Consider the following 115,343-nt stretch of genomic DNA (forward strand, 5'->3'; position numbering starts at 1 on the left):
GATGGTCCGCAACGGCGAATTCCCGGAAGGCTCGAAAGTGCTCTACGCCCACCTGGGCGGCGTGCCTGCGTTGAGTGCTTACAGCTTCATCTTCCGTAATGGTTGATAGGTTGGCTCCATAGCTGAATTGGAATGCTGCTTCCTTTGTGGGAGCAGAGCTTGCTCGTGATTAGGCTGGACGCGGTTCACTTAATCCCGAGTCGCCCTTATCGCGGGCAAGCCCGGCTCCCACAGGGTCTGCGTTCATCTTTAGACCCAGTTGCCCTCATCGTTGGATTGCCAAACCGAGCACCCACATAGGTGTGACGTCCAATCAAACCCCAATAAACCGCTCTTCCAGAATGCTCTTCGCCAATGTGCTGACCTTTGCCAGAATCTCCTCAACCTGCTGATCCATGGCTTCTGTTGAAAAGTCCGATTCCCCAAGCCTGACCACATGCAATTTGTGGCCGCATACCGAGCCTAGCCAGGTGAGTTGCGGCGAAGGGCTTTCTTCGATATCCAGCAAATAACAGCCTTTGGACACCGAGCGCAGCAGTTGGCTGGCATGGCAGCGTGTGTCCAGATTGAGAGCGGCTTGACTCGATTCTGCCCGTAGCCAGTCTTCTAGAAACTCGTTGGGCTCTCTGACATGCAGATAACCGACCTGGTCCCAATCATCTATCGCACTGCGCAAACGCTCGCTGATGTAGCCCGGCAATCCGGCACGCGTAACGATCACGACGCCGACTTCCGGGGAGGGGTTTTTGACCCAGACAGCAGATTCCGATATCCCAAGCATGACGGCGCTCCTGGCGGTTTGAAGGTGCACGTTTCCTGCGTCCTAAACTACTGAAAGTCCTGCGGGGTTTCCTACGTATTAATGCCCTCGAATCGGAAGGTCGTCCGCTTCGTAGTGGTCGTGCGGATGAATATTCACGCTCAGGCGTTTTTCGCGGGCAGTTGTTCATACACCGGCACGATTTGCGCATGACTGCCGGTCTGCCCCACCCATTCAAGGAGGTCCCGGACAATGAAAGAGCCGCCTCAAATGCCTGAAGTGACAGTGCAGGAGCGCAAGATCCTGCGAGCGTTGCAGGTCGATGGCCGTATCAGCAATGCAGACCTCGCCAGGAAGGTTGGGTTGAGTACTACCGCATGCTGGAACCACACGCGGCGGCTGTACGAAAACGGCATCATTAAAAGCGTGCGCGCCCAGATCGATCCCAATGCAGTGCAGCAAGGCACCGTCGTGCTCATCGGTGTAGTGCTTGACCGGTCGACACCCGAGAGCTTCGCGACCTTCGAAGCGGCTGCCCGTGAACTGCCACAAGTGCTGGAATGCTGGCTGGTCGCAGGGGATGTGGATTACTTCATGAAAATCAGGGTTCGGGATCTGCCGGCGTTCAATCACTTGCATAACACCCGGATTATTGCGCTGCCCGGTGTACGTCAGGTCCGGACTTTTTTCGTACTGAATGAGGTGAAGTCCGACGGCTTGCTGTTGATCTGATGACCGCCCTCAAACATCGTCTGCCCAATTGTGGAAAACAATTTTGGAGAGCCGCCAAACCGCGACATAAAGCCGCTGCAAATGCTTGTTTTGTCACGCTTTTGACTTGTTCAGGTTTACTGTGGAACTGCCTGTGAATAACGTGGGAGCATTTAGCTGAAGCCCTTGTTTTATAAGGCTTGTAGAGTGATGGTTAAAATTTGATCAGCGCTCTTCGAGCTTGCTCGGCGTGCATTTGTCAACGCTTTGAGGGCTGGTTTTTCATACAGGTATTTCATTTGCTTTGCCTGTGGATAAGTCTGTGGGCAAGCATTGGAAATAGTTCGCAAACCGGCAGCGGATATGGCCTGAAGCAATGACAAGGGGATTTCGGCGCGGCGGATGTTTCATTGCCATTACACGAGGAGAGAATGACGTCAAGGGAAAAACCGCTTTGGCTCTCCCTCAGGCCCCGCAATCCGGGGGCTGTGATGAAAAGAGTTGCCCACGGATATTGTGGGCCTGACTGTGGATAACGTGGGTAAAACCCCGTTTGACCCCGGCTACGCCTGGTCCTGCGGTATCTGGTTGTTTTTTGTACAAAAAGTGCATTGTTTTATCCACAGACTTGCTCCCGACCTCTCTGGGCGGGCATTCTGCTGGGCTTGTTTATTTATCGTTATTAACCGGTCTGCACTCAGGTGCGGCACATCAGGAGAATGAAATGACTTCCACTGTGTTCATTACTGGCGCTACTTCCGGGTTTGGCGAAGCCTGTGCCCGTCGCTTCGCACAAGCCGGCTGGTCGCTGGTGCTGACCGGCCGCCGTGAAGAGCGTCTCAATGCCCTCAGCGCTGAACTGTCCACGCAGACCAAAGTGCATACGCTGGTGCTGGACGTGCGCGACCGCGCTGCCATGGAAGCTGCCATTGAAAGCCTGCCAGCCGAGTTCGCAACCATCCAGGGTTTGATCAACAATGCCGGTCTGGCTCTGGGCATCGATCCTGCGCCCAAGTGCAGCCTGGATGACTGGGACACCATGATCGACACCAACATCAAGGGTCTGGTCTACAGCACTCGCCTGTTGCTCTCGCGCCTGATTGCTCATGGTCGCGGTGCAAGCATCGTAAACGTGGGTTCGGTGGCGGGTAACTATCCTTACCCGGGCGGCAACGTTTACGGCGGGACCAAGGCCTTCGTCGGTCAGTTCTCGCTCAACCTGCGCAACGATTTGATCGGCACTGGCGTGCGGGTTACCAACCTTGAGCCAGGCCTGTGCGAAAGCGAATTCTCGCTGGTGCGCTTCGGTGGTGATCAGAGCAAGTACGACGCGACGTACGCAGGCGCAGAAGCGATCCAGCCGCAGGACATCGCAGAGACCATCTTCTGGATCATGAACACCCCGGCGCACGTGAATATCAACAGCCTGGAATTGATGCCGGTCAGCCAGACCTGGGCAGGCTTCGCGGTTGATCGTAATCGCGGTTGATTCAAGAGGTGTGCAGGAGCCAGATTGTTGGCTCCTGTCAAACAAAGCCGGTCCGTCAGTTGCAACGTATTCTTGTAGGAGCTGCCGAAGGCTGCGAAGCATTTATCCTGACATACCGTGATCGCAGCCTTCGGCAGCTCCTACAGGTCATCTGTTTGATGTGCGACAGCGTGGTGTCAGCGATGGCTCTGGAAATACCTGGCCAACCCGATATAACACGTCGCCAGGTGATAGGGCGTGGTCGATGGCATGTCGCTGCGGCTGACCTGACCATTGGCGTCCAGGCACTCGTTCCAGCCGCTGGCATGCAGGAATCGCTTCTGCAGTGCCAATAACTGTTTACCCAGCGCCGCTTCGCTGCCGGGCCGTAAAGTCAGCGCCCGCAAATACTCGGCCTGTGCCCAGATGCGCTGGGTGCCATCCTGAATATGTCCATCGCTGGTCAGCGCGGCCGCTACGGCGCCTGTTTTCGCATCCACCCCTTGGGCTTCGGCATGGATAAACGCCGTGCTCAGTGACTGATGCAGCGCGCTACCGCGCAAGTGCGGCGACGACTCCAGCAGGAAGTACCATTCAAACTGATGGCCGGGCTCGTACCAGTTATCCACAGCGGCCAGCGGTTTCTCCAGCATTACCCCGTGTTCGCTGTCCACGAAGCGCCGTTGCATGGCGGCTGCCAATTCGTTCAGCGTCGCCAGTGTTGCCTCGTCGGCGCGCACCTCAACGGTGGCCAGAAGCGCTTCGGCCAAATGCATCAACGGATTCTGCAACGGCCCGCTGCCCAGCGTTGCCCAGTCCTCATCAAGCACCGCTTCATACAGCCCGTCATCATCGGCAAACTGCTCTGCCACGACATCCAGCGCTGCATTGAGCACTGACTCGACCAAGGGCTCGCGAACCCTGGCCCAATAGTGTGCGCAAGCGAAGATGATAAAGGCGTGGGTGTAGAGATCCTTGCGACGGTCCAGTGGCGCGCCCTGCGGGTCGATGCTGTAGAACCAGCCACCGTGCTCGGCGTCATGGAAGTGCCGTTGCAGTGAGCGAAACAGTGCGGCTGCACGGGTGGCAGCTTCGGGCACCGCTGGATCATCGATCAGGCTGGAAAACAGAAACAACTGTCGCGCACAGGCCATGGCGCGATAACGCTGCGGTGGCAGTGGTTGGTGTTGCGCATCGACCGCTTCATACGGCAAAGCCAGCTGTGCATTCCAGCCAGGACCAAGCCAGACCGGCACGATGGTTTGCAGGAAGTGCGCCTGAACGCTGGCGAATACGGCGTTCAGGTCAGGCTGAAGGGCGGAGCAGGAAACATCTGGCATCGGCAGGCGTCACAGCAGGGGCGAATTGCGCGACATGGTAGCAGCTAGTACCAGACTGTAGGAGTCGTCCCGAGGATCAGGCAGTTCACGACAACCTCTGCTGGAATGCTATCCCCGTGGGAGCCGGGCTTGCCCGCGATAAGGCTGGACGCGATCTAAAGTGCATCGCATCCAGCCTTATCGCGGGCAAGCCCAGCTCCCACAGGGAGCGCGTCTAATTCAACAGTGCAGTATCAAGCAGCCAGCAACCAAACACCCGCAGCCGCCGAGGCAGCACCGGCAATCCGCACCAATGGCGCAGCCGCTGTAGGCAGGTAGCGCACAACGGCATAACCAGCAGCGTGCAGGGCAGCAGTGGCGACTACGAAGCCGATGGCGTAGGCCGCCGGGCTGGACATGTCTGGCAGCTCAAGGCCGTGGGCAACACCGTGGAACAAAGCGAACAGCGCTGTGGCGCCTACGGCCATGAACAGCGGTGGACGAATCGCCAGTGCAACGGCCAGACCCAGCGCCAGCACCGAAGCCGCGATACCGCTTTCCAGCGCAGGCAGGTTCAGGCCTTCGAAGCCCAGCAAGCCACCGATCAGCATGGTGCCGACGAAGGTGCAAGGCAGGGCCCAGCGCGCAGCGCCTTTTTGTTGAGCGGCCCACAGGCCTACGGCCAACATGGCCAGCAAGTGATCCAGGCCACCAATCGGGTGGCTGATACCGGCGACGAGGCCGTTGTCGCCATGTCCAGGGTGAGCAAAGGCCAGCGCTGGAACCAGCAGCAGAGCAAGGGTGCCGAGGGCTTGTTTGTAGTTCATGCAAAGCTTCCTTGAGGGAGTGAAAATCAGGCCGCGTTGGTCAGCAGACCCTGGCGTTCGATGAAGGCGATGATCTGTTCCAGACCCTGGCCGGTTTTCTGGTTACTGAACACGAACGGCTTTTCGCCGCGCATCTTCTTCGTGTCGCGGTCCATCATTTCCAGGGACGCGCCCACCAGCGGTGCCAGATCGATTTTGTTGATCACCAGCAGGTCGGATTTGCAGATGCCAGGGCCGCCTTTGCGTGGCAGCTTGTCGCCCGCTGAAACGTCGATCACGTAGATGGTCAGGTCCGAGAGTTCCGGGCTGAAGGTGGCGGACAGGTTGTCACCGCCTGACTCGACGATGATCAGGTCAAGGCCTTCAAAGCGACGGTTCAACTGGTCGACTGCTTCCAGATTGATCGATGCGTCTTCGCGGATGGCCGTGTGCGGGCAGCCGCCGGTTTCAACACCAATAATGCGTTCCGGTGCCAAGGCTTCGTTGCGCACCAGGAAGTCAGCGTCTTCGCGGGTATAAATATCGTTGGTGACCACTGCGAGGTTGTAACGCTCACGCAGGGCCAGACACAGCGCCAGCGTCAGGGCTGTCTTGCCTGATCCGACGGGACCACCGATGCCGACACGCAGAGGTTGGCTGTTCATTGAGTTCTCCGTTGAGCTCTGGTTATTGAGCTCTGTTAGTCATTTGCCAGGTAGAAGATCAGGACCGAAACAGCCGGCTGTATTGACGCTCATGGGCCATGCTCGCCAATGACAGACCGAAAGCGGCACTGCCAATATGTTGTGGATCAAGGTCTGTCGCATGCTGTTGGGCTTGCTGCAGCAACGGCAGCAACTCGCTGGTCAGGCGCTGCGCAGCCTGTTGACCCAGCGGCAGGGTTTTCATCAGGACTGCGAGCTGGTTTTCCAGCCAGCTCCACAACCAGGCAGCCAGAGCGTCCTGCGGGCTGATCTGCCAGGCACGAGCAGCCAAGGCCCAACCCAGTGCGAGATGTGGCTCCTCGGTTTGCGCCAGAAACTCCCGCGCAGGGCGATCAAGCTCTGGCAGCCCGATGAGTAGCTGTTTCAGGGAATAGCCCATTTGCCGACTTTCCAGATTCAGCTCGCGGGTTTCCCGACTGGCGCGATGTTCGTCGCTCAACTGCAGCAACTGGCACCAGTTTTCTTCTGCCGCTGCAACACAATGAGCGAGCAGCAGCGGAGCCTCGAAGCGGGCGAGGTTGAGCAGCAACTGGTCGCCGATCCAGCGTGACGCGCTGGCCGGATCAACCACCCGTTGGTTTTCCACCGCCATTTCCAGGCCTTGGGAGTAGCTGTAGCCGCCAATCGGTAATTGCGGACTGGCCAGGCGCAGCAGCGCCCAGGCGCTGTTCATATACGCACGCCAAACTGGTGCAGTTTCGGCGGGTAGTTGAAATCTTCCTCGCCTGCCCGGGAGTGGTGGTGGCCGCCACCATAGGCACCGGTTTCCGGGGAGAAGGGCGCTTCAATCGATTCCGTCGTTGCGCCCAGCTGATCGAGCATCGCCTTGAGCACATAGTCGTCGAGCAGGCGCAGCCAGCCGTCCCCTACTTGCAGCGCAACGTGACGGTTGCCCAGATGGTAAGCGGCGCGGGTCAGTTCGAAGGTGCTGCTGCAGGTGACATGCATCAATTGTTCGGGACGGGCGCAGACACGGACGATACGGCCGTCTTCGGCCTGTAGAAACTCACCATCGTGCAGCGGTTGCTGACCGCGCTCCAGAAAGAGGCCAACGTCTTCACCGTCGGCACTGTAGCAACGCAGGCGGCTTTTGCTGCGCGCCTCGAAATTCAAATGCAGCTCGGCGGCCCATTCGGTTTGAGAGTCGATTCTTTTGTGAATCACCAGCATCGGAAGGCATCCAGCTAATTGCGATGCTTCAAGACAGAGCAAGGGGCTTGCCAACAGTGCAGGTTGTAGGAAAAAGCCGACGGAAAAGGTAGGAATGAAACGCCGGTCGAGATATTTCGCACCCAAACAGTGCTATTCGTTTGGAGTGCACCAATTTGAGTCGACTGGCTATTCCGCGCTGGGCAGTCCGCGCCAATGTTTGGCACCACTGAAGATGAAACGCAGTTGGTGAGTGATCTTGGCCTGAGGCTTCAAGTGTACGGGCAGCGCATCGCTTGGTGGGTCGATCAGTTCAGGGAGCATGGCGAACACGCTTTTCACCACCAGGTCTGCAAGGATCGAAAGTGATGCTGCATCCAGATGCTGCCATTTAGGCATGGTGCCCAAGTCTGTCGCGAGGTCGGCACTGATGCCATCACGAAGTGCGCAGAGCGCTTGCCGCACCTGCCGGGAGCCGCCGTATTGCTCGCGGGCCAGAAACAGGAATTGCGCACGTTTGGCTGATACCACTTCGAGAAAGATACGAACCGATGCTTCGATCAGGCCGCCCATGACAAATTCGTTGTGGCGCACCAGACGCAGGGTTTCGCGAAATGTCTGACCGACCTCGCTGACCAAAGCGAGACCCAACTGATCCATATCGTCGAAGTGGCGATAGAACCCCGTCGGCACGATGCCCGCGGTGCGCGCCACTTCCCGAAGGCTCAGGCTGCCGAAGCCGCGTCCGCTTTCCATGAGGGTGTGGGCGGCGTTGAGCAGCGCATGGCGGGTCTGTTGTTTCTGTTCGGCGCGGGGCAGCATGACGGTAGACAAATCCGGGATGACAGGCAGCACTTTAGCAAATGCGCTTTGGATGCGTCGAAGGGGTTTTAGCCTGGGCCAGTTGATCGGTCTCCCGCAGGCGCTGCTATCTCGTCTACAGCCGCCGCTGTCGCGCGGTAAACACAGGATCTGTAGGAGCGCGCTTGCCCGCGATAGCGTCAGTGCAGCCGACATATTTATAGACTGACATACCGATTCGCGGGCAAGCGCACTCCTACACAGACTGTGTGAAAACTACTGCAGGCTGGGCACCTTCGGTGCTACGCGCACAATACTGCGTTAAAAACAGGCGAAAAATGCTCATTTAGAACACTAGAGTCGGACGCGACCCCGGCCGTTTTTCGCCTGTTTTTGCCTTGTCTTGCCGTCGCTCGCTACGTTTTCACACAGTCTGTACAGGTTTAAAAAGCATTCCAAATATATTGTCTGGATGGGGGATTTTCAGTTTCTAAACCCGCTGATACTGCTTGATCAACTGCGCATGGCCATCCTGCGCAATCGTCTCGTGCAGGGTCTGCATGCCCATCTTCACTTCAGCACTGGGTTCGCGCTCGGGCGCTGGTACGGCCCAAACGTTAGCGGCCAAAAAGGAAAAGGTCAGGGCGAGCCATACGCGTTTCATGATATTCGCTCCTCTCAAGAGCTTTTGGGGTGGTGTATGGCAGCGATATTACGCCCGGCCTGTCGATAGAGAAGTTCGTATTCCTGATGGTGAAAATCATCGATATTGATTGATCCTCCAGCCCTTGCTGGCTGTGGCTTGCAGGCGTGGCTTCATATTTCCTCACATAGAAGCTTGGGTTTTAAGCCCTATGCTGTAATTTGCACATCCGATCAAACCCTCAGGTTTTTTGTAAGTCGAAGCTTAAAGTCGACTGCAACAGGCCTGGGCCGGTCTGTTGTTATCTGGAGAGTCATGCAATGACGCGCAGCCGTAAAATTTTTGCCTGGACCGGTGCCATTCTGTTGTTGGTACTGGCTGTATTGGTCGTTGTGATCGCCACGTTTGACTGGAACCGAATCAAGCCAACGCTCAACGAAAAAGTCAGTGAAGCGCTGCATCGTCCCTTCGCGATCAATGGCAACCTTGCGGTTATCTGGGGGCGTGAACCTGAGGAGGGCGGCTGGCGTGCGTGGGTACCATGGCCGCGTTTCGTGGCTGAGGACTTGAGCCTGGGTAACCCGGAGTGGTCGAAAACGCCGGAAATGGTCACCCTCAAGCGCGTCGAATTCCGCCTCTCGCCGTTGCCATTGATCGTGCAGCACGTTGTGATCCCGCGCATTGACCTGACCGGCCCGGATGCAAAACTTGAGCGCCTGGCTGATGGCCGCGCCAACTGGACGTTCGATTTGCCCAAATCTGACCCGAATGCTGAACCTTCCAGCTGGGTGCTGGACATCGGCGCCATCAAGTTCGACAAGGGGCTGGTGAGCTTCAACGATCAGACCCTTAACACTCAGGTGGACCTGGTGATCGACCCGCTGGGCAAGCCCATTCCATTCGGCGATATCGTCGGCAGTGGAGACGCAAAGAAAGCTGAGGAGAAGGGCGTCAGGCCGCAGGATTATGCGTTTGGTGTCACGTTCAAAGGCCAATATAAAGGCCAGAAGCTCAACGGCAGCGGTAAGCTCGGCGGGCTGCTGGCGCTCAAGGATGCTGCTCAGCCATTCCCGGTTCAGGTGGATGCTCACGTCGGTGACACCCACGCGGCTATTGCGGGCACCGTGACCGATCCGCAGAACCTGGGCGCGCTGGATCTGCGCCTCAAGTTGTCAGGCAGCAGCCTGAGCAATCTCTATCCGTTGACCGGCGTGACACTGCCGGATTCGCCTGCTTATTCCACGGACGGTCGACTGATCGCCAAAATCCATGACCCCGCGGGCGCCAACTTCCGCTACGAAGGCTTCAACGGCAAGATCGGCAACAGCGACATTCATGGCGATCTGGGTTTTGTCGCCAGTCAGCCAAGGCCGAAACTCACCGGCACACTGGTTTCCAATCAACTGCTGTTTACCGACCTGGCACCTTTGATCGGCGCAGACTCCAACGCCGCTCAGAAAAAACGCGGCGGGGAAAGCAAGCAGCCAACGGGCAAGGTGCTGCCTGTGGAAGAGTTCCAGACCGACCGCTGGCGGGCCATGGACGCCGATGTCGAGTTCACCGGCAAGCGCATCGTGCAAAGCCCGGACCTGCCGTTCTCTGACCTTTATACCCACGTCGTGTTGAACGACGGGCAACTGAGCCTGCAACCGCTGCGATTCGGCGTTGCGGGCGGCAAGCTCGACGCCGACATTCGTCTTGATGGTCGCAGCAAACCGATGCAGGGCAGGGCGAAGCTTTCTGCGCGCAACCTCAAGCTCAAGCAGCTGTTCCCGACCTTTGAACCAATGAAAACCAGCTTTGGTGAACTGGCGGGTGATGCCGACATCAGCGGCAAGGGCAACTCGGTTGCGGCGTTGCTGGGCACTTCCAATGGTGACTTGAAGATGCTGGTCAACGACGGCGCGATCAGCCGCAGCCTGATGGAAATCGCCGGGCTCAACGTTGGTAATTATGTGGTGGGCAAGTTGTTCGGCGATCAGGACGTGAAGATTAACTGCGCAGCGTCTGACGTGGGCATCAAGGACGGTCTGGCGACGCCTCGTCTGTTTGTGTTCGATACCGAGAACGCGATTATCTTTATCGATGGCACGGCCAACCTTAAAACCGAGCAACTGGATTTGAGCGTCAAGCCTGAGTCGAAAGGCTTCCGCGTATTCTCGTTGCGGTCTCCTCTTTATGTGCGCGGGCCGTTCGCCAAACCGAATGCGGGCGTGCAGTCCGGGCCGTTGCTGTTGCGCGGAGCGGGGATGGTACTACTGGGTGCCGCAATCGGACCGGCTGCTGGTTTGCTGGCCCTTGTTGCGCCTAGCAGTGGTGAGGAGCCCAACCAGTGCGCGCCCTTGCTGGAGCAGATGAGATCGGGCAAAGCGCTGAAGACGGTGCAATAAAATACCGCGCTCCCGGCTATTTTGTGGGAGCCGAGCTTGCTCGCGATATTGGCGACGCGGTTTTATAGCCGTACCGCGTCATCGTTCATCGCGAGCAAGCTCGGCTCCCACAGAATCTCCGCAATCCCGTGGGATCGGCTTTAGCCGGAAAGAGGCCGCTACAGGCACTAAAAATGAGTCGTCAGAAATATCGCCGTCGCGTCTATTTTGTGGGAGCCGAGCTTGCTCGCGAAGCAGTCGACTCGGTATGTCAGATCTACCGCGTCATCGTTCTTCGCGGGCAAGCCTCGCTCCAACAGGATCTCCGACAGTCCCACAGTTCTTCGCATTGGCAGGCACAAAAAAGCCAGGACTCAGTCCTGGCTTTTTTGCATCACGACTCACCGATCACAGGTCGTTGAGAATATCCGCCATGTCGTCGGCGTGTTCTTCTTCCTGAGCCAGGATGGTTTCGAAGATACGGCGAGTCGTCGGGTCATCTTCGCCGATGTATTTGATGATTTCGCTGTAGCTGTCGATGGCGATACGTTCAGCCACCAGGTCTTCGTAGACCATCTCCTTCAGCGTCGTGCCTGCCACGTACTGGGCGTGGGAATTCTTCGACAGCAGGTCAGGGTTGAATTCCGGCTCGCCACCCAGTTGCACAATGCGCTCGGCCAGTAGATCAGCGTGTTCGGCTTCCTGCTGCGCGTGCTCAAGAAACTCGGCAGCGGCGACGCTGGCTTTGAGGCCGGTCGCCATATAGTAGTGGCGCTTGTAACGCAGCACGCACACCAGCTCGGTAGCCAGCGATTCGTTAAGCAGGCGCAGTACCGTTTCGCGGTCAGCGCTATAGCCTTCAGTGACAGCACCGTTCTCGACGTTCTGGCGCGCACGTGCGCGCAGGGTGCTTACATCCGACAATTGTTGGTCGTGGTTCATGGTTTATCTCCAAAGCTAATCCGGTATCCGTCTCGCTCTTGATGCGCCAATCCTCTACAGCATTGAGTGGCGCCCGGCATGATCGGTAACAGGTGTGAGTGCTCGGCTTCGGGAAAAGTTTTATTCTTTTGCGTCATTGGTTGATGAACAAAATATTAGGAAACGACTGTTACACGCCGCGGTCCCAACCTTGAGACGAAAATATATGGAGATACACAATGCTCAAGTTCCTCGGCAGCACCATCGGCATCATCTTCCTGATCGGCCTGATTGTGGTCATCGCCCTGTTCAAGCTGGTGTTCTAAGCGCGAACGACTGCACATGTAAAAGCGCCGCCCAATAAAAAGCCCGATGCATATGCATCGGGCTTTTGCGTATCAACGACCCGCTTACATGGCGCGTTCGTTGGCTTCGCGTTGCTCGCAGGTCATGAAACCCTTGTTATCCACGCGACCGTTGGCGTTGAAGCTGACGTGATAGACCTGCTCGTGGCCGTCTTTATTCATCACGTAGTTGTTGCAAACACCCGGATGCACCTTGCGCTGTACACGAGTAGAAGGCGTGCCTCCGATGGTCAGCACTTGCTGCTCGGTCATGCCGTCTTCAACTTGCTTGACCAGCGGCTCGTTGCGATAGGTCACGTAATCCACCGGGTTCTGCACGGTGGTGTTGGCGCAACCGCTGACTGCGGCGATAACGAAAGCTGCTGCGAGGCTCTTCTTGATCATGAAATACCACTCCAATGACAGAGCCATTGTTGGCCCGTTGCAGCTTGGAGCTGCGAAGGTTCGCAAGAGTTCGATTATTTGATGGCCTTTGAATACTACGTACGTCGCACGGTGATTTCGTTACCTGACAGTCAGGCATCTGACTGCAATCGTAACCGCCCGTAGGGCAGCAGCCTGACTTGATGAAAGTTGCTCGCACGTTCACGAAAGGGCGCGGTCAATGTGATGGCATGGTCGGGAGATTCAGTTCTCACCTGGGTGCCGTCATCGGTGATGACTACCCCCGACCACCGTAAACCCTGTGAAATTGTTTGTTGAGCACGCCGCGCGCCTCAAGGCTGCGGGCCTTTAGCTATCCCAGCTGTTGTTCGTAGTTTGCCGCCCGGTCGGGTCGGCATTGGAGTGATGCAATGAGCGATAAAGAACACTACGCAATCGAGTACACCCTGGCGGGCGAGCACCACGTGGACGTGATCGAGAATCTTGATGTACCGATCATCGACGTAGTTCACGAGCTGGCACAGAAGCATCACGTCGTACTGGATGACGACGTGCAGAGTTTTATCGCCGTGGATGAGGCAACGGCCCACGCATCGGGTATCACCGATGTGTCGATTCACAGCATCGAAGAAGAGGAACTGCGACTCGACACGCGCAACGTCGGGTAGGTCTGAACTGAGCGGGTCGCGCCGCATATTCCTTGGCTACACTCCAAAGCAGGCCACGCTGGTCGGCATGGCCACTGTGGAGTGGATAACCATGAAAATGCTGCGCGTCCCTGTGTTGTTGGTGAGTCTGTTGATGTGTGCCCAGAGTTATGCGGCCACTGCGCAACAGAACAAGATGACCACCTGTAATGCCGATGCTTCAGCTCAGTCCTTGAAAGGCGATGAGCGCAAGACGTTCATGAGCACCTGCCTTAAAGCGTCACCACCGCAAACCCAGCAACAAAAGATGACCAGTTGTAACGCAACGGCTACGACTGAGGCGCTCAAGGGCGATGCTCGTAAGGTTTTTATGAGCGATTGTCTCAAGAAGAAATAATTTTCCAGTGAGGGCTCAGGCGCTGGAAAACGTGCCGTTCAGCGTCCTGAAACCTTTAATTCCGGCGTCTGGTGCAGGTGGCTTATTCATCGGTCTGTAGGTGGTTTCCGATGGGGGCGTCTGATCACTGGTCCTTAGCTCAGAACGCTGGCAGACTGCCTGCCTCTTAGCGCCGTTCGTCTTGAGGCTATATGCCAACGTTTTCCTCGCGACAAGTGTTGTTGGCCAGCTGGATTCTGATATTCGGCGGTCTGTTGATGGTTCTGCCGTTCAAACTGCTGCCGAGTCTGTTGGCCGGGTTGCTGGTCTATGAGCTCGTCAACATGCTGACGCCCAAGCTGCAAAGGCTGATCGCCGGGGAGCGTGCCCGCTGGGTCGCGGTGGCGTTGCTTGGTACGCTCGTGGTCAGTGTGCTGGCGTTGATCTTCGCCGGAGCCTTCAGCTTCGTGCTGCATGAGGCGGAAAACCCCGGCGCGTCGCTGGATAAATTCATGATCCTCGTGGATCGCGCTCGCGGTCAGCTTCCGCCGTTCATCGACGCTTATTTACCGGCCAGCGCTGCCGAGTTCCGGATATCGCTGGGCGAATGGATACAGAAGCACGTTGGTGAACTGCAGCTGATTGGTAAAGGCGCGGCGCATATGTTTGTCACCATGCTGATCGGCATGGTGCTGGGCGCAATCATTGCCTTGCAGCGCATTTCCGATGTGCACACCCGCAAGCCGCTGGCGGCTGCGCTGTTTGACCGTCTCAGCCTGTTGAGCAAAGCGTTCCGCAACATCGTTTTCGCCCAGATCAAAATCTCGCTGCTGAACACCGCGTTCACGTCGGTGTTTCTGGTCATCGTGCTGCCGTTGTGCGGCATTCACCTGCCGTTGACCAAAACCCTGATCATCATGACCTTCCTGCTCGGCTTGTTGCCGGTGGTGGGTAACCTGATGTCCAACACGTTGATCTTCATCGTCGGCATGTCGATTTCAATCTGGGTGGCGCTGGCGGCGCTGGGTTACCTGATCGTGATCCACAAGGTTGAGTACTTCCTGAATGCCAGGATCGTTGGCGGGCAAATCAATGCCAAGTCGTGGGAGTTGCTGCTGGCGATGCTGATTTTCGAAGCCGCGTTCGGCCTGCCAGGAGTTGTGGCCGGGCCGATTTACTACGCGTACCTGAAGAGCGAGTTGCAGCGGGAAGGGTTGGTGTAAGGGAGCAGCTGCAAGCTTTAAGCTTCAAGCTTCAAGAGGCGCACGGCCTGCTTTTAACTTGTAGCTTGAGGCTTGCAGCTTGCAGCTGCCCTTCAGCCATAGCGCTTCTTCGCCTCAATCGCCAACCCGCTGCCGATGCTGCCAAAGATGTTCCCCTCAACATGACGCGCGTTGGGCAGCATGGCCGAGACGCTGTTGCGCAGGGCCGGGATGCCGCTTGAGCCACCCGTGAAGAACACAGTGTTGACCTGATCAACACCCGCACCCGCCTTGAGCAGCAATTCGCTCACGCTGTTACGTACGCGCTCCAGCTGCGAATCAATGGCGGCTTCGAACATTACACGGCTCAAGTCCACACTCAAGCCCGGTTCGATGCGATCCATCGGCAGATGACGGCTTTCGGTGTGGGTCAGCTGGATCTTGGTTTCTTCCACTTCCATGGCCAGCCAGTGCCCGGCGCGCTGTTCAATCAGCTTGAACAGGCGATCAATGCCCTGGGTGTCTTCAATGTCGTAACGCATGCTGCCTAACGCCAACTGGGACTTCTGCGAATAGACCGAGTTGATGGTGTGCCACGTTGCCAGGTTCATGTGGTGGCTGGTCGGCATGTACGCCTGGCTTTTCATTCGGCTGCCGTAGCCGAACAGCGGCATGACGCCTTGAATGCTCAGTTGCTTGTCGAAGTCGGTCCCGCCGATATGCACGCCACCGGTGGCGAGAATGTCTTCGTGACGGTCATCGTAGAAGCGGCGGTCAGGTGACAGGCGCACCAGGGAGAAGTCCGACGTACCACCGCCGATGTCGACAATCAGTACCAGCTCTTCTTTGGTAATCGTTGATTCATAGTCGAAAGCGGCGGCGATAGGCTCGTACTGGAACGACACGTCCTTGAAGCCGATCTTGCGGGCGACTTCGGCCAGCGTGTCCTCGGCTTCCTGATCAGCGGTAATGTCGTCATCGACGAAATGCACCGGGCGACCCAGCACCACTTCTTCGAATTCACGACCGGCGTTGGCTTCGGCACGCTTCTTCAACTCGCCGATAAACAGCGCCAGCAGGTCCTTGAACGGCATTGCCGTACCCAGCACGCTGGTGTCGTGTTTGATCAGCTTGGAGCCCAGCAGGCTCTTGAGCGAGCGCATCAGGCGGCCTTCGTAGCCTTCCAGGTACTCGTGCAGCGCAAGGCGGCCGTAAACCGGGCGGCGTTCTTCCATGTTGAAGAACACCACCGAAGGCAGGGTGATCTTGCCGTCCTCCAGCTCAATCAGCGATTCCATGCCGGGGCGCAGCCAGCCGACGGTGGAATTGGACGTGCCGAAATCGATACCGCAGGCACGGGCCGGGGATTGGTCATTCATGTCTTTTACGTTCCAGTCAAAAAACGGCCGCGCAGTGTATGTCAGTGCACGCCGGATGCGTAGGGCGAAACATCGGTTAAATGTAGATAACTGTATTTGTATGCCTGACTTGAACTAACCGACCGGACCCCCAATCTTCAGTGAATTGTGTTCACATCAGGCCGTCGAACCTTTCAGGCATCAAGCGGGCGGGTTGCACGGCCGATATATCTCAACGTATTGGATTCAGAGACCTCACACAGAGGATGCTGTGCGCAGTGTTCAGCGCTGCACGGCGTAACCGGGGAAAGCATTAGATGGACTTTAAAGACTATTACAAGATTCTTGCGGTGGATCCGACTGCGGATGAGAAAGCGATCAAGGTCGCTTACCGCAAGTTGGCGCGCAAGTATCACCCGGACGTCAGCAAAGAGGCTGGCGCGGAAGAAAAATTCAAAGAAGCGAACGAAGCGTACGAGGTGCTGAGCAGCCCTGAAAAGCGCGCCGAATACGACGACTTACGCAAATACGGTCGCCAGGGCCAACCCTTCCAGGCACCACCGGGCTGGCAGAGCCGAGCGGGTGCGGGCGGGTTTGGCGGCGCTGATAACGGCGACTTCTCCGACTTCTTCAGCTCGATCTTTGGTGGTCGTCCGCAGCAGGGCGGTCGATCTCGCAACCCTGGGCGCAAGGGACAAGACGTCGAAATGGAGTTGGCTATCTTCCTGGAGGAGACCCTGTCGGGCGAATCCAAGCAGGTCAGCTTCAAGGTGCCGCAGCACAATGCAGCGGGCCAGCGTGTGGCTGATGTCACCAAGACGCTGAATGTGAAGATTCCTGCCGGTGTCACCGACGGCGAGCGTATTCGCCTCAAGGGGCAGGGTGCGCCAGGTGTTGCAGGGGGTGAGAGCGGTGATCTGTACCTGATCATCCGCCTCGCGCCGCATCCTAAGTTCGAAGTCGAAGGCCACGACCTGATCATCTCTGTGCCCGTGGCCCCATGGGAAGCTGCGTTGGGTGCCAAAGTCGCTGTGCCGACCCTCACGGGCAAGATCAACCTTACTGTCCGTCCCGACAGTCAGAATGGTCAGCGACTGCGCATCAAAGGCAATGGCTTGCTGAACAAACAAGGACAGCGTGGCGACTTGCTCGCGCAGATCAAAGTGGTAATGCCAAGGTCCAGCGATGAGGCGACTCAGGAACTGTGGAAAAAACTGGCTGACAAGGCAGCGTTTGATCCGCGGGCGCAGTGGTGAGTTAAGCTCCGGCTGCGGCCGCTCCCATAAATGCGGTTTTTATGTGGGAGCCGGGCTTGCCCGCGATAAGATCAACGCGATTTGACTGACATACGCGGCGGCATTATCGCGGGCAAGCCCGGCTCCCACATGAGATTGCATCCATCCAGTCAGCTAGACGCTCTTGGGCAACACCACCGTAAACGTCGTCCCGTCACCTACGTTAGACGTCACGGTAATGCTGCCGCCGTGGGCGTTGACCACTTCCTTGACGATGAACAGGCCCAGACCAAGGCTGGTTGACCGACCGCTGGGCGTCGAGCCCTCGCTGATGGCGCGTACCAATGGGTCAAAGATGCTGCCGATGGCGTCTTCGGAAATGGGGTCGCCGAGGTTGTGCACGATCAACTGCACATGATCCTGCTCACCGCAGACTTTGACGTTGACCTCTTCCTCCCCCTTGCCATGCTGCAGGGCATTGCCGATCAGGTTCTGCAATAACTGGTCGATACGTCCGCGATCCCAATGACCGACCGTATCGCCTTCCACGACCAGATGCGGATGTGAGTCCGGGCGACCGGCACAGGCTTCATCGATGGCCTCGCGGCACGCTTTGCCCAGGTCCATGGCATTGCGTTCAACCGGCAGGCTGGCACCAAGGCGGCTGCGCACGAACTCCAGCAGGTCGCTGACCATCGCCCCCATATGTCGAGTGCTGCTCTTGATCCGCGAAACGTAGCCCTGGGACTTCGCATCCAGTTCTTTTCTGTGCTCCAGCAGGTCGGCGGACATGCTCACCGCTTGCAGAGGTGCGCGCAGGTCATGGCCAAGAATGGCCAGGAAGATATCTCGCGAACGTGCCACCTGCTCGGCATACGCCGCAGTCGATTCGGCCAGGGCTTCGTCAATGGCTTCGTTGAAGCGGATCATGTCAGTGAAGTAGGCCAGGTCAGGCGTTTTCAGGCTTTCGACCCACAACCGGATGACACTGGCGCGCAGATGGCGGAACTCGGAAGTCATCTGCACCAGATCAAACCCGACCATGTGCCGCAGTTCGCCGTGGCTGGCGGCCGCTTCGTCAAGGCTGGGTGTCTTTTGCAGGTCTGCGCCTTTTGACTTGGCCGCTTGCTCGCTTTTGGTCTGCGAGGTGTTCATGTCCCGTGCTGCGGCCAGCAGAATGGCTTGGGCGTGATCGCGCAACTCGACACTGTTCATGGCATCGGCGGCAGGCTTGATGGTTTTTGCGAAGTTTTCCCACTCGTCGACGATACGATCCACATGAGCAACGATGAAGTCCGAGAGGCGCATGGCCGGTTACCTTGCTGCGGGAGCTGTAATGAAGATGGCGCATCTTACAGCCTTTAACCTTCGGGTATCGAGACAGCGACCGGAGGCCAAGGTCATTTCCGGCAACAGAGGCAAGCAGCGGCCAGGCTTGTCGGCAAAAAATAAAGGCAGCCGTAGCTGCCTTATTTGCGAGTGTAGTGGATCAGAACAGGAAATACCGCTGCGCCATTGGCAGGACATCCGCCGGCTCGCACCACAGCAGTACACCGTCTGCCTTGACCTGATAAGTCTGTGGGTCGACGTCGATTTTCGGCAGGTAGTCGTTGTGGATCAGGTCTTTCTTCTGCACGGACCGGCAGCCTTTGACGACGCTGATCACCTTTTTCAGCCCCAGTGATTCAGGCACACCGGCGTCGAACGCTGCCTGGCTGATGAAGGTCAGGCTGGTAGCGTGCAACGAACTGCCGTAGCTGGCGAACATCGGACGATAGTGCACGGGCTGCGGTGTCGGAATCGACGCGTTGGCGTCGCCCATCAGGCTCGCGGCAATCGCTCCGCCCTTGAGGATCAGGGTCGGTTTGACGCCGAAGAACGCAGGGCGCCACAGCACCAGATCAGCCCATTTACCCACTTCCACCGAGCCGACTTCATGGCTGATGCCGTGGGTGATTGCCGGGTTGATGGTGTATTTGGCGATGTAGCGTTTGGCGCGGAAGTTATCGTTGCCTTCACCATCGCCAGGCAGCGGACCACGCTGGCGCTTCATCTTGTCGGCGGTTTGCCAGGTGCGCATGATCACCTCGCCAACCCGGCCCATGGCCTGACTGTCGGAGCTGAGCATCGAGAAGGCACCCAGGTCGTGCAGGATGTCTTCGGCAGCAATGGTTTCCCGGCGAATACGGCTTTCAGCGAAGGCTACGTCTTCGGCGATGCTTGGGTCCAGGTGATGGCAGACCATCAGCATGTCCAGGTGTTCGTCGATGGTGTTGCGCGTGAACGGCCGGGTCGGATTGGTCGAGCTAGGCAAGACGTTGGGGAAGCCGCAGGCCTTGATGATGTCCGGCGCGTGACCGCCACCCGCACCTTCTGTGTGATAGGTGTGAATCGTACGGTTCTTGAACGCCGCCAACGTCGTTTCGACGAAGCCGGACTCGTTCAGGGTGTCGGTGTGGATCGCGACCTGCACGTCGTACTCGTCGGCGACGCTCAGGCAGTTATCAATGGCCGCTGGCGTGGTGCCCCAGTCTTCGTGCAGTTTCAGGCCAATTGCCCCGGCCTTGACTTGCTCCACCAGCGGCCCAGGCAGGCTGACGTTTCCTTTGCCGGTAAAGCCGATGTTCATCGGGAAGGAGTCGGCCGCTTGAAGCATGCGCGCCATGTGCCAGGGGCCGGGCGTCACGGTGGTTGCGTTGGTGCCGGTTGCCGGGCCGGTGCCGCCGCCGATCATGGTGGTCACGCCGCTCATCAAGGCTTCTTCGATCTGCTGCGGGCAGATGAAGTGGATGTGTGTGTCGACGCCGCCCGCCGTGAGGATCATGCCTTCGCCGGCAATGATTTCAGTGGAGGCGCCGATGGCGATGGTCACGTCGGGCTGGATGTCCGGATTGCCCGCTTTGCCGATGGCCGCAATGCGACCGTTCTTGAGGCCCACGTCGGCTTTGACGATGCCCCAGTGGTCGACGATCAAGGCGTTGGTGATCAGCGTGTCGACGACTTCGGCGGCGAGTAACTGGCCTTGGCCCATGCCGTCACGGATGACCTTGCCACCGCCGAATTTCACTTCTTCGCCGTATGTCGTGAAGTCTTTCTCGACTTCAATCCACAGCTCGGTGTCGGCCAACCGTACCCGGTCGCCCACGGTGGGGCCGAACATGTCGGCATAGGCTTGTCTGGAAATCTTCATGGCGATTCCTTGAATTCAAAAAGTGCAGTGCTGAAACGCGGATTGTAGGAGCCCGCTTGCCCGCGATCGGCTGCGAAGCAGTCGCAAAATCAGTGAACACACCGCCGCAGGAAAGTCGTTCCGACTTTATCGCGGGCAAGCGCGCTCCTACCGGGGTTAGAGATCACCCATCACCCGCCCGGCAAAGCCGAACACCCGCCGATGCCCGGCCAGATCCACCAATTCCACATCCCGCGACTGCCCTGGTTCGAAGCGCACGGCGGTGCCGGCCGGAATGTTCAGGCGCATGCCGCGGCTGGCGGCGCGGTCGAAGGTGAGGGCGTCGTTGGTTTCAAAAAAATGGAAATGCGAGCCGACCTGAATCGGCCGGTCACCACTGTTGGCGACGTTTAGGCTGATGGTCCTGCGCCCGGCATTGAGTTCGATTTCACCGGGTTGAATCTGGTATTGGCCAGGAATCATGCGGGTTGTCCCAAGGTCTTGAAGTAGATAGCGGTCGGCGTATAACGGCCGTCCGGGCTTTGGCAGTAGTTGGGCAGTTCGCCGACGCGGGTGTAGCCCAGCGAAAGATAGAATGCTTCGGCGGGTGATCCGGCTTCAGTGTCGAGAAACAACAAGCCGCGCTTGAGCTGACGCGCCGCCTGTTCCAGCGCTTGCATCAATTGCTGCCCCAGGCCGCGCCGTCGCGCTTCTTTGAGCACCATCAGTTTTTGCACCTCGGCACGGTTCAGGCCATTGGCCTTCTGGCAAAGAGCGAGCTGAGTGCTGGCCAGTACCTGCTCATCCTCAACCACAACCCACAACAGCAGGTTGCCGTTGGCGACGTCTTCCCGAAGTCCGTCGCACCAGGCGTACGCGTCTTCGAGGGTCAAGTCGGCCATGAAACCCACCGATGCGCCGTTGTTCACAGCCTCCAGCAGTAAGGTCGCCAGTCCGTGGCGGTAGTGCGCAAAACTTTCATCCGTGACGCGGCGTAGCTGGGCAGGATTCATGATCGCCTCTCAGTTGGAAACGGGAGCTTGTGACGGTGGGGCCGATGCGCCGGGTGACAAATCCAGTTGCATGAATGTCAGGTCCAGCCAGCGTCCAAATTTAGTGCCGACCTGTGGCATTTGGCCGGTCGTGATGAAGCCCAGTCGTTCATGCAGGCTGATAGAGGCCTTGTTCCCGCTTTCAATCGCCGCGACCATGATGTGTTTGTCGCACAGGCGAGCGCGGTCGATCAGGGCTTTCATCAGTTGCGGGCCCAGGCCTTTGCCGCGCTGATCGGCGCGCACGTAGACGGAATGCTCTACGGTGTGACGGAAGCCTTCAAAAGGGCGCCAGTCGCCAAACGACGAATAACCCGTGACCTGGCCGTCATCGTCAATGGCGACCAGAATCGGATAACCCTGAGTCTGGCGCGCATCGAACCAGGCCTGACGATTGGCCAGATCTACCGGTTGCTCGTTCCAGATCGCGGTGGTGTTAAGCACTGCGTCGGTGTAAATCGCCAGGATGCCCGGCAGATCAGCCGGGAGGGCGTCGCGAATCGTATGGCTCATGATCAGTTCCAGAGTCTCGTTCGGGGTCAGGCGATAGGCTGGTGCACGGTGACCAGTTTGGTGCCATCAGGGAAGGTCGCCTCGACCTGAATTTCGGGGATCATTTCCGGGATGCCTTCCATGACCTGTTCGCGAGTCAGCAGCGTTGTGCCGTAGTGCATCAGATCCGCTACGGTTTGCCCGTCGCGCGCGCCTTCAAGCAACGCCGCCGAGATGTAAGCCATGGCTTCCGGGTAGTTGAGCTTCACACCCCGGGCCAGCCGCCGTTCGGCAACCAGGCCTGCGGTGAAAATCAGCATCTTGTCTTTTTCGCGTGGGGTGAGATCCATGTTGGTTCCGTGTGTAAAAGTTTGATTTGCCAGTAATCCCTGTGGGAGCGAGGCTTGCCCGCGATAAGGCTGGACGCGGTTCACTTTAGATCGCGTCGCTCTTATCGCGGGCAAGCCTCGCTCCCACAGGATCAAGTACTCCAGATCCTCGGCGCCACCGCTTCGCGGCCCAGCACCGCCGGGCGCAGCAGTTTCCATAATTCGATCATCCAGGCCCGGGCATGCAGCGCCTCATCAGCCAGACAACGAGCAACCAGCAAACCGGGCAGTTGGGTCAGATCACCGCGTACCGGATTGGGCACCGATCGGCAGGCCTCAAGCAATTCGCTGTCAATGTCGCCGGTGACCAGCAACGTGCCAAATACGGTTTTGCCATCCAGACCAATCGGTGACTGGAGCAAGCCGTCGCCACCGATGATGCGTTGCCGTTCATGCCACAGCAACTTGCCCTCGCGGCGCACATCAAGATGCGCCTGGAAATGCCCGGTCTCGAAGCGCTCGCCGCTCGCCGGTCTGCCCAGCGCCACGACGTCCCAGTACAGCAGCCGCGCATCGCCTTGCAGATCGATGCGCGTGGTCAGTTCGGCCTGTGCGGCACTGAACACGATGGTTTCCTGCGGCAGCCATTCCAGCGTCGCACCGGACGCGACAGTCAGGTCAAGTTGCTGATACGCCGGACCTGCCGCGCGATACCACTTGGCTGCGCCGGGGCTGGTCAGTTGTGCCCAGGCATCAGGGCCGACGCTGGCGCTGATGTCCAGTCTGTCGCCGCCGGCAATGCCACCGGGTGGATGAACAATAATGTGCTGGCAAACTTCCGGGCCTTCGGCGTACAGGTGTTTTTGTACCCGCAGCGGCCCTTTGTGGCGGCGCTGGGTCGGTCGCGTGCTGTCGCCAAAACGACCGTAGCCCAGCTCCAGCTCGGCATGCCAGCTGGGCGTGAACAATGCGGTGTGGGCGGGAAGATTCATGTGATCGCTTTCATACTTTTGGAAAACAGCAGTTCTGGAAGACTGCACCTTAACGGAATACCACTCAGATGGTCACCAGACCACGCACGCCTTCGGCTTCCATATTCTCGCCCCGGCCTTGCTGAACGATCTCGCCACGGGACATCACCAGATACTGGTCGGCCAGCTCGGCGGCGAAGTCGTAAAACTGTTCAACCAGCAGAATGGCCATGTCGCCTCGCTCCGCGAGCTTCTTGATCACCACGCCGATTTCCTTGATCACCGACGGCTGAATGCCTTCGGTGGGCTCATCGAGGATCAGCAAGCGTGGACGGCTGGCCAGCGCACGACCAATCGCCAGTTGCTGCTGTTGACCGCCGGACAGGTCGCCGCCGCGTCGATGCTTCATCTGCAGCAACACAGGGAACAGCTCGTAAATGAATGCCGGGACTTCCTTTGCTTCAGAGCCCGGGAATCGCGACAGCCCCATCAACAGGTTCTCTTCCACGGTCAACCGGCCAAAAATTTCCCGGCCCTGTGGCACGTAAGCGATCCCGGCATGCACCCGTTGATGAGGTTTGAAACCGGTGATGGCTTTGCCTTCCCATTGCACAGCGCCCTCTTTGGCAGGCAGCAGGCCCATGAGCACCTTGAGCAAAGTAGTCTTGCCCACGCCGTTGCGGCCCAGCAGACACGTCACTTCACCGACCTTCACATCAAAGGACAGCCCGCGCAGGATGTGGCTACCGCCGTAGTACTGATGAAGTTGGCTAACGTGCAGCATTTGAGTTCCTCGATCATCAGCTTCAAGCGGCAAGCTTCAAGCTGTAAGAAAAAGCGGGTTTTGCTTTGGCTTCTAACTTGTCGCTTGCAGCTAGAAGCTTGCAGCTGGGCGCTTTAGCGACCCAAATACACTTCGATAACCCTTTCATCCGCCTGCACATCCGCCAGCGAGCCTTCGGCCAATACGCTGCCCTGATGCAGCACGGTCACGTGGTCGGCAATCGAACCCACAAAGCCCATGTCATGTTCCACCACCATCAACGAATGCTTGACCGCCAGGCTCTTGAACAGCTCGGCGGTGAATTCGGTTTCGGCGTCGGTCATGCCTGCGACTGGCTCGTCGAGCAGCAGCAATTGCGGATCCTGGACCAGCAACATGCCGATTTCCAGAAACTGTTTTTGACCGTGTGAAAGCAGACCGGCCGGGCGCTGCATGGACGATGTCAATCGTATGGTTTCCAGTACTTCGTCGATGCGGTCGCGTTGTTCGCCGCTGAGTTTCGCCCTCAGGCTGGCCCACACCGATTTATCAGTCTTCTGCGCCAGTTCGAGGTTTTCGAACACGCTCAAGGCTTCAAACACAGTGGGCTTCTGAAACTTGCGTCCGATGCCCGCCTGAGCAATTTCCACTTCGCTCATCTGCGTCAGGTCCAGGGTTTCACCGAACCAGGCCTTGCCGTGACTTGGGCGAGTCTTGCCGGTTATCACGTCCATCAGCGTGGTCTTGCCCGCGCCATTGGGGCCGATGATGCAGCGCAGTTCGCCGACGCTGATGTACAGATTCAGGTCGTTGAGTGCCTTGAAACCATCGAAACTGACGCTGATGTCTTCCAGCGTAAGGATCGTGCCGTGGCGCGTGTTCAGCCCTTTGCCGACGCTTTGCCCCAGGCCAATCGCATCGCGACTGGTGCCTGCATCAGCATTGGGGTCGAGAATAGGTTCGAGCATGAATGCCGGTGTCGGAGTGGTTTTCATTGTTCGCCCCTCTTCTTGAGCAAACCGATCACGCCTTTAGGCAGATACAGCGTGACGATGATGAACAGCGCGCCGAGGAAGAACAGCCAGTACTCCGGGAAGGCTACGGTGAACCAGCTCTTCATGCCGTTCACGAGGCCGGCACCCAGCAGCGGGCCGATCAGCGTTCCGCGCCCGCCAAGTGCTACCCAGACGGCGGCTTCAATGGAATTGGTCGGTGACATTTCGCTCGGGTTGATGATGCCGACCTGCGGCACATACAGCGCGCCAGCCAAACCACACAGCACTGCGCTCAATACCCAGACAAACAGTTTGAAACCACGCGGGTCGTAGCCGCAGAACATCAGGCGGTTTTCGGCATCGCGCAGGGCGGTCAGCACCCGGCCAAACTTGCTCTGCGCCAGACGCCAACCCACATACAGGCTCGCCACCAGCAGGATCACCGTCGCCAGAAACAGCGTGGCGCGGGTGCCTTGAGAGCTGATGCTGAAACCGAGAATGCTGCGGAAGTTGGTGAAGCCGTTGTTGCCGCCAAAACCGGTTTCATTACGGAAGAACAGCAACATACCGGCGAAGGTCAGGGCCTGGGTCATGATCGAGAAATACACGCCTTTGATCCGCGAACGGAAGGCGAAGAATCCGAACACCAGCGCCAGCAGACCCGGCGCCAACACTACAAGACACATGGCCCACAGGAAGTTATCCGTACCTGCCCAATACCACGGCAGTTCGGTCCATGACAGAAAGGTCATGAATGCGGGCAAGCCATCGCCCGCGGCTTCGCGCATCAGGTACATGCCCATGGCATAACCGCCGAGTGCGAAGAACAGGCCATGGCCCAGGGAGAGCAAACCGGCGTAACCCCAGACCAGATCCAGTGCCAGCGCGACGATGGCGTAACAGAGAATCTTGCCTACCAGCGTCAGGGTGTAGGCCGACACCTGAAAGCTGTTATCGGCAGGCAGCAGGGACAGCAGCGGCATCGCGAGCAGAATTGCCAGCACGATAACGCCAACCGCCACAGTACCTTTGGGGCCGACTTTTTGTGCGGCAGTGACCATCAATGGTTGGTTCATCAGTCGATCACCCGTCCTTTCAATGCGAAGAGGCCTTGCGGACGTTTCTGGATAAACAGAATGATCAGCGCCAGGATCAGGATCTTGCCCAATACAGCGCCGATTTGCGGTTCGAGAATCTTGTTGGCGATGCCCAGACCGAAGGCCGCCATGACGCTACCGGCCAGTTGCCCGACACCGCCGAGCACCACCACCAGGAACGAGTCAATGATGTAGCTCTGGCCCAGGTCCGGGCCGACGTTGCCGATCTGACTCAGGGCTACGCCGCCCAGCCCGGCAATGCCGGAGCCGAGCCCGAAGGCCATCATGTCGATGCGCCCGGTCGGCACACCGCAGCAGGCGGCCATGTTGCGGTTCTGGGTCACGGCACGCACGTTCAGGCCCAAGCGGGTTTTGTTCAGCAGCAGCCAGGTCAACACCACCACGAATAGCGCAAACGCAATGATCACGATGCGGTTGTAGGGCAGTACGAGATTGGGCAGTACCTGGAACCCGCCAGAGAGCCATTCAGGGTTGGCCACTTCAACGTTCTGCGCACCGAAGGCCAGACGCACGGCCTGTATCAGCATCAGGCTGATACCCCAGGTGGCAAGCAGGGTTTCCAGTGGTCGGCCATACAGATGGCGGATCACCGTGCGCTCCAGTGCCATGCCTATGGCCGCCGTAACGAAAAATGCCACTGGCAAGGCAATCAGCGGGTAGTACTCGATAGCACCCGGCGCATAGCGCTGGAACATCAACTGCACGACATACGTGGAGTACGCCCCAAGCATCAGCATTTCGCCGTGGGCCATGTTGATCACGCCCAGCAAGCCGAAGGTGATTGCCAGACCGAGCGCTGCCAGCAGCAGAATCGAGCCCAGCGACATCCCGCTGAATGCCTGACCGAGTAACTCGCCCACCATCAGCTTGCGTTTGACTTGCGCCAGGCTGGTTTCGGCTGCGATACGCACACTGGCGTCAGTTTCAACGCCCGGTGCCAACAAGGTTTCAAGACGAGTGCGGGCCAGCGGATCACCGGTTTCACCGAGCAGGCGCACGGCCGCCAGGCGGACGGTCGGGCTGGAGTCAACCAGTTGCAGATTGGCCAGTGCCAGTGTGAGTGCGTCGTGGACGTCATCATCTTTCTCATCGGCCAGTCGCACGCTCAGGAATGGCAACTGAGCAGGGCGGGCTGATTTTTGCAATTGCAGCGCCGCTGACAGACGCAGCTTTGCATCCTCAGACAGCAGTTGGTGGCTGGCCAGTGCGGTATCGACCAAACCACGCAAGCGGTTATTCAGGCGCAGTTTGCGCGGCTCATCGGTTGTTGGCGTATCAGCATCGACCGCGACGTATTTGTCGCCGGTTTCGATAAATGCACGTTTGCTGCTGTCAGCAGCGACTCGGCCTTCCTGCAGGGCATTGATCAAATCAATGCGTTCCGGAATGGGCTGGGCGGCCCAGCTCTCGAGGAGTTCGGCCTGTTGTGCGGAACTGGCCGCCACGAAATCACCGGCATCGCTGGCCTGTGCCGCCATGGGCAGCAGCAAGGCGAGGGTGAAGATGAAGCGGTACAGAATGTTGGGCATGGCGGGTGTCCTGAAAGCGTCCGCATGAATTGCGCGGAGTCTGTAGGAGCGCGCTTGCCCGCGATGACGTCAGCAAGGTCAGTGCATCTTCATTGCCTGACAAATTGCTATCGCGGGCAAGCGCTCCTACAGGGGGGAGGTGTGACCTCAGCTACTTAGTTACTCTTCACCGCATGATCCGGCTTCTTGTCGTTACCCGGGATGTACGGGCTCCATGGCTGGGCGCGGATCGGCTCTTTGGTCTGCCAGACGACGTTGAACTGACCGTTGTCCTCGACTTCGCCGATCATCACTGGCTTGTGCAGGTGATGGTTGGTTTTGTCCATGGTCAGGGTGAAGCCCGATGGCGCGGCGAAGGTCTGGCCTGCCATGGCTTCGCGGACTTTATCCACATCGGTGGACTTGGCTTTCTCGACCGCTTGCGCCCACATATGGATGCCCACGTAAGTGGCTTCCATTGGGTCGTTGGTCACGGCTTTGTCTGCACCCGGCAGGTTTTTCTTCTTGGCGTAGGCTTTCCAGTCAGCAACGAACTTGCTGTTAACCGGGTTCTCTACGGACTGGAAGTAGTTCCAGGCGGCCAGGTGACCCACCAGCGGTTTGGTGTCGATACCGCGCAGTTCTTCTTCGCCCACCGAGAACGCTACAACCGGAACGTCGGTAGCCTTCAGGCCCTGGTTGGCCAGTTCTTTGTAGAACGGCACGTTGGAGTCGCCGTTGACGGTCGAGATAACAGCCGTCTTGCCGCCCGCAGAGAACTTCTTGATGTTGGCAACGATGGTTTGATAGTCAGCGTGGCCGAACGGGGTGTAGACCTCTTCGATGTCCTTGTCCGCTACACCTTTGGAGTGCAGGAACGAGCGCAGAATCTTGTTGGTAGTGCGTGGGTAAACGTAGTCGGTGCCCAGCAGGAAGTAACGCTTGGCTGCGCCACCGTCTTCGCTCATCAGGTACTCGACCGCAGGAATCGCCTGTTGGTTAGGCGCTGCGCCGGTGTAGAACACGTTGGGCGACATTTCTTCGCCTTCGTATTGAACCGGGTAGAACAGCAGGCCGTTGAGTTCTTCGAACACCGGCAGCACGGATTTGCGTGATACCGAGGTCCAGCAGCCGAACACCACGGCAACCTTGTCCTGAGTCAGCAACTGACGACCTTTTTCAGCGAACAACGGCCAGTTGGACGCCGGGTCAACGACTACTGCTTCCAGCATCTTGCCGTTGACGCCGCCCTTGGCGTTGATTTCGTCGATGGTCATCAACGCCATGTCTTTGAGCGATGTTTCGGAGATAGCCATGGTGCCCGACAGCGAATGCAGAATGCCGACCTTGATGGTCTCGGCAGCTTGAACGGTCCATGTAAGGCCCATGGCCGCGATGGACGCGGACAGGGTAAACGCTTTGATCAGACTGCGACGCTTCATTGGGCTAGCTCCGTTATTGGTATTCGATGGGGCACACGAGATAACGCATATCTGATTGCTGTTTAGCAAAGGCTGGGCCAAGGCACGGAATAGCCCACCAGAACAGGAAGCTGTCCTGGTGGACAAGAAATGGGCGCACCAGCATGGGACTTATTTGGCGGGCTGGTGCGCAGTGCTGCGCTTAATTGGTGCTAGTGCTTTAAAGCATCAACTCAGTGTTGCCGGAGTACAGATCAAACATTTTTTCCGGAATGGCGGCCGGGCTTTTGAAGTAAACGTAGAAACGCTTGCCTACAAGACGACTGGCCACCAGTTGTAGCGGCGTGGAGGGCGCAATCGCCACGTGGTCTCCCAGAAAGCTGGTGAACAGGTTTTTCTTCGGCACAGACTCATTGAAAATGACAAACACTGTGCTGTCCTCACTGCCGGCCGCCTCGCGAATGAATCCGTCGCGGCTCCACTGCTCGCTGCTCCAGCGGCTGACAGAAGCAGACTGAATACCGTTATCGACGAACACCTGTCCGATCTCGGTGGTCAGTTTTCGCAGCCCGGCGGCGCTGACCAATGCTGCGCGATAAGCCCGCCCCTGATATTCGTTGAGGCAATAGAACTCGTTCAGAAAACGAAGGGTCCACGGTGTGCGCATTCTCGCGCGCAGCAGGCTGTTGATGGGCTGCGAGCCGCCTTCACAGTAATCCAGTATTTCAGGCAGTTCGCTGGCGTTGGAGGTTTGTGCCAGACGCAGATAGTTACGATTGAATGCCAGTTTAGAGACGGTGCTGACCTCCTCCGCCGAGCTCGGCCAATCCCTTGTCACATCGCCCAGTTCCCGATCCGACTGCCTCAACAGCAGGCTGCTTATCCGGGTGCGCAGGGTTTCTATTTTGCTCCAGACGCCCGGGCTGGATTCCACGGCGTAGGCGCGCTCTGCAATCAGCAAGTCGGGATTAGTGACGTCTACCCGATAGAGCCGACAGTGGCCGAACAGCCAGGGCTGACGTTTGATGAAGTATTGCTGCTCGCCTATCTGGACAGCATGGAACTGGTTAGCATCGTAGGGCACAACGGCGTCAAGGTCTGTGCGTTGCGATGTAGGGCTGGATGATTCCAGATAGCCGATCTGCTCCTCACCTTCAGAGGTGGTGCGCTGTACCAGTGGCGTGGCTGATCGCAGATCCTCCAGCGGGGCGAAAGGCTCACGATTTATGACCCAGCGACCCAGTGCGGCAGCGCCAAGATAGCCAACCGCACACAACAATTCGAAGGCGGCCCCATGGTAATCACCTTCTCTGAGATGTTGAAAAGCCTCCCAGAGTTTGAACAGGCCTACACCCGCCGCCAAGGCAATGAGTACCGGTGATGGAATGAACAGCATGGCAATATTCAGCGCGATGCTGCCAAACAATGAACCGTGTTTTTTGATCACTTCGGGACGGAAGTGAAGCTCATGCCTGCGGTTATGCTTGAGGTCGTGATGGGTCATGAGGTAGTCCTCGCCCTCCTCAACGTAATCAGGTTCGCCGAAAATAAGGCTGGGCAGCCTGGCTGGCGCTTTCAGGTGTTTGTACGTTTCCCGTGCACGAAAGTGCTTGAGCCATTGCTCGTACTCTTCGGCGCTGCATTCAACCGGGCGACTTTCCTCGGGTAACTGGCGTAGCAGGTATCGGGTGAAGTCGGGATGATCCAGAAACTGCTCACGCATGGCCTTCTCGTTGGGGTACCAGCGAAATACCCGACTGTCCGGGGCATTGAGGGTACAGAGCAACATCGGCTGATCGGCTGTTGAATCTTGCGGTGCGATACGCATGACATCAGGCAGCGTGTGTTGCTCCAGGATCATGAAGTCAAGGTTGATGGTTTTGCCATCGACCTTCTGCCGGGTCTCGACGCAGGGGTTATCAATGATGACCTTCATCCATGCCTTGGCCGCGTCGGGTAGCGGGTCAGCCTGAGCCTGTACCTGGTCCATGCGCAATTGGGCGATGGCGAGGCTTCTCACGTTCTCAAGCCAGGCTATCTGATGAGTTCCCTGAGGTTGCGGGCCATCGGGTATGTTTTTGCACAGATGATGCAACTGGATGATCGATTTACTGTAATCCTGCGCGGCAGCCACCCAGCGTTGCTGGTGCTCGTGGCTGACTGTTGACCACCAGTGCGGCATGTTGCCAGCGATCAGTCGATGGTCGTTGCGATCAAGCATCAGCGCATTGTCCAGATGCGCAGCCTGCGCAAGTCGTTGCGGCAGGGTGCGCGCGAAATCATCCGCGTCGATCCTCAGGGCTTTTGCCTGGCCTAACAGATAACTGAAATCGGCCTGTTGTCTGGCTAACTGTTGGTCAAACAACACCTGCAGTACCTCGCCATGCATGACCGATAATTGCCACCTCGGCGCTTTGGTCGGGAACGTGAGGATTTTAGCCCGAGACGCGGCGCTGAGGTTTTGCAGTACAACCTGTTTTTGTATGGCGTCACTAAAGCGCATCTCCAGCGAGTGGATCATCGCTGCAATGTTTGCAAAGCCTTCCAGGCCTTGATGTTCAGTGCGCAGCAACACCTCCCCCAGACTGCTGTCATTCAATGCGGGCGGGACCAGACTATGGGTGTGCGTGAGGACAAACGCCCCGGGGAAAATGTGCACTTCGCCTTGGCCATCTATCAGTGCCAGTTGAAAGGCCCCGTATCTTTGGACGGTGTCGTCATCGGCGGTACGTGGCCTGTTGAGTTGATCTTCAAGCATGGCGTGCTGGCTAATAGTGAGCAGGTTTTGCTCGACTGCCGCTTCGGACTCCAGCCGTAATGCTTTTTTGCGCTCGGTGATGAATCGCTCGCGTCGGCTGATGCCCTTGTCCAGGTAGCTCCAGTAGTCAGCCAATTGCTGGCGATAAGCAGGCTCAAACGCAATGTTGAAGTGCTTGTATAAATCCAGAATATGCTGGCATTCGAGATGCGCGATTTCGTCGGCTTCAGCCACTGTGTCGGCGGCTTTGTAGAAGCCTGCGTGGGCCGACAAATCGAAACTTTTGCGACCCAGAGCATGATCGAGGAGCGTGGCTCGAACCGGTTCCGAATACCGGAACTGACGCAGTGAGCGTTCGATGGTGGGGTGGCCTTGCACGGGTAACTGGGTGAAGGGCGGGATCGTCAGGCTTTTCAGCATGTAGGACGTCAGCCAGGTGTGGTTGATGTCGATGCTGACGCCAGGGTGATCGCGCTTGAGCAGGCGCAGAAACTCCTGTTCTGCGACGGTACGCAAATCGGGTGGGTACGCCGCGTTGCTGGCAGCGGGTGAAGCAGATTGAGTCGTCATGATTCCGTTTCGTTTTGTGAAAGATGCAGCTCACGAAATCGGATTTAGGGGAGGGTGTCTGTCGGCTGGAGGGCTTTTCTTGTTGGGGTTATTCTGCAAGAGCTGTAGGCATCAGGTCTGTGAGCCCTGTAGGACTGGCTTTAGCGGTGAACTTGAGGTTGATGCATATCTTGTGGGAGCGAATTCATTCGCGAAAGGGCCGATAGATTCACAGCATTTTCGTCGTCAGGGATGCGGCCCTCCTGGCTAAAGCCAGTCCTACAAGATCAAAACCCTGTCAATGACTGTGCGCGGATGCCCCAGGCGGCTGCTTCAGCACTTCGACCTCTAGCGTGACCGCACCTGACTTCTCGAAATGCAGGGTCAACGGGAAGCTTTTACCATCCGTAAGCGAAGCCTTGTCCTTCAGGTCCAGCAGCATCACGTGATAACCCATTGGCGCGAATACGGCGTCGCCACCCGCCGGGACTTCCACGTTTGGCACTTGCTGCATCTTCATCAAACCGTTGGCGTGAACATGTTCGTGAAGCTGAGCCGTGCCTGCGATGGGCGTGTCTACGCTGAGCAGGCGGTCTGTGCTCTGCCCATTGTTGTGAATGACAAAATAGGCCGCGACGTTGGGCGCATTCGGCGGCAGCTCCATTGACCATGGGCTGGCAATATTCAGCTCGGCGGCGCGATAGTCATTGGCGTTGGCGTAACTCACTGGCAGCAATAATGCGGTCAGCATGAGCAGGTGCTTCAACATTAAAGAGACTCCTGTCGATTGAGCTGCCATTTAGCCTGAACAGCCTGGCGATGTAAAAAGCCCGGAATGTGGCGCGATGCCGCGCTGTCGCAAAGCAACGTAGGACCTGTAGGCGCGCGCTTGGTCTGGGCCGCATCCGGACGATAACGTCAGCACAGCCGATATATTTATTGGCTGACACACCGAATCGCGGGCAAGCGCGCTCCTACAGGTAAAAAATCCTTCAGCAATCAGCATCAGAGCTGATACTGATCCAGCGCCTCAAGCAATGCCGCCGCAGAACCAAACTCCCGATCCACCTGCGGTAACTCCGGACGCTGGAGTATCAACACCGGCACTTTCAGTTCCCGCGCGACTTCCAGCTTGGCTTCGGTCGCATCGCCACCGCTGTTCTTGCTGATCAGCACATCAATGGTGCGCCGCTGAAAGAGCGCGCGCTCGTCCTCAAGCAGAAACGGACCACGCGCACCGATGACTTCGCAGCGCTCGTGCTGCGGCACGTCGCGCAGGGTATTTTCGAGGGCGCGTAACGTCCAGAACTGATGTGTGGGGATTTCATCCAGATGCTGCAAGGGTTCACGACCCAAGGTGAACAATGGACGCTTGAAGGGCTGCAGCGCTTTGATCAGCTCGGCCCAGTCCGCCACTTCGCGCCAATCGTCGCCCGGTCCCGGTTGCCAGGCGGGCCTGCGCAATGCCCAGCACGGCACTTTGGCGAGCCTGGCGGCGCGGGCCGCGTTCTGGCTGATTTGGGCCGCGTAAGGATGGGTCGCGTCGACCAGTAAATCGATGCCTTGCCCGGTAATGAACTGCGCCAGCCCTTCAGCGCCGCCGTAACCACCGACTCGCACTTCGCAGACAAGATCAGTCGGTACCCGGCCTACGCCTGCAAGGCTGTAAATATGCTGCGGCCCCAGCGTGCGGGCGATGGCCAGTGCGTCGGTCACTCCGCCAAGCAATAACACGCGCTTCAAGCACTGACTCCGGCTGTTCCGACGATGCCGCCCTGACGATCAATCGCGAAGACTTCCACTTCAACCTGCGATGGCACAACGCTGCGGGCGAAGTCCAGTGCGTGCTGGCAAACGATGTCACCCAGCGGCACCTCTGCTGCCGAGCACATCGCCAGAGCCTGCTGGCTGGTATTGGCTTCGAGAATGGCCTGCTGCAGTGCTTCATCGGCTCCTCCATCTGCCGCCCAGCGCGCCAGTTGCGGCAGGTCGATGCTGGAATGACGGCTGTGCAGGTCCATATGTTTTGCAGCCAGTTTGCTGATCTTGCCGAAGCCGCCGCAGATACTCAGTTTCGCCACTGGCACTTTGCGCAGGTGTTTGAGCACAGCCCCGACGAAGTCGCCCATCTCGATCAAGGCGATGTCCGGCATCTGATAGAAGCGGCGCATGGTGTCTTCGCTGGCGTTGCCCGTACAGGCAGCGATGTGTTGATAACCGTTGGTTTTGGCGACGTCGATGCCCTGGTGGATAGACGCGATATAGGCCGCGCAGGAGAACGGCCGGACAATGCCGCTGGTGCCCAGAATCGACAGCCCTCCGACAATTCCGAGGCGCGGATTCATGGTCTTCAGCGCCAGGGCCTCACCGCCTTCGACATTGACCGTGATTTCAAAACCGCCGGTGTAATTGAGCTCGTTGGCCAGCGCTTGCAGGTGTTCGATGATCATCATCCGTGGCACCGGATTGATCGCCGGCTCGCCCACTTTCAGGACCAGACCCGGTCGCGTGACAGTGCCTACGCCCTGACCTGCAATAAAAATTACCGTCGCAACATCCAGCAGCCGCACCCGGGAAAAAACCAGTGCGCCATGGGTGACGTCGGGGTCGTCCCCGGCATCCTTGATAGTACCGGCTTCTGCACCGTCCCCCGCCAATCGGCAGAACTCCAGGCGCATTTGCACGTGCTTGCCCTTGGGCAGGACGATTTCCACCGCATCGTTGACTTCACCGCCCAACAACAACCGCGCCGCCGCCAGACTGGTGGCGGTTGCGCAACTGCCGGTGGTCAGGCCACTTCGCAAGGGGGCGGGTTGTTCTGCGGTTTCGTTACGCATCAGGGTTTGACCACATCCAGCAGAGTGATAGGCAGAGCCTGACGCCACGTATCGAATTCGCCCAGCGGTTTGGCGTGGGCGATGTGGATACGGGTCAGTTCACCGCCATGTAGATCACGCCAGGCCATCAACGTTGCTTCGCTTTGCAATGTGACGGCATTGGCTACCAGACGGCCGCCGGAACGCAGTTGCTGCCAGCAGGTATCCAGCACGCCGGGGCGGGTCACGCCGCCGCCGATAAAAATCGCGTCGGGACGTTCCAGCCCGGCCAGCGCCTGAGGCGCACTGCCGCGCACCAGTTGCAGGCCCGGCACGCCTAGGGCATCGCGATTGAATTCGATCAGTTGCTGGCGGCCTTCATCGGCTTCAATGGCCAGGGTTCGGCAGGTGGGGTGGGCGCGCATCCATTCGATGCCGATAGAGCCGCAACCCGCGCCGACGTCCCACAACAACTCGCCCGGCACCGGGGCCAGGCGTGCCAGAGTGATCGCCCGCACATCGCGTTTGGTCAGTTGGCCGTCATGTTCGAAGGCTTCATCGGGCAAACCAGCCAACGGCGAAAGACGCAAGGCGCTGGCATCGGCACGGCAATCGATTGCCACTACATTCAGCGCGGCGATTTCGGGGTTGGCCCAATCACTGGCCAGCCCGTCCACGCGACGTTCGGCCGGACCGCCCAGATGCTCAAGCACGGTCATGTGACTTGGGCCGAAACCACGTTCACGCAGCAAACCGGCAATCGCCGCCGGGCTGCTGCCGTCATTACTCAGAATCAGCAGGCGCACACCGTGATGGAACCGGGCATTCAACGCGGCCAGCGGTCTGGCCACCACGGACAGCGTGACCACGTCCTGCAACGGCCAGCCCAAACGGGCCGCCGCCAGTGAATAGGAGGAGGGCGCAGGCAGGATCAGCATTTCTTCGACAGGCACAACGCGCGTCAGGCTGGCGCCTACCCCAAACAGCATCGGATCGCCGCTGGCCAGCACGCACACCTCAGCGCCGCGTTGTTCGAGCACAGGGTTCAGAGAGAAAGGGCTGGGCCAGGCGCGGCGTTCAGCCTTGATGCAAGGCGGCAGCAACTCCAGCTGACGCGGCCCGCCAAACACCTGATCGGCACGCAATAGAGCGTGCCGGGCGTTCTTGCCAAGGCTTTTGTAGCCGTCTTCACCAATTCCCACGACCGTCAGCCAGGGCGACATTTGCGTACCTCAATCCGATCTTCCGACAGAGCGGCTTTTCATGCCTGCGGACAAAGCAGGCATAATACCGCGCCTGATAGACACAAGTGCCTATTCAAACCAATTGATGGTGATCCATTGACCGAGCCGAAGTTCGCTCGCACGCCTCTAACGTCCTTACGCCCCTCGGCTTGTCCGGGGTTGCTGCGTATCGTCCCGGCACTGGATGGCGGCATCTGCCGGATCAAGCTGGCAGGCGGCTCGCTCAACGCGGCGCAGGCTAACGCCGTTGCACAGGCGGCGCACGCCTACGCCCATGGGGTGATCGAAGCCACTAATCGCGCCAACCTGCAGATTCGCGGCATTGGTGAGCAACAGGCGCAACTGATCGACACGCTGCTCGGGGCCGGGCTCGGCCCGAACAACCCCGACAGCGATGACGTGCGCAACCTGATGCTCAGCCCCGTGGCGGGCCTGGACCCACAGATGCTGCTGGACGTGCGACCTTTGGCCGCGCAGATTCTGGCTGCGCTGGAAAGCAATCCGCGCTTTCATGACCTGTCGCCCAAGTTCGCCCTGTCTCTGGACGGCGGCGAAGGCATGGTGATGCTCGAACATCCCCATGATCTGTGGCTGTCGGCGCTCAACGTGGACGGCGATATCATGCTGGGCTTCGGTCTTGCGGGTTGTCCTGCTCAAAGTTCGCCCTTGGCAGCGGTTCCGGTGGCTAGCGGGCTGGAGCTGGTATTGGCGGTTCTGGAGCTGTTTCTGGATCTGGCGCGTCCCGAGCAGGTGCGCATGCGACATCTGTTAGAGGAAGTTTCGGCGCAGCAATTGCTTGAGCAGCTACAGCTGCGTTTGAGTGTTGAACTGAGAGCTGATCAAAAAGTAACCGCCTGGCGTCGTCCTGCAAACAGTCCGAACCAGCACTTGGGAATTTATCCACAGCGGCAAACCGGCCTGGTAGCAGTAGGCGGTGCTGTGCCATTAGGGCGCATTGATCCGGCGATGCTGAACGCGGTTGCGCAACTGGCGACCGGGTTCGGCGATGGCAGCTTGCGCCTGACCCCTTGGCAAAGCGTGCTGTTGCCGAATATCCCGAGCGGGCAGGGTGCACGGGTGCTCTCGGCGTTGCAGGACGCCGGGCTGGTGTGCTCCGCCGATCAGCCGTTGGCACAGATCATCGCCTGCACCGGTTCGACCGATTGCGCTAAGGGACTGGCCGACACCAAGGCCGATGCAAGGCTGCTGGCCGGGCAATTGCAACGCAGCGGAGTCAGCCGACCAGTACATCTTTCAGCCTGCAAGCGTTCGTGTGCAGCGGCGCATCTGGCCTCGGTAACGTTACTGGCGGTTTCTCCCGGCCACTATGACCTTTATTTTCGCGATGCAGCGCAGCCCGGTTTCGGTGCCCTGCAAGCGCGTGACCTCACTATTGAAGCAGCCGGCGCATTGTTGATCGCCGACTCACGGAGCAGTACCCATGATTGATTACATCCGCGATGGTCAGGAGATTTATCGCAACTCCTTCGCGATCATTCGTGCGGAAGCGCGCCTGGATACGATCCCTGCCGACCTGGAAAAACTCGCCGTGCGCGTGATCCATGCCTGCGGCATGGTTGAGGTCATCGAAGACCTGCGTTTCTCGGAAGGTGCTGGCAAGGCCGGGCGCGACGCGCTGGCCGCTGGTGCGCCGATCCTGTGTGATGCGCGCATGGTGTCCGAGGGCATCACGCGTACTCGCCTGCCTGCCAACAATCAGATCATTTGCACATTGCACGATGAGGGTGTGCGGGAGTTGGCTCTGGAGCTGGGTAACACTCGTTCCGCCGTAGCGCTGGAGCACTGGCGTGAACATCTTGAGGGCAGCGTCGTGGTGATCGGCAATGCGCCGACCGCCTTGTTCTATCTGCTGGAAATGCTTGATGCGGGCGCGCCTAAACCGGCCCTGATTCTCGGCTTCCCGGTCGGTTTCGTCGGGGCGGCCGAATCCAAGGCCATGCTTGCCGCCGACAGTCGTGGCGTACCGTTCGTGATCATGCAGGGGCGTCGTGGCGGCAGTGCCATGGCCGTGGCTGCCCTCAACGCACTGGCCACGGAGATCGAATGATGCAGGCACGCGGTCGATTGATTGGCCTGGGCGTCGGCCCTGGCGACCCCGAGCTGATTACCGTCAAAGCCCTGCGCTTGCTGCGTGAGTCGCCAGTGGTCGCGTACTTCGTGGCCAAGGGCAAGAAGGGCAATGCGTTCGGCATCATCGAAGGTCATTTGCAGGACGCCCAGACCTTGATGCCGCTGGTCTACCCGGTGACAACCGAAGCGCTGCCTGCGCCGATGTCCTACGAAAAAGTCATCAGTGATTTCTACGATGAGGCCAGTTTCGATGTGGCGGCCCATCTGGACGCTGGTCGTGACGTGGCGGTGATCTGCGAAGGCGATCCGTTCTTTTACGGTTCCTACATGTACCTGCATGACCGCCTTGCCGATAAATACGAAGCTCAGGTCATACCGGGGGTCTGTTCGATGCTGGGGGGCGCATCGGTGTTGGGCGCGCCGCTGGTGTATCGCAATCAGAGCCTTTCAGTCTTGTCCGGCGTGCTGCCCCATGAAGAACTCAAGCGCAAACTGGCCGATGCTGACGCAGCGGTGATCATGAAGCTGGGTCGCAACTTTCCAAAAGTCCGCCAGGTGCTGGAAGAATTGGGCCTTGCAGAGCGGGCGCTGTACGTTGAGCGGGCGACCATGGCCAATCAGAAAATCGTACCGCTGGATGAAGTGGTGCCGATGTCTTCGCCGTACTTCTCGCTGATCATTGTTCCTGGCGAAAGGTGGCGGGGCTGATGGCGCACAACATTCCAGCCATTGTGATTCTGGGCAATGGCAGCTTGGCGACTGCCCGACGCATTCAGCAGCTCTATCCGGACTCGCTGATTTACGGCTTGATTGATCGAGTACAGGACGCGGACCGGACCTACAGCGAGTTTGGTGCAACCTTGCGTCAGTTCTATCAACAGAACACGCCGATCATTGCCCTGTGTGCGGCGGGTATCGTGATTCGCACCCTTGCACCTTTGCTGCTGGAAAAAGGCGCTGAACCCGCCGTGCTTGCCATCGCTGAAGACGCTAGCGCCGTAGTACCGCTGCTGGGCGGCCTCGGCGGGGTCAATGTCATGGCCCGGGAAATCGCTGCCGGTCTGGGTATCGCGCCTGCGATCACCACCAGTGGCGAGCTGCGTTTCGGCACGTGCCTGCTCAATCCTCCAAGTGGCTATGCGCTGGGTGATCTGGAACTGGGCAAGCGTTTTGTCTCTGATTTGCTATCCGGAGAAAGCGTACGCATTGAAGGTTCTGCGCCCTGGCTGACCGATGCAAAACTGCCGGAGGACGAGCAGGCGCAATTGGCAATTCACGTCAGCTGCACCGAGCGTGAGCCGTCGGCCCATGAACTGCTGATCTACCCGCGCAGCGTAGCGGTGGCTGTAACGGTAACCAGCACTGAGCTGGCTGTTGGCATCCGCGCTGCGCTGCACGATGCGGGTATCGCTATTCAGTCACTGGCCTGTCTGTTGGCGGCTGATTCACAGATGGCCGATCCGTTGCTGCATCAGGCGGCCCGCGAACTCGACGTGCGACTGCGTTTTGTTACTGCGGCTTCAGCGGTTGATATGGCTGCGCAAGCCGTGCCGCAACTGCTGCCGCCGATCAGCGTCAACGAGGGGTTGGCAATTACTGTCGCCCCTCAACCGCTAGATGTGGAAAAGATTGGCAAGGGTCGCGGCAGGCTTGCCGTTATCGGCCTTGGGCCGGGTGCCGCAGAGCTGATGGTGCCCGCCGTCAAGGCCGAACTGGCCCGGGCCAATGACATTCTGGGTTACGAAACCTATGTGCGCATGGCCGGGCCGTTTCGGGCTGATCAGGTCATGCACTGCACCGATAACCGTGAAGAAATGCAGCGCGCCCGACATGCCTTTGAACTGGCAGCTTCCGGGCGCTCAGTCGTGGTCGTGTCGTCCGGCGACCCCGGTGTGTTTGCCATGGCCGCAGCGGTGCTGGAAGCGCTGCACGAATCGACCGATGCCGATTGGCACAACGTCGAGCTGGAAATCCTGCCCGGAGTCTCCGCGTCGCTGGCAACCGCCGCTCAGGCAGGGGCGCCGTTGGGCCATGACTTCTGCGTGATGTCGCTCTCGGACAATCTCAAGCCGTGGGACATCATCGAAAAGCGTCTGGATCTGGCCTCTCAGGCTGATCTGGCGCTGGCCTTCTACAACCCGATTTCCCGCTCCCGTCCCTGGCAGCTGGGGCGCGCGCTGGAAATCGTCCGCCAGCATCGCACGCCTGAAACGCCTGTCACGCTGGGGCGAGATATAGGCCGACCGGGGCAAACCTTGCGGATTCTTACGCTGGGCGAGCTGACACCTGATCAGGTGGACATGCGCACCATGGTGCTGATTGGCTCTTCGACGACCTGCACATTTGCTCGGGCAGATGGCAGTCAATGGGTTTACACGCCCCGTTGGTATGGCGAAAAGCCGACTGGCTAGCGCAGGCATTCGAGTGGGCAGCATCCCGGTTTGTATGCTTCCAGCACACAGGATCGGGAGCTGCCGACAGCAGCTTCCTGCTCGTCAGATCACCTCCTGAAGCAGCAGGCGCTATCTTTCAGTGCCCGGACTACTATTTCCCATTTCTTTTATGTATTCATTTCGTGTAGGAATATACGACTTCTGACCGGCTTTCTATAACTTGTCCTGTCCGAAAGTTATTTTGTGGAAGTAAGGATCTAGTCTCCAAGCCCTGTTTGCTGCAAGTTGCCAATGTAATAAATTATGTGTCATGGATGATCGACAGTTGCTATCGGTAAATGACTTGCCTAGGCTGAGCGTGTGGTCTTGATGTTGTGGATGTTATGAGTTTGACCATTTGATTTGTTACCGCTTCTGAAAGGACATCCCATTATATTTATTGGCTTTATGTCGATGAGGTGAAATTTGACCTTGTCAGTCCGCATGGCCTGAATACGAACTCGTGGACGAGTCGTTAACTAAAAGGAATTTTTTATGAATGATGCATTGGACTTTCGTGAAAGTCCGGCTGAACGGATCAGTTTTGTACAAGGGCTGGACTTCGATACTGCTTCACCGGTCGCCATGAACCGTACACGAATGACGCGGACGCTGGACCTTGATCCAAAGAACGATGAAGCGGCCGTGGTTGCCAACACTATTCTGGGGTTCGTCGCGGGGATGTCGCGAGAAAACAAGGATGCCGTGAAAAAGACGGTATTGCTGGCGGTGCTCGTTGCCGACAACGCATTTGGTCTGGAGCGCGGGGGCGAAAACTGGTTCAACAAATTTTACAGCGTCATGAATGGGGTGGGCTGGGTTCCGGAACACTGGGATTACGCTCAATACCGGACGACCGATCAGCGCTTCACCATGGAGCAGGTCGGGCTCAAAATTCTCGGTTCGGCTATTGCCACCATGGCAGGCTCAGGTCCAGCCGCAATGATATTGGCCAAAGTTGCAAAGGACGCTATCGAGGCGCTTCAAGTCAGCAACGAGCCAGTGGAACTGTTCAAAAGGCATACCCGCGACTACGACAAAGGAAATTTCTGTATTGGCTCGTGTATTGAATCTCAAGGGGAAGTTTATTTTGCATTAGGTGCGCTGCGTTGCAACGTGCGGATCAATACGGTCGACGTGTTGTTCACGGAGTGGCATAACTCCACGATCAATATTTCTCGCGGTGAGGCTGCCTGGATTCTCGATCAGGAAGAGTACAGCTTCCACCGTGGGGCTATTGTCAGCAAGTTGCGTGACAAAGCAACGCGCGATATTGCCAGCTATCCGATCTGAAGTTATCAAGGGGGGTGTGAGCCCCCCGTCTATTTTATATTCAGGAGGAATGCCATGTGTGATATCACACTGGATGCTTATGTTAATGCCCGGGATTTTATAATGTTCGACCGGCGGGTTGATTCGACCGTGAAGTCGGATATTCTTTCGTCGACACTTTATACGCAACTTGCAGCCGATAACAAAGTACCGAGCGTTTCCGATTATTCCAGGTGGCGGCAAACTTACCTGGACGCAATGACCACCTTTGGCTGGCGGTTATCCACCAGCAAGGCGTATAGCCATGCGCCGGATACTTCAGTCGGGTTTAGCGTCTGGACGCTGATCACTGATATTTTTGCGCGGTCATGCGTGGCCAGGTTACCTGATGCCGCGCCAGGTCTGGCTGCTCTGGCCAGCCCGTTGCTGGCGCAGATGAGGCAAAGGGAGGGGACCGCTCGCATCGCTCATACAACACCGATCGGGTTGTCCAGCCAGCAGGTTCAGGTCAGCTTTGTGTCTGCAGAGCACATCCTGTACTCGGTATTGGTTTCGATTAATACAACGCAACCTCTTGATGACCATCCGCTGCTGAAGTCGCTTGATCCAGCGCTCATTGTCGGTGCCATTGATGTCATGTTCTTTTCCGCAGAACTGCTGGATATCCACTACGAGATGTACCGGGACGCTTTCGAATCGGCCTTGGCTGAGAGAAAGAAGACGCTGACTGTAAGAGTAGGGGTGGGCGATGAGTGAGATGACATCGAGTGTCGTAGTCGCTGGCAGTAACCTTATTTCCTTCATGGCAGGGCTCACGCGTGAAGAAAAGAAAGATGTCTCGGATTTGCTGAGGTACGCCGACTACTTTGCCAGCCAAACCTACGACCGCAGTGAGTTATGGACCAGCTGGATGGGGTACTACCGTAACCGACTGGAGAAATTCAGCACGGTAAAGGCTCGCATTGTAAAAGAGCCCATGGTGATAACCGACGCTGAAGAGCTGGAGCAGATCACCGCCAGCGTCGTAGGGACGGCTGGCTCGTCCAGCCTCGCCAGGCTGATGCAACACAGCCTCAGGACGGTCAGAATCGACAAGGACGCTCAATTGTTTTTCCAGCATGGCCGGGGCAGTGGTCGTCTGCGTACGTTCCAGGTGGTTGGCTGCGAGAAGACGCCTGCCGGTCAGATCTTGATCGTGCTGTGCGCCTTACACGCCAATGCTTACACCGAGGTGGATATTCTGGGCCTTTCCGAGCGGATCCAGCGCGACATTGTGCTGCGTATCAGCGGCGGAGTGTATGAGTTGGATCGTGAGCAATATGCGATGCAGCGGGAAAGCATCACGTCGAAACTGAGGTACGTCACCCGCCTTGCAATTCAGGACATATGATCAAGGCACGAGATAGCCGCGAACGCCGGTAAAGATAATCTGCGCGGCCAGCGCACATACAAACAAACCCATCAACCGGCTGACGATCTGCAAGCCTTGTTCGCCCAGAATGCGTTCAATGTTGTTGGCCAGGTACAGCACCACGCCAACAGTGAGACTGGCCAGGGCAATACTGACAATGGCTGTCAGCTTGTCATCCCAGTGAGGCTGGCTCACGCCCATCACCAACAGCGCACCAATAGTACCGGGGCCGACAGTGAGCGGAATTGTCAGCGGGACGATGGTCACGTCCTGCTGAACATTGTCGGTTTGTACCGCTGACTTGCCTTGCGCCATGCCCAACGCCGAAATGAACAGCACGCTGCCTGCGCCAATCCGGAAGGCATCAACGGTGATGCCGAACACGCTGAATATCACCCTTCCGAACAGATACAGCAGCACGCTGGAAATCAGGGTTGCCAGCGCGACCTTCCACGCCAGACGCCGTTGCTCTTTGCGCGAGTGGCCACGCGTCAGGCTGATGAAGCAGGACAGGACGAAGAACGGGCTGTAAAGCACCAGCATCTTCAGATAAACGCTGAACAACACATGGAGCATGGCTTGGGCTCGACAGCAGATAAAGGCGTGGCGAGTCTATCAGGGCGCAATAGACGTCGATGACAGCAGATCAGTTTTGTTGGTACAGGTCACCGGCCGAGGTCAGCGTACGAACCTTCTCACGTTGCGCGACCCAGTGTTCCACCAGCTCGCGCAGTTGGGACAACTCCACGGGTTTGGCCATGTGACCATCCATCCCCGCCTGACGGGCGCGATCCTTGTGTTCGGTCAGAATGTGCGCGGTCAGTGCTACCACCGGTGTTCTCACCCTTTGATTGCCAACTTCCCAGGCACGTAGCTGTTCGGTGGCAGAGAAGCCATCCAGAATTGGCATCTCGCAGTCCATCAGCACCAGGTCATAGCGCTGGGCCTTCATTGCGCGCAATGCCTCTTCGCCGTTGCTGGCGGTGTCCGGATTCAGGTTGAGTTTGCCCAGCATGCCGCGAATCACTTTGGTGGAGATGTTGTTATCTTCTGCGACCAGAATGCGGAAGTCGCTGGGCACCTTGACCGGTATGTTGTGGATCGGTGTCACCAGATGCGGCATTGCACCCTTGTTCAGTTGGGTAAGCTCGTCCGCCAGCGTGGTCTTGAGTGTGTAGCCCGCAACGGGTTTGGCCAGAATCCTTTTTATCCCGGCGTTGCGGGCAATGACCTTGCTCGGCGCGTTGCTGATGCCAGTCAGCATGATCAGCAGAATATCGTGGTTCAGGCTCGGATCTTCCTTGATCTTGGCTGCCAGTTGCATGCCGGTCATGCCGGGCATGTTCTGGTCCAGCAGCACCACATCAAAGTAATCACGCAAATGCGCCTTGGTTCGCAACAGCGCCAGCGCTTCTTTGCCGGACGACACGGCACTGACGTTCAAGCCCCAGGCGCTGCATTGCTGGACCAGTACCTTGCGGCAGGTTTCATTGTCATCGACCACCAGCACGCGAGCACCCTTGAGCGGGCTGTCGAGATCCAGTGGCGGCTGCTCCAGACGATTAGCATCCAATGGCAGACTCAGCCACAGCGTGCTGCCGTGAGTGCCGCCGGATTGAATACCGAATTCGCCGCCCATCAGTACGATCAACTGGCGAGCAATGACCAGGCCCAGATGCCCGCCCAGCTTGCTGGATGCCAGGAAGTTCTTGCTGTGCAGTTCTGCATGCAGCAGCGCTTCGCGCTCATCACTGGAGAGCGCTTCGCCGCTGTCCTGCACAGCAATGCGCAGTCGAGGTTTACCGGCGCGTGAGTCGAGTGCGACCACCACCAGAATTTCGCCCTCGTCGGTTTTCTTCAGGGCGTTTTCCAGCAGGCTCAACACGGTCTGGCGCAGGCGTGTCGGGTCACCGCTGATGACACGAGGCACTTGTGGCTGAATCAGACTGATCAGCTCCACCTCCTGCTGCTCGGCCTTGGCGCGGAAGATATTCAGGCAATCTTCGATCAGGGCGCTGAGGTCGAATTGCACATCATCCAGCTCGATCTGGCCCGATTCGAGTTTGGTGATGTCGAGAATTTCGTTGATCAGGCTGAGCAGTTCGTTGCCTGCGCTGTGAATCGTCTGCACGTAGTCGCGCTGTTTGACCGACAGCGGAGTGCCCAGCAGCAGTTCGGTCATGCCCAGCACACCGTTCATCGGCGTGCGGATTTCATGGCTGATCTTGGCCAGAAACTCTGCTTTGGCGTTGATTTCTGCAGTACTGGCGGCCTTGTCACGGCTGATGCTGAAGTTGTCTTCGGTGAAGCTGCGGTGACGCTCGCTGATTGCCACGCTCATCAACAGGCCGCTGAAGCAAAACACCGCCAGCAGTGTGAGGATTAGCCATTGCGGGGAAATCCAGGTCAACCACAGCAGTGCTGGAAGAATGACCAGGCAGCCAATGTTGAAAGTCACCATCGACAGCACGAACAGGCGAGCGGGCCAGTAGCCTTTTTGCCAGTGGTAAGCAGAGACGAACAGAATCCCCACGGTCGCGAGTGTCACCAGTCCAAACGTGATCACGTTGAGTGGCAGCGTGTCCACGAACAGTATTAGCAGACAGCCCAGGGCTATGACCACCAGACTGCCCATCAACAGGCGATTGAGTGCGACGACATTGCGATGGGCAAAGAAGGAGTGTGCGTACATCAGGCCTGCGAGCGCTGCGAACAGCAGGGTCAGGTGCGCCGCGGGTGTCTGGGCGATGTGCCAGGTCTTGAGCCATGGGGTCAGCAGGTTTAGCAGCAGGGCCGCGCTGAGCGCCAACAATCCTTCACAGCTCGCGAGCCACAGGTTGCTGCGTGAGCGGGTGTGGGCGTAACGCGTCAGATTTTGCAGGATCAGCATGGCCAGCGAGCCGAACAACAGGCCAAACAGAAACGGCTCACGCTCATCCGCGGCGCTGTTGATTGCCGGTTGCAGGCTGATATTCGGCCGAAGTTGCTGGGTTGAGACCAGCCGTAGATAGATATCCACAGGGGCGTTACTTTGCGGGATGGGCAGCATGAAGTCGCTGGCCCGCAGGACATCGCTCTGCGGCGCGACGTTGTTGCCGGTGCGCGTGTGGTTGAGCAGTTTGTCGCCTTCAAGGACATAAAGGTCCAGGCTGGCAAGGTCTGGCGCGAAGATGCGCAGTAGCTGTTCGTGATCGCCGGGTTGCAACTGATAGTGCAGCCACAGAGCGCTATTGCGATCGGCTGCGGTGACCTGATCAAGGTCAGTCGGGCTGAGCTGGTTCTGATAACGGGCCGAACGGACGTCGCTCAATTGCAGGTTTGCCTGCGTGTCGAGTAATGTTGACCAGCCCGCACTTGGCTGGGCTTGCGCCGACAGCACGAAGAGCAGGGTCAACAGCCCTACAGTTAAACCTTTGGCAATCCTGAGCCAGCGCACGGTGAAATCCCTTCGTAAGATGAATGCCCGATCACTCTAAACTCTATTTTGAATCTTCGCGTGCCGTCCTGAAAGGGCCGGCCGAACCCGACAGGCCGGGAGAACGCTGATGCGCTGCTCCCGGCCCGCCGAAGCCCGGCTGAAGGCTTATTACAGGTCTTCACCACGCTCGCGGGCAATGGCGCGATAGCCGATGTCACTGCGATAGAAGCAACCTTCCCAATCAACCTTTGCGGCCAGAGCATAGGCGTGTTTTTGAGCATCGCCCACTGTTTCGCCCAATGCAGTCGCACAAAGTACGCGACCACCACTGGTGACTACCTGACCGTCTTGCAGTGCAGTGCCTGCGTGGAACACTTTCCCTGGCAGTTGTGCGGCGTCATCCAGGCCTTTGATCGCTGCGCCTTTGGCGTAATCGCCAGGGTAGCCGCCAGCGGCGAGGACGATGCCCAGACTCGGGCGTGGATCCCACTGAGCTTCCACTTTATCCAGCGCCTGGGCCAGAGCAGCTTCCACCAGCAAGACCAGACTCGATTGCAGACGCAGCATCACCGGTTGGGTTTCCGGATCGCCGAAGCGGCAGTTGAACTCGATAACCTTCGGGTTACCCGCCTTGTCGATCATCAGCCCGGCGTACAGGAAGCCGGTGTAGACATTACCTTCGTCAGCCATGCCACGCACGGTCGGCCAGATGACCAGATCCATCACGCGCTGGTGAACCTTGGCGGTGACGACCGGGGCAGGGGAGTAAGCACCCATGCCGCCCGTGTTCGGGCCACTGTCGCCGTCGCCGACGCGTTTGTGGTCCTGGCTGGTGGCCATCGGCAACACGTTCTTGCCGTCAACCATCACGATGAAGCTGGCTTCTTCGCCATCAAGAAACTCTTCGATGACAACCCGCGAACCGGCTTCGCCGAACGCGTTACCAGCCAGCATGTCGCGCACGGCGTCTTCGGCTTCGGCCAGGGTCATGGCGACGATTACGCCTTTGCCTGCAGCCAGGCCGTCGGCCTTGATGACAATCGGAGCACCTTTTTCGCGCAAGTAGGCCAGCGCAGGCTCGATTTCAGTGAAGTTCTGATAGTCGGCAGTCGGGATCTTGTGACGAGCCAGGAAATCCTTGGTGAACGCTTTCGAGCCCTCCAGCTGAGCAGCGCCAGCAGTAGGGCCGAAGCAGTCGAGATTGCGGCTGCGGAACAGATCAACCACACCGGCAACCAGTGGCACTTCGGGACCGACGATGGTCAGGGAGACGTTCTTTTCAGCGAAATCCGCCAGTTGTTCAAGGGCCAGCACGTCGATAGCGACGTTCTCGCACTTCGCTTCGATAGCGGTCCCGGCATTGCCCGGTGCAACAAAAACCTTCACGACGCGTGGGTCCTGAGCGACTTTCCACGCCAGAGCGTGTTCGCGGCCACCACTGCCAATGATTAATACGTTCAAAGAAAGACTCCTTCGGAGAAGCTGCAAGCTAAAAGCGGCAAGTAAAAGCAGATTGTGCGGCTTTTAACATGGCTCATGGCTTTGAATTAGTAAGGCTGCAAGGGCGGGCAAGAGGATCGAAAATCTGCTTTTGCTTGCCGCTTGCAGCTAGAAACTTGCCGCTGACACTTTAGTGTCTGAAATGCCGCATCCCGGTGAATACCATGGCGATACCGGCTTCATCAGCCGCCGCAATCACTTCGCTGTCACGCATCGAGCCGCCTGGCTGGATCACCGCAGTGATGCCCACCTTGGCTGCGTTGTCGATGCCGTCACGGAACGGGAAGAATGCGTCGGAAGCCATGACCGCGCCCGCTACCTGCAAACCGGCGTGTTCGGCTTTGATTGCCGCGATGCGGGCCGAGTTTACGCGGCTCATCTGACCTGCGCCGACACCGATGGTCTGGCGATTCTTGGCATAGACGATGGCGTTGGACTTGACGTATTTGGCCACTTTCCAGGCGAAGATCAGGTCGTGGATTTCTTTCTCGCTTGGCGCACGTTTGGTGACCACTTTCAGGTCATCAGCGGTGATCATGCCGATATCACGGCTCTGAACCAGCAAGCCGCCATTGACGCGCTTGTAGTCCCACGCGGCGCTGCGTTCAGCGGCCCATTGGCCGGTGCTCAGCAGACGCACGTTGGCTTTGGTGGCAACAATGGCCTGTGCTTCGGCGCTGACGCTCGGGGCAATGATCACTTCAACGAACTGACGCTCGACGATGGCCTTGGCCGTTTCGGCGTCCAGCTCACGGTTGAAGGCAATGATGCCGCCAAATGCAGATTCGGTGTCGGTCGCGTAGGCCAGTTCGTAGGCCTGACGAATGCCGCCTTCGTTGTCCAGCGCGACTGCAACGCCGCAAGGGTTGGCGTGCTTGACGATAACGCAGGCTGGTTTGACGAAGCTTTTCACGCATTCCAGTGCAGCGTCAGTGTCGGCCACATTGTTGAACGACAGTTCTTTACCCTGTAACTGGGTTGCAGTGGCGATACCGATTTCAGCCGGGTTGGCTTCAACGTAAAACGCCGCGCTCTGGTGCGGATTCTCGCCGTAGCGCATTTCCTGAGCCTTGACGAACTGGCTGTTGAAGGTGCGCGGGAATTCGCTGCGGCCTTCGGTGCTCAGGGTCTCGGCCTTCTGGTCAATGCTGCCCAGATAGTTGGCGATCATGCCGTCGTAAGCTGCGGTGTGCTCAAACGCCTTGAGCATCAGGTCGAAACGCTGTGCGTAAGTCAGACCGCCAGCCTTGAGGCTTTCCAGTACCTGACCGTAATCGCTGGCATTGACCACGATAGCGACATCTTTATGGTTTTTTGCTGCAGAACGGACCATGGTCGGGCCGCCGATGTCGATGTTCTCGATGGCAGTCGGCAGGTCGCAACCCGGTTTGGCAACCGTGGCCTGGAACGGGTAGAGGTTCACTGCAACCAGATCGATCGGGTTGATGCCGTGCTCGCTCATGATGGCGTCGTCGATGCCGCGACGCCCCAGGATGCCGCCGTGGATTTTCGGGTGCAGGGTCTTGACCCGGCCGTCCATCATTTCTGCGAAGCCGGTGTAATCAGCGACTTCTACCGCTGCGACGCCATTGTCCTGCAACAGCTTGAAGGTGCCGCCAGTGGACAGGATCTCAACGCCAAGGGCTTCCAGTTCACGGGCAAATTCAAGGATGCCGGTCTTGTCGGAAACACTGATCAAGGCGCGGCGAATCGGCAGGCGGGTAGTCTGGTCGGTCATTTCAATTTCCATCAAGGCAAAAGCAAATGGATTCAGCAAAAAAGGCGACCTCGATAAGGGTCGCCTTTTTTGTATGGAATGCTTAAAGCAGGTCGTACTGCTTGAGTTTCTTGCGCAAAGTGCCGCGATTCAGGCCCAGCAGTTCGGAGGCCTTCGTCTGGTTTCCCTTGACGTAGTTCATCACGCACTCGAGCAGCGGGGCCTCGACTTCCGACAACACCAGGTTGTAGACATCAGTGACGGAAGCACCTTCAAGGTGGGCGAAATAATTGTGCAGCGCCTTCTCAACGTTGCCGCGCAGGGTCTGGCCCTCTTCGCTCGGCGTGTTGAGGTGCTGTTTCAAATTGACGTTGTCGCTCACGGGTGTCGTTCCACTCACTAAAGTCTCAGTCATCATCGTCATGCGGCCACCTCTTCTTCTTGCCCTGTTTTCGGGCTTTTGTAGCGTTCGCTGAAGAACTCGCGAACGTTGGCGCACTGTGCTTCTGTATCTTGCAAACGATTGAAGTGGGCGCGAAACTCCCTGGCGCCCGGCAAGGTTGCGAGATACCAGCCAACATGCTTGCGTGCTATTCGCACGCCCAGCACATCGCCGTAGAAAACGTGAAGCGCTGCCAGATGCTCTAGCAGAATGCGTTCCACTTCCTCCAACTGCAGCGCCGGCAATATTTCGCCAGTGCGCAGGTAGTGTTCTATTTCGCGAAAAATCCAAGGACGCCCTTGAGCAGCCCGTCCAATCAACAGCCCGTCGGCACCGGTGGCTTGCAGCACATGCCGGGCTTTCTGGGGTGAATCAATGTCGCCATTGGCAAATACCGGAATCGAAATGGCCTGCTTGATCGCGGCAATCGTGTCGTATTCGGCTTCACCGGTGTACAGGTCGGCGCGGGTCCGTCCATGAACGGCCAAGGCCTGAATGCCTGCCTGTTCGGCGATTTTCGCCACTGTCAGGCCGTTCTTGTTGTCCCGGTCCCAGCCGGTACGAATCTTCAGGGTGACCGGCACATCGACTGCGGCGACAACGGCCTGCAGGATCTCGCTCACCAGTTGTTCGTCTTTCAATAACGCTGAACCGGCCGCCTTGTTACAGACCTTCTTGGCCGGGCAGCCCATGTTGATGTCGATGATCTGTGCGCCCAGTTCGACATTGGCGCGCGCTGCATCGGCAAGCATCTGCGGATCACCACCGGCGATCTGTACCGAGCGTGGCTCGGGATCACCTTCGTGGATCATGCGCAGGCGCGATTTGCGACTGTTCCACAGGCTCATGTCACTGGTGACCATTTCCGACACCACCAGACCTGCGCCAAGCTGGCGACAAAGCTGACGGAAAGGCTGGTCAGTGACGCCCGCCATAGGAGCGAGAATCAAGCCGTTCTGCAATGTATACGGACCGATGCGTACCGCCGACATAGGTGTGCCTGTTGTGGGGCCGAATCATGGCAAACCGTGTGTAATGTGTTATCTACACGGTCCGTTCGAGCCCGGCCTGACAAGTGCTTGCGCGCCTTTCAGACCGAATCCAGAGTAAGAAAAAGGGTTGGCATGATACCCGCTCTCGATGACTGGATAAAGGCTGAATTGGATAAAATCTGAACAGTTGTTGCCGGGCAGATCACGGTTTTTCGGTCGACTGCACTGCCGTTACGTGCTGCTGGCGTTTTTTGGGGTGAATAGCGTCCGATCAGCGGCTGTTCATTTCGTCGTTCGTTGTTGCCGGACGATTACTCGGGGGAGCGGAAACTGAGGCTGTAGTTCACGGCTTTGGCGCCCGGATCGAGGATGTCCAGCGCGATATGAATCGGCGTCTGCGGTGGCATCTCTTCTTTCCCGGCGATTTCACCGCTCAGGTATTCAGCGGGTTTGAAGCGACGACTGGCGATCAACTGCCCGCTGGTGTCGGCGAAGCGCAATTCCAGCAGCGGGAATGGCTGAGAAAATGGCGCGCGGTTGTAGATGATTGCATCGACAACCAGCGCGCCTTTGAACTCGGGATGGCTGCGCACTACCAGATTGCTGCTCTTGAGCTGTTTGATATCGACCTTGGACGGGACTTTGCAGTCGATCTGCGGGCAGATCATCTGGAACCATGGCCGGTACTGATCCTGACGTGCCAGTTCGTCGAAGTGATACCACACGTATTGCCCGGCCAGTCCGACCAGGGCGATCAAGGTGAGCAGGGTCCAGACCAGTTTGCGGCCCCATCGGGATTTGGGAGGCTGCCAGTCCAGTTGCAACGGATCGTCGGTCAGGTCCAGCAGCGCCTGATCCCGCACGCCGGGCTCGGTGCGATCGCGGCGTGAACGAGGTTCCGGTTGCGGCTCGTCCAGCTCCTCGTCACTGTCGTTATCCAGCGCCGAAAAGCGTTGCGGCTTTTCATTGCCCGGTGTCTTGCGTGGAGCCGGAGCGGGGACCGTCGGTTCGTCGTCATCCAGATGACTGTCGATGAGCGAAAACGACGGTTCGGTCCTGCCATCGCGGGAATCGGATTCTGTCTCCGAGAGGATTTCGGGTTCCGGAATCACTTCAGCGTGCAATTCGGGCAGTTGACTGACGTCGTCATTGTGCAGGCTGTCGACCCAGTCATCAGAATCGGTCTGTGCGCCATCGCGACGCGCAGACAGTGCCGAGTCATCGTTACGGGACGACTCCCTGCCAAACGTCTCGGGTAACTGGATTTCACGCTGTTCAAGACGGGCGAGTTCTTCGTCCAGATCCAGATTGTCCAGATCCATGGCGTTGCCGCGCCATGACTGCGGAGCCTGAGCGGGCTCGGATGCTGGTGGCTGAGTTGCAACCACCTCGCTTTGCACAATCGGCAGTGTTTCAACGACTACCGGAGCAGAGGGAGCGGGCGTTACCGGCAATTCTGCCTGTTGCGGAGCTGGCTGCTGATTGCTGCGCTGTTCCAGCAGTTGCTTTGCAGCATTGAAAACCTGCAGGCAGGCACCGCAGCGCACCACGCCGCGTGCCACGCTCAACTGTGCGTGGCTGACTCGGAAACTGGTCTGGCAGTGCGGGCACTGAGTGACAAAACTGTCGGTCATGCGGCTATCCGGTTAAAGCGGCTATTAACTAACGGCGACGGCCAGTGATGCGAACCCAGCCATCACGGTTGGCGATCGGATCCAGCTCGAAGGTGTCGGCATAGGCAGCGGCAACTTCTTCGCCCTGTTCGGCAAGAATGCCGGAAAGCGCCAGGCGACCACCGGTTTTAACCAGTGTGGCCAGTTGCGGCGCCAAGGCGACTAGCGGACCGGCAAGAATGTTGGCGACCAGCACGTCGGCCTGTTGTGGCGGCATGTCTTCAGGCAGATACAGCTCGAAGCGCTCCGGCGCAATATTGTTGCGACCGGCGTTATCGCGTGATGCTTCCAGTGCCTGCACGTCGATGTCGGTGCCCACTGCCTGTTTGGCGCCCAGCAGCAGAGCGGCAATGGCCAGAATGCCTGAGCCGCAACCGAAGTCCAGCAGGTCGCAACCGTTCAGGTCCTGACCGTCGAGCCATTCCAGGCAAAGTGCGGTGGTCGGGTGCGTTCCAGTACCAAACGCCAGACCTGGATCGAGCAGCAGATTGACAGCTTCCGGTTCCGGCGCGGCGTGCCAGCTTGGCACGATCCACAGACGTTGACCGAAGCGCATCGGCTGGAAGTTATCCATCCAGCTGCGCTCCCAGTCCTGATCTTCGATAACTTCGCTCATGTGTTCCGGCAACTCGGCGTCGGTCAGCAAGCGCAGGTGCGCCAGAACGTGCTCGGCGTCAGTGTCGGCTTCAAACAATGCCAGCAGATGCGTGTGCGACCACAGCGGCGTGGTGTTGAGTTCCGGCTCGAAGATCGGCTGATCTTCAGCGTCCATGAACGTGACCGATACGGCGCCGACTTCGAGAAGGGCGTCTTCGTAGGTTTCGGCTTGTTCTGGACTGATGGCGAGACGGACTTGCAGCCAGGGCATGGCGGGTTACCTATGGAAATAGCAGGAAAGCCGCGAAGTTTACTTCAGCTTTGCTGTAATTGCTCGTTGGCAAACGTATCTGGATCAGCCAGCCCGCCATTTGGCCTGGTGTTCATTACGCCTTGAAATCGTAGGTGCCGTCTCCTTCAAGATTCAGATTGGTTTGTAGGGGAGTTATGTAGAAGAACCGCCCTGAAAATCGCAGGCCTTCAGGCGCGAAATCTACATGTACATAGCCCTCCATGCCGACTCGAATCGCCTGAAAGTCATCAGGCCCGGTCGGCTTGTTCCAGATGTAGGTGTACACAAATCCCGGCTCGGGCGTCCCTGGCTGGGAAATGAATTGATGCTGAATAGGAGTTTCGGCAGTTGCAGCGGGTATGCGCAGCTGAAATTGTTGGTAATCGCGGCGCTGTGGATTGCCTTTGCTGGCGTAGATTAGCCAGGCGCCGTCTTGCCACTCGGCAGTGATAGAGTCGGCCACGATCTGGCCGTGAACGTGGCTCCACTGAAAATCACCCACTGCTCTCAGTCCATTCTCTAAGGCTTGAATCGGGTCTTTACTTTGGTTGTCCATGATGGGGTTTCCATGAATGAGCGCGTTATGCGCAGATGCAGGGTTGCCCCATCGTGGCCAATGGAACAACTGTCAGAAATGACAGTTGCAAGCCCGGAAACGAGAAGGCCCCGACAAGTCGGGGCCTTCAGGCTTAGAACATTTGCTGATGAACGTTATTTCTGTTCAGCCAGCTTGTGTTCCAGGTAGTGAATGTTGACACCGCCTTCGCAGAAGCCTTCATCACGGGTCAGATCACGGTGTAGCGGGATGTTGGTCTTGATGCCGTCGACCACGATTTCGTCCAGAGCATTGCGCATGCGGGCCATGGCCTCATCGCGGGTTGCGCCCCAGGTGATCAGCTTGCCGATCAACGAGTCGTAGTTCGAAGGAACCTTGTAGCCGCTGTACAGGTGCGAGTCGACCCGCACGCCGTTGCCGCCTGGCGCGTGGAAGTGCTTGACCATGCCTGGGCTTGGAATGAAGGTTTTCGGATCTTCAGCGTTGATCCGGCATTCCAGCGAGTGCCCGTGAATGACAACGTCATCCTGGGTAAACGACAGTTTGTTGCCGGCGGCGATGCTGAGCATCTCCTTGACGATGTCGATACCGGTGACCATTTCCGAAACCGGGTGCTCTACCTGAACGCGGGTGTTCATCTCGATGAAGTAGAAACGACCGTTCTCGTAGAGGAACTCGAACGTGCCGGCGCCACGGTAGCCGATGTCGATGCATGCTTTTACGCAGGCTGCGAACACGTCTTTACGGGCTTGCTCATCGATGAACGGTGCCGGCGCTTCTTCCAGAACCTTCTGGTGACGACGCTGCAGGGAGCAGTCACGGTCGCCCAGGTGGATCGCATGGCCCTGACCGTCGGAAATAACCTGGACTTCCACGTGACGCGGGTTGGTCAGGTATTTTTCCAGGTAGACCATCGGGTTGCTGAACCAGGCAGCCGCTTCAGCGCGAGTCTGCTTGGCCGCTTCGATCAGGTCTTCTTCCTTGTGCACAACTCGCATGCCGCGACCACCGCCGCCGCCAGCGGCTTTGATGATCACTGGATAGCCCACTTCGCGGCCAATACGCAGCGCGGTTTCTTCGTCTTCCGGCAACGGGCCGTCAGAACCAGGAACAGTCGGTACGTTGGCGCGCTTCATGGCGTCCTTGGCGGAAACCTTGTCGCCCATCAGGCGGATGGTTTCAGCTTTCGGGCCAATGAACGCGAAGCCGGACTTCTCTACCTGTTCGGCAAAATCGGCGTTTTCCGCGAGGAAACCGTAGCCTGGGTGAATCGCTGTAGCGCCAGTCAGTTCTGCAGCAGAAATGATGGCCGGGATGTTCAGGTACGACAGGTTGGCTGGCGCCGGACCGATGCAGACAGTTTCGTCCGCCAGGCCCAGGTGCATCAGCTCACGGTCTGCCGTGGAATGGACCGCGACGGTCTTGATGCCCAGTTCTTTACAGGCACGCAAGATGCGCAAGGCGATTTCGCCGCGGTTGGCGATCAGGACTTTTTCCAACATCGCAGGCTCTCCCCGGTTCAAACGATGGTGAACAGCGGCTGGTCATACTCAACCGGCTGACCGTTTTCTACCAGGATCGACTCGATCACACCGCTGACTTCAGCTTCGATGTGGTTCATCATTTTCATCGCTTCAACGATGCAGATGGTGTCGCCTTTCTTGACGGTCTTGCCGACTTCAACGAACGCTGGCGAGCCAGGCGCTGGAGTGCGGTAGAACGTACCTACCATTGGCGATTTGACAACGGTGCCGTTCAGTTTCGGTGCCGAAGGTGCTTCAGCAGCGGCAGCAACCGGAGCAGCAGGCGCTGCAACTGGCGCGGCTACCGGGGCAGGCGCGTAGTACGGTTGTGCTGGAGTCTTGCTGTGACGGCTGATCCGTACGGATTCTTCGCCTTCACGAATCTCCAGTTCGTCGATGCCGGACTCTTCCAGCAGTTCGATCAGTTTCTTGACTTTACGGATATCCATTAATCATCAACTCCCAAAGGTCGGTCAGGGGTAAAAGTTGTTAGTGGTTCGGGTCATGCAGCGCAGCCTTTGGCTGTGCGGTCATGGCTTCGAACTGACGGCCAATTGTTCCAGGGCGGCTTCAAGGGCCATTCGGTATCCGCTGGCGCCAAGGCCGCAAATCACCCCTACAGCAACATCTGAAAAGTAGGAGTGATGACGGAAAGCTTCACGTTTGTGCACGTTCGAGAGGTGCACTTCGATGAATGGGATGCTCACTCCCAGCAACGCGTCACGTATTGCAACACTCGTATGCGTAAAAGCGGCCGGATTGATCACAATGAAATCCACGCCCTCATCACGGGCAGCATGGATACGATCAATCAATTCGTACTCGGCATTGCTTTGCAGATACATCAAATGGTGGCCGGCATCGCGCGCCCTTTTTTCCAGGTCCTGATTGATCTGGGCCAGAGTCACTGCGCCGTAGATCCCCGGTTCACGGGTCCCGAGCAGGTTCAGGTTAGGGCCATGCAGTACCAGAAGAGTCGCCATCGGATGATCCTTGTTATGGTTACGAGCATCAAAGCCCGGCGACTATGCCGCAAACATCCATGTACTGTCCAGTTAACTGCAATAGCTCGCACGATTACCGAAGTTCGCGAAAAGTTTGTGACTCAACGATTAGATTTGGTCATTTGCTCTAATCAGCCGCTCTACAAGGCCTTTCGCGTCGATTTCGCCGACGACGCGAACATCGCTGCGCTCCTCGCCATTTTTGCCGAAGATCAGCAACGCAGGCGGGCCAAACAGCTTGTATCGGTCCAGCAGGGCGCGTTGTTCGGCGTTGCTTTCAGTCATGTCAAAACGGATCAGGCGATAGCCTTCAAGCTGGGCGATTACATCGGGATCCGGCAGTACTTCATGCTCGATGACCTTGCAGCTGATACACCAGTCCGCGTACCAATCCAGCAGCAATGGCTGACCTGCATTTTTTGCTTCGCTCAACACCCGGTCCAGTTCGGCTGGGCTGGTGATGGTCTGCCAGTCGGACGTATTAGCGGTCACGGGACCGTTGTTGCTCAGTGTTGCCTGTGGTCGGCCCAGCGGGCGGGTTGGATCGGTCTGACCGCTCCACGCGCCGAACCAGCAGGTCAGGGCATAGACCAGTAAAAAAAGCCCCAACAGTTGCGCCAGACGTTGGCGAGTGCTTTTCGGGCCAAACTCCAGCGTGCCCAGAAACAACGCGACGCCCGCCGCCAGCAGGCCGGTCAGCAGCAACGTGATCTGGCCCGGCAATACGCGACTGAGCAACGCGATAGCCAGACCCAGCAGCAACACGCCGATGGCATTTTTAACCGTCACCAACCATGGGCCGCTTTTCGGTAGCCAGGTCGCGCCGCCGGTTGCGACCAGCAGTAACGGAGCGCCCATGCCCAGGCCCAACGCGAACAGCTTCAACGCACCGCCCAGCGCGTCGCCGCTGGCGCTTATATAAAGCAGCGCACCGGCCAGCGGTGCAGACACGCAAGGTGAAACCAGCAGGCTGGAAACCACACCCAGCACCGCCGCGCCCCACAACGAGCCGCCTTCGGTCTTGCCAGCAATACGATCGAGTCGGTTACTGAGGGCTTGGGGCAGACGCAACTCGAAAGCGCCGAACATCGCGATCGCAAAGATCACGAAGAACAACGAAAACGGCACCAGCACCCAGGCAGATTGCAGACGCGCCTGCAAATTCAGGCCTGCGCCGAACATGCCCATCAATGCGCCAAGGGCGGCAAAACTGATCGCCATTGGCAACACGTACGCCAGCGACAGGCTCAAGCCGCGCAGCCCACCCACCTGACCACGCAACACCACGCCGGACAGAATCGGCAGCATAGGCAAAACGCAGGGGGTGAAGGTCAGGCCGATGCCGGCGAGGAAGAACAACGCCAGCTCTTTCCAGCTCCAGGCGGTAGCGGCTGACGGTGCAGGGACGGTGCTATTAGCCGCTACGGCGGGATCACCGATGCTCAGTCGCTCGGTTTCAGGTGGATAACACAGGCCTTTGTCTGCGCAGCCTTGATAGGTCACCGCCAGCGTGAACGGTCGGTTGTCACCCGGTTTGCGTGGCAGGTCGATGTCGAGAATGCCGTGGTAAACCTCAACGTCGCCGAAATATTCGTCGTGCTTCTTCTCGCCAGCCGGCAACTGCGCAGCGCCCAGGCCGATGTCTGCGGGTTCGGTGCGGAACTGAAAACGATGGCGATAAAGGTAATAGCCTTCGGTGGCGACGAAACGCAGCTTGATCGACTCGGGAGTGGTGTCGATCAGATTTAACTGAAATGCCTGACGGACGGGCAGGAAATCCTTGCTGTTATCCAGCGCTGCACCACCCAGCGTGGCATTCGGACGGCTGTCCAGCAGGCCAGCCCCCGTAGCGGGCAAGGCGAGGATCAACAGCATCAGGCAGAGCAAACGGCGCATGGCAGTCTCGAGTCGCAAAAGTCCGCGCATGATAGCGGAGTGTTTCAAGGTGTGCAGGGATGGGGTTTGTAAGAGGGGGTTTCCGACGCGCCCGGCAATCAACGCATAACTGACTGGGCACGCTGGGTTCTGTGGGAGCGAATTCATTCGCGAAGGGGCGGTACATCCGCAGAAAGTTTGTCGTCAGGAATACCGTCTTCCCGAATGAATTCGGTCCTACCAAGCGGTGGGTAGCCCTCGAACTGCATAACTAACTGGAAAAACGGGATTCTGTGGGAGCGAATTCATTCGCGAAGGGTCGGTACATCCGCAGAAAGTTTCTCGTCAGGAATACCGTCTTCCCGAATGAATTCGGTCCTACCAGTCTTGCGCTCGCCCGTTAAAGAACTCAGGCCTTGTCAGCCACGCTCAGCAGCATCGAGCTCTGCTTCGCGTCATATTCCAGGAACACATGATTACGCCCGGCATGCTTGGCCCGGTACAGCGCTTCGTCGGCGCGCGAGGCCAGTAGCAGGCTGTCGTCCTTTTCACCCATTTCCACAACGCCAGCGCTGAAGGTGCAGAACAGGTCAGCTGGTTGCGCGGGGTAATGGATTTCAGCAAAGCGACGGCGGATTTCATCCAGCGTGAAGTGGGCGCTCTGGATATCCGTGTCAGGCATCACGATGGCGAATTCTTCACCACCATAACGGCCAATGTAGTCGGTCTTGCGCAGTCGCTGTTTGAGGAACAACGCCAGGCTCTTGATCACCCGGTCGCCCATGGGGTGACCATGGCTGTCGTTGACCTTTTTGAAGTGGTCAATATCCAGCATCGCGAAGCACAGCCGCTGATTTTCCCGACGGGCACGGAAGCAGCAGTCTTCGAGCAATTGCAGAATATGGGTGTGGTTATACAGGCCGGTCAGGCTGTCCCGAACCATGCGCGCCTTGAGATTGCGCGCCCGCGCAGCACGGTTGCGCACGGTGGTAATCAGGTGGCGCGGCTTGATTGGCTTGGTCAGGAAGTCATCGCCGCCTTCGCTCATGGCATCCAGCTGCTTGTCCAGATCATCTTCAGCAGACAGATAAATGATCGGGACACTGACGTAGCGGTCGTTATGGCGGATCACTTTGGCCAGTTCGGTACCGGTACAGCCCGGCATGTACATATCGAGGATGATCAGGTCCGGCTGGAAGTCAGCGAGTTCAGCCATGGCCTGAATCGGGTCAAGCAACGTACGGGTCACGATCCCGGCACTGTTGAGCAGGCGCTCGGTGTGCAAAGCCTGGGCGCGGGAGTCATCAATAATCAGCACCTTGTAGGGCTCGTACTGCGCCACGCAGGTGAGGATTTCGATTTTCTCCAGCAGGCTTGAAGCTTCCAGCGTACCGGTCAGAAACTCCTCACCACCGGCGCGCACAGCGGCCAGACGTGTCGGGGTATCCGTTTCGTGATGACTGAAAAAAATCAGCGGCAGTTTCTGTTCAAGCCCCTGCTGGACACCCGCCGCCAGTTTCAGGCCTTCGCCCGGGCCGCAGAAATCCACATCGATCACGATGGCAGAGGGATGACGATTAGCCATGGCTGTCTGGAAATCACTTAGACCGTCCAGCGCCTGAGCGTACAGCCCAAAAAAGTCCAACTGCTTGCTCAAGCGCTCGGCTCGTTCGAAATCCTGCAAGGCAATATAGATAGGCTTGCGCAACGGCGGTAGCGAGGTTTGCTCGAAACGATCGCCATGACGCAGACCTGTGCGGGACAGCCGCTGCATCAAACTGTTGAGTTCAGTAATCAGGTTGCTGGTTAAACGTCCACGATTCGCTTCGACCGCTTCCAGCGACGCATTGATGGCTTGCGCCAGCTCGATATGCTCGATTTGCTCAAAACGCTCGGCAAAACGCAGCAGACGCTGATTGGCATCCTGAAATTCCGCCATATCTGTCGCAGACCACTCGCCCTGCTGCAGTCGCTGCCAAGCCTCAAGAATCTGACGTGCCTGATGAATGACGCGCTGAGCGAAGTGATGTTTGAGACGATCGCGATTTGGATCTGCTGGCTCGGTCATATCGGGCTACGTGTGTGTTCTCTGATAGATCACTGCTGGCGCTATGCTACCACCTACTTTCCGCCTAGCACGTACCCCAAGTCAAATAGTTGGCAACATTTAGATGACTGGACGGTTTTTGCCCCTCAACGCCCGGTTGTGGCGCTCCATTTCTCGGTTTTTGCAGGCAATGCTTCTCGCCCCGGCAGCAGACTTGGCATATCCCGCAGCCTGATCCACGGCTCATTCTGCCAATGAATAACGCTTAGCTCGCCATCCTGCCATTCCAGTCGTGCGGGCGTCGGGCTGTTGTGGTGCGAATGAAGGCGCGCGACGAACAGGGCGGGCATGACTTCGTGGGTGATCCACTGGCGCAACTGGCTGTTGGCCGGGTGATGGTGGTGGACCAGCAAGGCATACGCGGCAGACTCGCTGACCATGAGCATTTCCTGGGCCTCATCGTAGTAATTCAGGTTCAGGGTGCAGCGCTGGTCGGGGTCGAGCTTGCGAACCAGACGGTTCTCAAGAAACAGGCCCATCAAGCGGCCCAGGTCACGGGCGCAGAACCAGGCTTGCTGCTCCATGATCAGGGCATGCAGGTGACGTTTCTGATGGGTGAAGCGTAGGGGGTTGAAAGGCGTGTCCATGCTGTCTGTCCTTGTTATTAGCTGAAGGCGTCGGGAGCTAAGAACACCCAATCTAGTGCCGGCATATTCCCCCGGAGGGTCTTTTATTAGCCGACTCCCGACATGACAGACGAACAGACGCATTAAACGGCTGCGCTAAGTGACCTTAGCGCAGGCGCAAAAAAACCGCTGTCTATCGTGGCGGGTGTACGGATTGTGAGTTCTTAGGCTCAGGGCCGGAATGATCAAAGAGCAGCCGTTTTGGGTCAATGGCCGATGCTGTAGGACATTTCTGCTTTTGTTGTGGTTGTTTCATAGGCAACAACACCAACCCCTGTAGGAGCTGCCGAAGGCTGCGATGGCGGTGTTTCAGGAGGATTGCGTTCGCAGCCTTCGGCTACTCCTACAGATTTTGCATTTGCTGGGTGACCATCCTCAACAAAACCTCCCACCCTGACATACCTGCAAAAGGCACCTTGCTGTAAGGTTGCGGTCAGAGCACTGAACCCCGTGATTGAAAGGACATAGCCATGCTGGATTGGAAGAACCGCGCAGGCAGCGCGAAAGAGCGCGTCGATGAACCGGCTTCGGTCAAGCGCCGCGGGTACCTGGGAGGGCTGTTTTACAGCCGTGCGCTGGGTGCCGTGGTTGCGATTTACCTGGTGGTCACCCTGCTGATCGGCTGGTACTGGAGCAGTGAACCGGCGTTGTTCCCCGTCCAGCAAAATGCTCAGGCTGCGGCCGAGCGTGAAGGCAAGCAGATGGTGATTGGCTACACCACTGTCGAAACCCTTAAGACCGTTGTAAACACTCTGCTTGAAAAGCGTGGCGGTTACCTGTCCAACGACCGCTTCCCGCCTGGTCTGTGGCTGGACAATATTCCTAGCTGGGAATACGGCGTGATGTTCCAGGTGCGAGACTTGAGCCGTGCCATGCGTAAGGATTTTTCCCGTTCGCAGTCGCAATCGGCTGAAGACGGTGATCTGGCCCGCGCTGAGCCGCTGTTCAACTTCAGCAACAACAGTTGGATTCTGCCTTCCAGTGAGTCCCAGTACCGCGAAGGTATTGCGGCACTGAATCGTTACGAAGCGCGTCTGTCCGACCCGAATTCAAAAACTGCGCTGTTCTATGCGCGTGCTGACAACCTCAGCAACTGGCTGGGCGACGTCAACACCCGTCTGGGTTCGCTGTCGCAGCGTCTTTCGGCCAGCGTTGGCCGTGTGAAACTCAACAGCACCTTGAAAACCGAAGCAATGGTTGCCGTGAAGCCGGGCGAAGTGCCGCAGGTTGACGAAGAAATCGTTGAGACGCCATGGCTGAAAATCGACGACGTGTTCTACGAAGCACGCGGTCAGGCTTGGGCGCTGTCGCACTTGCTGCGCGCCATCGAAGTTGATTTTGCCGACGTACTGGCCAAGAAAAACGCCACCGTCAGCGTGCGTCAGATCATTCGTGAGCTGGAAGCTTCGCAAGAACCGCTGTGGAGTCCGATGGTGCTCAACGGGAGCGCGTTCGGTGTGTTGTCTAACCACTCGCTGGTCATGGCTAACTATATTTCCCGCGCTAACGCCGCTGTGATCGACCTTCGTCAACTGCTGTCCCAGGGCTGATCGATGTCGTTCTCATCCACCGAGGCTGCGCACCGCGCCGCCTCGGACGCTGAACTGATCGCCTGGGTTGACGAGCTGGATCAGCCACTCGGGGGCATGGTCCGCTCGCAATTGCGTGAAGCCGGTCTGATCGGGCGTGGCACTTATATTCTGCTGTTCAATTCCGCAGGCGAGTTGTGTGTGCATCGCCGTACCCTGAGCAAAGCCATTTATCCCGGCTACTGGGATGTGGCGGCAGGCGGTATGGTGCAAGCAGACGAGAGCTACGCCGAGTCAGCTGCACGGGAGCTGGCTGAGGAATTGGGCGTCAGTGGCGTGCCTCTTACCGAACATGAGCATTTTTTCTTCGACCAACCGGGCAACCGGCTCTGGTGCGCGGTGTTCTCGGCGGTCTGGGACGGGCCTTTGACGTTACAGCCCGAAGAGGTGCTGGAGGCGCATTTCATTCCTGTGGATGAAGCCCTGCGCGAAGCCGAACAAAAGCCGTATTGCCCGGACTCGGTGGCGGCGTTGAAGCGGTATCTCGAGAGTGGTCTGTAGTTCCTGCGCAAGATTCTATGTCTGCCTGGATATTTCTTTGTGCTTGAACCAACGCTATCGCGAGCAAGCTCACTCCTACAGACGACCACAAACACCTGTAGGAGTGAGCTTGCTCGCGATAGCGTCGGCTCATGTCACATAGAATCTCAGACAAAACACAGTCATTTCCAAGGCGGCGAGTTGACGGCCACGTCGCAAATGTTGAGTAAATTGGCGCACATTGGCCCTTAGCAACGGGGCTTTTTGCCGTTACACTGCGCGACCTTTTCAAGCTGGCCGGGGTTTTCCGTCCAGCTGCGCTGCCCCTGCCTGAGTGGGGCTTCGCGGTCGACCCTTTATGGATGTCGACCAATCTTCAGTCCTCAACAAGAGGATTTGCGGTGGCTAAAAAAGCCTCATCCTTCGCCGCCCTGGGTGGCCTGGTATTTTCCACCGACGCGGGACGGCATTGTCCCGACTGTCGTCAGCCCGTTGATGCCTGCATCTGCAAACAGACGCTTATTCCCGAAGGGGATGGTATCGCCCGTGTGCGCCGCGAAAGCAAAGGCCGTGGCGGTAAAACGGTGACGACTATCACCGGCGTGCCATTGCCTGAAGACGGCCTCAAGGATCTGGCCAAAACCCTCAAGCAACGATGCGGCACCGGCGGAGCGCTCAAGGACGGGGTGATCGAGATTCAGGGCGATCACGTCGAACTGCTGTTGGCCGAGCTGATCAAGCAGGGCTTCAAGGCGAAGAAATCCGGCGGCTGATGGCACGGCGGACCGCATGCAAACTCTGGCTTGCATCGCGGGTCTATTCTCCATCAGTGCCTGGCACCAAACCGTCACTTGCACTCTTTACACTGCGCCCAGCCTGTCTATGGCTGGCGCTACCTGACTTTTTTATAGGGGACTTCGATGTCCGTACGACGCACACGTAAAGACGATGGCAGCCAATGGACCGTTGCGGATAGCCGCAGCGTCTACGGGATCCGCCATTGGGGCGCTGGTTATTTCGCGATCAATGAAGCGGGTCGTGTAGAAGTTCGTCCGAACGGGCCGGGCAGTTCGCCTATCGATCTTTACGAGCAGGTCGACCACTTGCGCAAGAGCGGGCTGAGCCTGCCGCTGCTGGTGCGTTTTCCCGATATTCTGCAAGACCGCGTACGTCAGCTGACCGGCGCGTTCGACGCCAACATTGCGCGTCTGGAGTACCAGAGCCAGTACACCGCGTTGTACCCGATCAAGGTGAACCAGCAGGAGGCTGTGGTTGAAAACATCATCGCCACCCAGAACGTGTCCATCGGTCTGGAAGCCGGTTCCAAGCCGGAGCTGATGGCGGTGCTGGCACTGGCTCCGAAAGGCGGCACCATCGTGTGCAACGGTTACAAGGACCGTGAGTTCATCCGTCTGGCGCTGATGGGCCAGAAGCTCGGCCACAACGTGTTCATCGTGATTGAGAAAGAATCCGAAGTTGAACTGGTTATCGAAGAAGCCGCCGAGCTCAAAGTCGCGCCGCAGGTGGGCTTGCGTGTTCGTCTGTCGTCCCTGGCTTCCAGCAAATGGGCCGATACCGGTGGTGAAAAATCCAAGTTCGGTCTGTCCGCTGCACAGTTGCTGTCGGTCGTTGATCGCTTCCGCAAAGCGGGTCTGGATCAGGGCATCCGGTTGCTACACTTCCATATGGGTTCGCAGATCGCCAACCTTGCCGACTATCAGCACGGTTTCAAGGAAGCGATTCGTTACTACGGTGAACTGCGCAACCTCGGCCTGCCGGTGGATCACATCGACGTGGGCGGCGGTCTGGGCGTCGATTACGACGGCACTCACTCGCGCAACGCCAGCTCCATCAACTACGACATGGACGATTACGCCGGTGTCGTCGTGGGCATGCTTAAAGAGTTTTGCGACGCGCAGGGCCTGCCGCATCCGCACATTTTCTCCGAAAGCGGCCGCTCGCTGACCGCTCACCATGCAATGCTGGTCATTCAGGTCACCGACGTCGAGAAGCACAACGACGAAGTCCCGGTGATCGAAGACAAGGAAAGCCTGCCGGAAACCCTGCAATGGCTGGTTGATCTGCTCGGCCCGACCGATATCGAAATGGTCACCGAAACCTACTGGCGCGCCACTCACTACATGAGTGACATCGCGACCCAGTACGCCGATGGCAAGATCTCCCTGCCGCAAAAAGCCTTGGGTGAGCAGTGCTACTTCGCCGTTTGCCGTCGCCTGCACAACTCGCTGAAAGCGCGTCAGCGTTCTCATCGTCAGGTGCTGGACGAACTCAACGACAAGCTGGCCGACAAGTACATCTGTAACTTCTCGGTATTCCAGAGTCTGCCGGATACCTGGGCCATCGATCAGGTGCTGCCGATTATTCCGCTGCACCGTCTGAACGAAGAGCCACTGCGTCGTGCTGTGCTGCAAGACCTGACCTGCGACTCTGACGGCAAAATCAATCAGTACGTGGATGAGCAGAGCATCGAAACCAGCCTGCCGGTGCATGGCCTGAACGAAGGCGAGGACTATTTGCTGGGCGTGTTCCTGGTCGGCGCGTATCAGGAAATCCTGGGCGACATGCACAACCTGTTCGGTGATACCGACTCCGTGAACATCTATCAGAACCCGGACGGCAGCGTTTATTCCGCTGGCATCGAGACTCACGACACCATCGAAGACATGCTGCGCTACGTGCACTTGTCGCCGGAAGAACTGATGACCCATTACCGGGACAAAGTCGCCAGCGCCAAAATCACCCCGCGTGAACGCACTTACTTCCTGGACGCATTGCGGTTGGGGCTGACGCGGTCTTCTTACCTTTCCTCCTGATGTGACGTCGGGGCTAACTTGGCGGCTATCCTCTGAGTTGACCCCGGTCCTGTAGGAGCTCACCGAGGTTACGAGGCCAGCGATGGCGGTTTGTCTGACACTCCGCCATCGCTGGCCTCGTAACCTCGGTGAGCTCCTACAGGTCCAGCCTTTGCTGCACGACAGCGTGGCCTTCAAACTAGAGGGCTAAGTCTTCTGTAGCGCATTCGGGCATCGGTTACCTCTTCTCCGCTCCACTTTCCTATTCTTCTGTAGGCAACGTCCTATTCTTCGTTTCGCTCTCTACCCGTCGGATCTTCTCGGCCAGAATCCACGGCCGCGTCCCCGTAGAGAACCCGTCCATGTCTGGCCCCGCTGTCGCCCATCACTTCAATCTGGATATCGCCCCTCTGTTTCGGCGGTTGCAGGTGCTGTCGTTCACTGGAACGGAGGCTATCAGCGAGCCCTTTGTCTTTGAGCTGGAAGTGCTGATCGACGAACCGTATCTGGATCAGCAAAGCCTGATGTATCGCGCCGCCTTCTTGAGTTTTCAAGACGACAAAACAGGTGTGCACGGGCAGATTCACAGCGTCATGCGCAGCCACTTCAAACCGGGTCCCGCGTGTTATCGCCTGTCCATCGGGCCTCGCCTTGCGTGCCTGGGGCAGCGTTATACGCCGCGGGTGTTTCAGCAAATGAGTACGCCACAGATCATCAGTCGTTTGCTGATGGAACATGGTATACGCGAAGACAGCTACCGCTTTGATCTGCGGGCCGAGTACCAAGAGCGCGACTTCTGCGCGCAGTACCGGGAATCCGATTTGCAACTGCTGCAGCGGTTATGCGCGGAAGAGGGCATTCACTACCATTTTCACCATTCCAGAAAAGGCCATGAGCTGGTCTTTGGCGATGGCTTGCGGGTGTTTCGTCGTACCTCGACAGCCAACTATCAGCAGGTGCCAATGCAGGCTGGCGTTATCCGTTTTGCAGTGACGGAAGGTGGCGAGCAATCGGATCGCACGCGCCAGAAGGGCGAAGGTGAAAGCACGCTGCCCTTTGTTTCGGCAGGACACTTGCTACCGCTCATGGGGCTGCCGCAGGAAGAACTGAATCATCTGTGGCTGGTGACGGGCGTGGTGCACCGCGGCTTTGATCCCCGGCAACTGAGCAGCGTGACCACCGTCCAGAAGGGGATGTACATCAATCATTTTCAGGTCGCGCCGTGGGAGTCGGGTTTCAAACCGCCGCCTCTGCCGCGAGCCTGTGTTGCGGCGGTCCAGTGCGCTTATGTAATCGGCGCGGCAGATGAGCTTGTCAGCGCTGACTCCAAAGGACGGGTCAATGTGCAATTTGACTGGAGCTATCCAGGGCAGGGCGGTGAGGGCGGTGACTGTTGGTTGCCGGTGGCTGCGCATCTGAGCAAGACCTTGCGTGGCGGCATGCCGGTGGTGGTGAGTTTTATCGAGGGTGATATGGATCGACCACTGATCAGCGCCTGCGTGTGGCAATCCACGGATGCCATCGCCGATCCACCGCAAGCGTCATCGCCGCCTGAAAAGCTTGAGGTGAATCTGGGGCCCATGACCACTGTAGGTGACAGGTCATGGATCCAGATCGAAGGCGGCTCGCGGATCAGCTATCAGCAAGGCTGCGAATTGTCCTTCACCGTCGGCGACAGTACGCTGAGCATCGACGGCGCAGGGGTAAAGCTGAGCAGCCCGCAAATTCTGCTGACCGCCGGGGTCAGGCCTGATGCTGATCCGGAGCGCTGAACCAGGCCCCGCGCTTGCTCAATTGCCAAGTCACGAACCCCAGGGTCAGCGCCCGCAGCAGCATGAAGAGCAGCAGGGTCAGCCACAGGCCATGGTTGCCGAAGCTTTGCAGCCCATAGGCAAAAGGTGCAACCAGCAGCATATTGACCAGCATGGTGTTGCGCATTTCACGGGCGCGGGTCGCACCAATGAACAAGCCGTCGAGCAGGTAGCTCCAGACCGCCAGCAGTGGCAGCGCGGCCAGATAGGGCAAGTAGATAAACGCTGTCTCGCGTACTTCAACGATGTCGGTCTGCAGGCTTATGAACAGATGGCCTGCGACCATGAACAGCAACGCGAACGCCACGCTGGCGATCAACGACCAACCTCCGGCGACCGTCAGCGAGCGGCGCAATGCGAGCTTGTTTTTGGCCCCGATGGCGTGCCCGCACAGCGCCTCAACTGCATGGGCCAGCCCGTCCAGCGCGTGTGCGGTCAGCAGCAGGCCGTTGAGCAGCAGCGCATTGGCGGCCACCGTGGCATCGCCAAGCCGTGCGCCCTGGACAGTAATCAGAAAAAACACCGATTGCAGCACCAGGCTGCGGATGAAGATATCGCGGTTCACGGACAGTAATGGCCGCCAGTTTTCCCAGCGCTTGAGGGCGGGCCACAGCACCTGGCCCGGCCAGGCGAGCAGGGTTTTCCGGGTCAGTGCCAGACCGAGCAGCGCGCCGGTCCACTCGGCTAAGACCGAAGCACGGGCCGAACCGACTACGCCCCAGTCCAGCCCAAGTACGAACCACAGGTTCAGGGCGATGTTGACCAGGTTGGTGGTCAACAGAATCATCAATGGTGCGCGAGCATTCTGTGTGCCTAGAAACCAGCCGACCAGTGCGTAACCGGCCAAGGCTGCGGGCAAGCCCAGAAGCCGGGTGTGGAAGAACGCTTCAGTCAGTTGTTGCAGGTCGGCGGATGGCTGCATGAGGCTCAACGCCAGATGGCTGAACGGCAGGCCAATCACGCCGAGCAATAGCGCCAGCCCCATCGCCAGCAACAGGCCTTGCAGCAGGATCTGACGTAACGCCGAACCGTCATTGCGCCCGGCAGCCTGGGAGGCAAAGCCGGTGGTGCCCATGCGCAGGAAGCCCATGCTCCAGGCGAGAAAGGTGTACAGCGTCGCACCCACGGCCACGGCACCCAGTTGATGGGCATGGGGCAGATGGCCAATTACCGCGCTGTCGACCAGCGCCACCAGCGGTACGGAGATATTCGACAGAATCATTGGTGCGGCCAGCGCCCAGACGTTGCGATGGGTCGCGCGGTCGCGCCAGTCGTTGAGCAGGTTTGACATGAAAGCTCCCGGACAAGGCGGGCATTGTAGAGTGAACCGAGCCCCAAAAGGTGGTTGAGTGACACAGCACCAACCGGTAGGAGCGAACTTGTTCGCGAGGCGTCATGCCTGATTCACTGCGTAAACCCTTCGCCAACAAGTTGCCTCCTACCTGACACGGCGTCATGCCTGATTCACCGCGTAAACCCTTTCGCCAACAAGTTGCCTCCTACCTGACACAGCGTCATGCCTGATTCACTGCGTAAACCCTTTCGCCAACAAGTTGCCTCCTACCTGACACAGCGTCATGCCTGATTCACCGCGTAAACCCTTCGCCAACAAGTTGCCTCCTACCTGACACGGCGTCATGCCTGATTCACTGCGTAAACCCTTCGGCAACAAGTTGCCTCCCGCCTGACACGGCACCAACCCTCTCGCAGGCAAGCACCGCCCCACACTGAAGCCTGCGACCCTACAATCACTGTCCTCTTTTCCTACGCAGCCCCCTGAGAACAAAGTCTCAAACCGGCTGTCTATTCTCGCGCTCTGACCTCTGCGGTCATTTGCCTGCTATATAGTTACCCTCTCTCAACCTGCCCCGATGAGTGCCCCATGTTTAACAAAGGACTGTTTCTGGCTTGCGCGCTTGTGCTGCTGAGCGCCTGTGATTCTTCTGCTCCGGACAAACCTGCCCCGGCTTCACAGCCTGTCGCGGTGGAGTCGAGCAAGCCCAAGCCAGCGGTGGATCTTCCCGCGTTGAGCAAACGTTACGAGGGCCGCGACCTGACCGTCGTGGACGTTTCGGAGATTCAGGTGGACGGAGCGAGCACCTTGTCGGTGAGCTTTTCCGTGCCACTGGACCCAGAGCAGAAGTTCGCTGAAAAACTGCATCTGGTGGACAGCAAGAATGGCAAGGTCGACGGCGCATGGGAGCTGTCCGACAACCTCATGGAACTGCGTCTGCGGCATCTGGAACCCAAGCGCAAACTGGTTCTGACCATTGATGCCGGTCTCGTCGGCGTCAACAAGGCGAAACTCGCAGCGGAATTCATCAGCCGCCTGGAGACCGCCGACCTGCAACCGACCGTCGGTTTCGCCAGCCGTGGCAGCCTGTTGCCGACTCGCCTGGCTGAGGGTTTGCCGGTCATCGCGCTGAACGTCGACAAGGTCAATGTCGAGTTCTTCCGGGTCAAGTCCGATGCGTTGCCAGCCTTTCTCAGTAGCTGGCGCGGCGGGTCGAGTATCGAGTATTACGAATCCAAAGAGCTATTGGACAAGGCCGATCTGGTTTACGAAGGCCGCTTCGACCTGAACCCGGCGCGCAATACCCGGGAAACCCTTTTGTTGCCGATTGCCGGAATCAAAGCGCTGCAAGGGCCTGGGGTTTATCTGGCGGTAATGCGTGCTTCTGGCACTTATACCTACGCCAACCCCGCCACCCTGTTCACCCTCAGCGACATCGGTTTGTCGGTGCATCGCTACGCCAACCGTCTGGATGCGTTCACCCAAGCGCTGGAGGGCGGCAAAGCCTTGAGCGGAGTTGAGCTGGAGCTTTACGACAGCAATGGCAAAGTTGTGGGTCAGGCGAAAACCGATTCCGCCGGCCATGCCGAATTACCGCTGCCGGCCAAGGCTGCCGTGCTGCTGGCGCATAAAGACGAGCAGACCAGTATGTTGCGTCTGGACAGCTCGGCGCTGGATCTGGCCGAGTTCGACATCACCGGGCCGCAAGCCCACCCGTTGCAGTTCTTCATTTTTGGCCCGCGGGACTTGTATCGTCCGGGGGAGACCGTGCTGCTTAACGGCTTGCTGCGTGATAACGACGGCAAAGACGTAAAACCACAACCGATTACTGTCGAAGTACGTCGACCGGACGAGCAAGTCAGTCGCAAGTTTGTCTGGGAAGCAGACAAGTCCGGCCTGTATCAATATCAGCTGCAACTGGCAGACGAGGCACCTACAGGGCGCTGGCAGCTGGTGTTCGACCTGGGTGACGGCAAGCCCCAGCTGTATGAGTTTCAGGTCGAAGATTTCCTGCCTGAACGACTGGCGCTGGAAATCAAAGGCAGCGAAACACCCATCGCAACGACCGACAACGCGGTATTCGATATCACTGGTCGTTACCTCTACGGTGCTCCGGCGTCTGGCAATAACCTGACCGGTTTGCTCTATGTGAGGCCGTTGCGTGACGCGGTGCCGGGCTTGCCGGGTTATCAGTTTGGTTCGATTACCGAGCCGGAGCTCAAGCAGGATCTGGAGATCGAAGCCAGCACCCTGGACGCACAGGGCAAGCTGAGCCTGGATGTTGAAAGCACATGGTCGAACGCGAAATCGCCGGTGCAGTTGATCCTGCAAGCCAGCCTGCAAGAGTCCGGTGGACGGCCGATCACTCGGCGTCTGGTGCAGCCGGTGTGGCCTGCGGAGCAGATGCCAGGCCTGCGCCCGTTGTTCGGCAGCAGTCCGGGCAGTAACGATGAATACGATGAAGCCAGCGGCATGCCCCAGACCGATGGCGATGGCCCGGTTGAGTTCGAAGTACTGGTCGCCGACTACGCAGGTAACAAGCTGGCCGCCGATAACGTCAAAGTCCGGCTGGTTCGTGAGCGTCGTGACTACTACTGGAACTACTCGGACAGCGAAGGCTGGAGTTATCACTTCAACGAGAAATTCCTCAATCTCAACGAAGAAACCATCAACATCAAGCAAGGCTCAACCGCCAAGGTCACGTTCCCGGTGGAGTGGGGCCCGTACCGGGTTGAAGTCGAAGACCCTCAAACCGGCTTGATCAGCAGCCTGCGTTTCTGGGCGGGTTATCGCTGGCAGGACAACGCTGAAGGCGGGGCGGTGCGTCCCGATCAGGTCAAGCTGGCGCTGGATAAACCGGGTTACAACGATGGCGACACGGCCAAAGTAACGGTCACGCCGCCTGCGGCAGGCAAAGGTTACTTGTTGGTTGAGTCCAGCGACGGGCCGTTGTGGTGGCAAGAGATCGACGTACCTGCCGAGGGCAAGACTTTCGACGTGCCGCTGGACAAGCAATGGGCGCGGCATGATTTGTACGTGAGTGCACTGGTGGTTCGTCCCGGTGAGCGCAAGGCTAACGTCACGCCTAAACGTGCGGTCGGCGTGCTGCATCTGCCGCTGGATCGCTCGCCACGCAAGCTGGCGCTGACCGTGACTGCACCGGAAAAAATGCGCCCCAAACAGCCATTGAAACTCAAGGTTGCGGCGAAAAATGCCGATGGCAGCGTACCGAAAGAAGTACACGTGCTGGTGTCTGCGGTGGACGTGGGCATCCTCAATATCACCCGTTACGCCACGCCGGATCCATTCGCCAGTCTGTTTGGTCGCAAAGAGTACGGTGCGGATCAACTGGATGTTTACGGGCAACTGATCGAAGCCGGTCGCAACCGTCTTGCAAGTCTGGCCTTCGGTGGTGATGCCTTGGCCAAGGGCGGCAAGCGTCCTGATACCTCGGTGACGATCGTGGCGCTGCAAAGTGCGCCGGTGACGCTCAACGAGCAGGGCGAAGGTGAAGTCAGCGTCGACATCCCGGACTTCAATGGCGAGTTGCGCATCATGGCCCAGGCCTGGACCGGTGAGCGCTATGGCATGGCCGAAGCGAAAACCGTAGTGGCCGCGCCGATTATTGCCGAGCTGTCGGCACCGCGTTTCCTTGCCGGTGGTGATCAGACCACGGTAGCGCTGGACCTCTCGAATCTGTCCGGTCAGGCGCAGAAACTCACGGTGCAAGCCACCGCTGAAGGTCAGTTGAGCCTCGCCAATGGCGCGCTCAGCCAGAGCGTGCAACTGGCCCAGGGTCAACGTACAACGTTACGTATTCCGGTGCGTGCCGAGGGCGGGCTGGGGCAGGGTAAGTTCAAAGTCGTGGTAAATGGCTTGGTGTTGCCGGGCGAAAATCTGCCGCCGTTCTCCCGCGAGTGGACTATCGGCGTGCGTCCGGTTTACCCGGCGATGCTCAAACATTACCGCACAACGCTGAACGAGCAGTCGTGGAACCTGCCTGAAGGCGCGCTTGATGCGTTCGAACCTGCCGGTCGCGAAGCCATGCTGTCAGTGTCGAGCCGTCCGCCGCTCAATCTGGGTGAGCAGATTCGCGCCCTGGAAGCCTACCCTTATGGCTGCCTCGAGCAGACCGCCAGCGGGCTTTATCCATCGCTGTATGCGGATGCAGCCACTCTCAAACGCCTGGGTATAAAAGGCGAAGCCGACGCGGTGCGCAAGCGCAAGGTCGAGCTGGGCATCGAGCGGCTGCTGGGTATGCAGCGGCATAACGGCAGCTTCGGGCTATGGAATGCTGATGGCGAGGAAGAATACTGGCTGACGGCTTACGTCACCGACTTCCTGCTGCGTGCCCGTGATCAGGGTTTTGCGGTGCCGCCTGATGCGCTGAAAAAAGCCAACGAGCGCTTGCTGCGTTATCTGCAAGAGCGCAATCAGATCGAAGTCAGTTACAGCCAGAATGCTGAGCACACACGTTTTGCCGTGCAGGCTTACGCAGGACTGGTGTTGTCCCGTAGTCAGCAAGCTCCGCTGGGCGCCTTGCGCAGTCTGTTTGATCGTCGCACCGATGCCCGCTCCGGTTTACCGCTGGTGCAGCTGTCGGTGGCACTGGAGAAGATGGGCGACAAGCCGCGTGCTGATCAAGCCATGCTGGCGGGTCTGGCAGCAGGTCGCAAAGGCAACGAATGGCTGGCTGATTACGGCAGCCCGTTGCGTGATCAGGCGTTGATCCTGGCGCTGCTTGAGGAAAACAATCTGGCCGCTGACAAGCGTGACCAGCGCCTGTTTGCACTTGCCGATGAAGTGGCTGCAAGCCGCTACCTGTCCACTCAGGAGCGCAACGCGCTGTTTCTCGCAGGGCGTGATTTGTTGGGCAAGCCGGAAAGCAAATGGGCGGCGACGCTTCATGCAGGCGCTGAAAGTCGTGAGCTTAATAACGAACAGCCGGGCCTCAAGCTTGACGGGCCACTGCTGGCTTCGCCGATGTCGGTACAGAATCAGGGCAGTGCGACGCTGTATCAGCAGCTTACGCTGTCGGGTTATCCGACTCAGGCACCGGTGGCCGGTGGGGAAAATCTCAGCATCCGTCGTGAGTATCTGGGGCTTGATGGCGAACCTGCCAACCTCAACACGTTGAAAAGCGGCCAGCTATTGCTGGTGCACATCGAGGTCAAAGCTCAGCAACGGGTGCCGGACGCACTGGTTGTGGATTTGCTCCCGGCCGGGCTTGAGCTGGAAAACCAGAATCTGGCGCAAAGCGCTGCCAGCCTGGAAGACGCCAGCGAGTCCGTGAAAGAGTGGCGTCAGTCGATGGAGAATGCCGGTATCAAACATCAGGAATACCGCGGTGACCGCTTCGTTGCTGCGCTGGATTTGAACGGGTACAACACGGTGCACCTGTTGTACCTGGCTCGGGCCGTAACGCCGGGTATCTACCGTGTACCGCCGCCGCAAGTGGAGTCGATGTATCGGCCGAACTGGCAGGCGCTGGGTGAAGCGGCGGCACAGATGGTGGTGAAGGGTAAGTAACTGCGCAAATCCCTGTAGGAGCGCGCTTGCCTGCGACGGCGTCAGATCAGTCAATAAGTTTTCGCCTGATATGCCGCAATCGCGGGCAAGCGCGCTCCTACAGGTTAGGGCGCATCAATGAATAATCCAGCTCAGCAACCACAGGCCCAGCACCAGCCAGATGATGCCCATGATGATTGAAGCGCGCATAAAGGCGCGGATCGCCGAGTACAGGAACAGTAAACCGACGATCAACGCCAGGATGCTGACCAGTGAAGTGTCCATGCCCAAGGTGCGGGACAACCCATCAACAAAATTTCCGCCTGCGCTGGCGAAGAGATTGAAGAACCATTCCAGTCCATCGACGATAAAGCGGATGACAGCGCCGAGCGCCTGGCCCAGCCATTCGAAAAAGCTTTCTACCTGCATATGTGCGTCCTGATGAAGGTCATGGGAAAAGGCGACTGTTCGCTTTGGCTATCAATTGGCACGGCGAGTTCCGTGGAGTGTAAGGGCGTTTGGCCTTGTCGTCCCAGGTTGAGGCTGATTGTACGCAGTAACTGTGGGAGCGAATTCATTCGCGAATCGGTATTTCTGTCATGAAGATGCCGAGTCTGCAAAAGCCTTCGCGAATAAATTCGCTCCCACAGGGCTATGCAGTAGCCCGCAAGATGGGTCTCTGGCTTATTGCCGGGTTGGCTTTGATCATCACCCTGCTCTGGCTCGCCGACCGCATCTGGCCGCTGCCATTACCCAAAGACGACCTCGCGCGCGTGGTGCTGGCCGAAGACGGGACGCCGCTTTGGCGTTTCGCCGATGCTGACGGGGTATGGCGTTATCCGGTGTCGATCAATCAGGTATCGCCGTACTACATCCAGGCAGTGCTGACTTACGAAGATCGCTGGTTTTACAGCCATCCCGGGGTCAATCCGCTCTCGCTGGTGCGGGCGACGTGGCAGAACCTCAAGGGTGCGCGGGTAGTGTCGGGCGGCAGTACGTTGTCGATGCAGGTCGCGCGGTTGCTCGACCCGCATGCGCGAACTCTGCCCGGCAAGGTGCGACAACTGTGGCGCACGATGCAGCTGGAATGGCACCTGTCCAAGGATGAGATTCTTGCCATCTATCTCAATCGCGCGCCGTTTGGCGGCACCTTGCAGGGTGTTGCCGCTGCCAGTTGGGCCTATCTGGGTAAATCTCCGCAACAATTGACCCGCTCCGAAGCGGCAATGTTGGCGGTGTTGCCCCAAGCGCCGAGTCGCCTGCGGCCTGATCGTCATCCACAACGGGCGCAGGTTGCACGGGACAAGGTCCTCAAACGTCTGGCGCAATTTCAGGTCTGGCCGCAACGGGCAGTAGATGAGGCTCTGGAGGAGCCGTTATTGCTGGCCCCGCGTCAGGAGCCAAGCCTCGCTCCACTGCTGGCGCGGCGTTTGAACCGGCCCGACAGCCCGCCGTTGATTCGCACTACGCTGGATGCCGGACTACAGCGTCGTCTTGAAGATCTGCTGCTGGGCTGGCGTGCCCGATTGCCGGAGCGCACCTCGGCGGCGATCCTGGTGGTCGAGGCGCAAAACATGGCGGTACGCGCATACGTTGGTTCGGTGGACATCAACGATGCCAAACGTTTTGGCCATGTGGACATGATCAGCGCCCTGCGTTCGCCTGGTTCGACCCTCAAACCGTTCCTTTACGGGCTGTCGATGGATGCGGGGCTGATCCATTCGGAATCCCTGATGCAGGACGTACCACGCCATTACGGTGATTACCGGCCAGGTAATTTTGCGGCGGGGTTCAGCGGGGCGGTGGCCGCCAGTTCAGCGTTGTCGATGTCCCTCAACTTGCCCGCGGTACAACTACTGGAAGCCTACGGACCGAAACGTTTTGCCGCCGAGTTGCGCAACGGCGGCGTGCCGTTGACCCTGCCGCCGCTGGCCGAACCCAATCTGGCGATGATCCTCGGCGGCGTCGGTAGCCGTCTGGAAGACCTGGTCGGTGGTTACAGCGCTTTCGCGCGTGGCGGGCGTAGCGCTGATATCCGCCTGCAACCCGATGCGCCGCTGCGGGAACGACGCATGATGTCACCCGGCGCGGCGTGGATTATTCGCAAGATACTCAGTGGCCAGTCGCGCCCGGATCTCGATCCTCATGCAGAGCTGGTGCAGCGGCCACAGCTGGCCTGGAAGACCGGCACCAGTTACGGTTTTCGTGACGCCTGGGCTATTGGTGTCGGGCCGCGTTTTCTGGTCGGGGTGTGGATCGGTCGTCCCGACGGCACGCCGGTGCCGGGGCAGTTTGGCCTGGCTTCGGCCGCACCTTTGATGTTGCAGGTTCATGACGTGCTGGCCAATAGAGACAGTCAGCGAGGTATCACCGCGCCGATTCAGCCAGTCCCGTCGAGCGTGGGCGTGGCAGCGATCTGTTGGCCGTTGGGCCAGCCCATGAGGAAGAACGATCCGAATTGTCGCAGGCAGCGGTTTGCCTGGACACTGGAAGGCACCACGCCGCCAACCTTGCAGGCCATTGATCAGCCGTTGGGTCTGGGATTGCAGGAAAAAATCTGGGTCAATACTCAGGGCTTGCGGGTTGGGGCGGGTTGTCCAGGGGCGAAGGCGCAGGATCTGATTCTATGGCCCGCCGCCCTGGAACCCTGGCTGGCGCGTGACGAACGCCGGGAAGCACGCTTGCCCGCAGTCGATCCTACATGCCCGCCTCAAGGTCTGAATCTGGCGCCGCCCCTGTCGATCGTCGGCGTTCGCGAGGGCGATCATCTGCGCTTGCCGGCGGGCAGTCGTCAGGCGCTGCGCCTGAATCTTTCCGCCTTGGGCGGCAGTGGTCGTCGCTGGTGGTTTGTCGATGGCGTGCCGATGGCCGACACCGACAATCAGGCCCATTTCAGCCCGACCCTCACACGCCTCGGTCGTTATGAGCTAAGCGTGCTGGATGAAAGCGGTCAGACTGCACGGGTTGTGTTTGATACCGTCGATTGAGCGACAGACATCAATGAGCCGTGTCCCGTTGCCGACTTGCCCCGCTCGGCGACATGGCCAATGCCAGTTGCGTGCGGTTATGCATGTGGGTCAGGCGCAGCACTTGCGACACGTACAGTTTGACGGTGTTCTCAGTGATGCCCAGCTTGCAGCCGATCTGATAGTTGGTATGACCTTTGGCGACCAGCTTGGCTACGTCTTGCTGGCGAGGGGAGAGGGGGGCGAAGAGCATCGACAGGTCCATCTCGCTCTCGATGTCTTCCTCGGCACGGGCAGTGGTCAGTCGCGGACGACGTAGCTGGTCCAGATCTTCATAAAGACCATCAATGGACGCGGCAAGAAACCGCAGCTTTTCGTTGAGTTCACCCAGTTGGCGGTAGCTCTTTTGCCGTTCATGCAGCACGGCTTCCTGGCGCTGGACGCCTTCGAGCACCTCACGGAGATTCACCGGCTTCTGAAAGTAATCAGCAACGCCGGCACGCAGGGCTTTGATCACATCCTGTTTGTCGTCGTTGACGGTCAGGACGATGGTTTCGAATACCCGCTTTTTACCGGCGGCCAGCTTGAGCGCCTGAACCAGCTCAAGGCCGTCGGGTGCTTGCATATTCAGCTCGCAAAGGACGATGCCGATTGCAGGATCGTTGCGAAATTGTTCGAGTGCTTCTTTGCTTGAATAACTGCCAGTGCATTCGTAGCCGTTGCTTTGTAGAAAACCGCTTAGCTCGTTTACAACGGAAGGCTGGTCGTCGACGACTAGTACTTTCACTGAAGAATTTATGTTCACGCGCTACTCCCTGTCTGCGAAATACAAAGCGTTGTCAGAGTCAAAACTCACGCTTTATCGATACGATCTAAGGTCACGTGTTCCCTGAGACCTTTACTACCGTAGTCAGACTTTCGCGTTATGTACATAGTGTTAAGCATTGTTTGCGACTAGTGGGCGGCTTCTTTGGGGGCATTGGCGGTACTCGTTAACGCAATGCGTATGCCTCCAGGTAACACGGACCCTGTAGGAGTGAGCTTGCTCGCGATTTGGTTTTCTGATTGAAGAATTTATCGCCGGAACTGACGCGATCGCGAGCAAGCTCACTCCTACAGGCCCGGTGTGGAGCGAACTATTGCGATATTGAAGCCGAAAGTTTGCCGTCTGCAGTCGACGTATTTGAGCGTTAAAAAAGTTTTTTGACGTTTAATCGTTTTTCGAGCACGGGAAGATTTAACACATTGAAGTCGCAGGTACTTACTTCTTATACCTATTTAAAAAGGGGCCATTATTGTCGGCCCCTCAACTAACGACCGCCATTTAACGGGGCGGATATTGCTCCAGAATCTTCGCCACTGTCTGGCGAATAGCCGTTTCACGAGCATTTGGGGCGTTGTCCTGATTGAGGATGCGCTCCGTGCTGCCGCGCCAGACCAGCTTGCCGTCCTTGCCGTCGAACAGGTCGATCTGCAGGGTTGTGACCTTGTAGTCCACGCTGCGGGTTTCGGTCATCGGTGCGTTCCAGTAACCGTAACCTCCCCAAGGGCCCCAGCCTCCGCCGTAATTGGTACTGACCAGTTGCTGGCGGTTTTCCATGATCAGCCAGGCTTGAACCTTCAGATCACCATTGGCACCTGCCGGGGCCATGCGCAAGCCGCGCTGGTCGAGCTGTTCGCCAATCGACTGGCGAATACGCTGGTCGGTGAGATCGCTCTTGATCCGTGGATCATCAGGCTGGTACTGCACGCCGGGCTCCTTCCAGCTCCAGCTGCGGTAGCCGCCAAAATCACGACTGGCGTCGAAGTCACGATTGATCTGGTTGGTTTGGCAGGCACTGAGCAGCACCAGCAGGGACAGCAGAGCAAGGCGGCGAAACATGGCAGTTCTCCGAAGATGTCAGGAAGGAGGATACGCGCTCAATGCTTTTTGCACAGCCTGACGCAGGGCCTTGGATCGATCCGATTGATCGCCGCGGTTTTGCGTCTCTGCGCTGGCGCTCCACACAGGCTGGCCGTCGCGGGCGTCGAACAGGCTGATGCTGACGACGACTACCTGTTCCTGATAAGTGCGCACGATCGGCACGCTGGCATAACCGCCATAGCGGTTGCCGTATGGGCCGCGGCCATAGCCGATTCCGCTGCCGCCATAGTAGGGATCGGAATAGTCGTCACGCACCTGACGGGTGCGGGTTTCCATGCGGGTTTGCGCACTGACTTGCAGGTCTGCAGGTTGCGTGCTGTTGGCCGGGCGCAGACCGCGCTGATCCAGGCCATTGCTGACCGCCTCGGCGATTTGCGCCGAATCAGCCCAGGCAGAGCCGCCGGGCAGTTGGTTGTTGCGCCAGGTCCAGTTGCGATAGCGCCCGTAGTCCCGTGGTGCTGCCGGGTACGCGCTCATGTCCACGGCATTGGCCGCGTGAGCGGGGGCAGGGGGCAGTGGTCTGGAATCTGCGCGATACGGGTTATCGCTCTGGCACGCAGCCAGACCGAGGAAAAGAGGAATCAAAGCAAGGCGGCGTTTCATCATGGCCTCCGCAAAGTGGCCTTCTGAGACAGGAAACGGAGATCAGCAACGCCGGACTGCCTGTGATCACCCCGGCGCTTGGCGAGAATCAGAGCGGGCGACACACCCAATGCAGGTAACGACCCAACCCTGCATAGGCGGGATGCCGACGGTGAGCCAGTTCCATTTCCAGCAAGTCCACGAGTTCGGCCCGGGCCTGAAACTCCACCGGCATGTAGTCGTGAAACACTCTGACACCGCTCTGGGTTTCGACACGCCAAAGGCGTTCAAGTTGCGCCGCCAATTCCCGCGGATCAAGAGGCTCTTGCGGGGTCAGGCTTTGTTTCTCGCCCGCCATGTCGTTCTTGCGCATTTTCTTGAAGTGGCCTTTGAGCAGGTTGCGATAGATCAGCGCGTCGCGGTTATAAAACGCGAGGGACAGCCAGCCATCGGCTTTGGTCAACTGACGCAGCACCGGGAGAATCGTGTGCGGCTCGGCCAGCCATTCCAGCACGGCGTGACACAGCACCAGATCATAGGGCTCATGCAGTTGATCCGAGAGTTCCTGCCAGGGCGCCTGAATGAACGTAGCGATCTGGCCTGCGTCGGCGAATCGCTGGCGCGCACCTTCAAGCATGGGGGCGGCCGGTTCGGCGAGCGTCACGTCATGGCCGCGCTCCGCCAGCCACAACGACATGTGGCCCAGCCCGGCACCGATATCCAGCACGCGCAACGGGCGTTCGGGCAGCGCTTCGGTCAGGTCAGCCTGTAGGACCGCGAGGCGAATCGCACCCTTGGCACCGCCGTAGATTTTTTCGGCGAATCGGGTCGCCAGTTGATCGAAGTGACGATCACTCATTTGGCAAACCTGCGTTCACTGTCAGCCAGCTTGCTGCGAACCACGGTGTCCATGTCGATGCCCAGTTCGCTGCACAACAGCAGTAAATAAAGAATGATATCGCCCACTTCCTGACCGGCATGTTCCAGCTTCTCGGGCGGCAACTGGCGGGACTGGTCTTCGGTCAGCCACTGGAAGATTTCCACCAGCTCGGACATCTCCACGCTGGCGGCCATGGTCAGGTTCTTGGGGCTGTGAAACTGCTTCCAGTCGTTCTGATCGCGGATGCGGTGCAGGCGTTGGGTGAGTTCTTCGAGGTTCATGGGGTGTCCTGAATCATTGTGTTGTGTCCGTCGCCGTGCGGTCGTGCATCTGGCCGGGAACCTGTGGGAGCTGGGCTTGCCCGCGATAGGGCTGCACGCGGTTCACTTTAGATCGAGTCCAGCCCTATCGCGGGCAAGCCCAGCTCCCACAGGGGAATTGTGTTGAGTCTGCTTCAACCATTCCAGAACCCCAAGCCCCGCAGCCTTGCCGCTGGCGAAGCATGCCGTGAGCAGGTAACCGCCGGTTGGCGCTTCCCAGTCGAGCATTTCTCCGGCGCAGAATACGCCAGGTAACTGCTTGAGCATCAGGCGCTGGTCCATGGCTTCAAAGGTTACACCGCCTGCGGTACTGATGGCTTCGTCCAGTGGGCGGGCTTTGATCAAGGTCAGCGGCAAGGCTTTCAAGGCCTGGCTCAGTTGAGCGGGATCATCGAAAGCTTCACGCGGGGCCAGTTCGCGCAACAAGGCGGCTTTGACGCCATCGATACTCAACTGGCTGTGCAAGTGTTTGGACATGGAACGTGAGCCCCGGGGTTTTTCCAGGGCTTTCTGAATGGCTGGAGACGCCTTGCCCGGTAGCAGGTCGATCAGGACGGTGGAAGAACCCTGCTGATTGATTTCTTCACGAATCTGCGCCGAAAGGGCATAGATCAGGCTGCCTTCTACGCCGTTGTCGGTAATCACGCATTCACCGAGGCGAGGCGTCTGGCCGTGCATGCCGATTCCGATGTTCTTCAATGGAGCGCCGGCGAACTTGCTGCGCAGCAACTCGCTCCAGCCAGCCACTTCGAAACCGCAGTTGGCGGCTTGAAGTGTCTTGAGATCAACGCCACGCTCGGCCAGCAGCGGCCACCATGCGCCGTCAGAGCCCAACCTTGACCAGCTTGCGCCGCCCAGTGCCAGCAACACGGCATCTGGGTTCAGGGCTATTTCGCCTTCGGGGCGAGCGATGCGTATGTTGCCTGCGATATCCCAGCCGAGCCAGCGATGCCTCGTGTGGATCGTGACGCCGCTCTCACGCAAGCGTTTGAGCCAGGCACGTAGCAGTGGCGCGGCCTTCATGTCGGTAGGGAAGACCCGGCCCGAGCTGCCGATGAAGGTTTCGATACCGAGGCCGTGAATCCATTCGCACAGATCATCCGCGCCAAACCCGCGCAGCAGCGGAGCGACATTGCCGGAGCGTTCGGCATAGCGGGAAAGGAAGGCCGGGTAAGGCTCGGAATGGGTAATGTTCATGCCGCCGACGCCCGCCAGCAGAAACTTGCGCCCCACTGAGGGCATGCCGTCATACAGATCGACTTTGATGCCAGCCTGACTCAACACTTCGGCCGCCATCAAACCAGCGGGGCCGCCGCCGATGATGGCGACTGAGGGAGTGGTGGTCGGTGTTAAGTCGATCATGGCGAGGTGCGTGTCTTTGCGGTTTGGTGGGGCATTCTACCTGCACCGCGCTCCGGTCGCTCCTACCAAACAACATGCGATCCTTTGAATTGAAGCGCATACCTGTAGGAGTGAGCTTGCTCGCGATGGCAATCTTCCAATCGAAAATACTTCGCCTGATTAAACGCTATCGCGAGCAAGCTCACTCCTACAGGTCCTGCGTGGTGTCATGAGACAGAGTTCACAACCCCTCCGACACCCAGACCCTCTGCGCGCTGTGGTGCAGGATGCCGTGTCGGCGCGCCAGGGCCTGGCGGTCTTTACTGTAGCCGCCGCCAATGACGCCCATGACCGGGATGTTGCGCCCGATGCAGTGGCGCAGCACCGCTTCATCGCGGGCGGCCACTCCGGCGTCGGTCAGTTTCAGGTAGCCCAGGGCGTCATCCTGATGGACATCGACGCCGGCATCGTAGAGCACCAGGTCCGGCTGATAGAACGGCAACAGGTAGTTAAGCAAGTCATCGACGACTTTCAGGTATTCGTCATCGCCCATGCCCATCGGCAGCGGGATGTCCCAGTCGCTCTCGGCTTTGCGCGCTGGAAAGTTCTTTTCACAGTGCAGCGAGACCGTAATCGCGTCCTCGGTATCAGCGAGAATCCGCGCCGTGCCGTCGCCCTGGTGCACGTCGCAATCGAAGATCAGCACTTTGCCGACGCGACCGCTTTGCAGCAGGTAATGACTGATCACCGCCAGATCATTAAAAATGCAGAACCCGGCTGGATAGTCGTAATGCGCGTGGTGAGTGCCGCCTGCCAGATGACACGCCAGCCCGTGCTGGAGGGCCTGTTCAGCGGTCAGCAACGAACCGCCCACGGCACGTACCGTGCGCCGTGCCAGGTCCTCGCTCCAGGGCAGGCCGAGACGCCGCTGATCCTCGCGGGACAAGTCACCTTCCATGTAACGTCGTATATAAGAAGGGTCATGGGCCAGTGCGAGAATGTCGTTCGGGCAGATCTGCGGTCGCAGCAAGGCAGCGTCGCTGGTCAGGCCGCTGTCGATCAGGTGATCGTGCAGCAGGCGGAACTTGTCCATGGGAAAGCGATGATCAGCCGGGAAGTCCGGGCTGTAATCCTCGTGATAGATGAGCGGCAGGGACATTTCGGGTCCGTTCAGAGGTCGAAGCCGGATAGTGCCAGCATTGCCCCTGAACGCCCAGCTTTGTGAAACAACGCAAAGCTACACTGGCCGACACAGTGACTGACCGGTTAATGGAGAAACCGATGGAGCCGATTCTTAAACTCGAGAGCGCGCGATTGTTGATGCGCCAGTGGCGAGATGACGATTTACAGGCGTTTGCCGACATGTGTGCGGACCCCAATGTCATGCGCTATTTTCCTGAGCCACTGAGTTACCTGGAAAGCGCTGCACTGATCGGCCGCATACGCGGGGACTTTGCTGAGCTGGGGTTTGGCTTGTGGGCGCTGGAGCGCAAGGACACCGGCCAGTTCATTGGCTTCACCGGGCTTGGCGTGGTGAATTTTGAATCACACTTCACTCCGGCCATTGAGATTGGCTGGCGTCTGGCTCGGGAGCACTGGGGCTTTGGTTACGCCAGCGAAGCGGCCTGGACGGCGCTGGGCTGTGGGTTCGAGCATCTGGGGGTGGATGAGATCGTGTCGTTCGCAGCGCAAAGCAATGAGCTTTCGCAAAAAGTGATGCAGGTGATCGGCATGACCACGGACCCGGTCGATGACTTCGAACATCCGAACCTGCCGCCGGAACATCCGTTGCAGCCTCACGTGCTGTATCGCATTACTCGTCAACAATGGCTGGATACGCTGCAAGCTTGAAGGGGCTGATGACGTTAAATTCTGTATCATTTCAGCTTTTGTCACGCTTGATAGGCGGACGAACCGTTTGTGCGAGGAGTAATGAATGAGCCAAGTGTTGGATGATCTGGTTGCGCTGTTGAGCCTGGAACCGATTGAAGAAAACCTGTTCCGTGGCCGCAGTCAGGACCTTGGCTTTCGTCAGCTGTTTGGCGGCCAGGTTCTGGGGCAGTCGCTGTCGGCGGCGAGCCAGACCGTTGAAGACGCAAGGCACGTGCACTCTTTGCACGGTTATTTCCTGCGTCCGGGGGATGCTGGTTTGCCGGTGGTGTATCAGGTGGATCGGGTTCGCGATGGCGGCAGCTTCAGCACGCGCCGGGTGACGGCGATCCAGAAAGGTCAGCCGATCTTCACCTGCAGTGCTTCGTTTCAATACGACGAGCAGGGTTTTGAGCACCAGACCTCGATGCCGCAAATTGTTGGCCCGGAAAACCTGCCTTCAGAGCTGGAACTGATGCAGCAACGGGCGCACCTGATTCCTGAGAACATGCGCGACAAGATGCTCTGCCCAAAGCCTATCGAGTTTCGCCCGGTCACTGCCAGCGATCCTTACAACCCGCAGCCGACCGAGGCCGTTAAGTACATCTGGTTCCGCACCGACGGCTCGCTGCCGGAAGTGCCTGCGATGCACAAATACCTGATGGCTTACGCGTCGGACTTCAATCTGCTGACCACTTCTTTGTTGCCCCACGGCAAGACGGTCTGGCAGAAGGATATGCAGGTCGCCAGCCTAGACCATTCGCTGTGGTTCCACGGCGACCTGCGGGCTGATGACTGGTTGCTGTATGCCATGGACAGTCCATGGGCGGGCAATTCCCGTGGTTTCTCCCGGGGCAGCGTCTACAACCGCGCCGGGCAACTGGTGGCGTCGGTCAGCCAGGAAGGTTTGATTCGTCATCGCAAGGACTGGGCATGAGTCTTTCCGGGATTCGCCACTGGGTCTTCGACATGGACGGCACGCTGACCGTGGCCGCCCATGATTTCCCGGCGATCAAACGTGCGCTGGATATCCCGCAGGATCACGACATTCTTGGGCATCTGGCGGCGTTGCCTGCTGATGTCGCGGCAGCCAAGCATGCCTGGCTGTTGGAGCATGAGCGGGAGCTGGCTCTCGCTTCCAAAGCTGCGCCCGGTGCCGTTGAACTGGTTCGCGAACTGGCCGGGCGCGGTTATCGTCTGGGCATCCTGACCCGCAACGCCCAGGAGTTGGCCCATGTGACGCTGGAGGCCATCGGTCTGGCGGATTGCTTTGCGGTGGAGGACATCCTCGGTCGTGACGAAGCCCCGCATAAGCCAGACCCCGCCGGGTTGTTGCACTTTGCGAATGCCTGGCAGGTGCCTGCCGCGCAAATGGTCATGGTGGGGGATTACCGTTTTGACCTGGATTGCGGGCGTGCGGCCGGTACCAAAACCATCCTGGTCAACCTGCCGGAGAACCCCTGGCCGGAATTGGCGGACTGGCATGCGCAGGATTGTGGGGAAATACGGGCGTTGCTGGATTGACGCTTCGCTAACAAGTTCGCTCCTACCGTTTAGCGCGGTGTCGGGTAGGAGGCAACTTGTTGGCGAGAGGGGTTACGCGGTGTTTCAGGTCTGCCGCCTCGCGAACAAGTTCGCTCCTACCGGTTGGCGCGGTATCAGGTAGGAGGCAACTTGTTGGCGATAGGGGTTGCGCGGTGAATCAGGTCTGCCGCCTCGCGAACAAGTTCGCTCCTACCGGTTGGTGCGGTATCAGGTAGGAGGCAACTTGTTGGCGATAGGGGTTGCGCGGTGAATCATGTCTGACGCTTCGCGAACAAGTTCGCTCCTACCGGTTGGCGCGGTGTCGGGTAGGAGGCAACTTGTTGGCGAGAGGGGTTACGCGGTGGTTCAGGTCTGCCGCCTCGCGAACAAGTTCGCTCCTACCGGGGATTGGTGTTCAGATTCAAAAATCCTTGAACAATACCGCCTGCCCTTGGGGTGAGGTGAAGATTCCGTCGCCGCTGTGGCCGACATTGGGCACTATCACCAGATGCTGATTCAGCCCCTGTGGATGACGTTTCTGCAGGTATTTGAAGAAGTTCTCGCCACGTTCCAGACGTTGTGAGCCTTGCGCTTCTGCGCCGCAGGTCCTGTCCAGAGCCGGGTGTTTCGGGTCGATGTCTTTCTCACCAAGCAAGTAAGTCACGTCGCGTTTTACGTAATCGTCTTCGATCTCGGCCGTTTTGACTTTGCCCGCGTAAGGCGGCATGCCGTTCAGACCATATTTCCATTCGTTGAAGCCCGGGCAACTGGCCTTGGTCACGGGCAACGGTCGCTCGGTATCAAAGTAGGCATACGACGAAGGGTTGGCGATCACGTAGCGCAGCTTGATGCCTTCCTTTTTCAGCAGCACGTCTTCCTTGCCGCCGATCATCAAGTAGCGCTGCACCACTTGCGCACCGCCGGAATGCCCGGCGATGACGATTTCCTTGAGGTTCGGGAACAGCTTGCTGTCGCTCAGGCGACGCAGAATGTGGTCGATGACCAGATACGAGCTGACCGGCTTCGGTCCAACCGCGTTTTCACCCGCCATCCACTGGTCGCCATGCCAGCGCAACACGTTGTCGCCAAGGTGATGCGCAGTGATGTCTTTCTCGTCGAGAAACTGCGGGGCGATCAGCAGGGTTTTATTACGCTGCTTCGACTGGTTGGCAGCGCGTTCGATGCTGCGCAGGTAAGTCGGTGCGTTACGCAGCCGGCCATGCAGCACGATCACTGCACGCTCGATCTGCGGCCGGGGCTGATTCCAGTTCAGGCTCATGCCGAGCGTCGCCTGGGTGCCATTGATTGTCAGGCGCTCCGGGCTGATGGATGTGACCGCCTGATCCTCGGCGTGAGCGTTGAAACTCAGAAGGGTGCTTAACGACAGGATCAGCAGCGGTTTCATCATGTGATCAGAGGCTCTTGGCGGCGAACGTATCGCATTGGTTGAGTTGGCCCTGGGCAAAGCCGGTTTTGAACCAGCGAACCCGTTGGGCGGATGTCCCGTGTGTAAACGAGTCCGGCACTACGCGCCCCTGACCCTGTTGCTGAAGGCGATCATCGCCAATGGCGTTGGCTGCATTCAAGGCTTCTTCAATATCACCCGGCTCAAGCCAGTTCAAACGCTTTTGTGCGTTGTAGGCCCAAACACCTGCCAGACAGTCAGCCTGAAGCTCCTGGCGAACCAGCAAACCGTTGCTGCCCTCCATTCGCTGTCCACTGCGGCGGGCGGCATCAACCTTTTCCGAAACGCCCAGCAGTGTCTGCACATGGTGGCCTACTTCGTGAGCAATCACATAGGCCTGAGCAAAATCGCCTGCGGCCTTGAAGCGTTGTGACATTTCGCGGAAGAAGTCCATGTCCAGATAGACCTTCTGGTCGGCAGGGCAGTAGAACGGCCCGCTGGCCGATGTGGCAAACCCACACGCGGACTGCACCTGACCGCTGAACAGCACCAGCGTCGGGTCTTTATATTGGCGGCCGCCCAGTTGGAAAGCAGCGCGCCAGGTGTCTTCGGTGTCGCCGAGAATCGACCGGACGAACTCTGCCTGTTCATCGTTGGCCGGTGGCGGCTGGCGGGTCTCGCTTGACGTTGGCGCTTGTGTCGCCTGGCCGGTGAGCTGGCCGAGAATCTGCATCGGGTCCTGACCGGTCAGCAGACCGATAGCCACGATGATGATCACGCCGCCGATGCCGAGTCCCTTGCCTCCGATGCGCATCCCACCGCCGCCGCTGCTGCCGTCACGTGCGTCCACGACGTTATCGCTGCGCCGACCCTTTTTCCATAGCATGTGGGAATCCTCTTTTAATCCTGTAAGGAGTGTCGCTGCTACCCACAGGCTGCGCCAGTCCGATTGTCAGACGCGTTACCTGAATGGGAGTTGAACGACGTACATCTAGCGCAGGAGTAGAGAGGAGCAGGAGGCAAATAGTTCGCGGTCAGTCCGGGTAATTAGCCACGTACGAGACGTTGTTCGCTTTTGACTGAGTTCATGAACGCCTGCATGGCCGAGGACTGAACACGATGGCGACGTGTAATCAGGCCGTACGGCGGCAGCCGCGCCTCGAATTTGATCGGTAACACTGCCAGCAAGTCGCGTCCGGGATAGTCCTCGACCACCGACAAAGGTGTTACGCCGAGCATGTCAGTCTGTTGCACCAGCGACAGCAAGGTCATGATCGACGTGGTTTCAACAATGCTGCTGGGGATGTCGACCCTGGCATTGTGGAACACCTGATTGATGATCGAACGCATCGGACTCGGGTGCTGTTGCAGGACCCAGGTCATGTCTTGCATGTCGCCCCAGCCCAGTTGCGTTACGTTGGCCATGGGGTGCTTTGCGCCAGCAACCACGCAGAGTTCTTCTTCGCCCAGACTGTCGAACAGCAGATCATCGGAGCGAGCACCGCCGGGAATCCTGCCGAGCACCACGTCCAGTTGATCTTGCAGTAACGCCTGCACGAGCACATCGCTGGTATCGACCTGAATGCTCATGGACAGACGCGGATGGCTTTTCTTCAATTCGGCGATGGTTCGGGTCAGCAGGCCCGAAGCCAGAGCGGGAATCGCACCCACTGCGACCCGGCCAAGGTTGCCGGACTCCAGCGCAACCAGTTCTTCACGCATGCCGCTCAATTCGGCAAACACCATGCGCGCGTAATAGATAACGGTTTCGCCGAACTGCGTGGCGCGCATGCCTCGTGGCAGGCGCTCAAACAGTTCGACGCCGAGCAAGTCTTCCGCTTCGTGAAGCATCTTGGTCGCAGCGGGTTGAGTCATGCCAATGTTGTCGGCAGCCCGACGCAACGATCCCAGTTCCTGAAGCGCCAGCATCAACCGTAACTGGCGAAGGCGCAGGCGGCTGTGAATCACGTTGGCATCAGGAATACGGGTCATGATCGCGTCTCGCGGAAAAGTCTGGGGCTGAGCCTGACAAGAAATGTCATGGCTTGCTAGCCCCTTGCCATTCATTGCGCGGATTTCGCTTTGGCTGCATGACGCGTGCGCCAGCCCAATGCGTTTCTGATACCGCTGGAAATCAGCGGCCAGAACAACATCAGCAGTGCCGCCGTGGTCAGGCTGCCCACCAACGGATTGGACCAGAAAATGCCCAGTTGCCCGTCGGAAAACAGCATCGACTGGCGGAAGGCATCTTCCGCCTTGTCGCCCAGAACAGCCGCCAGAACCAGGGGCGCAATCGGGTAGCCGAGCTTTTTGAACAGGTAGCCCAAGGCGCCAAAGACCAACATCAGCCCGACATCAAACAGCGAGTTATGCACCGAGTACGCGCCAATTGCACAGATCATGATGATGATCGGGGCAATGATCGAGAACGGAATGCGCAGGATCGAGGCGAACAGCGGCACGGTTGCCAGCACCACGATCAGACTGACGACGTTGCCCAGATACATGCTGGCGATCAGGCCCCAGACGAAATCGTGCTGCTCGACAAACAATGTCGGGCCGGGATGCAGACCCCAGATCATCAAACCGCCCATCATCACCGCAGCCGTCGCCGAACCTGGAATGCCCAGGGTCAGCATTGGCAACAGGGCACTGGTGCCCGCGGCGTGGTCAGCTGTTTCCGGTGCAATAACGCCTTCGACTTCACCCTTGCCGAAGTTGTCGCGGTTTTTCGAGAAGCGCCGCGCCAGGCTGTAACCCATAAACGACGCAGCCGTCGGGCCGCCCGGTGTAATGCCCATCCAGCAACCCACCAGCGTGCTGCGCAAAATGGTTAGCCAGTAGCGCGGTAATTTGGCCCATGTACGCAGAATCGTCATGGGCGTGATGCGCGCATGTTCGCCGCGGAATACCAGGCCTTCTTCAACGGTGCAGAGAATTTCACCGATACCGAACAGGCCGATTACCGCGACCTCGAAGCTGATCCCGGTCATCAGGATCGGTTGGTCGAAAGTCAGGCGCAGGTTGCCGGACACGGTGTCCATGCCGACCGCCGCCATGGCAAAGCCGATCATCATGGCGACCACGGTTTTCAACGGCGGGTTTTTGCTCATGCCGATAAACGTGCAGAACGCCAGCAAATACACCGCAAAGAACTCCGGCGAGCTGAACGACATGGCGAATTCGGCAATGCGTGTCGAGAGAAAGGTCAGCAACAGTACGCCAGCCAGTGCGCCAATCAACGCCGAACTGAATGCGGCGGTCAGCGCCTCTGCGGCTCTGCCGTCACGGGCCATGGGGTAGCCGTCAAAGGTGGTCGCCACCGATGACGGCTCGCCGGGAATATTGAACAGGATCGACGTGATCGACCCGCCAAATAGCGCCCCCCAGTACATGCACGATAAAAGGATGATGGCCGAGACCGGCGACATGGTGAAGGTCAATGGCAGCAGCAACGCCACGCCGTTGGGGGCGCCGAGGCCAGGCAATACGCCGACCAGAATGCCCAGCAGTACACCGACCACCATCAGGCCGATATGGCCCGGAGTGAGGATCAGGTTCATGCCGTGCAGCAGGGAGTCGAATTCACTCATTGCATCGATCTCCCGGCCATTGCCAGCCAGTCACCCACCGGACCTGCGTCCAGTGGAACCTTGAACCACAGCGCGAAGATCAGGTAGCTGGCCAGGACCGCGCCGCCCGATACCGAGCAGATCATCAGTTTGCCGTAAGGCTTGGCCCTAACCCGGTCACGCCACATGAACCAGGCAATGAACACCGCCGACGCCATGTAGATACCGGTGAACGGCATGGCTGCGACGAATAGGGCGATGGGAATGAACACTGACAGGACTTGAGCAAACTGGCTGCGGCTGACAAAGCTGATGTTCAGTGCCTGCCAGCGCACCAGCGTGAGGACGATATTGCCCAGGCTTGCGCAGCCCAAGAGCAGGCCGATGTAGAACGGGAAATAACCCGGCTCGGGGCCAGCGTCGCCCCAGCCGATACCTTGCTCAAGGCTGCCGTACATCACCACTGCGCCGATCAGCAGCGTAAACAACGCCAGCCCGAGCTCGACCCAGCGAGTGCCGACCAGCGCAGATGTTTCAGAAGAGTGGGGCATGGAACACCTCCGGATATAACTGCCGGGCGAACACCCGGCAGTGGGGCCTGATCAGTCAGTTCACTCGCGCAGCCAGCCAGCGTCCTTGAACACCGGCGTAACGCGGGCGGTGTCCTGCTGGATGTAGGCGCTCAGTTGGTCGCCTTCGAGAAAGGTTGGCACCAGTGCGTTCTGTTTGACGTAGGCCTTGAATTCAGGAGCTTCGGAGACTTTGCGCATCAGTTCGGTATAGAACGCGCGTTGTTCGGCAGTGACTTTGCCTGGCATGAACACGGTACGCGGGAAGCGATACTGATCGACGCCCAGGCCTTGTTCGTGGCAGGTCGGCACGTCGGCCCAGGATTTGTCCCCGGCGACTTTGTCGGTGTAGCCCATGCGCTCTTTACTGAACACGCACAGCGGCTTGACCTGATCACCGCGCCACTGGCTGATGCTTTCGCTGGGGTTGTTCACGTTGGCGGCGATGTGTTTCCCGGCCAGTTGAGTCGAGGCTTCGCTGCCGCTTTTGAACGGGATGTAAACCAGTTTGCTGCCTGTGGTTTTGTTCAGCAGCAAGGTCAGGGTCTGGTCGACGTCCTTTGACTGGCTGCCGCCCATGCGCAGTTTGGATGGATCGGCTTTAACCGTCTCGTAGAAGCTCTTGGCGTCTTTCCACGGCGCGTCTTTGTAGGTCCAGAGAATGAAGTCGTCTTCAGCGACGGCGGCAACCGGGGTCAGCTCTTGCCATTGATAACCGAGCTTGGAGACCAGCGGCAGCAGGTAAATGTTGTTGGTGCCGATCACCAGCTTGTCGGCATCACCTTCGGACATTTTGAGGTCCAGAAACGCCTCGGCCCCGTTGCCACCGCCTTTGTTGAGGACCACGGTGTTGACGTCCAGCAGCTTGTGAGTGGTGATGATTGACTGGATCAGACGGCCGAGCTGATCAGTCCCGCCACCAGGGCCACCGGCGACGATGATTTCAACGTTCTTGTCGGGTTGCCAGGCATTGGCCAGGGCGGGAAGGGTGCCAGCGCAAACAAGGGAACAGCCGAGCAGAAGACGGGACACGCGTCGAAAGGATGCGGTTCGCATGATGATGAAACCTCTATTTCTTGTAATTGTTTTTTGAGCGATTTGCCTGATACAGGGACCGGCAAATCTTGGGTCGAGTGTGGGAAGCTATTGCGGTGGCGTCTACTCAAAACATCAGATACACCGATAGCCTGGGGTTATCGGTTGGCGAGTTTGGAGGCGTGTCAGTGATATCTGGGGGTAGAGACTTTTTTGGGCTGCCGAAGAAGTCGGACTGTAGGAGTGAGCTTGCTCGCGATGGCGTCTAGTCAGTTCATGTTGAAGTCGACTGATAGATCCAATCGCGAGCAAGCTCACTCCTACAGTTTCAGTATTTACCGAGAGGCAGCGCGCGCTCAAAGATATCCCTGGGTTATCACCGTATGTATTTTTTTGATTAGACGGTTATCGCTTCGCCTCTGATAGTGGGCGCCACAGCAACACCCACAACAACAATAAAAAACGAGGTAAGCACCATGGATCGTTCCAGTGCACCCGTGCATCTGCCTGACGCAGGTGTCTCTGCCGTTACCGGCAATCCGGCGGTCGCCACTACCGCGCGAGCCACTTCGGTGCGCTGGCGGATTTTTGCCATCATCTTTCTTCTGACCATGGTCAACCTCATCGACCGGGTTTCCCTGTCCATCGCCATGCCCACCATCGCCAAAGAGTTCGAGCTGTCGCCGAGCATGCAGGGCCTGATCCTCAGCAGTTTCTTCTGGGCGTATGCGCTGCTGCAGATTCCCGGTGGCTGGATGATCGACCGCTTCGGTCCGCGTCGCGTCATCACTTGGTCCACCGGTTTATGGGGGACTTTCCAGGTGTTGGCAGGATTCGCAACAGGCGGCGTTTCGCTGCTGTTTGCGCGGATGTTTCTCGGGGCGGCGGAAGCGCCGTTGTTTCCGTCTGGCGGCAAGCTGATTTCCCTGTGGCTGGCCCCCAGCGAGCGCAGCCGTGGCGCTGTCATGATGGACAGCGGTAGCCCGCTGGGTGTCGCGCTGGGCGGTTTGATCATTGCCTACCTGATTGCCACGCTGGACTCCTGGCGCATGGCATTCGTTATTGCCGGTGTCGCGACGTTACTGCTGGGCTGGGTGTCCTGGCGGTATCTGCGTGATGATCCGTCGGTGCACCCGCAGGTCAATCAGGCTGAACTGGACAAGATCAATGCGGGCCGCGCGACGCCTGCCGCCGAGGCCGCCCGTGCGCCGGTCAAAGGGTTGGGCATTGCCGCGCGTTCGCTGACCGGCCTGCTGGTCGGACGCTCCAGTTGGGCAATGGTCTATTTCGGTCTGCTGACCTGGGGGCCGAGCTATCTGGCTCAGGCCCGCGGCTTTGATATCAAAGGCATTGGCGCGGCAACCTTCGTGATCTTTATTTGCGGCGCGCTGGGCTCGCTGACCGGTGGTTTTTTGTGTGACGGCCTGATTCGCAAAGGCGTGCGCAGAGGGCTGGCGGTCAAAGGTTTGCTGACCTTTTCCGGGCTGATTGCCTTGGCCGCTCTGGTGATGCTGCCAACCCTTAGCAACCCGTTCGCGGCGGTCGGGCTGTTGGCGATGACTGCGTTCTTCCTGATGTGGGGCAGCCTGTACTGGAGTTTTCCGGCATTGCTGGCCGCACCGGCCCGTGTCGGCCTGATCGGCGGTGTGATGAATCTGGCGGGCAGTATCGGCGGGATCTTCGTGCCGATTCTGGTCGGGGTGATCCTGCAGTTCTTCGGTGGCTTCGGGGCAGTGCTCGCTTTCTTTGCTTTCTGCGCGGCACTGTTTGTTCTGGCCACCCTGTTTATCAGCCTGGATGGTCAGCAGGAGGTGGCGGATGTCTGAGTTGTGGAGCGGGCCGATTGTCGATGCCCACCATCATTTCTGGGACCCGCAGGTCAATCACCATCCGTGGCTGGCCCCGGAAGCCAACATCCCGTTTCGCTACGGTGATTATTCCGCGATAAAACGTCGTTACCTGCCGCCAGAGTATTTTGCCGACGCCGGTGAGCATCACGTAGTGCAAACCGTTTACGTCGAAACGGAATGGGACCCCCGCGACCCGATTGGCGAGACGCGCTTTGTCGAGCAACTGGCCGTTCGCTACGGGGTGCCCAACGCCATCGTTGCGCAGGCCTGGCTGGATCATCCGGTCGCGCTTGACCTTCTCAAGGCTCAGGCGGCTTTCAAATGCGTTCGCAGCGTCAGGCACAAGCCTGGAGGGCCGACATCACCTGAACAGGTGGGGTCGCAGCTGAGCCTGATGAGCGACGAACATTGGCGGGGCAGTTTTGCTGCCTTGCACGGTCTGGGTCTGCATTTCGATTTGCAGACGCCCTGGTGGAATCTCCCCGAGGCTGAACAGCTGGCGCAAGACTTCCCCGACACCACGATCATTCTCAACCATGCGGGGCTGCCGTCTGATCGCAGCGAGCAAGGCCTGGCGGGTTGGCACGCTGCCATGAGCCAATTGGCCGAGCAGCCCAATGTCGTGGTGAAGATTTCCGGTCTTGGGCTGCCAGGCAAACCGTGGCGGGCCGAGGACAACGCTTGGATCGTGCGGGAAATCATCGCCATGTTCGGCGCAGACCGGGCGATGTTCGCCAGTAACTTTCCGGTGGACAGCCTGTGCGGCTCGTTCGACGACATCTACAGCGGCTTCAAACAGATCGTTCGCGATTTGCCTGTCGCCGACCAGCAACAGCTTTTTTACAGCAATGCGCGACGTATTTACCGTTGCGAGCCTTCAGCCACTGCACAGACGTGGCCCGAACAGATGAGGAATCAAGCATGAGCAAGACTCGAATTGCGATGGTATTGGGTGATCCGGCCGGTATTGGTCCTGAGTTGATTGCCCGCCTTCTGGCCGAGCCGCAGGTGCGCAGCCAGGCGCAGGTGATCCTGATTGCCGACGAAGCCGAAATGCAGCGCGGTATGCAGATCGCCGGTAAGGAGTTTCCCTATCGTCAGGTGCAGTCTCTGCAAGACCTGACTTTCACTGACGACACGCCGTTGTTCTTCAACTATCGCGGCGATGCCGTCGGTGAGTTCTCACGCAGCGAAGCCAGTGTGATCGGTGGGCGCTATTGCCTGGATACGCTGAAAATCGCTGTCGAATTGACCGCCGCAAAAACCACCGACGCCGTGTTGTTCGGGCCACTGAACAAGACCTCGCTGCACATGGCGGGCATGGCTCACAGCGACGAACTGCACTGGTTTGCCGAGTTGCTGGGTTTCGACGGGCCGTTCTGTGAGTTCAACGTGCTGGATAACCTCTGGACCTCGCGCGTGACTTCCCACGTGGCGCTGTCCGCGGTGCCGGGCATGCTCAACCAGAATCGCGTGGTCGAAGCGATTCGTCTGATCGACACCGCGCTTAAACGCAACGGCCTGGAGCGTCCGCGTATCGGCGTTTGCGGCCTCAACCCGCACAACGGCGACAATGGCTCGTTTGGCCGTGAAGAGCTGGACATCATCGGTCCTGCCGTTAAAACCGCACAGGAGCAGGGTATTGCAGCAGATGGCCCGTATCCCGGCGATACGATTTTCCTCAAGGTGCAAGGCGATGCCAGTGCCTTTGATGCGGTGGTGACGATGTATCACGACCAGGGCCAGATCGCGATCAAACTGATGGGCTTCTCCCGTGGCGTGACGGTGCAGGGTGGTTTGCCGATTCCGATTACCACGCCCGCGCATGGCACCGCGTTTGATATCGCCGGGCAGGGCAAGGCCAATGTCGGCGCGATTCGCCAAGCCTTCGAAATTGCCTGCCGGATGGGGTGACATTCTTACTGATTCAACGCGATTCAAAACTGTGGGAGCTGGGCTTGCCCGCGATAAGAACGACTCGGTATCAGATACCGTGTTGAACCTATCGCGGGCAAGCCCGGCTCCCACATGATTTTCGACATCCTATAACCCTGACGACAGACTTCCCTCCAAACCGATCACCCCAGGCTATCACTGGATACGCATAAGTGATTAGCCGACACCTCTTCCAGCTGGCTAAATTTCCCCATCGACTTGTCGATCAACAACTACAAAAAGCCGGTCCCGCGCCATGCAGGACATACCGGCACACAAGGAAAAGCAGCCCATGAAAATCAAAGCGATCCGCACCCGTGTCTTCGAATGGAAAGGCAAGGTTGTCCCTCCCCAGGCCCACTTCTGCACCAATGCCAGCGACATCCTTTTCGAACGTGGCGATGCCATGGGCTCGTTCCGTTTCCATGGCTGGCTGGTGGTGGAAATTGAAACCGACACCGGTCTGGTCGGCATCGGTAACTGCGCTTTGGCGCCGCGTGTGGCCAAGGAAATCATTGATACATACCTGGCCCCCATCGCCATTGGCGAAGACCCGTTCGACAACGAATACATCTGGCAAAAAATGTATCGCCAGAGCCACGCCTGGGGCCGTAAAGGCATCGGCATGGCGGCCATCTCGGCCATCGACATCGCCATCTGGGACATTATGGGCAAGGCCGTGAACAAGCCGGTCTTCAAACTGCTGGGCGGGCGCACCAAGGAAAAGATCTGGACCTACGCCTCCAAGCTCTATGCCAATGACAACCTCGACCTGTTTCTCGAAGAAGCTCAGGGCTATCTGAATCAAGGCTTCACCGCGCTGAAAATGCGCTTCGGTTATGGCCCGAAAGACGGCCCCGCGGGCATGCGTCGCAACATCGAGCAGGTGCGTGCGCTGCGTGAGCTGGCCGGGCCAGATGTGGACATCATGCTCGAGTGCTACATGGGCTGGACCCTGGAATACGCCCGTCGCATGTTGCCGAAACTGGCCGAGTTCGAGCCACGTTGGCTGGAAGAGCCGGTGATTGCCGATGACATCGAAGGCTATATCGAGCTGAAGAAGATGAACATTATGCCGATCTCCGGCGGCGAGCACGAATTCACCTCGTACGGCTTCAAGGACTTGCTGGAGCGCCGCGCTGTAGATGTGATCCAGTACGACACCAACCGCGTCGGCGGGATCACCGCCGCCCGCAAGATCAACGCCATGGCGGAAGCCTGGTCAGTTCCCGTGATTCCCCATGCCGGGCAGATGCACAACTATCACCTGACCATGTCCACCACCGCCTCGCCGATGGCGGAGTTCTTCCCGGTGTTCGACGTCGAGGTCGGCAACGAGCTGTTCTACTACGTGTTCAAGGGCGAGCCACAGCCGGTCAACGGTTATATCCAGCTGGACGACAACAAACCGGGCCTGGGGCTGGAAATCTCCGACGAGTATCTGAGCGATTTCAACATTATCGAGTAATGCTCGATTTGTAGGAGCGCGCTTGCCCGCGAGGACGTCGGTACATTCGATGCATCTCTAGCGGCAGGTATGACCCCTTCGCGGGCAAGCGCGCTCCTACAGAATTCATTCTGTGGGGACTACTAATGCGCCTTATCCAATTTGAAACCCAATCCGGTCAACGCCAGGTTGGTGTCGTCGGTGGCAACTCGATCAACGTAGTACGTCAAACTCCAAGCACACGCGAATTGGCCCTTGCCGCCATTCGCGCCGGAAAAAGCCTGGCCGATGAAGTGGCCAGCCGTGGCACTGAACCCGGTCCGGATTACGCCTCTTTGCTGCAAAACCGCCAGGTACTGCCGCCGCTGGATCACGAAGATCCGGCCCATTGCCTGATCAGTGGCACTGGTTTGACTCACTTGGGCAGCGCTTCGGCGCGGGACAAAATGCATCAACATGACGGTCAGGTCGAGGCGGGCATGACTGACACCATGAAGATCTTCAAGTGGGGCATCGAAGGCGGCAAGCCTGCAGCCGGTCAGGTCGGCGCTCAGCCAGAATGGTTCTACAAAGGCGATGGCAGCATTGTCGTGCGGCCTGGGGGGGATTTCCCGGTGCCGTCATTTGCTGAAGATGCGGGCGAGGAACCTGAGTTGACCGGCCTCTATGTGATCGGCGACAACGGTCAGCCGTATCGTTTGGGTTATGCACTGGGTAACGAGTTTTCCGACCACGTGATGGAGCGCCGTAACTACCTGTATCTGGCGCACTCCAAGCTGCGCTATTGCGCGTACGGCCCGGAGTTGCGGGTCGGTGAACTGCCGCGTCATCTGTCCGGCATGAGTCGGGTTTTGCGTGATGGAGAGGTGCTGTGGGAGAAGGAATTTCTCAGTGGCGAGGACAACATGTGCCACAGCTTGGCGAACCTTGAATTTCACCACTTCAAGTACGCGCAGTTCTTGCGTCCAGGGGATGTGCACATCCACTACTTTGGCACCGCAACGTTGTCGTTTGCCGATGGCGTGAAGACTCAACCCGGTGATCGTTTCCAGATCAGCCTTGATGCGTTTGGTGCGCCGCTGGAAAACGGCATTGGCGAAGGCCCGCAGGCGGTGGGGATTGGGCAGATAAAGGCGTTGTAACGAAGGTTAGGTAAAACACCCGTGGGAGCGAATTCATTCGCGAAGAGGCCAGTACATTCGATACCTGTTTATCGTCTCTTCTACCGTATTCGCGAATGAATTCGCTCCCACAGGGTGTGTTTCCAGAGGAAAGGATTAGCGGCGAACCAGCAACACCCCTGACTCCATATGGTGGGTATACGGAAACTGGTCAAACAGCGCGCAACGCTCCACACGGTGCGTATCGTGGAGTTGCGCGATGTTGGCGGCCAGGGTTTCCGGGTTGCACGAAATGTACAGGATGCGTTCGAAGCGGCGGGTCAGCTCGCAGGTGTCCGGGTCCATACCGGCGCGGGGCGGGTCGACGAAGACGCTGCCGAAGTCGTAGCTCTTCAAGTCCACGCCGTGCAAACGGCGGAACGGACGCACTTCATTCAGCGCTTCAGTTAATTCCTCTGCCGACAGTCGCACCAGCGTCACGTTATCCACCGCGTTATCGGCCAGATTGCTCAAGGCGGCGTTAACCGATGTCTTGCTTATTTCGGTCGCCAGCACTTTGCGCACACGGGTCGCCAACGGCAGGGTGAAGTTGCCGTTGCCGCAATACAACTCCAGCAAGTCATCTTCACGGTCGCCCAATGCGGCGTACGCCCAGTCGAGCATCTTCTGGTTCACGGTACCGTTGGGTTGGGTGAACGCACCTTCGGGTTGACGGTAACTGAAGGTGCGACCGGCGACTTCCAGCTCTTCTGTCACGTAATCACGACCAATCACCAGACGCTGGCCTTTGGAGCGGCCGATCAGGCTCACGTCCAGATCGGCGGCCAGCTTTTCAGCCTCGGCCAGCCACTCATCGTCCAGCGGGCGGTGATAACACAGGGTGATCATCGCATCGCCCGCCAGCGTGGTCAGGAAGTCCACCTGGAACAGCTTGTGGTTAAGCACCTTGCTGGCTTCCCAGCGGTCGCGCAGTACGGGCATCAGGGCGTTGATGCGCAGGCTGGCGATAGGCAGACCGTCCAGCAGGATCGGGTTCTTGTTATCGCCGGGGGTGAACATCGCGTAGTGACGCTTCTGGTCTTCGCGCCACAGGCGGAACTCGGCGCGCAGCCGGTAGTTTTCTTTGGGCGAGTCAAACACCTGCGGCTCGGGCGCATCAAAAGGGGCCAGCAGTTCACGCAGGCGATCTGCTTTGGCCTGGAGCTGAGTGTCATAGCTCGCAGGATCGAAGGGGATACTCGCACTCATGCCGGAAACCAACCCAATTTAACAACGAACAGAATCGACAGGATCACCAAGGCGGGATTCAGCTCGCGCCACTGGCCCGACAACAGCTTGATGCCTGTCCAGGCGATGAAACCAAATGCAATGCCGTTGGCGATGGAGTAGGTGAACGGCATCGCCAGCGCAGTAATCACTACTGGCGCGGCAACAGACAGGTCGTCCCAATCGATTTCGGCCAGACCAGATGCCATCAATACCGCCACGAACAACAGCGCAGGAGCGGTCGCGTACGCCGGGACACTGCCCGCCAGTGGCGCGAAGAACAACGCCAGCAGAAACAGGATCGCAACCACGATGGCGGTCAGACCGGTGCGGCCGCCAGCGCTGACGCCAGCCGCAGATTCGATGTAACTGGTGGTGGTCGAGGTGCCCAACAGCGAACCGGCCATAGCGGCGGTGCTGTCGGCGATCAGCGCACGGCCCATCTTCGGCATGTGGCCGTTCTTGTCCATCAGCCCGGCGCGCTTGGCGACGCCGATCAGGGTGCCGGAGTTGTCGAACAGGTCGACGAACAGGAAGGCGAAGATCACGCTGATCAGGCCGACGTCAAAAGCGCCTTTGATGTCCAGTTGCAAAAAGGTCGGGGCCAGCGAAGGAGGCATCGAGACCACGCCGCCGAACGGCGTGAAGCCCAAAGCAATCGAGACGATTGTCACCGCCAGAATGCCGATCAATACGGCGCCACGGACCTTGAGTCTTTCCAGGGCGATGATCAGGAAGAAGCCCAGAGTAGCGAGTACCGGTGCCGGTTGCTTCAGATCACCCATGCCGATCATGGTGGCCGGGTTGCTGACCACGATGCCAGCGTTGTGCAGGGCGATCAAAGCCAGGAACAGGCCGATACCCGCAGCAATCGCCGAGCGCAGGGGCAGCGGGATGCTGTTGATGATCCATTCACGGATACGAAAGATCGACAGGACAAAGAACATCACCGCCGAAATAAACACCGCACCCAGCGCCACCTGCCAGGTGTGCCCCAAGTGCAGCACAACGGTATAGGTAAAGAACGCGTTCAGGCCCATGCCCGGTGCGAGGGCAATCGGGTAGTTGGCGATGATGCCCATGGTCGCCGATCCGATGGCGGCCGCCAGACAGGTGGCGACAAACAGCGCGCCTTTGTCCATGCCGGTCGCGCCGAGGATGCTCGGGTTGACGAACAGGATGTAGGCCATCGCCAGAAAGGTCGTGACGCCCGCAAGAATCTCGGTGCGCACGTTGGTGTTGTGTGCCTTGAGTTGAAACAGCCGTTCCAGCATGTCTGGCTCCCCGGTGACGCGCCTGCGTCGTGAATGAATCGACTAGAACAGCAAAGCACAGACTGCCGAAGCGGCCCGCGGATTTTGTGCAGGTCGGAAAAAGCCGCGCATGATACCAGTCGAACGGCTTTGTGACTGCCTGCCGACGAGTGGTGTGCTTCGGCATTCTTCAGATTTCTCTGAAACAGCGCTGGACAGCGGTTCGCTGTAGATCAAATCGACTAAATCGCGGGCAAGCCCAGCTCCCACAGGTCCGCGTCCGGCGTAAAGTCCTCTGTGATTCCTATGCCACTGGCTGGCGCCGAATCTGTGGGAGCCGGGCTTGGTCTGGGCGGCCTTCCGACGATAATGCTGTACGCGATGGACCTGATATATGTGGCGCCCTTATCGCGGGCAAGCCCAGCTCCCACAGGTCCGCGTCCAGCGTAAAGTCCTCTGTAATTCCTATGCCACTGGCTGGCGCCGAATCTGTGGGAGCCGGGCTTGGTCTGGGCGGCCTTCCGACGATAATGCTGTACGCGATGGACCTGATATGCGTGGCGCCCTTATCGCGGGCAAGCCCAGCTCCCACAGCTCCGCGTCCGGCGTAAAGTCCTCTGTGATTCCTATGCCACTGGCTGGCGCCGAATCTGTGGGAGCCGGGCTTGCCCGCGATACATGAGACGCAGCCAGAAGACACACCACGCTATCGTTTATCGCCCCGATGCAGTTGAAACCAGTGAATGTCCACTGAACCCACACCCGTCAACAAACCCTGAACGATTCCAAAACTCCACGAGTCGTACCCCTTAAGACGCAGAAAAACTGCGCTGTTTGAGTACCTACCGTGAGGTTTCCATGAGTTCACCAACCCCCCAGGATTTCGCTGGCCACGCGATTAGCCTGACCCTCAACGGTCAGCCGCGACAGCTCAACGTCCAGCCTTGGACCACATTGCTCGACCTACTTCGAGACCAGCTTGATCTGGTCGGTAGCAAGAAAGGCTGCGACCACGGCCAGTGCGGCGCGTGTACCGTTCTACGCGATGGCAAGCGCGTCAATTCCTGCCTGACCCTGGCGATCATGTGTGACGGCGCAGAGCTGACCACGATTGAAGGGCTGGCAGACGGCGAGCAACTGCACCCGATGCAACAAGCCTTCATCAAGCATGACGCCTTTCAATGCGGCTACTGCACGCCGGGGCAGATTTGCTCGGCGGTCGGCCTGGCCAATGAGGGGCGCGCCAACAGCCGTGCCGAGATCCAGGAACTGATGAGCGGCAACCTGTGCCGCTGCGGTGCCTATAGCAATATCCTGGCGGCGGTGGAAGAAGTCCTGCCGGAGCTGCGCAGCGCCCATTCAGAGACGGGTAGCTTCGAGAAAGCGGAGGGCAGCCGATGAATCCCTTTACTTATAGTCGCCCGACCAGTGTCAACGAGGCCGTGAATCTCAGCGGCGCTGCGACCCGGTTCATTGCGGGCGGTACTAACTTGCTCGATCTGATGAAAGAAAACGTCGCACGCCCCGAGCATCTGATCGACATCACCCGCTTGCCGCTGAACGACGTCAGCGAAACCGCCGACGGTGGGCTGCTCATCGGCGCGCTGGTGAGCAACGCTGATCTGGCCTGGCATCCGTTGATCGAGCAACGTTATCCGCTGCTGTCCCAAGCCGTGCTGGCCGGAGCATCGCCACAGCTTCGCAACATGGCGAGCACGGGGGGCAACCTGTTGCAGCGCAACCGTTGCTATTACTTCTATGACTCCACTGTGCCGTGCAACAAGCGCGAGCCTGGCAGCGGTTGCCCGGCGCGCGACGGCCTGAACCGTATCCACGCGATCCTGGGGGCCAGCGATGAATGCGTTGCGACCCACCCTTCGGACATGTGCGTAGCCCTTGCCGCACTTGAGGCTGTTGTCCATGTTCAGGGACGCGCAGGACAGCGCACCATCGAGTTTGCCGACTTCCATCGTCTGCCCGGCGATGCGCCTCAGCGTGACAACCAATTGGCTGATGACGAGCTGATCACCGCAATCGAACTCCCGCCGGCCAGCTTCGCGGGTCAGGGCAAGTACCTGAAAATCCGCGATCGGGCCTCCTACGCCTTTGCGCTGATCTCGGTTGCGGCTTCCCTTGAGCTTGATGGCGATGTCATCCGCAACGTGCGACTGGCGTTGGGTGGTGTTGCTCACAAGCCATGGCGCGACAAGGCCGTGGAGCAAATGCTGGTAGGCAAGCCGGTGTCCCGCGAGAACTTCGCAGCCGCCGCCGATGCACTGCTGGCCGATGCCGAGCCGCTGGAACACAACGCTTTTAAAGTCAAACTGGCACGTCGGGCGATCATTCGTACCCTCAGCGATGCCGCGGTCGATGCAGCCGCCACAGGAGGAAGCGCCCAATGAATACGTCTGTTTCGCCACTGGGCCAAGCGCTTGATCGCGTCGATGGCAAGCTTAAGGTTACCGGTCAGGCACGTTATGCCGGTGAGTATCCGGAAACCGGTCTGCTGCATGGCAGCGTGGTCTCCAGCACCATCGCTCGCGGTCGTGTGACGCACATCGACATCACCGAAGCCCTGCGCGTGCCGGGCGTTGTGATGGTGCTTGATCACAAGAACCGTCCCAAGCTCGCCAGTTACGACGAGAACTATGAAGACGCCGACTCGGCAGACGGCTCGCCATTTCGTCCGCTGTATAACGATCGCGTGCTGTACAGCGGCCAGCCGCTGGCGCTTGTCGTGGCTGAAACCCTTGAGCTGGCGCGTTACGCCGGTTCTCTGGTGCGTATCGAATATCTGGTCGAGGCTCATGAAACCGATCTGCTGGAAGTGCAGGGCGACAGCTACGCCGCGCCAGCCGAACTGCCCCCGCCGCGCGGTGACTTTCAGGCGGGCTTTGCCAATTCCGCACTGACCGTCGATGCCCATTACAGCACGCCGGTCGAGCATCACAACCCGATGGAGCCACATGCTTCGACGGTGTTTTACAAGGATGATGGCAGTCTGCAAGTCCATGACAAGACCCAAGGGCCGCAAAACTGTCAGGACTATCTGCACAACGTGTTCGGCATCGCAAAAGACAAGATTCAGGTGCTGGCCGCCTTTGTCGGCGGAGCGTTCGGTTCCGGGCTGCGTCCGCAGTATCAGCTGCCGTTGGCGGTTATGGCTGCGCTGGAGCTCAAGCGCTCAGTGCGCGTCACCCTGACCCGGCAGCAGATGTTCACCTTTGGCTATCGTCCACGCACCTTGCAGCACTTGCGTCTCGGTGCAGCCGCCGATGGCCGTTTGCTGGCAGTAGGGCACGGGGCAATCGGTCAGACGTCCCGCTTTGAAGATTTCAGCGAGCACGTCGTGGAATGGAGCGGCATGCTCTACAAATGCGACAACGTTGAACTCACTTACAAGTTGGCACCGCTGGACGTTTACACCCCACTGGACATGCGCGCGCCTGGTGCTGCGCTGGGTTTGATCGGCCTGGAATGCGCCATGGACGAGCTGGCTATCGCCCTGGCAATGGACCCGGTGCAACTGCGTCTGGTCAATTTCGCTGATCGCAATGGCAACGAAGACAAGCCGTATTCCAGCAAACAGTTGCAGGCTTGCTACGCCCAGGGCGCTGATCGCTTTGGCTGGAGCCATCGCAATCCTGAGCCGCGCAGCATGCGTGAAGGCCGTCAATTGATCGGCTGGGGCATGGCGGGCGGTGTCTGGGAGGCAATGCAGATGAAAGCCAGTGCCAAAGCGCACATTGACGCACAGGGCAAATTGACCGTCAGCAGTGCGACAACCGATATCGGCACCGGCACTTACACGGTGATGACGCAGATCGCGGCCGAAGCAGCGGGCGTTGCTGTCGAAGACACCACTTTTGTGCTGGGGGATTCGTCGTTGCCAACCGCGCCCTTGCAGGGTGGTTCTTTCACGGTTTCATCCGTGGGCACTGCCGTGCAACAGGCCAGCAAGGCGTTGCGTGAGAAGTTGTTCACCGCAGCGGGTCAGATCGACGCGAAGTTCTTCGCCGCGAAAGTCGAGCAAATGACCGTGGCTGATGGATACGTTTCGCTGGGCGATCACCGGTTGGCACTGAGTGAAGTGCTGAGCAGTTGGCCTGATGGTTTGCAGGTACAGGTCGACGCCGAGCCTGATGCGAAGCGCGAAGGCTATTCGACCGCTACACACTCGGCGGTATTCGTTGAGGTGCAGGTTGATGAAGATTTGGGCACGATTCGCGTCAGCCGGGTGGTCAGCGCAGTGGCAGCAGGCCGAGTGGTCAACCCGAAAATGGCTCGCAGCCAGATACTTGGCGGCGTTGTCTGGGGGCTGGGCATGGCCTTGCAGGAAGAAACCCAGAGCGACCATAAACTGGGCCGCTTCATGAACCATAGCCTCGCCGAGTACCACATCCCGGTTAATGCCGATATCAACGACATAGACGTGATTTTTGTCGAAGAGAACGACGATATCGTTAACGCGCTGGGCTCAAAAGGCGTGGGCGAGATTGGCATCGTCGGTGTTGCGGCGGCAGTCGCCAATGCGATTTACCACGCAACCGGCAAGCGGGTTCGGGACTTCCCGATAACGCTGGATAAGGTGCTCTGACGGCATCACCCCTTTGTAAACTCGCAACTTTGTAGGAGCTAAGCTTGCCGACGATAAACGATTACGCGGTATGTCTTTAATCTGCGTCTCATGCATCGCGGGCAAGCCCGGCTCCCACAGAAATCACGTGATGACGTGGGGACTTCCCACAGGTTCCAGCCACGCTGAAACCCTACACCTTCTGCGGCTCGGCCTCCGCGACCACATCCCGCATGCGGTCGCGGTTGGCGAGGGTCGGGAACAGTTTGATCCAGATACCCGTCACCGCCAGGGTGCCGACGCCCCCCATCACCACCGCCGGAACCACGCCGAACCAGTGCGCGGTCAGGCCTGATTCAAACTCACCCAACTGATTCGAAGCGCCAATGAACAGCCCGTTGACCGCGCTGACCCGGCCGCGCATTTCATCCGGGGTTTCCAGTTGCACGAAGGATGCGCGGATCACCATGCTGATCATGTCCGCTGCGCCGAGCACCACCAGCACCGCCATGGAAAACCAGAACGATGTCGACAGGCCGAACGCGATGGTTGCCACGCCGAATACGCCGACGGCGGTAAACATCACCCGCCCTACATGCCGTTCAACGTTGAAATGAGCGAGCCACAGCGACATCGCCAGTGCGCCGACTGCAGGTGCCGAGCGCAGCATGCCCAGCCCCCAGGGGCCGGTCAGCAGAATGTCCTTGGCAAACACCGGCAACAACGCGGTGGCGCCACCCAGCAGCACCGCGAACAGGTCCAGCGAAATCGCGCCGAGTACGTCCGGACGGCTGCGGATGAAGCGAATTCCGGCCAGTAACGAGTCCATGGTGGCCTTGTTCTTGTTCAGCGGTGTCTGCCGAGCCGGCAGGCTGAGCATCAGTGAGCAGGCGATGACGTAAAGCAATACGGTTGGGCCGTACACCCAGCTACTGCCGAACGCGTAAAGAAAGCCGCCCAAAGCCGGAGCGACGATGGTTGCCGATTGCTGTGCCGATTGCGCTGCGGCCACTGCCCGAGGGAACAGGGCAGGGGGCACGATGCTTGGCAGCAAGGCCTGAGTGGTGGGCATTTCGAATGAGCGGGACGCGCCTAGCGCAAAGGCCAGGATAAAGATCATTTCCCGCGTGACACTGTCGGTGCTGCTGCCGATGAACAGCGCTAGTGCGATACATGCCTGCGCGGTCTGGCAAATGGCGGCCACTTTGCGGCGGTCGTACCGATCCGCCACATGCCCGGTGTGCAGCATGAACAACACACGAGGCGCGAACTCCACCAGACCGACGAGTCCGAGGTCCAGCACGTTGCCGGTCAACTGGTAGAGATTCCAGCCAATGGCCACCGTCAGCATCTGAAAACCGCTGGCCGTAAAAATGCGGGCAAACCAGAAAGCGACGAACGGACGATGGTGGCGCAGTAACACTGGGGCTTGAGTCGGCATGAGCAACAACAGCCAGGCAGGGGAGAGTGGCCAGATTATCAGTTTGTAACAGTTAGTTGCATGAAAAGCCGGTCAGATTGGATCCAGATCTGAAGGTTATCTCGTGTCACAGCCATAGCCCGTCACAATGAAAATTCTTCTCATGTGCCTGCAAAACAGGGCCGCAGAGCGGTGAGACAACTCGCCACGCGGCAAAAGACCACACGTCCGAGAGGTTGAAATGGGACTACTCTTTGACAGTCAGTTGATCTGCGTCAATGCCCACAAGGCAAAAGAAACGGCAGGCGGCTTGACGGACTTCAAGGTTGCGCAATGGGCCGATGGAAAGGGCTGAGCCTTTTTTCTTCCTCCACCCAGAACGTTTTCAACCTGCCGCGCTCCTTACCAGTGGGGGGCAGTGGCTGCTGACCTCGAGTCACCAGCCGTATCACCTGATAGAGGAAAACCCAATGTTCGGTTTGGATGCAATTGAGCTCGCCCGAATTCAGTTCGCGTTTACCATCTCGTTCCACATCCTGTTCCCTGCCATCACCATCGGTCTGGCAAGTTACCTGGCGGTGCTGGAAGGCCTGTGGCTCAAGACCCACAACAACGTCTACCGAGACCTTTACCATTTCTGGTCGAAGATCTTTGCCGTCAACTTCGGCATGGGCGTGGTGTCCGGTCTGGTCATGGCGTATCAGTTTGGTACCAACTGGAGCCGCTTCTCCGACTTTGCCGGGGCCGTCACCGGGCCGCTTTTGACGTACGAAGTGCTCACAGCCTTCTTCCTCGAAGCCGGCTTTCTGGGCGTGATGCTGTTCGGCTGGAACCGCGTTGGGCGCAACCTGCACTTCTTCTCTACGGTCATGGTCGCCATCGGCACCCTGATCTCGACGTTCTGGATTCTGTCCTCCAATAGCTGGATGCAGACCCCGCAAGGTTACGAAATCATCGACGGCCGGGTGATCCCGACTGACTGGTTCGCAGTGGTGTTCAACCCGTCCTTCCCGTATCGCCTGCTGCACATGTCCATTGCGGCATTCGTAGCGACGGCATTCTTCGTCGGCTCGTCTGCTGCATGGCATCTGTTGCGCGGCCGGGATACCCCACAAATCCGCAAAATGCTCTCCATGGCAATGTGGATGGCCTTGATCGTTGCTCCTGTGCAGGCGGTGGTCGGCGACTTCCACGGCTTGAACACCCTTGAGCATCAACCGGCGAAGATCGCAGCCATTGAAGGTCACTGGGAAAACGTCGGTGACGAGCCGACGCCGTTGATCCTGTTTGGCTTGCCCGATATGAAGGAAGAGCGCACCAAGTACGCGGTTGAAATTCCGTACCTGGGCAGCCTGATCCTGACTCACAGCCTGGACAAGCAAGTACCGGCTCTCAAGGAATTCAAACCGGAAGACCGTCCTAATTCGACCATCGTGTTCTGGTCGTTCCGGGTCATGGTCGGTCTCGGTTTCCTGATGATTTTCACCGGTTTGTGGAGCCTCTGGCTGCGCAAGCGCGGCACGCTTTATAACTCCCGCGCGTTCCTGTATCTGGCTTTGTGGATGGGGCCATCCGGCCTGATCGCGATCCTGGCAGGCTGGTTCACCACTGAAATCGGCCGTCAGCCTTGGGTCGTTTACGGCCTGATGCGTACTTCTGATGCGTCGTCCGGGCACAGTGTCATGCAGATGAGCATCACGCTGGTGATGTTCGTGGTGGTCTACTTCGTACTGTTCGGTGCCGGTCTTGGCTACATGATGCGTCTGGTGCGCAAAGGTCCTAAAGCCTACGTCGAGCATGTCCCTGAAGGCGGCCCAGGTCAGAACCGCACACCCGCCCGTCCACTCTCCGCAGCTGTTGAAGGCGCGGAAGATGGCGACAATCTCGACAGTCTGGGCAAGGGGAACTGAGTCATGGGTATTGATCTTCCACTCATCTGGGCAATCATCATCATCTTCGGCGTCATGATGTATGTAGTGATGGACGGCTTCGACCTCGGCATCGGGATTCTCTTCCCGTTCATGAAGGACAAGACCGACCGCGACGTCATGATGAACACTGTTGCACCGGTCTGGGACGGCAACGAAACCTGGCTGGTATTGGGGGGCGCCGGGTTGTTCGGTGCATTCCCGCTGGCTTATTCGGTAGTGTTGTCAGCGCTCTACCTGCCGCTGATCCTGATGCTCATCGGCCTGATTTTCCGCGGTGTCGCTTTCGAGTTTCGCTTCAAGGCAACCGATGAAAAACGTCACCTGTGGGACAAAGCCTTCATCGGCGGCTCGCTGACCGCAACGTTCTTTCAGGGTGTAGCACTGGGTGCGTTCATCGACGGTATTCCGGTGGTCAATCGTCAGTTCGCGGGCGGTGATCTGGACTGGTTCTCGCCGTTCACCGTGTTCTGCGGTCTGGCGCTAATCGTTGCTTATGCGCTGCTGGGTTGTACCTGGCTGATCATGAAGACCGAAGGCGCCTTGCAGAAAGCCATGCACAACCTGGCACGTCCGTTGGCTACCGCCTTGCTGGTAGTGATTGGTGTTGTAAGTATCTGGACGCCGCTGGCGCACCCTGACATTGCCAACCGCTGGTTCACTTTGCCGAATCTGTTCTGGTTCCTGCCGGTTCCGGTTCTGGTGCTAGTCACCATGTATGGCCTGTTCAAGGCTGTGGCGCGCAACGCTAACTACACGCCATTCCTGCTGACGCTGCTGCTGATTTTCCTCGGCTACAGCGGTCTGGGTATCAGCCTGTGGCCGAACATCATCCCGCCGTCGGTGTCGATCTGGGATGCATCATCGCCACCGCAAAGCCAGGGCTTCATGCTGGTGGGTACGCTGTTCATCATCCCGTTGATTCTGGTTTACACCTTCTGGAGCTACTACGTGTTCCGCGGCAAGGTGACCCACGAAGACGGTTACCACTAGCAGATGACCGCCCCAACGCTCGGCGTTGGGGCTATCGATAGAGGAGAGACTGGCGATGTCTGGCAAAGAATCTTTTCATGAAGAGCAAGACCCGGCCCTGAAGAAGCCACTGTGGCAACGTCTGGCGTGGCTGGTCGGTATCTGGGCTGCGAGCGTATTTGCACTGTTCATCGTCGCAAGCATATTGCGACTGTTCATGAACGCTGCGGGTCTGACGACCCACTGATTCAAAATCCCATCCTGCGTCCCATCGACGCGGTTTTATAACCCTCCACTGGAGGGTTTTTTTTGCCATGCCGATAGCGATCCTGTAGGAGCTGCCGAAGGCTGCGAATTGCGGTGTATCGGACAAAACGCTTTCGCAGCCTTCGGCAGCTCCTACAGGGTCGTCGTTTGGGCGAAGTTGTTACTTACGCGCCTTGAGAATCACAAACTTCGGTGTAGCCGCCACTTGCTCAACACCACGAAACAGGCGCGCCAGTTTGGTGTGATAACCCAGGTGACGATTGCCCACCACGTACAACGCGCCCCCCGGTACCAGGGCGGCACGGGCTTGCTGGAACATGCGCCAGGCCAGAAAGTCACCGACGACTTGTTGTTGGTGAAACGGCGGATTGCACAGCACCACATCAAGGGAGTCTGGCTCTTGCCCTGCCAGGCCGTCATCGGCACGCAAGATCACTTCACGTTCGCCCAATGCCGTACGCCAGTTCTGCTCCGCTGACTGCACCGCCATGTACGACTCATCCACCAGCGTGTAGTGCGCTTGAGGGTTCTCCAAGGCACTGGCAATCGCCAATACACCGTTGCCACAGCCAAGGTCAGCAACCCGTGCGCTGCCCAGATTCTTTGGCAGATGTGGCAGGAACGCGCGAGTGCCGATATCCAGGCCTTCACGGCAGAACACGTTGGCGTGATTCACCAGTTCAATAGCCGGTTCGTCCAGTTTGTAGCGGGTCGGGTAGGGCGACGGAGCGTTCTTTTTGGGTTGCGGCGTCGCGAACAGCAGTCTGGCTTTTTTCACTCCAAGAGAAGCGCTGACCGGACCGACGTATTCTTCCAGCAACTCGCCAGCTGAGCGAGGCAAGTGCTTGATCATCGCGGCAGCGACGACACGAGCGCCGGGAGCCAGTTGGCCTTGCAGGCGAATCAATTGTTCTTCCAGCAGCGCGAGGGTTTTCGGCACACGGATCAACACCCAGTCGAACGGGCCTGGTGCTGTTTCACTGGCGGGCACCAAAGTAACCGCGTCATAGGCCATGCCGTTGCGTACAAGGTTTTTCTGCAAGCCATGGGCCGCGAGCCAGGAGTCGGTGCTGCTGGTGACGGCCGCATGCCGGGCAAGGCTGGCTGCCAGCGCGCCGAAGCTGTCGTTGAGCACCAGCACTTTGCTTTGCAGCGTCAGCCCATGCTCCGCTACATAGTTGAGCAGGTATTCATCGGCAGCGTCGAACGCCTGCAGTGGTTCGTCTTGCTGTTCCGGTTGGCGGATGAGGTCAAGCTGGGCGAGCGGGGTATCAAGCAACGGCATGGGCGGGAAAACTCTGACAATCGACGATTGGTCACCGAGGCCCGTGAAACGGTGGGCTGGTCAAGGCAGGTGATTTTACGTGCTTTTTGTCACGGGGTACCTGTCCTTGCGTCATTAGTTAGAATATTCCGCTGAGTGCCGCCTGGACCACTGCTGCTGTCTTGTTGCAAACGCCCATTTTTTGCACCGCATTCGCGACGTGAAAGTGAACCGTGCGCTCCTTCATGCTCAGAATGATAGCGATGTCCCCCGCGGTTTTTCCTTCAGCCGTCCATTTCAGTATCTCGACTTCTCTGGCCGTCAGTCGCATCACGCCGTAACTGTGCAGCGCTTCTAAAGATCGGGTCCCCATTTTTGCCTCCCTGTCGATCCAGCTCATGTCCGTTGTTCATGTTCCTCAGTGTAGGAAAAATCCCCGCGCTTAAACCTGGTGCAGCGACCGCGCAGACCGGTGGAGTGCTGGCGTTTTATCCCAGGGGCAAGTTAAAGAATGACTGATGGGTTGCAGGGCCGGACGCAGAAGGGTCTGTGTCATTTCACTGGCCAATGTAGCTATACGTTCAAGAGACAAATGATCTAAACAGGTTTGTTTGAACCGGGCTGCTTCGTATTACTTGCGAGCCTCTACATTTTTCAGGATGGGGATGTCACTACAAACCAGCGGTGTTTATCCGCTGCACTTTGCGGGACACTGGGCACCTCCGTTTACGTGCAGGAGTCAGGATCGACCATGACCGCCAGTGAAGAAAAATACACCCGCCAGACGCTGCTCAATGTGACGCCATTGACCCCGAGCCTGTTCACGCTGCGCACTACTCGCGATCCGGGCTTTCGCTTTACGGCGGGGCAATTCGCCCGTCTGGGGGTCGCCAAAGCGGATGGAAGCGTCGTCTGGCGTGCGTATTCAATGGCGTCCTCACCTCATGACGAATTTCTGGAGTTCTTCTCCATTGTCGTGCCGGGTGGCGAGTTCACCAGTGAGCTGAGTCGATTGCGTGAAGGTGACACGCTGTTCATCGAAAAGCTGGCGACGGGTTATCTGACGGTGGACAGATTTACTGACGGCCGTGACCTCTGGCTGTTATCCACAGGCACAGGTGTTGCGCCGTTCCTGTCGATTCTTCAGGATTTCGAGGTGTGGGAAAAATTCGAACGTATCGTTCTGGTGTACAGCGCCCGTGAGGAGAAGGAATTGGCGTATCAGCCGCTGATTGCCGGGCTGACCGAGCGTGAGTACCTCGCTGATTACGCCGACAAGTTTATCTATGTCCCGGTTGTGACACGCGAACAGGTCCCCGGCGCGTTGAACGGCCGGATTACACAGCTGATTGAAAGTGGTGAGCTGGAGGCCGCGGCAGGTTTGCCGTTAACCCCCGAGCACTCGCGGGTCATGATCTGCGGCAACCCGCAAATGATCGAAGACACTCGGGCGTTGCTCAAAGCGCGCGACATGAACCTGAACCTGACGCGTCGGCCGGGTCAGGTAGTTGTTGAGAATTACTGGTAAGAGTCGAAATTTCCAGTGGGAGCGAATTCATTCGCGAAAGCGGTATTCCATACACTGAGTCAGTGCCAGACGCACCGGCCTCTTCGCGAATGAATTCGCTCCCACAGGTGCCTCGTCCCAATCGCAGGATTTGTACTGGTACGTTTGTTGGAAACTACCTTTAAACCCGGAAGCTTTGGATTCGCAGTAGTTTCCGTGGGAGCGAATTCATTCGCGAAAGCGGTATTCCAGACGCTGGATCAGCGGCAGACGCACCGCCCTCTTCGCGAATGAATTCGCTCCCACAGGTGCCTCGTTCCAATCGCAGGATTTGTACTGGTACTTTATTGGAAACTGCCTGTAAACCCGGAAGCTTCGGATTCACAGTAGTTTACGTGGGAGCGAATTCATTCGCGAAAGCGCTATTCGAGACACTGAATCAGTGCCAGACGCACCGGCCTCTTCGCGAATGAATTCGCTCCCACAGGTGTCGCGTTCCAATCGCAGAATTTGTACTGATACTTTGTTGGAAACTGCCTGTAAACCCGGAAGCTTCGGATTCACAGTAGTTTCCGTGGGAGCGAATTCATTCGCGAAAGCGGTATTCCAGACGCTGGATCAGCGCCAGACGCACCGCCCTCTTCGCGAATGAATTCGCTCCCACAGGTGCCTCGTCCCAATCGCAGGATTTGTACTGGTACTTTATTGGAAACTGCCTGTAAACCCGGAAGCTTCGGATTCACAGTAGTTTCCGTGGGAGCGAATTCATTCGCGAAAGCGGTATTCCAGGCACTGGATCAGCGCCAGACACACCGGCCTCTTCGCGAGTGAATTCGCTCCCACAGGTGCCTCGTCCCAATCGCAGGATTTGTACTGGTACTTTGTTGGAAACTACCTGTAAACCCGGAAGTTTCGGATTCACAGCAGTTTCCGTGGGAGCGAATTCATTCGCAAAAGCGGTATTTTAGGCACTGGATCAGCGCCAGACGCACCGGCCTCTTCGCGAGTGAATTCGCTCCCACAGGTGTCGCGTTCCAATCGCAGGATTTGTACTGGTACGTTTGTTGGAAACTACCTTTAAACCCGGAAGCTTTGGATTCGCA

General features: G+C 58.4%; 100 protein-coding genes and 1 pseudogene (1 of these 101 only partly in view). 38 read left to right on the top strand and 63 right to left on the bottom strand.

Annotation, left to right across the window (positions count from 1 at the left end; all coding sequences use genetic code 11):
* A protein-coding gene (locus K3169_RS03880; protein WP_263270048.1) for a 1-aminocyclopropane-1-carboxylate deaminase crosses the window boundary here: on the top strand, positions 1–106 show its end. Its footprint begins 911 nt before the window's first position; only the last 106 of its 1,017 coding nucleotides appear in the window; its start codon lies beyond the left edge, outside the window; its stop codon occupies positions 104–106.
* A 207-nt stretch (positions 107–313) separates the two neighbouring features.
* On the opposite strand, the gene K3169_RS03885 is transcribed toward K3169_RS03880, so the two are convergent.
* The gene (locus K3169_RS03885; RefSeq protein ID WP_263270050.1) at positions 314–781 is read right to left on the bottom strand and encodes a transketolase; all 468 of its coding nucleotides are present in this window, start codon (positions 779–781) and stop codon (positions 314–316) included.
* Positions 782–1,012: 231 nt separating this feature from the next.
* Between K3169_RS03885 and K3169_RS03890 the strand changes: the two genes are divergently transcribed.
* Together K3169_RS03890 and K3169_RS03895 are read left to right on the top strand one after the other, a co-directional pair.
* Complete coding sequence (locus K3169_RS03890; protein WP_263270052.1) at positions 1,013–1,492, top strand: Lrp/AsnC family transcriptional regulator; 480 nt, start codon at positions 1,013–1,015, stop codon at positions 1,490–1,492.
* A 703-nt stretch (positions 1,493–2,195) separates the two neighbouring features.
* On the top strand, positions 2,196–2,960 hold the full coding sequence (locus K3169_RS03895; RefSeq protein WP_027899731.1) for an SDR family oxidoreductase: 765 nt from the start codon (positions 2,196–2,198) through the stop codon (positions 2,958–2,960).
* Between the two features lie 176 nt (positions 2,961–3,136).
* Here K3169_RS03895 and K3169_RS03900 read toward each other — a convergent pair whose 3' ends face one another.
* The 7 genes from K3169_RS03900 to K3169_RS03930 all read right to left on the bottom strand — a co-directional run bounded on the left by K3169_RS03900 (position 3,137) and on the right by K3169_RS03930 (position 8,403).
* Positions 3,137–4,279 carry an AGE family epimerase/isomerase gene (locus K3169_RS03900; protein WP_263270054.1) on the bottom strand — a complete coding sequence of 381 codons (1,143 nt, stop codon included), beginning with the start codon at positions 4,277–4,279 and terminating at the stop codon, positions 3,137–3,139.
* A 233-nt stretch (positions 4,280–4,512) separates the two neighbouring features.
* A complete protein-coding gene (locus K3169_RS03905) occupies positions 4,513–5,085 on the bottom strand; it encodes a HupE/UreJ family protein (protein ID WP_027902253.1) in 573 nt (190 codons plus the stop codon).
* 26 nt (positions 5,086–5,111) lie between these two features.
* Positions 5,112–5,729: an urease accessory protein UreG gene (ureG, locus tag K3169_RS03910; RefSeq protein WP_027902252.1), complete on the bottom strand. Its 618-nt coding sequence runs from the start codon at positions 5,727–5,729 to the stop codon at positions 5,112–5,114.
* A 58-nt stretch (positions 5,730–5,787) separates the two neighbouring features.
* On the bottom strand, positions 5,788–6,462 hold the full coding sequence (locus tag K3169_RS03915) for an urease accessory protein UreF (RefSeq protein WP_099267800.1): 675 nt from the start codon (positions 6,460–6,462) through the stop codon (positions 5,788–5,790).
* On the bottom strand, positions 6,459–6,959 hold the full coding sequence (gene ureE / locus K3169_RS03920) for an urease accessory protein UreE (protein WP_027902250.1): 501 nt from the start codon (positions 6,957–6,959) through the stop codon (positions 6,459–6,461). The genes K3169_RS03915 and ureE overlap by 4 nt, the downstream gene beginning before the upstream one ends.
* A gap of 168 nt (positions 6,960–7,127) precedes the next feature.
* Positions 7,128–7,760, bottom strand: a complete 633-nt coding sequence (locus tag K3169_RS03925; RefSeq protein WP_231677185.1) for a TetR family transcriptional regulator — start codon at positions 7,758–7,760, stop codon at positions 7,128–7,130.
* A 469-nt stretch (positions 7,761–8,229) separates the two neighbouring features.
* Positions 8,230–8,403, bottom strand: a complete 174-nt coding sequence (locus K3169_RS03930) for a hypothetical protein (protein ID WP_161628615.1) — start codon at positions 8,401–8,403, stop codon at positions 8,230–8,232.
* A gap of 299 nt (positions 8,404–8,702) precedes the next feature.
* On the opposite strand from K3169_RS03930, the gene K3169_RS03935 reads away from it, so the two are divergent.
* On the top strand, positions 8,703–10,772 hold the full coding sequence (locus tag K3169_RS03935) for an AsmA family protein (RefSeq protein ID WP_263270060.1): 2,070 nt from the start codon (positions 8,703–8,705) through the stop codon (positions 10,770–10,772).
* Positions 10,773–11,159: 387 nt separating this feature from the next.
* Here K3169_RS03935 and K3169_RS03940 read toward each other — a convergent pair whose 3' ends face one another.
* Positions 11,160–11,693 carry a bacterioferritin gene (locus K3169_RS03940; protein WP_231677158.1) on the bottom strand — a complete coding sequence of 178 codons (534 nt, stop codon included), beginning with the start codon at positions 11,691–11,693 and terminating at the stop codon, positions 11,160–11,162.
* 389 nt (positions 11,694–12,082) lie between these two features.
* Complete coding sequence (gene osmE, locus K3169_RS03945) at positions 12,083–12,421, bottom strand: osmotically-inducible lipoprotein OsmE (RefSeq protein ID WP_027902910.1); 339 nt, start codon at positions 12,419–12,421, stop codon at positions 12,083–12,085.
* Positions 12,422–12,612: 191 nt separating this feature from the next.
* Here osmE and K3169_RS03950 point away from each other — a divergent pair.
* The 4 genes and pseudogenes from K3169_RS03950 to K3169_RS03965 form a co-directional block, all read left to right on the top strand.
* Positions 12,613–12,773: pseudogene (locus tag K3169_RS03950) on the top strand (triacylglycerol lipase); the annotation flags it as partial.
* 58 nt (positions 12,774–12,831) lie between these two features.
* The gene (locus tag K3169_RS03955) at positions 12,832–13,089 is read left to right on the top strand and encodes a hypothetical protein (protein WP_027902911.1); all 258 of its coding nucleotides are present in this window, start codon (positions 12,832–12,834) and stop codon (positions 13,087–13,089) included.
* A gap of 91 nt (positions 13,090–13,180) precedes the next feature.
* Positions 13,181–13,465, top strand: a complete 285-nt coding sequence (locus K3169_RS03960) for a PsiF family protein (RefSeq protein ID WP_263270064.1) — start codon at positions 13,181–13,183, stop codon at positions 13,463–13,465.
* A gap of 191 nt (positions 13,466–13,656) precedes the next feature.
* The gene (locus K3169_RS03965; RefSeq protein WP_231677160.1) at positions 13,657–14,667 is read left to right on the top strand and encodes an AI-2E family transporter; all 1,011 of its coding nucleotides are present in this window, start codon (positions 13,657–13,659) and stop codon (positions 14,665–14,667) included.
* A 92-nt stretch (positions 14,668–14,759) separates the two neighbouring features.
* Here K3169_RS03965 and K3169_RS03970 read toward each other — a convergent pair whose 3' ends face one another.
* On the bottom strand, positions 14,760–16,025 hold the full coding sequence (locus K3169_RS03970) for an Hsp70 family protein (protein WP_255877107.1): 1,266 nt from the start codon (positions 16,023–16,025) through the stop codon (positions 14,760–14,762).
* 296 nt (positions 16,026–16,321) lie between these two features.
* Between K3169_RS03970 and cbpA the strand changes: the two genes are divergently transcribed.
* Positions 16,322–17,260: a curved DNA-binding protein gene (gene cbpA, locus K3169_RS03975; RefSeq protein ID WP_263270067.1), complete on the top strand. Its 939-nt coding sequence runs from the start codon at positions 16,322–16,324 to the stop codon at positions 17,258–17,260.
* Positions 17,261–17,413: 153 nt separating this feature from the next.
* Here cbpA and K3169_RS03980 read toward each other — a convergent pair whose 3' ends face one another.
* The 17 genes from K3169_RS03980 to cbiE all read right to left on the bottom strand — a co-directional run bounded on the left by K3169_RS03980 (position 17,414) and on the right by cbiE (position 36,403).
* Complete coding sequence (locus tag K3169_RS03980; protein ID WP_231677162.1) at positions 17,414–18,547, bottom strand: sensor histidine kinase; 1,134 nt, start codon at positions 18,545–18,547, stop codon at positions 17,414–17,416.
* A 181-nt stretch (positions 18,548–18,728) separates the two neighbouring features.
* Positions 18,729–20,429 carry an urease subunit alpha gene (ureC, locus tag K3169_RS03985; RefSeq protein ID WP_027902529.1) on the bottom strand — a complete coding sequence of 567 codons (1,701 nt, stop codon included), beginning with the start codon at positions 20,427–20,429 and terminating at the stop codon, positions 18,729–18,731.
* A gap of 156 nt (positions 20,430–20,585) precedes the next feature.
* A complete protein-coding gene (locus K3169_RS03990; protein WP_027902528.1) occupies positions 20,586–20,891 on the bottom strand; it encodes an urease subunit beta in 306 nt (101 codons plus the stop codon).
* Positions 20,888–21,421 (bottom strand): GNAT family N-acetyltransferase, encoded by a 534-nt coding sequence (locus tag K3169_RS03995; RefSeq protein ID WP_263270070.1) that lies wholly within the window; start codon positions 21,419–21,421, stop codon positions 20,888–20,890. Before K3169_RS03995 ends, K3169_RS03990 begins: the two co-directional genes overlap by 4 nt.
* 9 nt (positions 21,422–21,430) lie before the next feature.
* Positions 21,431–21,973 (bottom strand): GNAT family N-acetyltransferase, encoded by a 543-nt coding sequence (locus K3169_RS04000; protein ID WP_263270072.1) that lies wholly within the window; start codon positions 21,971–21,973, stop codon positions 21,431–21,433.
* Positions 21,974–21,999: 26 nt separating this feature from the next.
* Positions 22,000–22,302, bottom strand: a complete 303-nt coding sequence (locus K3169_RS04005; RefSeq protein WP_027902525.1) for an urease subunit gamma — start codon at positions 22,300–22,302, stop codon at positions 22,000–22,002.
* 131 nt (positions 22,303–22,433) lie between these two features.
* A complete protein-coding gene (locus K3169_RS04010; RefSeq protein ID WP_263270075.1) occupies positions 22,434–23,273 on the bottom strand; it encodes an urease accessory protein UreD in 840 nt (279 codons plus the stop codon).
* A 64-nt stretch (positions 23,274–23,337) separates the two neighbouring features.
* The gene (urtE, locus tag K3169_RS04015) at positions 23,338–24,036 is read right to left on the bottom strand and encodes an urea ABC transporter ATP-binding subunit UrtE (protein WP_122808453.1); all 699 of its coding nucleotides are present in this window, start codon (positions 24,034–24,036) and stop codon (positions 23,338–23,340) included.
* 113 nt (positions 24,037–24,149) lie between these two features.
* Positions 24,150–25,010 (bottom strand): urea ABC transporter ATP-binding protein UrtD, encoded by an 861-nt coding sequence (gene urtD, locus K3169_RS04020; protein WP_027901343.1) that lies wholly within the window; start codon positions 25,008–25,010, stop codon positions 24,150–24,152.
* Complete coding sequence (urtC, locus tag K3169_RS04025) at positions 25,007–26,086, bottom strand: urea ABC transporter permease subunit UrtC (protein WP_122808455.1); 1,080 nt, start codon at positions 26,084–26,086, stop codon at positions 25,007–25,009. The genes urtD and urtC overlap by 4 nt, the downstream gene beginning before the upstream one ends.
* The gene (gene urtB / locus K3169_RS04030) at positions 26,086–27,657 is read right to left on the bottom strand and encodes an urea ABC transporter permease subunit UrtB (protein WP_231677168.1); all 1,572 of its coding nucleotides are present in this window, start codon (positions 27,655–27,657) and stop codon (positions 26,086–26,088) included. The genes urtC and urtB overlap by 1 nt, the downstream gene beginning before the upstream one ends.
* A 155-nt stretch (positions 27,658–27,812) precedes the next feature.
* A complete protein-coding gene (gene urtA, locus K3169_RS04035) occupies positions 27,813–29,078 on the bottom strand; it encodes an urea ABC transporter substrate-binding protein (protein ID WP_263270080.1) in 1,266 nt (421 codons plus the stop codon).
* Positions 29,079–29,277: 199 nt separating this feature from the next.
* A complete protein-coding gene (locus tag K3169_RS04040; RefSeq protein WP_263270082.1) occupies positions 29,278–32,385 on the bottom strand; it encodes a hypothetical protein in 3,108 nt (1,035 codons plus the stop codon).
* Positions 32,386–32,662: 277 nt separating this feature from the next.
* Positions 32,663–33,133: a copper chaperone PCu(A)C gene (locus K3169_RS04045; RefSeq protein ID WP_263270084.1), complete on the bottom strand. Its 471-nt coding sequence runs from the start codon at positions 33,131–33,133 to the stop codon at positions 32,663–32,665.
* A gap of 236 nt (positions 33,134–33,369) precedes the next feature.
* Entirely contained in the window at positions 33,370–34,107 is a 738-nt protein-coding gene (locus K3169_RS04050; protein ID WP_263270086.1) for a cobalt-precorrin-6A reductase, read from the bottom strand.
* Complete coding sequence (locus tag K3169_RS04055; protein ID WP_231667698.1) at positions 34,104–35,201, bottom strand: cobalt-precorrin-5B (C(1))-methyltransferase; 1,098 nt, start codon at positions 35,199–35,201, stop codon at positions 34,104–34,106. Before K3169_RS04055 ends, K3169_RS04050 begins: the two co-directional genes overlap by 4 nt.
* Positions 35,201–36,403, bottom strand: coding sequence for a precorrin-6y C5,15-methyltransferase (decarboxylating) subunit CbiE (cbiE, locus tag K3169_RS04060; RefSeq protein WP_263270088.1), 1,203 nt, complete (start codon positions 36,401–36,403; stop codon positions 35,201–35,203). The genes K3169_RS04055 and cbiE overlap by 1 nt, the downstream gene beginning before the upstream one ends.
* A 117-nt stretch (positions 36,404–36,520) precedes the next feature.
* On the opposite strand from cbiE, the gene cobG reads away from it, so the two are divergent.
* The 7 genes from cobG to K3169_RS04095 all read left to right on the top strand — a co-directional run bounded on the left by cobG (position 36,521) and on the right by K3169_RS04095 (position 43,609).
* Positions 36,521–37,873: a precorrin-3B synthase gene (gene cobG / locus K3169_RS04065; protein WP_317633751.1), complete on the top strand. Its 1,353-nt coding sequence runs from the start codon at positions 36,521–36,523 to the stop codon at positions 37,871–37,873.
* On the top strand, positions 37,866–38,492 hold the full coding sequence (locus K3169_RS04070) for a precorrin-8X methylmutase (RefSeq protein WP_027901353.1): 627 nt from the start codon (positions 37,866–37,868) through the stop codon (positions 38,490–38,492). The genes cobG and K3169_RS04070 overlap by 8 nt, the downstream gene beginning before the upstream one ends.
* Complete coding sequence (locus K3169_RS04075) at positions 38,489–39,223, top strand: precorrin-2 C(20)-methyltransferase (protein ID WP_406643954.1); 735 nt, start codon at positions 38,489–38,491, stop codon at positions 39,221–39,223. The genes K3169_RS04070 and K3169_RS04075 overlap by 4 nt, the downstream gene beginning before the upstream one ends.
* Entirely contained in the window at positions 39,223–40,926 is a 1,704-nt protein-coding gene (gene cobJ, locus K3169_RS04080; protein WP_263270092.1) for a precorrin-3B C(17)-methyltransferase, read from the top strand. Before K3169_RS04075 ends, cobJ begins: the two co-directional genes overlap by 1 nt.
* Before the next feature lie 516 nt (positions 40,927–41,442).
* Positions 41,443–42,240: a hypothetical protein gene (locus K3169_RS04085; RefSeq protein WP_263270094.1), complete on the top strand. Its 798-nt coding sequence runs from the start codon at positions 41,443–41,445 to the stop codon at positions 42,238–42,240.
* A 54-nt stretch (positions 42,241–42,294) separates the two neighbouring features.
* On the top strand, positions 42,295–42,975 hold the full coding sequence (locus K3169_RS04090; protein ID WP_263270096.1) for a hypothetical protein: 681 nt from the start codon (positions 42,295–42,297) through the stop codon (positions 42,973–42,975).
* On the top strand, positions 42,968–43,609 hold the full coding sequence (locus K3169_RS04095; RefSeq protein ID WP_263270098.1) for a hypothetical protein: 642 nt from the start codon (positions 42,968–42,970) through the stop codon (positions 43,607–43,609). The genes K3169_RS04090 and K3169_RS04095 overlap by 8 nt, the downstream gene beginning before the upstream one ends.
* Here K3169_RS04095 and K3169_RS04100 read toward each other — a convergent pair whose 3' ends face one another.
* The 15 genes from K3169_RS04100 to K3169_RS04170 form a co-directional block, all read right to left on the bottom strand.
* The gene (locus K3169_RS04100; RefSeq protein ID WP_027901358.1) at positions 43,610–44,206 is read right to left on the bottom strand and encodes a MarC family protein; all 597 of its coding nucleotides are present in this window, start codon (positions 44,204–44,206) and stop codon (positions 43,610–43,612) included.
* Positions 44,207–44,276: 70 nt separating this feature from the next.
* Entirely contained in the window at positions 44,277–47,066 is a 2,790-nt protein-coding gene (locus K3169_RS04105; RefSeq protein ID WP_263270100.1) for a hybrid sensor histidine kinase/response regulator, read from the bottom strand.
* Positions 47,067–47,216: 150 nt separating this feature from the next.
* On the bottom strand, positions 47,217–48,509 hold the full coding sequence (purD, locus tag K3169_RS04110) for a phosphoribosylamine--glycine ligase (protein ID WP_263270102.1): 1,293 nt from the start codon (positions 48,507–48,509) through the stop codon (positions 47,217–47,219).
* 169 nt (positions 48,510–48,678) lie between these two features.
* On the bottom strand, positions 48,679–50,286 hold the full coding sequence (gene purH / locus K3169_RS04115) for a bifunctional phosphoribosylaminoimidazolecarboxamide formyltransferase/IMP cyclohydrolase (RefSeq protein ID WP_263270104.1): 1,608 nt from the start codon (positions 50,284–50,286) through the stop codon (positions 48,679–48,681).
* 82 nt (positions 50,287–50,368) lie between these two features.
* Positions 50,369–50,689 (bottom strand): DNA-binding transcriptional regulator Fis, encoded by a 321-nt coding sequence (gene fis / locus K3169_RS04120; RefSeq protein ID WP_027901362.1) that lies wholly within the window; start codon positions 50,687–50,689, stop codon positions 50,369–50,371.
* On the bottom strand, positions 50,686–51,699 hold the full coding sequence (gene dusB / locus K3169_RS04125) for a tRNA dihydrouridine synthase DusB (RefSeq protein WP_027901363.1): 1,014 nt from the start codon (positions 51,697–51,699) through the stop codon (positions 50,686–50,688). Before dusB ends, fis begins: the two co-directional genes overlap by 4 nt.
* A gap of 311 nt (positions 51,700–52,010) precedes the next feature.
* Positions 52,011–53,333 (bottom strand): DUF3426 domain-containing protein, encoded by a 1,323-nt coding sequence (locus tag K3169_RS04130; RefSeq protein ID WP_263270107.1) that lies wholly within the window; start codon positions 53,331–53,333, stop codon positions 52,011–52,013.
* Positions 53,334–53,361: 28 nt separating this feature from the next.
* Complete coding sequence (gene prmA / locus K3169_RS04135; RefSeq protein ID WP_027901365.1) at positions 53,362–54,240, bottom strand: 50S ribosomal protein L11 methyltransferase; 879 nt, start codon at positions 54,238–54,240, stop codon at positions 53,362–53,364.
* A gap of 115 nt (positions 54,241–54,355) precedes the next feature.
* A complete protein-coding gene (locus tag K3169_RS04140; RefSeq protein WP_263270112.1) occupies positions 54,356–54,817 on the bottom strand; it encodes a hypothetical protein in 462 nt (153 codons plus the stop codon).
* A 155-nt stretch (positions 54,818–54,972) separates the two neighbouring features.
* Positions 54,973–56,319 carry an acetyl-CoA carboxylase biotin carboxylase subunit gene (gene accC, locus K3169_RS04145; RefSeq protein ID WP_095101822.1) on the bottom strand — a complete coding sequence of 449 codons (1,347 nt, stop codon included), beginning with the start codon at positions 56,317–56,319 and terminating at the stop codon, positions 54,973–54,975.
* A gap of 17 nt (positions 56,320–56,336) precedes the next feature.
* On the bottom strand, positions 56,337–56,789 hold the full coding sequence (accB, locus tag K3169_RS04150; RefSeq protein ID WP_027901367.1) for an acetyl-CoA carboxylase biotin carboxyl carrier protein: 453 nt from the start codon (positions 56,787–56,789) through the stop codon (positions 56,337–56,339).
* An 81-nt stretch (positions 56,790–56,870) separates the two neighbouring features.
* Complete coding sequence (gene aroQ / locus K3169_RS04155) at positions 56,871–57,323, bottom strand: type II 3-dehydroquinate dehydratase (RefSeq protein ID WP_122708699.1); 453 nt, start codon at positions 57,321–57,323, stop codon at positions 56,871–56,873.
* Positions 57,324–57,452: 129 nt separating this feature from the next.
* Positions 57,453–59,240, bottom strand: a complete 1,788-nt coding sequence (locus K3169_RS04160; RefSeq protein WP_263270116.1) for a protein-disulfide reductase DsbD — start codon at positions 59,238–59,240, stop codon at positions 57,453–57,455.
* Between the two features lie 388 nt (positions 59,241–59,628).
* Positions 59,629–61,287, bottom strand: a complete 1,659-nt coding sequence (locus tag K3169_RS04165; RefSeq protein WP_263270118.1) for a PleD family two-component system response regulator — start codon at positions 61,285–61,287, stop codon at positions 59,629–59,631.
* A 125-nt stretch (positions 61,288–61,412) separates the two neighbouring features.
* The gene (locus tag K3169_RS04170) at positions 61,413–61,913 is read right to left on the bottom strand and encodes a Bro-N domain-containing protein (protein WP_122805442.1); all 501 of its coding nucleotides are present in this window, start codon (positions 61,911–61,913) and stop codon (positions 61,413–61,415) included.
* A gap of 509 nt (positions 61,914–62,422) precedes the next feature.
* On the opposite strand from K3169_RS04170, the gene K3169_RS04175 reads away from it, so the two are divergent.
* From K3169_RS04175 to K3169_RS04195, 5 genes are all read left to right on the top strand, one after another.
* Positions 62,423–63,502, top strand: coding sequence for a DUF2333 family protein (locus tag K3169_RS04175; protein ID WP_122708695.1), 1,080 nt, complete (start codon positions 62,423–62,425; stop codon positions 63,500–63,502).
* A 3-nt stretch (positions 63,503–63,505) separates the two neighbouring features.
* Positions 63,506–64,042, top strand: a complete 537-nt coding sequence (locus K3169_RS04180) for an NUDIX hydrolase (protein WP_263270120.1) — start codon at positions 63,506–63,508, stop codon at positions 64,040–64,042.
* A gap of 380 nt (positions 64,043–64,422) precedes the next feature.
* Positions 64,423–64,794 (top strand): translation initiation factor Sui1, encoded by a 372-nt coding sequence (locus K3169_RS04185; protein ID WP_027901373.1) that lies wholly within the window; start codon positions 64,423–64,425, stop codon positions 64,792–64,794.
* Between the two features lie 147 nt (positions 64,795–64,941).
* Positions 64,942–66,855, top strand: a complete 1,914-nt coding sequence (gene speA, locus K3169_RS04190; RefSeq protein ID WP_027901374.1) for an arginine decarboxylase — start codon at positions 64,942–64,944, stop codon at positions 66,853–66,855.
* 341 nt (positions 66,856–67,196) lie between these two features.
* Positions 67,197–68,606 carry a contractile injection system protein, VgrG/Pvc8 family gene (locus tag K3169_RS04195; protein ID WP_263270124.1) on the top strand — a complete coding sequence of 470 codons (1,410 nt, stop codon included), beginning with the start codon at positions 67,197–67,199 and terminating at the stop codon, positions 68,604–68,606.
* Here K3169_RS04195 and K3169_RS04200 read toward each other — a convergent pair.
* Entirely contained in the window at positions 68,578–69,936 is a 1,359-nt protein-coding gene (locus K3169_RS04200) for an MATE family efflux transporter (RefSeq protein ID WP_263270126.1), read from the bottom strand. The genes K3169_RS04195 and K3169_RS04200 overlap by 29 nt on opposite strands.
* 591 nt (positions 69,937–70,527) lie before the next feature.
* Between K3169_RS04200 and K3169_RS04205 the strand changes: the two genes are divergently transcribed.
* Positions 70,528–75,468, top strand: coding sequence for an alpha-2-macroglobulin family protein (locus tag K3169_RS04205; RefSeq protein ID WP_263270128.1), 4,941 nt, complete (start codon positions 70,528–70,530; stop codon positions 75,466–75,468).
* 114 nt (positions 75,469–75,582) lie between these two features.
* Here K3169_RS04205 and K3169_RS04210 read toward each other — a convergent pair whose 3' ends face one another.
* Positions 75,583–75,876 (bottom strand): hypothetical protein, encoded by a 294-nt coding sequence (locus tag K3169_RS04210; RefSeq protein WP_027898425.1) that lies wholly within the window; start codon positions 75,874–75,876, stop codon positions 75,583–75,585.
* A gap of 242 nt (positions 75,877–76,118) precedes the next feature.
* On the opposite strand from K3169_RS04210, the gene pbpC reads away from it, so the two are divergent.
* Positions 76,119–78,434, top strand: a complete 2,316-nt coding sequence (gene pbpC, locus K3169_RS04215) for a peptidoglycan glycosyltransferase PbpC (protein WP_263270131.1) — start codon at positions 76,119–76,121, stop codon at positions 78,432–78,434.
* 10 nt (positions 78,435–78,444) lie between these two features.
* Here the strand turns inward: pbpC and K3169_RS04220 are convergent, their stop codons facing one another.
* The 7 genes from K3169_RS04220 to K3169_RS04250 all read right to left on the bottom strand — a co-directional run bounded on the left by K3169_RS04220 (position 78,445) and on the right by K3169_RS04250 (position 84,619).
* Positions 78,445–79,218 carry a response regulator transcription factor gene (locus K3169_RS04220; RefSeq protein ID WP_263270133.1) on the bottom strand — a complete coding sequence of 258 codons (774 nt, stop codon included), beginning with the start codon at positions 79,216–79,218 and terminating at the stop codon, positions 78,445–78,447.
* A 519-nt stretch (positions 79,219–79,737) separates the two neighbouring features.
* Positions 79,738–80,295, bottom strand: coding sequence for a DUF4136 domain-containing protein (locus tag K3169_RS04225; RefSeq protein ID WP_027898422.1), 558 nt, complete (start codon positions 80,293–80,295; stop codon positions 79,738–79,740).
* Positions 80,296–80,313: 18 nt separating this feature from the next.
* Positions 80,314–80,940: a DUF4136 domain-containing protein gene (locus K3169_RS04230; RefSeq protein ID WP_027898421.1), complete on the bottom strand. Its 627-nt coding sequence runs from the start codon at positions 80,938–80,940 to the stop codon at positions 80,314–80,316.
* Positions 80,941–81,028: 88 nt separating this feature from the next.
* Positions 81,029–81,778: a methyltransferase gene (locus tag K3169_RS04235; RefSeq protein WP_263270135.1), complete on the bottom strand. Its 750-nt coding sequence runs from the start codon at positions 81,776–81,778 to the stop codon at positions 81,029–81,031.
* Positions 81,775–82,080 (bottom strand): nucleotide pyrophosphohydrolase, encoded by a 306-nt coding sequence (locus tag K3169_RS04240; protein ID WP_027898419.1) that lies wholly within the window; start codon positions 82,078–82,080, stop codon positions 81,775–81,777. The genes K3169_RS04235 and K3169_RS04240 overlap by 4 nt, the downstream gene beginning before the upstream one ends.
* Positions 82,081–82,182: 102 nt before the next feature.
* Positions 82,183–83,481, bottom strand: coding sequence for a TIGR03862 family flavoprotein (locus K3169_RS04245; protein ID WP_263270138.1), 1,299 nt, complete (start codon positions 83,479–83,481; stop codon positions 82,183–82,185).
* A gap of 220 nt (positions 83,482–83,701) precedes the next feature.
* Complete coding sequence (locus tag K3169_RS04250; RefSeq protein ID WP_263270140.1) at positions 83,702–84,619, bottom strand: histone deacetylase; 918 nt, start codon at positions 84,617–84,619, stop codon at positions 83,702–83,704.
* Positions 84,620–84,741: 122 nt separating this feature from the next.
* Between K3169_RS04250 and K3169_RS04255 the strand changes: the two genes are divergently transcribed.
* The 3 genes from K3169_RS04255 (at position 84,742) to K3169_RS04265 (ending at position 86,853) form a co-directional block, all read left to right on the top strand.
* Positions 84,742–85,311, top strand: a complete 570-nt coding sequence (locus K3169_RS04255) for a GNAT family N-acetyltransferase (protein ID WP_122805452.1) — start codon at positions 84,742–84,744, stop codon at positions 85,309–85,311.
* 85 nt (positions 85,312–85,396) lie between these two features.
* A complete protein-coding gene (gene tesB, locus K3169_RS04260; protein ID WP_027897894.1) occupies positions 85,397–86,266 on the top strand; it encodes an acyl-CoA thioesterase II in 870 nt (289 codons plus the stop codon).
* On the top strand, positions 86,263–86,853 hold the full coding sequence (locus tag K3169_RS04265; RefSeq protein ID WP_231677764.1) for an HAD family hydrolase: 591 nt from the start codon (positions 86,263–86,265) through the stop codon (positions 86,851–86,853). Before tesB ends, K3169_RS04265 begins: the two co-directional genes overlap by 4 nt.
* Positions 86,854–87,274: 421 nt before the next feature.
* On the opposite strand, the gene K3169_RS04270 is transcribed toward K3169_RS04265, so the two are convergent.
* The 6 genes from K3169_RS04270 to K3169_RS04295 all read right to left on the bottom strand — a co-directional run bounded on the left by K3169_RS04270 (position 87,275) and on the right by K3169_RS04295 (position 93,455).
* Positions 87,275–88,261, bottom strand: coding sequence for an alpha/beta hydrolase (locus K3169_RS04270; protein ID WP_263270143.1), 987 nt, complete (start codon positions 88,259–88,261; stop codon positions 87,275–87,277).
* Positions 88,262–88,265: 4 nt separating this feature from the next.
* Complete coding sequence (locus K3169_RS04275) at positions 88,266–89,144, bottom strand: neutral zinc metallopeptidase (protein WP_263270145.1); 879 nt, start codon at positions 89,142–89,144, stop codon at positions 88,266–88,268.
* A gap of 161 nt (positions 89,145–89,305) precedes the next feature.
* A complete protein-coding gene (locus tag K3169_RS04280; RefSeq protein WP_263270147.1) occupies positions 89,306–90,250 on the bottom strand; it encodes a LysR family transcriptional regulator in 945 nt (314 codons plus the stop codon).
* A gap of 71 nt (positions 90,251–90,321) precedes the next feature.
* Positions 90,322–91,851, bottom strand: coding sequence for a tripartite tricarboxylate transporter permease (locus K3169_RS04285; protein WP_027900501.1), 1,530 nt, complete (start codon positions 91,849–91,851; stop codon positions 90,322–90,324).
* Positions 91,848–92,381: a tripartite tricarboxylate transporter TctB family protein gene (locus K3169_RS04290; RefSeq protein WP_027900500.1), complete on the bottom strand. Its 534-nt coding sequence runs from the start codon at positions 92,379–92,381 to the stop codon at positions 91,848–91,850. Before K3169_RS04290 ends, K3169_RS04285 begins: the two co-directional genes overlap by 4 nt.
* Before the next feature lie 60 nt (positions 92,382–92,441).
* Complete coding sequence (locus tag K3169_RS04295; protein WP_263270150.1) at positions 92,442–93,455, bottom strand: Bug family tripartite tricarboxylate transporter substrate binding protein; 1,014 nt, start codon at positions 93,453–93,455, stop codon at positions 92,442–92,444.
* A 455-nt stretch (positions 93,456–93,910) separates the two neighbouring features.
* On the opposite strand from K3169_RS04295, the gene K3169_RS04300 reads away from it, so the two are divergent.
* The 5 genes from K3169_RS04300 to araD1 all read left to right on the top strand — a co-directional run bounded on the left by K3169_RS04300 (position 93,911) and on the right by araD1 (position 99,808).
* A complete protein-coding gene (locus tag K3169_RS04300) occupies positions 93,911–95,260 on the top strand; it encodes an MFS transporter (RefSeq protein WP_231667661.1) in 1,350 nt (449 codons plus the stop codon).
* Positions 95,253–96,209, top strand: coding sequence for an amidohydrolase family protein (locus K3169_RS04305; RefSeq protein ID WP_231667662.1), 957 nt, complete (start codon positions 95,253–95,255; stop codon positions 96,207–96,209). The genes K3169_RS04300 and K3169_RS04305 overlap by 8 nt, the downstream gene beginning before the upstream one ends.
* Positions 96,206–97,198, top strand: a complete 993-nt coding sequence (locus K3169_RS04310) for a 4-hydroxythreonine-4-phosphate dehydrogenase PdxA (RefSeq protein WP_231677767.1) — start codon at positions 96,206–96,208, stop codon at positions 97,196–97,198. Before K3169_RS04305 ends, K3169_RS04310 begins: the two co-directional genes overlap by 4 nt.
* A 313-nt stretch (positions 97,199–97,511) precedes the next feature.
* Positions 97,512–98,687, top strand: a complete 1,176-nt coding sequence (locus K3169_RS04315; protein ID WP_032627344.1) for an L-rhamnonate dehydratase — start codon at positions 97,512–97,514, stop codon at positions 98,685–98,687.
* A gap of 125 nt (positions 98,688–98,812) precedes the next feature.
* Positions 98,813–99,808, top strand: a complete 996-nt coding sequence (gene araD1 / locus K3169_RS04320; RefSeq protein ID WP_263270156.1) for an AraD1 family protein — start codon at positions 98,813–98,815, stop codon at positions 99,806–99,808.
* A 135-nt stretch (positions 99,809–99,943) separates the two neighbouring features.
* Here the strand turns inward: araD1 and trmA are convergent, their stop codons facing one another.
* Positions 99,944–101,035 carry a tRNA (uridine(54)-C5)-methyltransferase TrmA gene (gene trmA / locus K3169_RS04325; protein ID WP_231667664.1) on the bottom strand — a complete coding sequence of 364 codons (1,092 nt, stop codon included), beginning with the start codon at positions 101,033–101,035 and terminating at the stop codon, positions 99,944–99,946.
* Positions 101,032–102,327, bottom strand: coding sequence for an NCS2 family permease (locus tag K3169_RS04330; protein WP_122708675.1), 1,296 nt, complete (start codon positions 102,325–102,327; stop codon positions 101,032–101,034). The genes trmA and K3169_RS04330 overlap by 4 nt, the downstream gene beginning before the upstream one ends.
* An 837-nt stretch (positions 102,328–103,164) precedes the next feature.
* Here K3169_RS04330 and K3169_RS04335 point away from each other — a divergent pair.
* The 3 genes from K3169_RS04335 to K3169_RS04345 are packed head-to-tail and all read left to right on the top strand — an operon-like array spanning position 103,165 to position 106,903.
* Positions 103,165–103,707 carry a (2Fe-2S)-binding protein gene (locus tag K3169_RS04335; protein ID WP_099270057.1) on the top strand — a complete coding sequence of 181 codons (543 nt, stop codon included), beginning with the start codon at positions 103,165–103,167 and terminating at the stop codon, positions 103,705–103,707.
* Positions 103,704–104,708, top strand: a complete 1,005-nt coding sequence (locus K3169_RS04340) for an FAD binding domain-containing protein (protein WP_263270160.1) — start codon at positions 103,704–103,706, stop codon at positions 104,706–104,708. Before K3169_RS04335 ends, K3169_RS04340 begins: the two co-directional genes overlap by 4 nt.
* Positions 104,705–106,903, top strand: a complete 2,199-nt coding sequence (locus tag K3169_RS04345; RefSeq protein ID WP_231667667.1) for a xanthine dehydrogenase family protein molybdopterin-binding subunit — start codon at positions 104,705–104,707, stop codon at positions 106,901–106,903. Before K3169_RS04340 ends, K3169_RS04345 begins: the two co-directional genes overlap by 4 nt.
* 172 nt (positions 106,904–107,075) lie before the next feature.
* Here K3169_RS04345 and K3169_RS04350 read toward each other — a convergent pair whose 3' ends face one another.
* The gene (locus K3169_RS04350; RefSeq protein WP_231671447.1) at positions 107,076–108,323 is read right to left on the bottom strand and encodes an MFS transporter; all 1,248 of its coding nucleotides are present in this window, start codon (positions 108,321–108,323) and stop codon (positions 107,076–107,078) included.
* Between the two features lie 449 nt (positions 108,324–108,772).
* Here K3169_RS04350 and K3169_RS04355 point away from each other — a divergent pair, with 449 nt between their 5' ends.
* Genes K3169_RS04355 through K3169_RS04365 form a run of 3 tightly spaced genes read left to right on the top strand, consistent with a single transcriptional unit; the run spans position 108,773 to position 111,449 of the window.
* Entirely contained in the window at positions 108,773–110,212 is a 1,440-nt protein-coding gene (locus K3169_RS04355) for a cytochrome ubiquinol oxidase subunit I (protein WP_027902291.1), read from the top strand.
* A 3-nt stretch (positions 110,213–110,215) separates the two neighbouring features.
* Positions 110,216–111,223, top strand: coding sequence for a cytochrome d ubiquinol oxidase subunit II (gene cydB, locus K3169_RS04360; RefSeq protein ID WP_027902290.1), 1,008 nt, complete (start codon positions 110,216–110,218; stop codon positions 111,221–111,223).
* 55 nt (positions 111,224–111,278) lie between these two features.
* Positions 111,279–111,449, top strand: a complete 171-nt coding sequence (locus K3169_RS04365; RefSeq protein WP_099270064.1) for a DUF2474 domain-containing protein — start codon at positions 111,279–111,281, stop codon at positions 111,447–111,449.
* A 180-nt stretch (positions 111,450–111,629) separates the two neighbouring features.
* On the opposite strand, the gene K3169_RS04370 is transcribed toward K3169_RS04365, so the two are convergent.
* Both K3169_RS04370 and K3169_RS04375 read right to left on the bottom strand, forming a co-directional pair.
* A complete protein-coding gene (locus tag K3169_RS04370) occupies positions 111,630–112,754 on the bottom strand; it encodes a methyltransferase (protein ID WP_231678201.1) in 1,125 nt (374 codons plus the stop codon).
* A gap of 118 nt (positions 112,755–112,872) precedes the next feature.
* Complete coding sequence (locus K3169_RS04375; protein WP_080238318.1) at positions 112,873–113,106, bottom strand: LuxR C-terminal-related transcriptional regulator; 234 nt, start codon at positions 113,104–113,106, stop codon at positions 112,873–112,875.
* 378 nt (positions 113,107–113,484) lie between these two features.
* Between K3169_RS04375 and K3169_RS04380 the strand changes: the two genes are divergently transcribed.
* Positions 113,485–114,261, top strand: coding sequence for a ferredoxin--NADP reductase (locus K3169_RS04380; protein WP_263270166.1), 777 nt, complete (start codon positions 113,485–113,487; stop codon positions 114,259–114,261).
* Positions 114,262–115,343 lie beyond the last annotated feature (1,082 nt).

This window comes from Pseudomonas phytophila (genome assembly GCF_025643095.1).
GTDB lineage: Bacteria > Pseudomonadota > Gammaproteobacteria > Pseudomonadales > Pseudomonadaceae > Aquipseudomonas > Aquipseudomonas quasicaspiana.

Coding starts and splice junctions, on each gene's coding strand:
- K3169_RS03885 (WP_263270050.1), bottom strand. CDS start 781: ATGCTTGGGATATCGGAATCTGCTGTCTGGGTCAAAAACCCCTCCCCG.
- K3169_RS03890 (WP_263270052.1), top strand. CDS start 1,013: ATGAAAGAGCCGCCTCAAATGCCTGAAGTGACAGTGCAGGAGCGCAAG.
- K3169_RS03895 (WP_027899731.1), top strand. CDS start 2,196: ATGACTTCCACTGTGTTCATTACTGGCGCTACTTCCGGGTTTGGCGAA.
- K3169_RS03900 (WP_263270054.1), bottom strand. CDS start 4,279: ATGCCAGATGTTTCCTGCTCCGCCCTTCAGCCTGACCTGAACGCCGTA.
- K3169_RS03905 (WP_027902253.1), bottom strand. CDS start 5,085: ATGAACTACAAACAAGCCCTCGGCACCCTTGCTCTGCTGCTGGTTCCA.
- ureG (WP_027902252.1), bottom strand. CDS start 5,729: ATGAACAGCCAACCTCTGCGTGTCGGCATCGGTGGTCCCGTCGGATCA.
- K3169_RS03915 (WP_099267800.1), bottom strand. CDS start 6,462: ATGAACAGCGCCTGGGCGCTGCTGCGCCTGGCCAGTCCGCAATTACCG.
- ureE (WP_027902250.1), bottom strand. CDS start 6,959: ATGCTGGTGATTCACAAAAGAATCGACTCTCAAACCGAATGGGCCGCC.
- K3169_RS03925 (WP_231677185.1), bottom strand. CDS start 7,760: ATGCTGCCCCGCGCCGAACAGAAACAACAGACCCGCCATGCGCTGCTC.
- K3169_RS03930 (WP_161628615.1), bottom strand. CDS start 8,403: ATGAAACGCGTATGGCTCGCCCTGACCTTTTCCTTTTTGGCCGCTAAC.
- K3169_RS03935 (WP_263270060.1), top strand. CDS start 8,703: ATGACGCGCAGCCGTAAAATTTTTGCCTGGACCGGTGCCATTCTGTTG.
- K3169_RS03940 (WP_231677158.1), bottom strand. CDS start 11,693: ATGAACCACGACCAACAATTGTCGGATGTAAGCACCCTGCGCGCACGT.
- osmE (WP_027902910.1), bottom strand. CDS start 12,421: ATGATCAAGAAGAGCCTCGCAGCAGCTTTCGTTATCGCCGCAGTCAGC.
- K3169_RS03955 (WP_027902911.1), top strand. CDS start 12,832: ATGAGCGATAAAGAACACTACGCAATCGAGTACACCCTGGCGGGCGAG.
- K3169_RS03960 (WP_263270064.1), top strand. CDS start 13,181: ATGAAAATGCTGCGCGTCCCTGTGTTGTTGGTGAGTCTGTTGATGTGT.
- K3169_RS03965 (WP_231677160.1), top strand. CDS start 13,657: ATGCCAACGTTTTCCTCGCGACAAGTGTTGTTGGCCAGCTGGATTCTG.
- K3169_RS03970 (WP_255877107.1), bottom strand. CDS start 16,025: ATGAATGACCAATCCCCGGCCCGTGCCTGCGGTATCGATTTCGGCACG.
- cbpA (WP_263270067.1), top strand. CDS start 16,322: ATGGACTTTAAAGACTATTACAAGATTCTTGCGGTGGATCCGACTGCG.
- K3169_RS03980 (WP_231677162.1), bottom strand. CDS start 18,547: ATGCGCCTCTCGGACTTCATCGTTGCTCATGTGGATCGTATCGTCGAC.
- ureC (WP_027902529.1), bottom strand. CDS start 20,429: ATGAAGATTTCCAGACAAGCCTATGCCGACATGTTCGGCCCCACCGTG.
- K3169_RS03990 (WP_027902528.1), bottom strand. CDS start 20,891: ATGATTCCTGGCCAATACCAGATTCAACCCGGTGAAATCGAACTCAAT.
- K3169_RS03995 (WP_263270070.1), bottom strand. CDS start 21,421: ATGAATCCTGCCCAGCTACGCCGCGTCACGGATGAAAGTTTTGCGCAC.
- K3169_RS04000 (WP_263270072.1), bottom strand. CDS start 21,973: ATGAGCCATACGATTCGCGACGCCCTCCCGGCTGATCTGCCGGGCATC.
- K3169_RS04005 (WP_027902525.1), bottom strand. CDS start 22,302: ATGGATCTCACCCCACGCGAAAAAGACAAGATGCTGATTTTCACCGCA.
- K3169_RS04010 (WP_263270075.1), bottom strand. CDS start 23,273: ATGAATCTTCCCGCCCACACCGCATTGTTCACGCCCAGCTGGCATGCC.
- urtE (WP_122808453.1), bottom strand. CDS start 24,036: ATGCTGCACGTTAGCCAACTTCATCAGTACTACGGCGGTAGCCACATC.
- urtD (WP_027901343.1), bottom strand. CDS start 25,010: ATGAAAACCACTCCGACACCGGCATTCATGCTCGAACCTATTCTCGAC.
- urtC (WP_122808455.1), bottom strand. CDS start 26,086: ATGAACCAACCATTGATGGTCACTGCCGCACAAAAAGTCGGCCCCAAA.
- urtB (WP_231677168.1), bottom strand. CDS start 27,657: ATGCCCAACATTCTGTACCGCTTCATCTTCACCCTCGCCTTGCTGCTG.
- urtA (WP_263270080.1), bottom strand. CDS start 29,078: ATGAAGCGTCGCAGTCTGATCAAAGCGTTTACCCTGTCCGCGTCCATC.
- K3169_RS04040 (WP_263270082.1), bottom strand. CDS start 32,385: ATGACGACTCAATCTGCTTCACCCGCTGCCAGCAACGCGGCGTACCCA.
- K3169_RS04045 (WP_263270084.1), bottom strand. CDS start 33,133: ATGTTGAAGCACCTGCTCATGCTGACCGCATTATTGCTGCCAGTGAGT.
- K3169_RS04055 (WP_231667698.1), bottom strand. CDS start 35,201: ATGCGTAACGAAACCGCAGAACAACCCGCCCCCTTGCGAAGTGGCCTG.
- cbiE (WP_263270088.1), bottom strand. CDS start 36,403: ATGTCGCCCTGGCTGACGGTCGTGGGAATTGGTGAAGACGGCTACAAA.
- K3169_RS04070 (WP_027901353.1), top strand. CDS start 37,866: ATGATTGATTACATCCGCGATGGTCAGGAGATTTATCGCAACTCCTTC.
- K3169_RS04075 (WP_406643954.1), top strand. CDS start 38,489: ATGATGCAGGCACGCGGTCGATTGATTGGCCTGGGCGTCGGCCCTGGC.
- cobJ (WP_263270092.1), top strand. CDS start 39,223: ATGGCGCACAACATTCCAGCCATTGTGATTCTGGGCAATGGCAGCTTG.
- K3169_RS04085 (WP_263270094.1), top strand. CDS start 41,443: ATGAATGATGCATTGGACTTTCGTGAAAGTCCGGCTGAACGGATCAGT.
- K3169_RS04090 (WP_263270096.1), top strand. CDS start 42,295: ATGTGTGATATCACACTGGATGCTTATGTTAATGCCCGGGATTTTATA.
- K3169_RS04095 (WP_263270098.1), top strand. CDS start 42,968: ATGAGTGAGATGACATCGAGTGTCGTAGTCGCTGGCAGTAACCTTATT.
- K3169_RS04100 (WP_027901358.1), bottom strand. CDS start 44,206: ATGCTCCATGTGTTGTTCAGCGTTTATCTGAAGATGCTGGTGCTTTAC.
- purH (WP_263270104.1), bottom strand. CDS start 50,286: ATGACCGACCAGACTACCCGCCTGCCGATTCGCCGCGCCTTGATCAGT.
- fis (WP_027901362.1), bottom strand. CDS start 50,689: ATGACGATGATGACTGAGACTTTAGTGAGTGGAACGACACCCGTGAGC.
- dusB (WP_027901363.1), bottom strand. CDS start 51,699: ATGTCGGCGGTACGCATCGGTCCGTATACATTGCAGAACGGCTTGATT.
- K3169_RS04130 (WP_263270107.1), bottom strand. CDS start 53,333: ATGACCGACAGTTTTGTCACTCAGTGCCCGCACTGCCAGACCAGTTTC.
- prmA (WP_027901365.1), bottom strand. CDS start 54,240: ATGCCCTGGCTGCAAGTCCGTCTCGCCATCAGTCCAGAACAAGCCGAA.
- K3169_RS04140 (WP_263270112.1), bottom strand. CDS start 54,817: ATGGACAACCAAAGTAAAGACCCGATTCAAGCCTTAGAGAATGGACTG.
- accC (WP_095101822.1), bottom strand. CDS start 56,319: ATGTTGGAAAAAGTCCTGATCGCCAACCGCGGCGAAATCGCCTTGCGC.
- accB (WP_027901367.1), bottom strand. CDS start 56,789: ATGGATATCCGTAAAGTCAAGAAACTGATCGAACTGCTGGAAGAGTCC.
- aroQ (WP_122708699.1), bottom strand. CDS start 57,323: ATGGCGACTCTTCTGGTACTGCATGGCCCTAACCTGAACCTGCTCGGG.
- K3169_RS04160 (WP_263270116.1), bottom strand. CDS start 59,240: ATGCGCCGTTTGCTCTGCCTGATGCTGTTGATCCTCGCCTTGCCCGCT.
- K3169_RS04165 (WP_263270118.1), bottom strand. CDS start 61,287: ATGACCGAGCCAGCAGATCCAAATCGCGATCGTCTCAAACATCACTTC.
- K3169_RS04170 (WP_122805442.1), bottom strand. CDS start 61,913: ATGGACACGCCTTTCAACCCCCTACGCTTCACCCATCAGAAACGTCAC.
- K3169_RS04175 (WP_122708695.1), top strand. CDS start 62,423: ATGCTGGATTGGAAGAACCGCGCAGGCAGCGCGAAAGAGCGCGTCGAT.
- K3169_RS04180 (WP_263270120.1), top strand. CDS start 63,506: ATGTCGTTCTCATCCACCGAGGCTGCGCACCGCGCCGCCTCGGACGCT.
- speA (WP_027901374.1), top strand. CDS start 64,942: ATGTCCGTACGACGCACACGTAAAGACGATGGCAGCCAATGGACCGTT.
- K3169_RS04195 (WP_263270124.1), top strand. CDS start 67,197: ATGTCTGGCCCCGCTGTCGCCCATCACTTCAATCTGGATATCGCCCCT.
- K3169_RS04200 (WP_263270126.1), bottom strand. CDS start 69,936: ATGTCAAACCTGCTCAACGACTGGCGCGACCGCGCGACCCATCGCAAC.
- K3169_RS04205 (WP_263270128.1), top strand. CDS start 70,528: ATGTTTAACAAAGGACTGTTTCTGGCTTGCGCGCTTGTGCTGCTGAGC.
- K3169_RS04210 (WP_027898425.1), bottom strand. CDS start 75,876: ATGCAGGTAGAAAGCTTTTTCGAATGGCTGGGCCAGGCGCTCGGCGCT.
- pbpC (WP_263270131.1), top strand. CDS start 76,119: ATGGGTCTCTGGCTTATTGCCGGGTTGGCTTTGATCATCACCCTGCTC.
- K3169_RS04225 (WP_027898422.1), bottom strand. CDS start 80,295: ATGTTTCGCCGCCTTGCTCTGCTGTCCCTGCTGGTGCTGCTCAGTGCC.
- K3169_RS04230 (WP_027898421.1), bottom strand. CDS start 80,940: ATGAAACGCCGCCTTGCTTTGATTCCTCTTTTCCTCGGTCTGGCTGCG.
- K3169_RS04235 (WP_263270135.1), bottom strand. CDS start 81,778: ATGAGTGATCGTCACTTCGATCAACTGGCGACCCGATTCGCCGAAAAA.
- K3169_RS04240 (WP_027898419.1), bottom strand. CDS start 82,080: ATGAACCTCGAAGAACTCACCCAACGCCTGCACCGCATCCGCGATCAG.
- K3169_RS04245 (WP_263270138.1), bottom strand. CDS start 83,481: ATGATCGACTTAACACCGACCACCACTCCCTCAGTCGCCATCATCGGC.
- K3169_RS04250 (WP_263270140.1), bottom strand. CDS start 84,619: ATGTCCCTGCCGCTCATCTATCACGAGGATTACAGCCCGGACTTCCCG.
- K3169_RS04255 (WP_122805452.1), top strand. CDS start 84,742: ATGGAGCCGATTCTTAAACTCGAGAGCGCGCGATTGTTGATGCGCCAG.
- tesB (WP_027897894.1), top strand. CDS start 85,397: ATGAGCCAAGTGTTGGATGATCTGGTTGCGCTGTTGAGCCTGGAACCG.
- K3169_RS04265 (WP_231677764.1), top strand. CDS start 86,263: ATGAGTCTTTCCGGGATTCGCCACTGGGTCTTCGACATGGACGGCACG.
- K3169_RS04270 (WP_263270143.1), bottom strand. CDS start 88,261: ATGATGAAACCGCTGCTGATCCTGTCGTTAAGCACCCTTCTGAGTTTC.
- K3169_RS04275 (WP_263270145.1), bottom strand. CDS start 89,144: ATGCTATGGAAAAAGGGTCGGCGCAGCGATAACGTCGTGGACGCACGT.
- K3169_RS04280 (WP_263270147.1), bottom strand. CDS start 90,250: ATGACCCGTATTCCTGATGCCAACGTGATTCACAGCCGCCTGCGCCTT.
- K3169_RS04285 (WP_027900501.1), bottom strand. CDS start 91,851: ATGAGTGAATTCGACTCCCTGCTGCACGGCATGAACCTGATCCTCACT.
- K3169_RS04290 (WP_027900500.1), bottom strand. CDS start 92,381: ATGCCCCACTCTTCTGAAACATCTGCGCTGGTCGGCACTCGCTGGGTC.
- K3169_RS04295 (WP_263270150.1), bottom strand. CDS start 93,455: ATGCGAACCGCATCCTTTCGACGCGTGTCCCGTCTTCTGCTCGGCTGT.
- K3169_RS04300 (WP_231667661.1), top strand. CDS start 93,911: ATGGATCGTTCCAGTGCACCCGTGCATCTGCCTGACGCAGGTGTCTCT.
- K3169_RS04305 (WP_231667662.1), top strand. CDS start 95,253: ATGTCTGAGTTGTGGAGCGGGCCGATTGTCGATGCCCACCATCATTTC.
- K3169_RS04310 (WP_231677767.1), top strand. CDS start 96,206: ATGAGCAAGACTCGAATTGCGATGGTATTGGGTGATCCGGCCGGTATT.
- K3169_RS04315 (WP_032627344.1), top strand. CDS start 97,512: ATGAAAATCAAAGCGATCCGCACCCGTGTCTTCGAATGGAAAGGCAAG.
- araD1 (WP_263270156.1), top strand. CDS start 98,813: ATGCGCCTTATCCAATTTGAAACCCAATCCGGTCAACGCCAGGTTGGT.
- trmA (WP_231667664.1), bottom strand. CDS start 101,035: ATGAGTGCGAGTATCCCCTTCGATCCTGCGAGCTATGACACTCAGCTC.
- K3169_RS04330 (WP_122708675.1), bottom strand. CDS start 102,327: ATGCTGGAACGGCTGTTTCAACTCAAGGCACACAACACCAACGTGCGC.
- K3169_RS04335 (WP_099270057.1), top strand. CDS start 103,165: ATGAGTTCACCAACCCCCCAGGATTTCGCTGGCCACGCGATTAGCCTG.
- K3169_RS04340 (WP_263270160.1), top strand. CDS start 103,704: ATGAATCCCTTTACTTATAGTCGCCCGACCAGTGTCAACGAGGCCGTG.
- K3169_RS04345 (WP_231667667.1), top strand. CDS start 104,705: ATGAATACGTCTGTTTCGCCACTGGGCCAAGCGCTTGATCGCGTCGAT.
- K3169_RS04350 (WP_231671447.1), bottom strand. CDS start 108,323: ATGCCGACTCAAGCCCCAGTGTTACTGCGCCACCATCGTCCGTTCGTC.
- K3169_RS04355 (WP_027902291.1), top strand. CDS start 108,773: ATGTTCGGTTTGGATGCAATTGAGCTCGCCCGAATTCAGTTCGCGTTT.
- cydB (WP_027902290.1), top strand. CDS start 110,216: ATGGGTATTGATCTTCCACTCATCTGGGCAATCATCATCATCTTCGGC.
- K3169_RS04365 (WP_099270064.1), top strand. CDS start 111,279: ATGTCTGGCAAAGAATCTTTTCATGAAGAGCAAGACCCGGCCCTGAAG.
- K3169_RS04370 (WP_231678201.1), bottom strand. CDS start 112,754: ATGCCGTTGCTTGATACCCCGCTCGCCCAGCTTGACCTCATCCGCCAA.
- K3169_RS04375 (WP_080238318.1), bottom strand. CDS start 113,106: ATGGGGACCCGATCTTTAGAAGCGCTGCACAGTTACGGCGTGATGCGA.
- K3169_RS04380 (WP_263270166.1), top strand. CDS start 113,485: ATGACCGCCAGTGAAGAAAAATACACCCGCCAGACGCTGCTCAATGTG.